The sequence below is a fragment of the Vibrio sp. B7 genome (assembly GCF_963888765.1).
GTDB lineage: Bacteria > Pseudomonadota > Gammaproteobacteria > Enterobacterales > Vibrionaceae > Vibrio > Vibrio anguillarum.
The window spans coordinates 230,686-346,028 of the sequence record NZ_CAWPKR010000022.1; the positions used below are offsets into that span (position 1 = coordinate 230,686).

The 115,343-nt window shown below is 44.6% G+C and carries 102 protein-coding genes (2 of these 102 only partly in view); 53 read left to right on the top strand and 49 right to left on the bottom strand.

All coding sequences use genetic code 11. The features are described from left to right. Window positions 1–51, top strand: the end of a protein-coding gene (locus tag AACV32_RS08915) for an ABC transporter substrate-binding protein (RefSeq protein WP_170894932.1). The gene continues 984 nt to the left of window position 1, outside the view; 51 of the gene's 1,035 nt are visible here — the last part of the coding sequence; its start codon lies beyond the left edge, outside the window; its stop codon occupies window positions 49–51. A 71-nt stretch (window positions 52–122) separates the two neighbouring features. On the opposite strand, the gene AACV32_RS08920 is transcribed toward AACV32_RS08915, so the two are convergent. Beyond that, the gene (locus AACV32_RS08920; protein ID WP_170894933.1) at window positions 123–1,094 is read right to left on the bottom strand and encodes a ParB/RepB/Spo0J family partition protein; all 972 of its coding nucleotides are present in this window, start codon (window positions 1,092–1,094) and stop codon (window positions 123–125) included. A 7-nt stretch (window positions 1,095–1,101) separates the two neighbouring features. Continuing rightward, the gene (locus tag AACV32_RS08925) at window positions 1,102–2,319 is read right to left on the bottom strand and encodes a ParA family protein (protein ID WP_026027506.1); all 1,218 of its coding nucleotides are present in this window, start codon (window positions 2,317–2,319) and stop codon (window positions 1,102–1,104) included. 1,229 nt (window positions 2,320–3,548) lie between these two features. On the opposite strand from AACV32_RS08925, the gene AACV32_RS08930 reads away from it, so the two are divergent. Continuing rightward, the gene (locus AACV32_RS08930) at window positions 3,549–5,525 is read left to right on the top strand and encodes a replication initiator protein RctB domain-containing protein (RefSeq protein WP_017043500.1); all 1,977 of its coding nucleotides are present in this window, start codon (window positions 3,549–3,551) and stop codon (window positions 5,523–5,525) included. 167 nt (window positions 5,526–5,692) lie between these two features. Here AACV32_RS08930 and AACV32_RS08935 read toward each other — a convergent pair whose 3' ends face one another. Beyond that, window positions 5,693–6,148, bottom strand: coding sequence for a transcriptional regulator (locus AACV32_RS08935; RefSeq protein ID WP_170894934.1), 456 nt, complete (start codon window positions 6,146–6,148; stop codon window positions 5,693–5,695). Window positions 6,149–6,503: 355 nt separating this feature from the next. Here AACV32_RS08935 and AACV32_RS08940 point away from each other — a divergent pair, with 355 nt between their 5' ends. From AACV32_RS08940 to AACV32_RS08960, 5 genes are all read left to right on the top strand, one after another. Beyond that, complete coding sequence (locus AACV32_RS08940; protein WP_017043498.1) at window positions 6,504–6,701, top strand: PA3496 family putative envelope integrity protein; 198 nt, start codon at window positions 6,504–6,506, stop codon at window positions 6,699–6,701. Between the two features lie 159 nt (window positions 6,702–6,860). After that, entirely contained in the window at window positions 6,861–7,070 is a 210-nt protein-coding gene (locus tag AACV32_RS08945) for a DUF3283 family protein (RefSeq protein ID WP_017044944.1), read from the top strand. Window positions 7,071–7,159: 89 nt separating this feature from the next. Further along, the gene (locus AACV32_RS08950; protein ID WP_017044945.1) at window positions 7,160–7,876 is read left to right on the top strand and encodes a YebC/PmpR family DNA-binding transcriptional regulator; all 717 of its coding nucleotides are present in this window, start codon (window positions 7,160–7,162) and stop codon (window positions 7,874–7,876) included. 167 nt (window positions 7,877–8,043) lie between these two features. Then, entirely contained in the window at window positions 8,044–8,907 is an 864-nt protein-coding gene (locus tag AACV32_RS08955; RefSeq protein WP_170894935.1) for an NAD(P)-dependent oxidoreductase, read from the top strand. 462 nt (window positions 8,908–9,369) lie between these two features. Further along, window positions 9,370–10,605 (top strand): aromatic amino acid transport family protein, encoded by a 1,236-nt coding sequence (locus AACV32_RS08960; protein ID WP_212752685.1) that lies wholly within the window; start codon window positions 9,370–9,372, stop codon window positions 10,603–10,605. A gap of 35 nt (window positions 10,606–10,640) precedes the next feature. Here AACV32_RS08960 and makE read toward each other — a convergent pair whose 3' ends face one another. The 6 genes from makE to AACV32_RS08990 all read right to left on the bottom strand — a co-directional run bounded on the left by makE (window position 10,641) and on the right by AACV32_RS08990 (window position 16,272). After that, window positions 10,641–11,717 (bottom strand): alpha-pore-forming cytotoxin subunit MakE, encoded by a 1,077-nt coding sequence (gene makE, locus AACV32_RS08965; protein WP_170894937.1) that lies wholly within the window; start codon window positions 11,715–11,717, stop codon window positions 10,641–10,643. Window positions 11,718–11,767: 50 nt separating this feature from the next. Next, window positions 11,768–12,877, bottom strand: coding sequence for a cytotoxin MakA (gene makA, locus AACV32_RS08970; RefSeq protein WP_170894938.1), 1,110 nt, complete (start codon window positions 12,875–12,877; stop codon window positions 11,768–11,770). 12 nt (window positions 12,878–12,889) lie between these two features. Next, entirely contained in the window at window positions 12,890–13,954 is a 1,065-nt protein-coding gene (gene makB, locus AACV32_RS08975; RefSeq protein ID WP_013868235.1) for an alpha-pore-forming cytotoxin subunit MakB, read from the bottom strand. Between the two features lie 11 nt (window positions 13,955–13,965). Next, window positions 13,966–14,361, bottom strand: coding sequence for an alpha-pore-forming tripartite toxin MakABE regulator MakC (gene makC, locus AACV32_RS08980; RefSeq protein WP_013868236.1), 396 nt, complete (start codon window positions 14,359–14,361; stop codon window positions 13,966–13,968). Between the two features lie 24 nt (window positions 14,362–14,385). Further along, entirely contained in the window at window positions 14,386–14,766 is a 381-nt protein-coding gene (gene makD / locus AACV32_RS08985) for an alpha-pore-forming tripartite toxin MakABE regulator MakD (RefSeq protein ID WP_170894939.1), read from the bottom strand. Between the two features lie 618 nt (window positions 14,767–15,384). Then, entirely contained in the window at window positions 15,385–16,272 is an 888-nt protein-coding gene (locus AACV32_RS08990) for a LysR family transcriptional regulator (RefSeq protein ID WP_170894940.1), read from the bottom strand. 125 nt (window positions 16,273–16,397) lie between these two features. Between AACV32_RS08990 and AACV32_RS08995 the strand changes: the two genes are divergently transcribed. From AACV32_RS08995 to AACV32_RS09005, 3 genes are all read left to right on the top strand, one after another. Then, window positions 16,398–17,036, top strand: coding sequence for an NAD(P)-dependent oxidoreductase (locus tag AACV32_RS08995; protein ID WP_017049335.1), 639 nt, complete (start codon window positions 16,398–16,400; stop codon window positions 17,034–17,036). A 115-nt stretch (window positions 17,037–17,151) separates the two neighbouring features. Further along, on the top strand, window positions 17,152–17,874 hold the full coding sequence (locus AACV32_RS09000; RefSeq protein WP_013868241.1) for a sulfite exporter TauE/SafE family protein: 723 nt from the start codon (window positions 17,152–17,154) through the stop codon (window positions 17,872–17,874). A 73-nt stretch (window positions 17,875–17,947) separates the two neighbouring features. Next, window positions 17,948–18,379, top strand: coding sequence for a YccF domain-containing protein (locus AACV32_RS09005; protein ID WP_094145471.1), 432 nt, complete (start codon window positions 17,948–17,950; stop codon window positions 18,377–18,379). Window positions 18,380–18,458: 79 nt separating this feature from the next. Here the strand turns inward: AACV32_RS09005 and AACV32_RS09010 are convergent, their stop codons facing one another. The 5 genes from AACV32_RS09010 to AACV32_RS09030 all read right to left on the bottom strand — a co-directional run bounded on the left by AACV32_RS09010 (window position 18,459) and on the right by AACV32_RS09030 (window position 22,827). After that, window positions 18,459–19,325, bottom strand: a complete 867-nt coding sequence (locus tag AACV32_RS09010; RefSeq protein ID WP_170894941.1) for a glycerol kinase — start codon at window positions 19,323–19,325, stop codon at window positions 18,459–18,461. A 184-nt stretch (window positions 19,326–19,509) separates the two neighbouring features. Beyond that, window positions 19,510–19,917, bottom strand: a complete 408-nt coding sequence (locus AACV32_RS09015) for a hypothetical protein (protein ID WP_017046856.1) — start codon at window positions 19,915–19,917, stop codon at window positions 19,510–19,512. Further along, window positions 19,914–20,405, bottom strand: coding sequence for a methylated-DNA--[protein]-cysteine S-methyltransferase (locus tag AACV32_RS09020; RefSeq protein WP_170894942.1), 492 nt, complete (start codon window positions 20,403–20,405; stop codon window positions 19,914–19,916). The genes AACV32_RS09015 and AACV32_RS09020 overlap by 4 nt, the downstream gene beginning before the upstream one ends. A 1-nt stretch (window position 20,406) precedes the next feature. After that, a complete protein-coding gene (locus AACV32_RS09025) occupies window positions 20,407–21,759 on the bottom strand; it encodes a DNA-3-methyladenine glycosylase 2 family protein (protein WP_017049331.1) in 1,353 nt (450 codons plus the stop codon). Window positions 21,760–21,936: 177 nt separating this feature from the next. Continuing rightward, a complete protein-coding gene (locus AACV32_RS09030; RefSeq protein WP_013868248.1) occupies window positions 21,937–22,827 on the bottom strand; it encodes a LysR family transcriptional regulator in 891 nt (296 codons plus the stop codon). Window positions 22,828–22,975: 148 nt separating this feature from the next. Between AACV32_RS09030 and AACV32_RS09035 the strand changes: the two genes are divergently transcribed. After that, window positions 22,976–23,335, top strand: a complete 360-nt coding sequence (locus tag AACV32_RS09035) for a DUF413 domain-containing protein (protein ID WP_017049330.1) — start codon at window positions 22,976–22,978, stop codon at window positions 23,333–23,335. Between the two features lie 266 nt (window positions 23,336–23,601). Here the strand turns inward: AACV32_RS09035 and AACV32_RS09040 are convergent, their stop codons facing one another. Next, window positions 23,602–23,853 carry a DUF3081 domain-containing protein gene (locus tag AACV32_RS09040; protein WP_017044957.1) on the bottom strand — a complete coding sequence of 84 codons (252 nt, stop codon included), beginning with the start codon at window positions 23,851–23,853 and terminating at the stop codon, window positions 23,602–23,604. A 311-nt stretch (window positions 23,854–24,164) separates the two neighbouring features. On the opposite strand from AACV32_RS09040, the gene nagB reads away from it, so the two are divergent. Then, window positions 24,165–24,965 (top strand): glucosamine-6-phosphate deaminase, encoded by an 801-nt coding sequence (gene nagB, locus AACV32_RS09045; RefSeq protein WP_013868251.1) that lies wholly within the window; start codon window positions 24,165–24,167, stop codon window positions 24,963–24,965. A 127-nt stretch (window positions 24,966–25,092) separates the two neighbouring features. Here the strand turns inward: nagB and AACV32_RS09050 are convergent, their stop codons facing one another. Continuing rightward, complete coding sequence (locus AACV32_RS09050) at window positions 25,093–25,389, bottom strand: bactofilin family protein (protein ID WP_305951630.1); 297 nt, start codon at window positions 25,387–25,389, stop codon at window positions 25,093–25,095. A gap of 8 nt (window positions 25,390–25,397) precedes the next feature. Beyond that, window positions 25,398–26,345, bottom strand: a complete 948-nt coding sequence (locus AACV32_RS09055) for a M23 family metallopeptidase (RefSeq protein ID WP_017044959.1) — start codon at window positions 26,343–26,345, stop codon at window positions 25,398–25,400. A gap of 639 nt (window positions 26,346–26,984) precedes the next feature. On the opposite strand from AACV32_RS09055, the gene AACV32_RS09060 reads away from it, so the two are divergent. The 4 genes from AACV32_RS09060 to AACV32_RS09075 all read left to right on the top strand — a co-directional run bounded on the left by AACV32_RS09060 (window position 26,985) and on the right by AACV32_RS09075 (window position 31,826). Next, the gene (locus AACV32_RS09060) at window positions 26,985–28,934 is read left to right on the top strand and encodes a PTS mannitol transporter subunit IICBA (RefSeq protein ID WP_017046853.1); all 1,950 of its coding nucleotides are present in this window, start codon (window positions 26,985–26,987) and stop codon (window positions 28,932–28,934) included. A gap of 116 nt (window positions 28,935–29,050) precedes the next feature. Beyond that, complete coding sequence (locus AACV32_RS09065; RefSeq protein WP_170894943.1) at window positions 29,051–30,199, top strand: mannitol-1-phosphate 5-dehydrogenase; 1,149 nt, start codon at window positions 29,051–29,053, stop codon at window positions 30,197–30,199. Between the two features lie 61 nt (window positions 30,200–30,260). After that, window positions 30,261–30,791: an MltR family transcriptional regulator gene (locus AACV32_RS09070; protein WP_170894944.1), complete on the top strand. Its 531-nt coding sequence runs from the start codon at window positions 30,261–30,263 to the stop codon at window positions 30,789–30,791. A 105-nt stretch (window positions 30,792–30,896) separates the two neighbouring features. Continuing rightward, window positions 30,897–31,826: a Gfo/Idh/MocA family protein gene (locus AACV32_RS09075; RefSeq protein WP_170894981.1), complete on the top strand. Its 930-nt coding sequence runs from the start codon at window positions 30,897–30,899 to the stop codon at window positions 31,824–31,826. Here the strand turns inward: AACV32_RS09075 and nhaD are convergent. The 3 genes from nhaD to AACV32_RS09090 form a co-directional block, all read right to left on the bottom strand. Next, window positions 31,823–33,271, bottom strand: coding sequence for a sodium:proton antiporter NhaD (nhaD, locus tag AACV32_RS09080; RefSeq protein WP_156117078.1), 1,449 nt, complete (start codon window positions 33,269–33,271; stop codon window positions 31,823–31,825). The genes AACV32_RS09075 and nhaD overlap by 4 nt on opposite strands. A 169-nt stretch (window positions 33,272–33,440) precedes the next feature. Beyond that, window positions 33,441–34,745 (bottom strand): dicarboxylate/amino acid:cation symporter, encoded by a 1,305-nt coding sequence (locus tag AACV32_RS09085; protein WP_026027759.1) that lies wholly within the window; start codon window positions 34,743–34,745, stop codon window positions 33,441–33,443. A gap of 482 nt (window positions 34,746–35,227) precedes the next feature. Next, entirely contained in the window at window positions 35,228–35,671 is a 444-nt protein-coding gene (locus AACV32_RS09090) for a DoxX family protein (protein WP_017049325.1), read from the bottom strand. Window positions 35,672–36,849: 1,178 nt separating this feature from the next. Between AACV32_RS09090 and AACV32_RS09095 the strand changes: the two genes are divergently transcribed. Together AACV32_RS09095 and AACV32_RS09100 are read left to right on the top strand one after the other, a co-directional pair. Next, window positions 36,850–37,506 carry a hypothetical protein gene (locus tag AACV32_RS09095; protein ID WP_170894945.1) on the top strand — a complete coding sequence of 219 codons (657 nt, stop codon included), beginning with the start codon at window positions 36,850–36,852 and terminating at the stop codon, window positions 37,504–37,506. Window positions 37,507–37,561: 55 nt separating this feature from the next. Continuing rightward, on the top strand, window positions 37,562–38,797 hold the full coding sequence (locus tag AACV32_RS09100; protein ID WP_013868260.1) for a zinc-dependent metalloprotease family protein: 1,236 nt from the start codon (window positions 37,562–37,564) through the stop codon (window positions 38,795–38,797). A gap of 46 nt (window positions 38,798–38,843) precedes the next feature. Here AACV32_RS09100 and AACV32_RS09105 read toward each other — a convergent pair whose 3' ends face one another. Genes AACV32_RS09105 through slyA form a run of 3 tightly spaced genes read right to left on the bottom strand, consistent with a single transcriptional unit; the run spans window position 38,844 to window position 41,435 of the window. Next, complete coding sequence (locus tag AACV32_RS09105; RefSeq protein WP_170894946.1) at window positions 38,844–39,878, bottom strand: DUF2955 domain-containing protein; 1,035 nt, start codon at window positions 39,876–39,878, stop codon at window positions 38,844–38,846. A gap of 12 nt (window positions 39,879–39,890) precedes the next feature. Beyond that, window positions 39,891–40,946, bottom strand: a complete 1,056-nt coding sequence (locus AACV32_RS09110; protein ID WP_170894947.1) for an HlyD family secretion protein — start codon at window positions 40,944–40,946, stop codon at window positions 39,891–39,893. 6 nt (window positions 40,947–40,952) lie between these two features. Further along, window positions 40,953–41,435 (bottom strand): transcriptional regulator SlyA, encoded by a 483-nt coding sequence (gene slyA / locus AACV32_RS09115; protein WP_170894948.1) that lies wholly within the window; start codon window positions 41,433–41,435, stop codon window positions 40,953–40,955. Between the two features lie 113 nt (window positions 41,436–41,548). On the opposite strand from slyA, the gene AACV32_RS09120 reads away from it, so the two are divergent. Next, window positions 41,549–42,577, top strand: a complete 1,029-nt coding sequence (locus AACV32_RS09120; protein WP_017046842.1) for a VirK/YbjX family protein — start codon at window positions 41,549–41,551, stop codon at window positions 42,575–42,577. Between the two features lie 33 nt (window positions 42,578–42,610). Here the strand turns inward: AACV32_RS09120 and AACV32_RS09125 are convergent, their stop codons facing one another. From AACV32_RS09125 to AACV32_RS09180, 12 genes are all read right to left on the bottom strand, one after another. Further along, window positions 42,611–43,369 (bottom strand): EAL domain-containing protein, encoded by a 759-nt coding sequence (locus tag AACV32_RS09125; protein WP_026028439.1) that lies wholly within the window; start codon window positions 43,367–43,369, stop codon window positions 42,611–42,613. A 98-nt stretch (window positions 43,370–43,467) separates the two neighbouring features. Continuing rightward, window positions 43,468–45,021 carry a cryptochrome/photolyase family protein gene (locus AACV32_RS09130; RefSeq protein WP_170894949.1) on the bottom strand — a complete coding sequence of 518 codons (1,554 nt, stop codon included), beginning with the start codon at window positions 45,019–45,021 and terminating at the stop codon, window positions 43,468–43,470. A 155-nt stretch (window positions 45,022–45,176) separates the two neighbouring features. After that, complete coding sequence (locus AACV32_RS09135; RefSeq protein ID WP_017049317.1) at window positions 45,177–45,551, bottom strand: rhodanese-like domain-containing protein; 375 nt, start codon at window positions 45,549–45,551, stop codon at window positions 45,177–45,179. Window positions 45,552–45,601: 50 nt separating this feature from the next. Then, window positions 45,602–46,699, bottom strand: a complete 1,098-nt coding sequence (locus tag AACV32_RS09140) for an ABC transporter permease (RefSeq protein WP_170894950.1) — start codon at window positions 46,697–46,699, stop codon at window positions 45,602–45,604. Then, window positions 46,696–47,622 (bottom strand): ABC transporter ATP-binding protein, encoded by a 927-nt coding sequence (locus AACV32_RS09145; RefSeq protein ID WP_017044975.1) that lies wholly within the window; start codon window positions 47,620–47,622, stop codon window positions 46,696–46,698. The genes AACV32_RS09140 and AACV32_RS09145 overlap by 4 nt, the downstream gene beginning before the upstream one ends. Next, window positions 47,622–48,584 (bottom strand): HlyD family secretion protein, encoded by a 963-nt coding sequence (locus AACV32_RS09150; protein ID WP_373568403.1) that lies wholly within the window; start codon window positions 48,582–48,584, stop codon window positions 47,622–47,624. Before AACV32_RS09150 ends, AACV32_RS09145 begins: the two co-directional genes overlap by 1 nt. A 91-nt stretch (window positions 48,585–48,675) precedes the next feature. After that, entirely contained in the window at window positions 48,676–49,335 is a 660-nt protein-coding gene (locus AACV32_RS09155; protein WP_170894951.1) for an HAD family hydrolase, read from the bottom strand. 4 nt (window positions 49,336–49,339) lie between these two features. Further along, window positions 49,340–50,389 carry an ABC transporter ATP-binding protein gene (locus tag AACV32_RS09160; protein WP_017046834.1) on the bottom strand — a complete coding sequence of 350 codons (1,050 nt, stop codon included), beginning with the start codon at window positions 50,387–50,389 and terminating at the stop codon, window positions 49,340–49,342. Then, window positions 50,386–51,189 (bottom strand): ABC transporter permease, encoded by an 804-nt coding sequence (locus AACV32_RS09165; protein ID WP_010318639.1) that lies wholly within the window; start codon window positions 51,187–51,189, stop codon window positions 50,386–50,388. The genes AACV32_RS09160 and AACV32_RS09165 overlap by 4 nt, the downstream gene beginning before the upstream one ends. Beyond that, window positions 51,176–52,075 carry an ABC transporter permease gene (locus tag AACV32_RS09170; RefSeq protein ID WP_026027756.1) on the bottom strand — a complete coding sequence of 300 codons (900 nt, stop codon included), beginning with the start codon at window positions 52,073–52,075 and terminating at the stop codon, window positions 51,176–51,178. Before AACV32_RS09170 ends, AACV32_RS09165 begins: the two co-directional genes overlap by 14 nt. After that, window positions 52,075–52,878: an alkaline phosphatase family protein gene (locus tag AACV32_RS09175; RefSeq protein ID WP_010318641.1), complete on the bottom strand. Its 804-nt coding sequence runs from the start codon at window positions 52,876–52,878 to the stop codon at window positions 52,075–52,077. The genes AACV32_RS09170 and AACV32_RS09175 overlap by 1 nt, the downstream gene beginning before the upstream one ends. A gap of 9 nt (window positions 52,879–52,887) precedes the next feature. Next, window positions 52,888–53,949 carry an ABC transporter substrate-binding protein gene (locus tag AACV32_RS09180; protein WP_170894952.1) on the bottom strand — a complete coding sequence of 354 codons (1,062 nt, stop codon included), beginning with the start codon at window positions 53,947–53,949 and terminating at the stop codon, window positions 52,888–52,890. 212 nt (window positions 53,950–54,161) lie between these two features. Here AACV32_RS09180 and AACV32_RS09185 point away from each other — a divergent pair, with 212 nt between their 5' ends. The 3 genes from AACV32_RS09185 (at window position 54,162) to AACV32_RS09195 (ending at window position 57,868) form a co-directional block, all read left to right on the top strand. Then, the gene (locus AACV32_RS09185; RefSeq protein ID WP_170894953.1) at window positions 54,162–54,914 is read left to right on the top strand and encodes a UTRA domain-containing protein; all 753 of its coding nucleotides are present in this window, start codon (window positions 54,162–54,164) and stop codon (window positions 54,912–54,914) included. A gap of 45 nt (window positions 54,915–54,959) precedes the next feature. Continuing rightward, window positions 54,960–56,186, top strand: a complete 1,227-nt coding sequence (locus tag AACV32_RS09190; protein ID WP_170894954.1) for a DEAD/DEAH box helicase — start codon at window positions 54,960–54,962, stop codon at window positions 56,184–56,186. Between the two features lie 446 nt (window positions 56,187–56,632). After that, the gene (locus AACV32_RS09195; protein WP_170894955.1) at window positions 56,633–57,868 is read left to right on the top strand and encodes a RidA family protein; all 1,236 of its coding nucleotides are present in this window, start codon (window positions 56,633–56,635) and stop codon (window positions 57,866–57,868) included. A 129-nt stretch (window positions 57,869–57,997) separates the two neighbouring features. Here AACV32_RS09195 and AACV32_RS09200 read toward each other — a convergent pair whose 3' ends face one another. After that, window positions 57,998–58,654, bottom strand: coding sequence for an HAD family hydrolase (locus AACV32_RS09200; protein ID WP_170894956.1), 657 nt, complete (start codon window positions 58,652–58,654; stop codon window positions 57,998–58,000). A 216-nt stretch (window positions 58,655–58,870) separates the two neighbouring features. Between AACV32_RS09200 and AACV32_RS09205 the strand changes: the two genes are divergently transcribed. After that, window positions 58,871–60,607: a SulP family inorganic anion transporter gene (locus AACV32_RS09205; RefSeq protein ID WP_050934249.1), complete on the top strand. Its 1,737-nt coding sequence runs from the start codon at window positions 58,871–58,873 to the stop codon at window positions 60,605–60,607. Window positions 60,608–60,860: 253 nt separating this feature from the next. On the opposite strand, the gene AACV32_RS09210 is transcribed toward AACV32_RS09205, so the two are convergent. From AACV32_RS09210 to AACV32_RS09255, 10 genes are all read right to left on the bottom strand, one after another. Continuing rightward, window positions 60,861–61,742, bottom strand: a complete 882-nt coding sequence (locus AACV32_RS09210) for a YjjW family glycine radical enzyme activase (protein WP_170894957.1) — start codon at window positions 61,740–61,742, stop codon at window positions 60,861–60,863. Beyond that, window positions 61,742–63,295, bottom strand: a complete 1,554-nt coding sequence (locus AACV32_RS09215; protein ID WP_170894958.1) for a YjjI family glycine radical enzyme — start codon at window positions 63,293–63,295, stop codon at window positions 61,742–61,744. Before AACV32_RS09215 ends, AACV32_RS09210 begins: the two co-directional genes overlap by 1 nt. Before the next feature lie 145 nt (window positions 63,296–63,440). Next, on the bottom strand, window positions 63,441–64,055 hold the full coding sequence (locus tag AACV32_RS09220) for a glutathione S-transferase family protein (RefSeq protein WP_170894959.1): 615 nt from the start codon (window positions 64,053–64,055) through the stop codon (window positions 63,441–63,443). A gap of 13 nt (window positions 64,056–64,068) precedes the next feature. Next, complete coding sequence (locus AACV32_RS09225) at window positions 64,069–65,100, bottom strand: NADP-dependent oxidoreductase (protein ID WP_094123575.1); 1,032 nt, start codon at window positions 65,098–65,100, stop codon at window positions 64,069–64,071. A gap of 83 nt (window positions 65,101–65,183) precedes the next feature. Then, window positions 65,184–65,780 carry a TetR/AcrR family transcriptional regulator gene (locus tag AACV32_RS09230; RefSeq protein WP_038169460.1) on the bottom strand — a complete coding sequence of 199 codons (597 nt, stop codon included), beginning with the start codon at window positions 65,778–65,780 and terminating at the stop codon, window positions 65,184–65,186. Between the two features lie 154 nt (window positions 65,781–65,934). Next, entirely contained in the window at window positions 65,935–68,232 is a 2,298-nt protein-coding gene (locus AACV32_RS09235) for a glycoside hydrolase (RefSeq protein ID WP_170894960.1), read from the bottom strand. Window positions 68,233–68,307: 75 nt separating this feature from the next. Then, window positions 68,308–69,135 carry a DUF2861 family protein gene (locus tag AACV32_RS09240; protein WP_170894961.1) on the bottom strand — a complete coding sequence of 276 codons (828 nt, stop codon included), beginning with the start codon at window positions 69,133–69,135 and terminating at the stop codon, window positions 68,308–68,310. Continuing rightward, window positions 69,128–69,781, bottom strand: coding sequence for a response regulator transcription factor (locus AACV32_RS09245; RefSeq protein WP_013868288.1), 654 nt, complete (start codon window positions 69,779–69,781; stop codon window positions 69,128–69,130). Before AACV32_RS09245 ends, AACV32_RS09240 begins: the two co-directional genes overlap by 8 nt. Further along, window positions 69,778–71,223 carry an ATP-binding protein gene (locus AACV32_RS09250; RefSeq protein WP_170894962.1) on the bottom strand — a complete coding sequence of 482 codons (1,446 nt, stop codon included), beginning with the start codon at window positions 71,221–71,223 and terminating at the stop codon, window positions 69,778–69,780. The genes AACV32_RS09245 and AACV32_RS09250 overlap by 4 nt, the downstream gene beginning before the upstream one ends. Window positions 71,224–71,316: 93 nt before the next feature. Further along, the gene (locus AACV32_RS09255) at window positions 71,317–73,014 is read right to left on the bottom strand and encodes an RluA family pseudouridine synthase (protein WP_017049297.1); all 1,698 of its coding nucleotides are present in this window, start codon (window positions 73,012–73,014) and stop codon (window positions 71,317–71,319) included. A 574-nt stretch (window positions 73,015–73,588) separates the two neighbouring features. Here AACV32_RS09255 and AACV32_RS09260 point away from each other — a divergent pair. The 21 genes from AACV32_RS09260 (at window position 73,589) to AACV32_RS09360 (ending at window position 101,920) form a co-directional block, all read left to right on the top strand. Next, on the top strand, window positions 73,589–74,677 hold the full coding sequence (locus AACV32_RS09260) for a hypothetical protein (protein WP_017049296.1): 1,089 nt from the start codon (window positions 73,589–73,591) through the stop codon (window positions 74,675–74,677). Window positions 74,678–75,064: 387 nt separating this feature from the next. After that, a complete protein-coding gene (gene tssB / locus AACV32_RS09265; protein ID WP_017043584.1) occupies window positions 75,065–75,574 on the top strand; it encodes a type VI secretion system contractile sheath small subunit in 510 nt (169 codons plus the stop codon). A gap of 49 nt (window positions 75,575–75,623) precedes the next feature. Beyond that, entirely contained in the window at window positions 75,624–77,099 is a 1,476-nt protein-coding gene (gene tssC / locus AACV32_RS09270; protein WP_026027753.1) for a type VI secretion system contractile sheath large subunit, read from the top strand. 2 nt (window positions 77,100–77,101) lie between these two features. Then, entirely contained in the window at window positions 77,102–77,539 is a 438-nt protein-coding gene (tssE, locus tag AACV32_RS09275) for a type VI secretion system baseplate subunit TssE (RefSeq protein ID WP_013868295.1), read from the top strand. 6 nt (window positions 77,540–77,545) lie between these two features. Next, a complete protein-coding gene (tssF, locus tag AACV32_RS09280) occupies window positions 77,546–79,315 on the top strand; it encodes a type VI secretion system baseplate subunit TssF (protein ID WP_013868296.1) in 1,770 nt (589 codons plus the stop codon). Then, entirely contained in the window at window positions 79,279–80,301 is a 1,023-nt protein-coding gene (tssG, locus tag AACV32_RS09285) for a type VI secretion system baseplate subunit TssG (RefSeq protein ID WP_026028436.1), read from the top strand. The genes tssF and tssG overlap by 37 nt, the downstream gene beginning before the upstream one ends. 4 nt (window positions 80,302–80,305) lie before the next feature. Next, complete coding sequence (tagH, locus tag AACV32_RS09290) at window positions 80,306–81,778, top strand: type VI secretion system-associated FHA domain protein TagH (protein ID WP_017049294.1); 1,473 nt, start codon at window positions 80,306–80,308, stop codon at window positions 81,776–81,778. Between the two features lie 2 nt (window positions 81,779–81,780). Continuing rightward, on the top strand, window positions 81,781–82,260 hold the full coding sequence (gene tssJ / locus AACV32_RS09295) for a type VI secretion system lipoprotein TssJ (RefSeq protein ID WP_013868298.1): 480 nt from the start codon (window positions 81,781–81,783) through the stop codon (window positions 82,258–82,260). A gap of 4 nt (window positions 82,261–82,264) precedes the next feature. Then, window positions 82,265–83,599 carry a type VI secretion system baseplate subunit TssK gene (gene tssK, locus AACV32_RS09300; RefSeq protein ID WP_017044997.1) on the top strand — a complete coding sequence of 445 codons (1,335 nt, stop codon included), beginning with the start codon at window positions 82,265–82,267 and terminating at the stop codon, window positions 83,597–83,599. A gap of 2 nt (window positions 83,600–83,601) precedes the next feature. Then, window positions 83,602–84,375 carry a type IVB secretion system protein IcmH/DotU gene (gene icmH, locus AACV32_RS09305; protein WP_170894963.1) on the top strand — a complete coding sequence of 258 codons (774 nt, stop codon included), beginning with the start codon at window positions 83,602–83,604 and terminating at the stop codon, window positions 84,373–84,375. 23 nt (window positions 84,376–84,398) lie between these two features. Continuing rightward, entirely contained in the window at window positions 84,399–87,017 is a 2,619-nt protein-coding gene (tssH, locus tag AACV32_RS09310; protein ID WP_170894964.1) for a type VI secretion system ATPase TssH, read from the top strand. Between the two features lie 2 nt (window positions 87,018–87,019). Next, window positions 87,020–88,582 (top strand): sigma-54 interaction domain-containing protein, encoded by a 1,563-nt coding sequence (locus tag AACV32_RS09315; RefSeq protein ID WP_170894965.1) that lies wholly within the window; start codon window positions 87,020–87,022, stop codon window positions 88,580–88,582. Beyond that, entirely contained in the window at window positions 88,579–89,238 is a 660-nt protein-coding gene (gene vasI / locus AACV32_RS09320; protein ID WP_013868303.1) for a type VI secretion system-associated protein VasI, read from the top strand. Before AACV32_RS09315 ends, vasI begins: the two co-directional genes overlap by 4 nt. Before the next feature lie 9 nt (window positions 89,239–89,247). Then, window positions 89,248–90,645 carry a type VI secretion system protein TssA gene (gene tssA, locus AACV32_RS09325; protein WP_017049291.1) on the top strand — a complete coding sequence of 466 codons (1,398 nt, stop codon included), beginning with the start codon at window positions 89,248–89,250 and terminating at the stop codon, window positions 90,643–90,645. A gap of 17 nt (window positions 90,646–90,662) precedes the next feature. Next, window positions 90,663–94,208 (top strand): type VI secretion system membrane subunit TssM, encoded by a 3,546-nt coding sequence (gene tssM / locus AACV32_RS09330; protein WP_017045001.1) that lies wholly within the window; start codon window positions 90,663–90,665, stop codon window positions 94,206–94,208. 57 nt (window positions 94,209–94,265) lie between these two features. Then, window positions 94,266–95,561 (top strand): type VI secretion system ImpA family N-terminal domain-containing protein, encoded by a 1,296-nt coding sequence (locus AACV32_RS09335; protein ID WP_170894966.1) that lies wholly within the window; start codon window positions 94,266–94,268, stop codon window positions 95,559–95,561. Window positions 95,562–95,728: 167 nt separating this feature from the next. Then, window positions 95,729–97,777: a type VI secretion system Vgr family protein gene (locus AACV32_RS09340; protein WP_170894967.1), complete on the top strand. Its 2,049-nt coding sequence runs from the start codon at window positions 95,729–95,731 to the stop codon at window positions 97,775–97,777. Further along, window positions 97,777–98,571, top strand: a complete 795-nt coding sequence (locus tag AACV32_RS09345) for a DUF4123 domain-containing protein (protein WP_170894968.1) — start codon at window positions 97,777–97,779, stop codon at window positions 98,569–98,571. The genes AACV32_RS09340 and AACV32_RS09345 overlap by 1 nt, the downstream gene beginning before the upstream one ends. Then, window positions 98,571–100,706, top strand: coding sequence for a phospholipase effector Tle1 domain-containing protein (locus AACV32_RS09350; protein WP_170894969.1), 2,136 nt, complete (start codon window positions 98,571–98,573; stop codon window positions 100,704–100,706). Before AACV32_RS09345 ends, AACV32_RS09350 begins: the two co-directional genes overlap by 1 nt. Window position 100,707: 1 nt before the next feature. Further along, on the top strand, window positions 100,708–101,448 hold the full coding sequence (locus AACV32_RS09355; protein ID WP_170894970.1) for a DUF2931 family protein: 741 nt from the start codon (window positions 100,708–100,710) through the stop codon (window positions 101,446–101,448). Between the two features lie 76 nt (window positions 101,449–101,524). Next, the gene (locus tag AACV32_RS09360; protein ID WP_081265593.1) at window positions 101,525–101,920 is read left to right on the top strand and encodes an MAPEG family protein; all 396 of its coding nucleotides are present in this window, start codon (window positions 101,525–101,527) and stop codon (window positions 101,918–101,920) included. 5 nt (window positions 101,921–101,925) lie between these two features. Here the strand turns inward: AACV32_RS09360 and AACV32_RS09365 are convergent, their stop codons facing one another. Further along, window positions 101,926–102,558 carry an START domain-containing protein gene (locus tag AACV32_RS09365; protein WP_088733109.1) on the bottom strand — a complete coding sequence of 211 codons (633 nt, stop codon included), beginning with the start codon at window positions 102,556–102,558 and terminating at the stop codon, window positions 101,926–101,928. 172 nt (window positions 102,559–102,730) lie between these two features. On the opposite strand from AACV32_RS09365, the gene AACV32_RS09370 reads away from it, so the two are divergent. Beyond that, on the top strand, window positions 102,731–103,480 hold the full coding sequence (locus AACV32_RS09370; protein ID WP_094126660.1) for a substrate-binding periplasmic protein: 750 nt from the start codon (window positions 102,731–102,733) through the stop codon (window positions 103,478–103,480). A gap of 58 nt (window positions 103,481–103,538) precedes the next feature. Here AACV32_RS09370 and AACV32_RS09375 read toward each other — a convergent pair whose 3' ends face one another. Further along, window positions 103,539–104,495: an AEC family transporter gene (locus AACV32_RS09375; RefSeq protein ID WP_170894971.1), complete on the bottom strand. Its 957-nt coding sequence runs from the start codon at window positions 104,493–104,495 to the stop codon at window positions 103,539–103,541. Between the two features lie 126 nt (window positions 104,496–104,621). On the opposite strand from AACV32_RS09375, the gene AACV32_RS09380 reads away from it, so the two are divergent. From AACV32_RS09380 to AACV32_RS09390, 3 genes are all read left to right on the top strand, one after another. Beyond that, window positions 104,622–105,230, top strand: coding sequence for a TetR/AcrR family transcriptional regulator (locus AACV32_RS09380; protein WP_170894972.1), 609 nt, complete (start codon window positions 104,622–104,624; stop codon window positions 105,228–105,230). 147 nt (window positions 105,231–105,377) lie between these two features. Continuing rightward, the gene (locus AACV32_RS09385) at window positions 105,378–106,235 is read left to right on the top strand and encodes an alpha/beta fold hydrolase (RefSeq protein WP_019283476.1); all 858 of its coding nucleotides are present in this window, start codon (window positions 105,378–105,380) and stop codon (window positions 106,233–106,235) included. A 195-nt stretch (window positions 106,236–106,430) separates the two neighbouring features. Beyond that, entirely contained in the window at window positions 106,431–107,816 is a 1,386-nt protein-coding gene (locus AACV32_RS09390; RefSeq protein WP_017048120.1) for an SLC13 family permease, read from the top strand. Window positions 107,817–107,880: 64 nt separating this feature from the next. On the opposite strand, the gene AACV32_RS09395 is transcribed toward AACV32_RS09390, so the two are convergent. Then, entirely contained in the window at window positions 107,881–108,504 is a 624-nt protein-coding gene (locus AACV32_RS09395; protein WP_170894983.1) for a DUF2057 family protein, read from the bottom strand. Window positions 108,505–108,978: 474 nt separating this feature from the next. Here AACV32_RS09395 and AACV32_RS09400 point away from each other — a divergent pair, with 474 nt between their 5' ends. The 5 genes from AACV32_RS09400 to AACV32_RS09420 form a co-directional block, all read left to right on the top strand. Then, the gene (locus AACV32_RS09400) at window positions 108,979–111,525 is read left to right on the top strand and encodes a glycosyl hydrolase family 18 protein (protein ID WP_026028429.1); all 2,547 of its coding nucleotides are present in this window, start codon (window positions 108,979–108,981) and stop codon (window positions 111,523–111,525) included. 194 nt (window positions 111,526–111,719) lie between these two features. Further along, the gene (locus AACV32_RS09405; RefSeq protein WP_026028428.1) at window positions 111,720–112,091 is read left to right on the top strand and encodes a GntR family transcriptional regulator; all 372 of its coding nucleotides are present in this window, start codon (window positions 111,720–111,722) and stop codon (window positions 112,089–112,091) included. Then, on the top strand, window positions 112,088–112,951 hold the full coding sequence (locus AACV32_RS09410; protein WP_017049278.1) for an ABC transporter ATP-binding protein: 864 nt from the start codon (window positions 112,088–112,090) through the stop codon (window positions 112,949–112,951). The genes AACV32_RS09405 and AACV32_RS09410 overlap by 4 nt, the downstream gene beginning before the upstream one ends. Continuing rightward, window positions 112,951–113,808 (top strand): hypothetical protein, encoded by an 858-nt coding sequence (locus AACV32_RS09415; RefSeq protein ID WP_017045015.1) that lies wholly within the window; start codon window positions 112,951–112,953, stop codon window positions 113,806–113,808. Before AACV32_RS09410 ends, AACV32_RS09415 begins: the two co-directional genes overlap by 1 nt. A gap of 326 nt (window positions 113,809–114,134) precedes the next feature. Further along, window positions 114,135–115,343: the 5' portion of a methyl-accepting chemotaxis protein gene (locus AACV32_RS09420; protein WP_017049277.1), read on the top strand. Its footprint extends 678 nt past the window's final position; 1,209 of the gene's 1,887 nt are visible here — the first part of the coding sequence; its start codon is at window positions 114,135–114,137; its stop codon lies off the right edge, out of view.

The window sequence follows — 115,343 nt, forward strand, 5'->3', positions numbered from 1 at the left end:
GAAGCGCTCGCTATCTACGAAAAATACTGGCAGCGTTTAAGAAATCAATAGATTCGAACTGAATAGACTTAGTTACTAAAAAACCCGCCGTGGCGGGTTTTTATTCTTTACATGATGGATGCTTAATCAAGCTTAGATTGGATAAAATCTAATATTTCTTGCACCGTAGCATCATCCACCTTTTTCAAATTAAGCGCTAAATTACTGCCTTTACGACTGTAACTTACGCGGCCTTTGATCAGATCAATTTTTACATGCTCAGTGCGCTTAGGTGGCAACAACTCTTGTATCCAAGACTCTATTGTCTCTGTGACTTCTTTCGTCAATCGGGCAACACCTTGTACGCTACTACGCTGCCAAACAAATCCATCTTCAGATTGACACTTTTCCAACAAATTTGCTTGTTGCTTTGCATCGAGTTCATTAAATTGTTTATGCAATTTAACTATGGTTGGACGACCTAATTCAACCACATTTGGATAAGCTTGCAATAGCTCAAGTGGCAAAGCCGCTGCTTTTAGAGCACCACTTACTAGGGCCTCACTGCATTGAAATATCTTGGCTAAAGCTTTTTGGTCTTCCGCTTCACCGTTATCCAGCTTCGCTTGCATCTCTTTACCCTTCTCATAAAGAGAAAGCGGCTTGTGCGCGTTTGCCACATCCGAAAGAAACTTCGCATGTTCCGAGTTTATGTCTTCAGCAACATAAACCAAAAATTCTTTACCCGCCAAGATACAAGACATTCGACGACGGCTGCCATCAAGGACTTCAATTTTGCCCCCAGCGGTTTTACGACCAATCGCAGGATATTGCTGACCACGCTCGCGTAATGTACTCAATACATCAGATAGAGCATGCTCATTCAGAAAAGCTTGTTCACGCGCATTCTGCGTAAAAACAATCGTCTTTTCCGCTACTTGATCTGCGGGAATCCTGACCAGTTCGAAAGTGACTAACTCTTCTCCCGCAACCGCCAATTCGATGATTTGCGCTTGTTCTTTCGCTGCCGTTTGGGCTTCTTGCGGGGTGGTTGCACGTCGCTTATTCGCTTTACCAAACAGTTTCGCATTTAGTTCAGACGTTTTAATTGCCATGTTTTACTTACCCCTGATTTAGTGATGACCAATGACTGTGAAGCACTCGCTCAAGCTCCAGTGCACTTTTTTGCACAGCGTCTTGCGCAGTCGCTAGCGTCTTTTTACCACCTTCAAAATCGCTGGTGGTGAGATCAAAAACGGTGCTGTAAGTGTCAGCACAGGTTTCAAATGCTCGGCTACGCGGAATCGTCGCCATCATGACTTGATCACCCAACAGGTAATTCATTTCCGTTAATACCGAGACTTGCTTTTTATTATCATCTTCAAACATCGTCGGCATCAAACGTACAAATTCTAACCCTTTCCAATCTTCTGGAAACATTTCATAAACCGTAGGAAGGTGTTGAAAGAAATTGACGGTTGACGCCCAATCTAATCGCTTAGCCGCGCACGGGATCAGTAATGCATTGGAAGCATACATTGCATTCCATACCAATGGATCAACGTGTGGGCCAGTATCAATCATAATGATGTCAAAATCATCGCCAATCTTATCGATAAGTTTCTCTTTCAGCAGTCGAACAATATCAAGCGATTGGTTTTGCGAAAGATACTGCCACGCTTCTGCGTTAAACATTGCATCTTCAGGAAATGCAGAGATGGTTTTTAAATTGGGATATTGGGTTGGCAACATCACGTTCTTATGTAAGAACGCCTTGTCCACTTCAGTGTCTTCAGGCACGTTGTCTAACATAATATCAACGGCAGAATAGATATTACTGTGCTCTGATAAACTTATTTGCGGGTTGAGAAATAACCGTAATGAACCTTGCGGATCTAAGTCAATCAAGCAGATACGGTAACGCTGATCCAAATTCAGGGCGAGGCACGCGGCTAGATGGACAGCAGTCATTGATTTACCTGTCCCCCCCTTTTGGTTCTGAACATTGATGACCCAAGGCTTATGATCACCATGCTTTTTCCTTTGGTGGAACTTAGGCACACCAGCGGCATCCATGAGCATGTGGGCTTCCGCTAAAGAAATTGAATAGTGATTAGCATTGTTTTTAGTAAATTGATGGCCAGCTTGTTCCATTTTGGAAATGGCATCATCTAGCTTACGGCGTGTTAAGCCTGAACGAGTTTCCATTAGCGCTTTTGACATCGCTGGAAAATGGTCATCACTACGTTCTTCTAAAACAATTTCAATTCGGTCAGCTTGCACCTGTTGAGTTTGCTCGGCGAGCTGGTAGAGATTCGCTATGGTTTGTTCTCTTTTCATTGCCAAATTCCATAATAAGTACCTAACGCAGATTGTACAGCAAACAATTTAATACTCAACAAAAAGGTGAACATTCACTTTTAGATTAATATCACAATAAATAGAAAAATATATCGGAATTTAATGAATTGACCTCATTATGGTCATCATTTTTCCTTAAATAATGGGTAACTTAGTCCATTATTTATTTGAACATTAAAAATATTACAACGTAACTTATTTACATTGTAAATGAGCTTAAAATACCCGGAACGATTAGAGAAGCAGCATAATTTACGGTATGTGTCATTTGGAATGATGTACCCCCGGCAGATCAATTAAATAATCGTAGAACATGAATAATAATAACTAGAGCGATAGGGCAGGGGAAACTTATCCTTTTCGTCAGGGTACCAGGACGCATGATCAAGGCTAACATGATGATCATGCGTCCGAAGAGATCCCTCGCCACAGGAACAATGATCAAGAGGAATTAGCGCCTTCCTTATCAGCAAATAATCAGAAAACAAATGGATCTTCATCGGATCAATGATCAAGTGTGATTTAAGCTCGGAAGCATGTAAAAATAGCGCATAATTACGGGGGATTGCAGATGGAATAGGGGCTGAGCAAGATACCTAGTACATAACAAGTAAAATTTAAAACACACCAAATAACAAAACCTTCTTCAATACGCTCTTGATCATGCTTTCGACACACTCTCACTCCTTATAATAGAAGCCGTTAAAAGAGTTATTTGTCATTTCAATTCGTGTTTATGCCAAAATCGACTTTGAAAGAACATTTAATGCACTTCCTTGATCATCTTTCCAAAGAAAAACCAAGCCCATATTCTTCATCTAGCTCAAATAAAATAATCACTTCAACTCATCATGTGGATAAGTTGTGCATGAGCCATGATCATGCTTTAAGAAAGTGTTTGATCATTGATTCATTCGTCTGATGATCATCGTTCGGAATGTGATTGATCATGCTTTCTTCTCTACAATGATCATGTTTTCAGTTTTCTATGATCATGCTTCTGAAGGGGATTTTTTTTTATCCCTATAAAACAATCAATTAGGCTGCTCATTAAGGCCTGATCATTAGATCATATAAGCAATATAGATCAGAATAATCAAAAAGATCAGTTATTTAAAAGCAATAAGTTTTTCTTTATTTATGATCTCTTTTTCTTTATTCTATTGGAACTATAGCGATATTACGGCTAGTGTGATACGGATCTAATAATGAACGCAGACGAAAAAATATTGATCAAAGCACCAAGGAGCCACAAAGATGGGCATCTTTTTGAAGTTTCAGAAACTGCTGTTGATTGGGTTGATCAATACCAACATTTTAAAGGTGTTACCAAAAGTATCGTTGAACTTCTTAACCTGATCTCATTAAGAGGTTTCCGCAGCCAAGATGGGTTAGTCTCAACAACAGAGTTAATTGAAGCAACCGATGGCCAATTGACCAGAGCGGCTATTCAGCAACGGCTGCGTGCTGCAGTAAGTATTGGTTTATTTAAACAGATCCCGGTGAGATTTGAAGAAGGTTTAGCTGGCAAGACAATGCTGCATAAATTTGTTAACCCAAATAAGCTCATCTCTGTGCTTGGTTCAACCAGTCTGGTAACTGAATCAGTAAAACAGACAGAAAAACGCAAGCGTTCAAAAGCGCTGGCTCAAACTCAGGTCAATAAGCGTTTGTTGACAGAACATGGGCTAAATATTCCACCAGCGATGAAAGACGAAGCGGATCAGTTTGTGGTTTCACCCACCAATTGGGCTGGGATCATTGATCAAGCATTAGCTCCACCGAGAACTCGTAAAAGCTACCAGAAATCAATGGTGTCGATTTCTGGTACCCGTGCGATCATTGAAACTCGTTCTTCTAAAAATATCATGACAGTGGATGATCTAATGACACTGTTTGCACTGTTCACCTTAACGGTGCAATACCACGATCACCACCAAGAAGATTACCAACTTAATACCAAACACACACCGAATAAAACCCCATTGTACATTACTGATATTTTGTCGCTTCGCGGTAAAAAAGATAGTGGCCCAGCAAGAGATTCTATTCGCGATAGTATTGATCGGATTGAATTTACAGACTTCCAACTGCATGAGTTAACCGGCCGTTGGCTGAGTGAAAACATGCCAGAAGGATTTAAGAGTGATCGTTTTCGGTTCCTAGCAAGAACGATCACCGCTTCTGAAGAAGCGCCAACGGAAGGCGCTGATGGTGAAATTAGGATCAAACCTAATTTGTACATTTTGGTGTGGGAGCCTTCATTCTACGAAGAGTTACTCACTCGCGATTACTTTTTCTTGTTTCCACCAGAGATCCTAAAGCAACATACGTTGGTCTTCCAACTCTACTCCTATTTTCGCAGTCGCATGTCGCGTCGCCATACCGACAGCATGCTACTGAGTGAATTGAACCAAAAGTTGGCCCGTAATATCGAATGGCGTCGTTTTTCGATGGATCTTGTCCGTGAGCTAAAACGATTATCGGAAGGAAAGGGCAGCGATTCGTTATTTGTCGTGAATCTTTGGGGCTATCATTTGACGGTCACCACACTGGTGGATAAAGAAAAAGTGATGGATTACCAAGTCGACATTAAGTGCGATGTGGAAGAAGTCCTGCGCTACTCGCGCGCTCGTACCACCAATGCAGGCAAACGCAACATGGCTCCAACGTTGCCTAACCCACTGCGCAATGAGATGGTTTCTAAGCAAAAATTAGAAGAACTTTCTGAGATCATTGATGGTGAATTTGAACCGATTCAACGTAAAGCACCGTCTCCAAAGGGTAAGCTAGGACGAAGAGTCAAGCAGCGCAAACACCTAGTAGAGATCAATGCCGATGAAATTACGATTACCTTATCTAAATATACCTCTCCAGAGGCCCTAGAACGCAGTATAACGGCGTTATCAGCAATGACTGGACATCCACCATCCTCTATCAAGGAAGAGTGTACAGAGCTGATTGATAAGCTGGATTGGCTGAGGGTTGGAAATGAGGCGATCTCTTATGAGACGTTAAGTAAATTGATCGAGCTCTATAACACGAAAAACGAGAATAAACATTTATCGATCGAACGTTTGATCTCGGGTCTCGCAGTACGTCGCAAAGTGTGTAAGCAAGTGTACGAGGGGCATTTAGATGAATCCGTATTCCGGGCACTTGATGAAGTTGCTATTGGTATTTAAAACACAACCTTGACATGTAGCTGACATTTTGTTTTAGAAGGTTCGTTAATATAGAAAACGAATAGACAACCTTTTGTCCTATCTGATGAATTAATAGATTGGCTCATATATGTTTTTAGCGAGTTATATAACTCGCTATTTTTTTATCTGTTGATCCCTGCAATCAATTAATACCCTCGCTTTATACCTTGATCATCGTTCCACGCGTAATATGCAAGAAATCGAACATGAGCATCAATTAAACTTTGGGATAAGGCCTCATCAATGTGCTGTTGGTTGAGATGTTCCAAACTCAGTACCATCAACTGCTGCATCCGTTTTATACACCAAGATTTTAACTCAAGTTCACTATTCGGCTCCGAGACACAACGCTGAAAACGAGCGTAAGCAAGCTGCAGATATTGGAAGGCAAGCTCACCGTCAATAAGCTTGTAGTACTCATATTGGCGCAGGCAAGCATCAAGCCAACAAGCAATTGCTTTACTTTGATCATCACTCAGATCCGGCCCCCAGATCTCTTGTGGAGCATTAAGGATCAGAGGTTGTAATTGAGCCACCTGATCATAGCGCTTGTTCAGATGCCATTGATGGATCTCAGTTAACCAGTCGTGAAGCTTACACATCGCGTCTTACCTACAACTTTAAATGCATTAACTACAGTCTGGTGTATTTCAAGCTTATTTGCCAAACAGAAATGGGGAACCATGAGCTAAAAATCAGCACATTGAAAGAGCGTGGGGTAGGGGAGACTGCGACAATATGCAACAGAATAAAATGAGCGCTAAAACGCTTGAATTCATGTATGCAATATTTAAATCTAGCCTCGTCTAGCAAGGTTGGCAAAGTAATATTAATAGTTTTAAAAATAAGGTTTCTAAACCATCGCCAAAATCACAATATGGACGAAATATGCTTAACAAATCAAATGTCGTTTGCTACAGATTACATGTCCCTTACGTGGTTTGTTCGGAGGTAACAATGTCCATAAATTCTATTGACCATGACGAAATGACTGATATTGCAAATAAGTGGGACTTCACGGAAGAAGTAGAAACTCAAAAACCAGTTAAAAACCTTAAATCAGCCGAAGCTCGCCGTCGTATTGAAGCATTAAGAGAGATTCGAGAAAGTGGTTTAACCATTGAAGAAGCGAAGGAGCTAGGCATACTTCACTGACGAGTTCTCACCATTAATCCCCTAAGGGTGGCGCATAGCCACCCTTTATATTTTCCAATTTTCTTGATTTCATACCGATAAATTGCACATTTATGCTCTTAATTTTCCTATGTCCTATGCTATATTTCGTGCCACGTATTTACCGATCTAGGCTAACTCATGTCCTTCAACCTATCTTTACTTGCCGCTGAAGAGAAAAACAAAGTAGAGCTCGATAAACAAGCTTCCTTTCTTGTTTGGAAACTCAAGCAAGGAAAAGCAGGGCCTGAAGCGATCACTCAGCAGCAGTCTAAAATTGCCAGTGAGGCCGAAAGAGAGTGGTTTTTACAATCGGTGAACAAATACAAAAGAGTGATGGGTGTTGCGTAGCATTCATGTCTTTGCTAAGTGGAAAATTGAAATGATCCCACTTTTTGCTAAAATCCCTCGCGTTAAATTGAATTAGAGAGATCATCCCTATGGGAAGAAGTTTTGAAGTGCGCAAAGCCTCAATGGCGAAAACTCAAGGCGCAAAAATTAAAGTCTATTCCAAATACGGTAAAGAAATTTACATGTGTGCGAAAAATGGTGGTTCGGACCCAGACATGAACTTGTCTTTGCGCCACCTGATCACAAAAGCGAAGAAAGACCAAGTTCCAGGCCACGTTATTGATAAAGCGCTGGATAAAGCCAGTGGTGGTGGTGGTGAAGACTACCAACCTGCTCGTTACGAAGGTTTTGGCCCTGGCGGCGCAAGTGTTATCGTTGACTGCTTAACAGATAACGGCAACCGTACGTTCCAAGATGTGCGTCAATGCTTTGTTAAAACGGGTGCGAAAATTGGTACTCCAGGTACCGTATCACACATGTTTGATCACCAAGCGGTATTTCAGTTCAAAGGGGATGATGAAGATTCTATCCTTGAAGCACTGATGATGGATGATGTCGATGTGACGGATGTTGAACTGGAAGATGGTGTGATCACTGTATTTGCACCTAACACTGAATTCTTCAAAGTGAAAACATCGCTAAATAATCAGTTCCCTGATTTGACTATCGATGTGGAAGAAATCACGTTCGTTCCACAAACACACACACCGGTCACGGGCGAAGAGGCGGAGAAATTCCAGAAATTCCTCGACATGCTAGATGACTGTGATGATGTTCAGCAGGTTTACCATAACGCTGAGCTGTAATAGAGCGAATTAATGAGAAGCCGAGTGATTGACTCGGCTTTTTTTTATCTGTGCATTGCTAACCGTGGTCTTATTCATAGAGAATGACGCAAGGATACATACAGCCCACACTCAGTTACGTGTGTTCGTCCGTTTGGGCTGCTGGGTAATAATAAAAGGAGAAGTTAATGAAAGTCAGTTTTATTGGATTAGGGGTTATGGGATACCCTATGGCTGGGCATCTAAAAAACGCAGGATTTGATGTTAGCGTCTACAACCGCACTCAAGCTAAAGCGCAGCAGTGGGCACAGCAGCATCATGGGCATGCAGCGCAAACAGTCGCAGAGTGCGTGCAAGATGCCGATGTGGTTTTAACCTGCGTTGGCAATGATGATGATGTCCGTAGCATGACGACTAGTGACGGCGGCGCGATAAGGGCGATGAAACGCGGCGCAATTTTGGTTGATCACACTACCACATCGGCACTGTTAGCCGAAGAGCTGGCGTCTGTGGCTCATAAAGCGGGCATTCGCTTTATGGATGCTCCTGTTTCTGGTGGCCAAGCAGGGGCTGAAAATGGTGTGCTAACCATTATGTGTGGTGGAGATGCCGAACTGTTTGAGCAGCTGCAACCCGTATTTCATGCTTATGGCAAGTCATCGGTGCTGATGGGGAAAGCAGGGCAAGGACAACGCGCAAAAATGGTCAATCAAATTTGCATTGCTGGCGTATTAAATGGCCTGTCGGAAGGATTGATCTTAGCGGAAAAGTCAGGGTTAGATATTGGCGTTTTGGTTGATTGTTTGAAAAATGGAGCCGCAGGTTCATGGCAGATGGAAAACCGCGCTGTGAATATGTCAATAGGTAAATTTGATTACGGCTTTGCCATTGATTGGATGATCAAAGACTTGGGCTTTTGTTTGGATGAAGCGCAACGAAACGATCTAAAATTGCCGATGACAGAAAAAACTTATCATGCTTACCAAGCCTTGTCTGAGCAAGGTGAGGGAAGAATGGATACTTCTATCCTTATCAAAGCCGTTAATTCATAAATATCACAGCTCAGAGATAGACTCAATTGGCCCTATTTAGGGCCATTTACACTGTAAACCTATAAATCGATTCCTATTTATCTTCTGGCCCCGCATACCTACAGTGTCTATCTGTGTGCCTCTTTTCGAAAAACAATTGTATAAAACCATGATTGCCTACCGATTAGGGAGGACAAATGTCCTTCATTTTTGTTTGCTGTGCGTGACAGTGCTGGATGAATCGTCAACTAATTACATTTACTGAAAAATCTTAAAATTTGGTTTTTAGTTTCAATAAAATCACATAAAACCAGTTTAATATGCTGTTAATTCGGTGTTTTCATGGTTTTCAATCCAAGCCAAGTCCCTTGATTATAGTGATTATGACCAAGGTCTCAAAATGATCATAATGATTAATAGGAGTAGGATTCGCGACATTATTATTTTTATATAAGTGAAAAAGCAGTGAAAGACACTAAGGAAATGGCTCATTTTAGTCATGTTCAGATTTCCAATTGGACTAAACACGACACCTATTGGCTACTCAGTTTATTTGGTACGGCCGTTGGGGCTGGCATTCTATTTTTGCCAATCAACATTGGGTTAGGTGGTTTCTGGCCATTAGTGTTAATGGTCTTACTCGCTTTTCCGATGACTTATCTCTCTCATCGTGGTCTTGCTCGTTTTGTTCTCTCATCGCGCCGTCCTAATGCCGATTTTACCGACGTTGTTGAAGAACACTTTGGCCAAAGGGCTGGTCGCTTGATCTCTTTGCTGTATTTCCTCTCTATTTTCCCAATCTTACTGATTTACGGTGTCGGTCTAACTAACACGGTTGATAGCTTTTTGGTTAATCAAGCGCAGATGGTCGCTCCCCCTCGGGTGCTACTTTCTGGTGGCTTAGTCTTTGCGTTAATTGCCATTATGCTGAGTGGCGAGAAGATCATGTTGCGCGCTTTTGCTGTTATGGTTTATCCATTGGCGGCTATTTTATTATGTCTTTCGCTCTATTTGATCCCGTATTGGTCAGTGCCGTCATTAGCATTGCCGCAAACGAGTGATTTCTTACACACAGTGTGGCTAGCCATTCCTGTCGTGGTGTTTTCTTTTAGCCACGCAGCGGCGATCTCAAGTTTTGCCAATGTTCAACGTCGTCATTATGGCGCGCTAGCGGATAAAAAATCAGAGCAGATTCTGCGTTACACCAGTCTTGTATTAATTTTGTTTGTCTTGCTGTTCGTGTTTTCTTGCGTATTGGCTTTATCACCAGAGGCATTGCAAGAAGCAAAAGTGCAAAATATTTCAGTGCTGACTTACCTTGCCAATGTCACAGATAATCCCTTTATCGCCACTCTAGGCCCTTTAGTGGCGTTTATTGCCATTACCTCTTCCTTTTTAGGGCATTTCCTTGGTGCGCGAGAAAGCCTGACTGGGTTGCTGTGTAAAAACTTTGGCCTGTCAGTGCATCTTGCTGGGCGACTCACCATTGCGATTTTGTTTGTCACGATTTGGATTGTCGCGATACTCAACCCCAGCATTCTGGGAATGATGGAAGCGTTTTCAGGCCCCGTGATCGCTATGATTCTGTTTATTATGCCGATGATTGCTGTATTCAAAGTGCCATCGCTGGCGAAGTATCAACAGCAGATGAGTACACCCTTTGTCATGGCGATAGGGTTATTGGCGGTATCGGCATTGCTTTATAACTTGCTCAATTAAATCAGCCATTGGCTCCGTCACTGGAGCCAAATCAATTACTTGATTTGAGCTTTTGTTATTTGAGCTTTTGTTATTTGAGGTTGTGCATTATTGAGCGTTGATGCTACCTCCAGAATATCTTGCCACTCATTGTAAGCTGATTGGTACCAAACTTGCTCCAGAATGACCGCTTGTGAATCTTGTGCTTTGGTAAGGTTAGAAACGACGTTGTTGGTTTCATTGTATAAACTGAGCACTGTGGTTTGTAGTGTATCTAAGGATCGGCTGATCGCCGCACAATCGTTGTTAACTTGATCGACACTTAGCAATAGGGCATTGAGAGACGCGATTTGTTGTTGATCTTGAGAGAGCGTTTGTTGATCGTGGTTGATGGTATTTAAAGATGATTGGATATCGCTTTGCAGGCTAGATATTTCACTTTGTGCTTCTACAATAGAGCTAACACCAAACCCTGCCAATATCAAAGAACCTCCCAGTGTAAACGGAGCAAGCACCACGCCAAAAATCGTTTCAAATATCCCTTTCTTACGCTGCGATTGAGCGTTCGCAATGGCGGTTTTAAATGCTGCTATCTGCTGTTTCATTAGATCAATTTGGGCGTTGGTGGCGATAATTTCTGCTTGGATGGAAACTTCTTCTTGCTGGATCTGTGCAATAGTTTGTTGCAATGTGTTATGAGCATCTTCCACTTGGCGAGCCCAAGAATTCAATCCCTCATCATAACGTTTTATATTTGATGTAAGACTTTGAATCGGATTTTGTAATGTTAAGATTAATGAAGTGAGCTGCTGTAGTTGAGCGGTGTCAAAACGGGTTTCTAGTGCTTTGAATAACGTTAAAATTTGAACATTAGAATCTTTGAATGTATTCGCAATGGAAAGAACACTGTCCATAATGTCATTTGAAAAATATAAATTACCACTCAAACGCCATTGCCGTACCAGTTTTTGCACCGCATTTAAATTTTGTTCTACCTGAGCATACCAATGTTCTGCATTGCCTTGATCAATATAAGTTTCAACAACGCCTTGGCATGCAGAATTTAGTAACACCATAGCGCTAATAGATGCAGGAATGTCGGTTTGAAGTTGCTCGCTGGCTGATTGATTCATGATGGTCCTCGAAAAAGAATAAAAGGGGGCGTAACCCCCTTAAGTAATGTTTAAGCTGCTTGTTTTACTGCAGGTGCTAATTCTTTCGTTTCGATAGCTATTTTTGCGCTAGCTAGCTGTTTAGCAAGTTCAACCGCATCATCCCATTCGTTTTTCGCTGCGTCAGACATCACTTTTTCCATAATAATGCTCTGCATGGATGCACCATTATTAAGCTTGGTTACTACATCATCTAACTCGTTGCCAAAGACAGTCCACGTCGTTTCAAAATCAGATAATACTGATGTCGATGTTTCAATCGCTGAAACGACGGCGCTACTGGCATTGGAAAGCCCCTGTAAAGCGATAATCTGTTGTTGATCTTCAGCTTTTTGCTTTTGTTCTTGCGCGATGCTGTCGTAGTCATCATCAATTTGATTTTGTAATACGCCCCATGTAACGCCACCAGCAATAATCGATGCCGCGCCGACGGCTGCGATACCGCCGGAGACTACAGCTGCGGTGCCAGCGGTTGCGACGGTAAGCGCAACGCCTGCGACGAGCATAAAGATGCCAACACCAACCGCAACTTGTGCATAGACCAGATCTTTATTCAGTTTCTCAATGGCTGCACGATTGTTGTCTATTGCGTTATTCATGCTTTCAATATCTGTTTGTAAATCGATAATTGTTTTTTGAATATTGGTCGCACCATTGACTAAGTCATCATGTGCTGCTTGCATTTTCACCCCCCAATCAGAGAGCTCCTTATTCATCCCTTTGACTGTGGTTTCGATACCGCTGACTTGAGAAGATAGGGCGGTCATAATCTGTGAAGCTTGCTGAACCGTTGTATTGTCTTTGCCACTTGCTGTTGGATCCGCTTTATATAACTCATGAATGGCATCGATTGATGCTTGGAAAGTGGCGTCAAAATTAATTACGCTAGAGGGAATCGATGCTGATACTTGTGGTCCCAAATCGTCAATCCATTGCTTAGCAACCAATTTTGCTGAGTCTAACTTTTTACTCAGGTCATCAAACCAATCTGGTTTTACCGTAGGTGGCGTAAATTGTGTGTTTAAAATGGCATGGCACTGCGCTGTGATGACTGTGGTTGCCAAAAATGCAGATTGAGTGGTTTGCTGTGTTGGGTTCAACTGAGTAACTTGTTGTGACATTGTGTATCTCCTTTACTGTTCTTGAATGGTGTTATTTAGTGTGTTGACTAAAACGGGTTTTCCAACGTTTGGCGGTAAACTAATGAGTTGCACAAATTCTGAAATGGTTTTCCATGAGGCTGAAGCAATCTTGATGGTTTGCAAATCAGTCAATAGGGCAGGGTCTGAACCGCTTTGTAAGGCGTTGATCAGTTCGTTTACCTTGTCTAATTCGTCTTGCCATAACAATGAAAGTGCTGGCAAGCTATCATCAATCTTTAGGAATTCTTCGCTCATGTTGCTGAGGGTTTGAATAATGGCTTTAGTAATGGCAGCCGCTTGTGCTTCTTCACTGGCTAGTGTTTGTAATTGAGTGAGTTTGTCTAAATCTTGTTGTACCTCTTTCGCGCTCGATATTGTGCTGTATGCACTGTAACCAACCGTGAATAGCGCACCAGCAAAGGAAAGGAATGGCACAGACGTCGTTGCTCCCATTACGACACCGTAGGAAATAGTGACCATACTTTGTATGTAAGCTTTTCCTGCTCTTAATTGGGCCGCCGTGACATTGGCTCCTAAACTGGCAATGGATTGCGATAGAGAGCCTATCTCTGTTGCAATGCGCACCATTGCTTGTTCTTCGCTCGCAAGTTCATTCCAGCCATCTTGAATGCTGGATGCGAGCAGCTCCTCTGCATTTTTCGCTTGGCTGTAAGATTTCGTGAAAACTTGCTGAGCTTCATTTGTTAACGTGATATTTTGCTTTAACGTTTTTTGCAATAATTGTAAGCATTCAATCCATTGCTTCGTACTTGTTATCGCCTTACTGTTTTGTGCGCAGGCATCGAACGTGGTCTGATAATTAATAAACGATGTAATAATTTGCGCAAAAATTTTAGGCTTTTGCTGCATAAACTCATTCATTACCGCTCTTAAGATCTCAGTCCTGCTTCGAACTTCTACGAGCCAGTTTGGATCTTTTGCTACATGGCCAATAAAGAGAGAGTTGCACGTTGCATCGTAGTTACTAATACCTAAAAAATCAGTATATACGTCGGTCAGCATATTTAATGCGGTATCAACATTTGGGCTTAACATGAGTTCGCCCTCTACAGTGAAATAACGAGGAAAGGATCAAACGTTAATCTTGCACCATCAATAGACAAGGTCGCATTGTATTGTTGTGTGCTGGCTTGTCCTTGCGCTTCAACTCGGCCTTCCCAGAATTCATCACCGCTTAGTCCTTGTTTAGTGGGTATACAAACTCTGTCATTTATCATTTGCCCATTAAACTCGACAATATCAACTTCATTGTCTGGTGAAATAGCGACAACTCGCCAGCATAATAATTGGCCGTCTTTACAGGCTGTTTTTAACTCAGCTTGGCCTTCATTACCCGAGCCCATATATTTATTTGTATCAATGAGATAAATGTTACTTTGCAGATCTCGACTTGCAAGCGCTGCTGCTGCATCTACGACCATGAGTATTTCTACTTTTTTCATACAATGTTCCTTATTTAGATGGAGTTATTGAACTTCGAGATAAGGTGAAAAATTCATTGTTATTCCGTTTATTGAAAGAGAAATGGTATATAGATAACGCCCAGTATCCCCGCGAGTCTGAACTCTGCCTTCCCATGCGTCATTAACAGGGCTTGGTAAGCAAGCTTTTTGATCAATCATGTCACCAGAGAATCCCGTTATATTGACTTCGTCATCTGGCGAAATGGCGCAGCTACGCCAGCAAATAAACTGACCATCTTGAGATACCGTGTGGAGTTGGCACTTTCCTTCATCCCAAGAACCAAGCCATTGGTTACTATCAATTAAGTAAACGTTATCCATTAAGCTCGTGGTTGCTAATGCTCCGGCACAATCAACCACGATAAGTATTTCTATTTTTTTCATTCAATACCTACTGACGTTTATTTATGGATCCACAGAATATCACTGTACTGATTTAACCATTTCGAATGGTTTTTTTGGTTATATCTATTAAATCTTATTGATATTAGTGTTGATATTTACATGTTTATAATCTTTATGTGGCTAAATATAGTTAGTGATTTCAGTTAATCAAGGTTGCATAACTAATATGTACATATCAGTATGTACATAAAATAATTTTATAATGATATTCATGGATAGATCTTAAGTTTAATTTCATTTTTGTTATTTATTAAGCGCTTAATTTGCTAGCTTAATCATGTTTTTTCGTGAGATATTGAAAGGGATAATAAATGCTCATTTACTTGATGAAACTTTTATTTCAGGGTTAAATGATGATTTCAACAATGCTGGTTATTTTTACTAATAGTATTAAGTAACTTATCAACATTGATTGTTTTAGTGTAAGTAAAAATATATTTTTATTTTTACTTAACTTTTTAATAGGTAGGTAGTATGTCTGTGAGATAAATGAGGTCATCTACAATATTAATTATAGATAATTTCATTTTTGGCATTAACACTATGTTTAATCTAGCTAATAATATTGATTAAATTATTAGCTAGAATGACTTAACGCTAAGCGATGAGATCGTTTTTCCAGCTTTGAGCGATGAAATCAATGAATTGGCGAACCAATGGGGTTTGATAGCTACGAGAAAGATACACAGCCCATAGTGCGCTGCTTGGGCTGTGAAACTCTGGCAAAACGCGTACTAGTGTTCCTGAGGCGATAAAGACATTTGCAAGATCGCATGGTAGCCGTACGATGCCTTTGTGATGTAGGGCAGCACGGCATAAAATTTCCATATCATTAGCGCGGATGTTGCCATTCACGGTGACAGAGATCTGTTCATTGTCTTTAACCACATCCCACTTGTTATTACTCATGTGCACAAAGCAGTTGTGCTGGGTTAAGTCATTGGGTGTATTGATAGGAGGGTGTTGGTTGAGATAGCTAGGGGAAGCGCATATGACGGTGCCGACGCTCATTAAACGGCGAGCGATGAGCGTATCATCCGGCTGTTGGGTAAAACGCAGGGCAATATCCACGCGTTCATCGACCAGTTGTGAAAGGCGATCTGAAGCGACAATGTCAATTAACACATTGGGGTGTCGTTGCGTGAAGTCTTCAACAACGGCCAATAACATGTTTTGAGCAAGGCCTATCGGCGCGGCAATGCGAATGGTACCGTTTAAGAGTTGTGACTGTTCCAACGCCCGTGTTTCAAGTTCGGCAGTTTGGTGCAAAATTTGTTCGCAACGGATTAAAGCCTCTTCACCGGCGGTGGTTAGGCTGACTTTGCGTGTCGTGCGGTGCAGTAACCTCTGCTTTAACCAATCCTCAACTTCTTGGACATGACGTGACACTTGTAATCGACTTAAGCTCAAGTTGTCTGCGGCTTTGGTAAAACTGGCAGTATTTGCCACTTCGATAAAACTGCGCATGGCGGTTAGTCTGTCCATGGTAGGCCTTTATTAGATACGAATATTGATACAATCTACATCATTTTTGGGTGTTTTTCCTCCTTCGTTTAACTACTAGACTACAATTGTTGTCGAGAAACAGAAACCGAATGAGGAAATAAATTATGAAAATTGCAGTATTAGGCGCATCAGGTTGGATTGGTAGTCACATTGTCAATGAAGCAAAAGCACGGGGCCACGAGGTGATCGCGTTAGTGCGTGATTCAAGTAAAGTTGATGCTGAAGGTGTTAGCGTTCAACAATTTGATTTACAACAGCCTTTGTCAAAAATTAGCGCTGCGTTAGCAGGTGTTGATGTTGTGATCGCTTCTATCGGCGGACGTGCAGCGGGCAACCACGATATTGTTGCGGCTACAGCGCAGAAACTGCTGTCAGATCTACCGCAAGTGGGTGTGGATCGCCTACTGTGGGTTGGTGGTGCGGGTTCATTGGAAGTCGCTCCCGGTATCAAATTGGTGACCGTAGAAGGTTTCCCTGAAGAGTACAAAGGGGAAGCATTAGCGCAAGGCGAAGCGTTGGATCTCTTCCGTGCGAGTACAAGCAAGGTTAATTGGACATTTGTTAGCCCGGCCGCTGAGATTTTTCCGGGTGAGAAACAAGGTGCTTACCGTGTGGGCGGTGACGCTCTATTGTCTGATGCTGAAGGTAACAGCAAAATCTCAGTCAGTGATTATGCCCTCGCGATGATCGATGAGTTAGAAAGTGCCGCTCACCCTCGTCAACGTATTGGTGTCGCTTACTAATACCTGGCTGATAGATCCATTTGGCTATTCTCTTGATCGAAAATTGCTGATAACGTGAACGAAGTAATGCTCTCTATGGGCATTACTTTTCTTTGTTTCGCTTATAGGCATTTTAATGGAAATGTTCAGTAGTACGGCGCTTATCGCCATGTTTCTTATTTTCTTGGGTTCATTTGTGCAAACGGCGATTGGTTTTGGTTTAGCGATCGTCGCAGCGCCCTTGCTGTTCTTGATCTCCGCCGATTACGTTCCTGCCCCCATTTGTATCGTGGCGCTGTTTATTTCTATCTTGAACGCCTTAAAGCATCGCTCGAACATTGAGCTCGGCGGTTTAAAAATGGCGCTGATTGGTCGCGTTCCCGGTTCAATTGCGGGCGGTATTCTTCTGGTTTTAGTCTCGACGGATGTACTGGCGTTATGGCTTGGTTTATTGGTGTTATTTGCCGTGGCTGTTAGTTTATTGCCGTATCGCATCGAACCTACCCCGATAAAAATGGGTATTGCGGGTTTTTTCTCCGGCTTCTTTGGCACCAGTTCCGCGATTGGTGGGCCGCCGATGGCGTTGATCCTACAGCATCAAGAAGCGAATCAGTTGCGTGGCAATCTTTCGGCATTTTTTGTGTTTAGCTCGATCATCTCTTTGATTATTCAAATACCGGCAGGTTTTCTGACGTTACATCATTTATGGATAACGATTCCACTTATCCCCTCAGCTTGGTTGGGTTATAAGTTGGCGATGATGACCACGCAATCACTGCCCAAAGATAACATCCGTTTCGCTGCGTTGCTGCTTTGTACGATAAGCGGCGTTACGGCGGTATGGCATGGTTTAGCCTAGCGTTAATCTTCCGTTCAGGTCATGCAATGATACTGAAAGGGTTTATGGGTCTATTTTATACGGAGTAACAGTGATGAGAACAATCGGCAATATTATTTGGTTTTTACTGGGCGGAGTGTTTATGGGGCTCGCTTGGTGGTTTTTTGGTCTCCTTGCCTTTATCAGCATTATTGGCATTCCATGGGGGCGTGCTTGCTTTGTTATCGGTAACTTTTCGTTTTTTCCTTTTGGACAAGAGGTGATTTCCCGTGATGAATTGACTAATCAGCAAGATATTGGTACCAGCCCATTTGGCTTAATCGGCAATGTGATTTGGTTTGTTTTCGCTGGTTTTTGGTTAGCCGTTGGTCATATTTTATCGGCGGTGGCGTGTTTTATTACCATCATTGGCATCCCTTTCGCACTACAGCATTTGAAACTCGCGGTTATTTCTTTGGCTCCGATTGGTAAAACCATCGTCCCGAAAGAAGAGGCGGCTAGAGCTCGCTATTCTTCTTATCGTTAATATAGGTTTTGTTTTTTGCTCCTTTTCTCTCGTGTTGCTCTCTCAGTGACGAGGGGAAGGGGGCATCTTGCCAACGCGATTAATACGCTTTAATCCCAAACTCTCGCAGTTTTCTGGGCAGAATGTCATCTAACTGCGCAATGTCTTGCGGGTGAATATTAATCAGAGCAAAGCCGTGATCGTGGTAGATGGCTTGAGTTTGTAAGCGCTTTTTTTCGTCGGTTGCGCCATTATCTGAACCCCAATATTGTAAATAGACTTTCCCTGTTGGCAGATAAAAATCGCACATCACATCAGCTTCTATCGGCAACTGACGCTCATAAGCGTGGACGACGCCCGCCAAATAGAGCCAATTATCGATCAATAATTCGCCGGTTGAGCGAACATAGTGGCCGTCTAAGGTGCGATGTTTTGCCTCAAATTTTTGGCGAAAGTTGGACAATGATTTATCGGTCGATTGGCTGTGAGCCTCTTGCCCTAAAAATTCGACAATGGATTGTTTCAGACGTTTATGGCGAGTCACCGTATCATGCCAAACAACAAATAATTGCTCAGAAGCTTTGTCTTCACGTTGCTGGGCGCCAGCTCTGAGCCCAGCCTCCGTTACTTGCCAGCCTTTTTCTGTTTTAGATATCCAGCCTAACTCACTCAATAGTTGATTTATTTTTTTGGGGTTGAGCCTGAAATGATCGCCAAGCTGAGTGGCACTTAACGTCTTTCCGCTGGTGGCTTGTGTGTCGACGAGCAAGTTTTCCGGCCAGACAATAAATTGGCCATATTGCGTGTGCTGTGCGTATTCGCCGCCAAATTTTGCTCCCAGTTCTGTTAATAGCCACTTGTTGTCGAAGCGGTTAATGTACCCTGCTTTTTGGAGGTTACTGAATAGTTGTTTAGCATCTGTATTGCGCAATTTAGCCAGTGCCGAGGTTGACAGTTTTTCTGCCATCATTATCTCCTTATTTCACGAGATCCATTCAATTCAACAGTCTGATATCTCTACCTTACTTGAATTTTGGGTAAATGACAGAGCGAGTGTGTGCGATGGTTTTTAAAATAGATAAAAGCTTAATTTTTGAGCTTAGGCGCGGGTAAACATGAGTGAGTAGAACTGGTCATTGCGTTAACGCGAGTTATTGGCTCGCGTTTTCTACTCCAGACGGTTTGGCTTCAACATTGCCTGTTTTTACCCATACGTTACTCAATTTATACATGGCGCAGACACTGCATGTGAGCACTTCTCCTTTGCCATGGATCACAAGCACGATATCTTCTCGTTTTTCTTTCGAGTTATTGCGTAGCTGGATCGTCAGTTGATTACCATCTACGCTGTAAGCGCGAGACCAGTGCTGAGTTTCAGATTCAGCACGTACAACACCCTCTTCGAAAATCAATAAGTCATCATTGAACTGGTTGTCATAAGTCCCTTTGAACTCATAAGTTTCACGGTTTAACCAACGTTCAAGGTCATCTTGAAAACAGCCTTGCAAAGTGGCTATAAGGACGAGAATACTGATTGATTTTGCCGTAGATCTTATCATGTTGCTGCAACCTCTGTTGTTGTTCGCTCAAGTTCTAATAAGCTCGCTTTACGGTTTAAGCCCCCCGCATAGCCAGTGAGTTTACCACTTTTTCCGATCACTCTATGGCAAGGAACGATGATCGAAATTGGATTTCTACCATTGGCCAAGCCGACAGCCCTTACGGCTTTGGGGTTACCGATCGCCTCTGCAATCTGTTGGTAGTTCCAAGTTTCGCCATAAGGTATCTTGCATAATGCTTGCCACACAGATTGTTGGAACTCGGTGCCTTTTGCCGCTAAAGGTAAAGTAAATATAGTCCGTTTCCCGGAAAAGTACTCATCTAACTGTTTGATAGTATTGATGAGTATAGTGCAGTGTTCGGATTTTACCCCTAACTCTGTTGGCATGGAGGTTTCGGTTTCAAACCAAGCCCCCAATAAACCTTGCTCGCAGGCTTGCAATGTCATGATTCCTAAGGGGCTGTGATAGTGGGTGAAGCGATTCATATTAGTAATTCCAACAGTGAAAGGTGGCGTAACTTCCCCAAGGTGAAACCTTGTCTGCGTTCAGCTCAGGAAAATGGCTTAAGGCCTTCTTAACCACCAAATCAGTGTCTAGAAAGCAATCTGAATCGGACTGACCTCTTAACCTAGCGTAGTTTACGGTCCACGGCCCAATACCTTTTAGTGAAAGCCAAGCATCCACATCGGCTTCAGGGTGTTGGTACATGAATTGAGCAAAGCGTGTTAAGGTCTCTTTTCGGCTGTGTGGCATCTTTAAAAAGTGCAAATCAAGCTGTGCGATTTGTTCCGGGCTTGGAAAGTAACTGCTCGTATTTTGAGCTGGGTTCACCGCATCGACTAATCGGTTGAGCTGGCCAATGGCTGCTTTTATCGAAACTTGTTGACCTAAAATAGCTCTGACTCCCGCCTCCCAACAATTCCAAACGCCGGGAATGCGGATTCCTGAACGAGTGACTAAACCCGGAGCGCAGTCTTCCAAATAGGCCTCGATGTGGCTGATGTCGGCTTCGAGGTCAAATAGGCGGCGTAGTTTTGCCACCAAGTAACGCAGTTTGGTGATGTCTTGCAACTCGAATTCAACCTCTAAATGGGTCTCAGAGGTTAAGCTGGCACGAAACCAGCCAGTCGTATTGTGTATGTTGAAGGTGCGTTGATAATGATTGTTACTGACCTGTTCAATGGCGTTTACTGCACGTAATCGATAGAAATCTAGCATATGTTGCCAATCGAAAGGGCCGCGAAAAGAGAGTGTTAATAGGTTTTTTGTCATCAATGCAGTTTTAGATTGCCGCACTTGGCTGGGGGTCAGTTGCAACGTTTTGATAAACGCATCGTTAAAGCGGCGGGTACTGTTGAACCCACAAGCGAATCCTATATCGGTAATGGACAGAGCACTGGAATGCAATAACTGCTTAGCAAACATCAACTGATGGTACTGAGCATATTGTTTCGGTGACACTCCTAAATGAGTTTGAAACAGTTGTCGTAGGTAGCGGTCACTGATCCCCAAACGTTCGGCAAATTGAGCCAGATTGCTCGATTGTAATTCACCTTGCTCAATAAGCTTGATTGCACGCAAAAAGGTGGTTTCAACCCCTTTCCATGCCCAAGAATGAGGTGCACTGTCTGGGCGGCAACGTAGGCATGGCCGATAACCCGCTTGTAGAGCCAGTGCGGAGTTGGCGAAGTATTCAACATTCTTTTCTTTTGGCAGGGTTGCCGGACATATTGGACGACAAAATATGTTGGTTGTTTTGACGGCAACGAAAAATCGTCCATCAAATCGCGGATCACGGCTAGTGCGAGCTTGTTGGCATTGTTCTTTATCGAGTTCCATCCATGATGCCATTTGGTATAACGAGCCTTATGCAGTTTTTATAAGCTAAGTGTATGCATGAATTCTGTCGATACTAGCCATTTTCGGAACTGGATGGCTTTTCCTGCGGCTTCTCTTGAAAAAGGATATTCATAACGCTGTATTCAATACCCGCTACAGCGTTATGAATTTGTTGGGTCAGTCGAGAATGACCTCGCCCGCTTGTTGTAATGAGTAAGCACTACTAGGGTTGATGTTTTTGACTAACTTTTCCACTTGCATAATGGCTTCTATCGATGAGCTGTTTTTTCGGTAGCTGAGGAAGATGGGACGCTGCCAATCTTCCACATTGTCAATTCGATACAATTGGCCAGAGTGGATAAAAGGTTCAACAAGTGAGGTAGGAAGGTAAGCGCTTCCCCCTTTTTCTAAAATGAAATCAAGTGCGATACGAGCGGTCGAGGTGCGTAAATAGGGGGTTGGCGTCTTCGGATGTCGCTCAGCATGCTCGGAAGCGAAACGGCTTCCCCAATCGACGTACACGTATTTATTATCAAAGGCGGTTTCCAATGTGTCAGGACGCGTCGAAACCAACACCAGTACTAAATCTGCGACTTTTTTGCAGTTTAGCTCTTCGGCTTTAATTGGGTCAAAGGCAAACGCCATATCTAAGGTACGCTCCAGTAGGCTGCGGTTGAGCTGCTCGCGCCCCATGACTTCCGCCATAAAGCCATAACCGCTAAAAGCATCAGTCACAACGCTTAAACAGTTTTGTAGATGAGCATCCCAAACGTTGGGCGTTCCCCCTAATGTAAGCTGCAAAGCTCGGCCATTTTCCAAAGAGAGCTCAAACTTGGCTTGTTGCAAAGTAGCCACCATCACTTCGGCATAGCCAACGAGTCGTTCTCCTGCCGATGTGAGCTTTATGTTGTTGCGATCACGCGTAAACAGTTGAGCATCAAAATAATTTTCTAATTGCTTGATGCGTGCGCTGACGGCGGCTTGGGTCAAATAAAGGTTTTCAGCTGCTCGCCCAAAATGACGTACTTTGGCGAGTTCGAGAAAAGTGCGAAAAACTTTTACATCCATATTAAATCCTCTGAAATTACCCCGTCAGATTAACAAGGAAGTGCAATTATGACGATAAAAAATTTTTGTTTTTCTTTTCGGAGATTTACGCCTAATTTTCGCGTGATCTATCGCTACATGGTAGTAGCGCCATTCACATGAGGTTGATATGTCTGAGACTGAATTCCGTCACGGAAAAAAACGTTTTTACGACAATACAAAGTTTCCACGAGGCTTTGCTAAGTCTGGTGATTTTACTCTTGCAGAAGAAGAACTTCTCACCATTTATGGTGGTACTATGCTTGGTCTTGAATCTGGTGAACTCACGCCAGAGAATGCCGAAGAAGCTCATTTTGTTAAGGCGATTGAAAACCCAGGTAAAGCGAAATCTAAGTTAGAGCGTGTCTGGTTAAAATACACTCAACTTGCTCGCGGTCGTAAGCGTTTCCATACGTTGAACGGTCGCAATAAACCGGAAAGTGGTGACGACTATAATGATGAAGAAGTCAGCTTAACGGAAGAAGATTAATCTGTATCTCTAATGCAGGATCTTAAGCCGTAATTTGGTCAGCTTTCTCATTTATCTCTTCAGCCTTATTGTCTCAATAAGGCTGACAAACTCACTTGCATCGCCTTTCATATAAGAGATCTCTGTGTAAAAGAGTGTGACTCAATCAAGATGAGAAAAGTGCTTTCGCTCAAAGCCCTAGTATTGATGACTCACTCGGGCTTTGCATTATCGCCACTCTGCTCATTTGGTCGCGCTTAGCCAATCCATGAGCTGGGTCAACACTGCTACTTAGCCAAAATGGCTACTTTTTTCAAAAAGCTGTCGCGTAGATGCTCTTGGTCATAATCGAGATGGTAGGTATTGTGGAAGCCAACTTTTAGCTCCACACCATTTCCTCGCATGTAAATGTTATAGCCGTCATAGTCTGAAAAAGCTTCGATACCTTCATAGATTTTCCCGAATTCAGTCGGTGTACCATGCGCCATTACTGTTTCATAAGCATGGAGAATTTTCGCGGGTTCAAGTTCGTTTTTCATGGCATTTGCTCCTTTCTTGCTTGTTACTCCAAGTATGGGTAATGAATGCACGCTTCGCCAGATAGTGGAGTGATAGCGACTCAAACGTCACTTAATTTTATAGATGAATTTTTATCTCATTTGGTTATAGCATGTGCCGTATTAGTTAAGCTTACCTGTAGAAATTGCTACAAATTTAAGCGCATTTCTGGTTGAGATTTGAAGAAAGAGCGAAAATTTGACCTAAAACAATGGCAGTTACCCAACACTTATTTTATAATGCGAATTAATGTTCTATTACACCATAATATTCCAATAACTAGGGGCCAATCATGAGACTTATCCCGTTAAAACAGGCTGCACAAGTCGGCAAGTGGGCAGCAGCACACATCGTAAAACGTATCAACGCATTCAACCCAACGGCAGACCGTCCTTTTGTATTGGGTTTACCTACTGGTGGTACACCATTGACGACTTATAATGCACTGATTGAAATGCATAAAGCGGGCGAGGTGAGCTTTAAACATGTCGTGACATTTAATATGGATGAATACATTGGTATTCCTGAAAATCATCCGGAGTCATACCGCTCATTTATGTATAACAATTTCTTCAATCATGTTGATATTCAAGAAGAAAATATCAACTTACTGAATGGCAACGCACCAGATGTTGATGCAGAATGTAAGCGCTATGAAGACAAAATTAAATCATACGGCCGCATTAATCTATTTATGGGCGGTGTGGGTAATGATGGGCACATCGCGTTTAACGAGCCTGCTTCTTCACTTTCGTCGCGCACTCGCATTAAGACACTGACAGAAGATACGCGCATTGCAAACTCTCGTTTCTTTGATGGTGATATCAACCAAGTTCCTAAATACGCGCTAACGATTGGTGTAGGCACACTGCTAGATTCAGAAGAGATCATGATTTTGGTGACAGGCCACAATAAGGCGCTGGCTTTGCAAGCGGCCGTGGAAGGAAGCGTCAACCATTTGTGGACCGTCTCCGCACTACAACTTCACGCGAAATCAGTGATTGTATGTGATGAACCATCGACTCAAGAACTAAAAGTGAAAACCGTAAAATACTTTGCGGAATTAGAAGCAAAAAATATCGAAGGTTTCTAAGTCTCTCCCTGTTGGGAAAGGACATTCATAAACAAAAGGCCTGCTAACATCAGCAGGCCTTTTTACACTTTGTAGCAAATGGGACTTTCTATCAAATGGGGAAGTGCGAACGAAATCGGTAGTTGAATTAACCTTCAGCAGCGATTTTCGCTTCTTTTAATTCAACTACTTGTTTCTCCGGGGCAGGGTAGGTTACTCCATTAAAGCGCCCACCTTGTTCAATGCTCAAGTCGTCGCTATAAATAGACCCTGTGACGCTCCCTTTGCTTAAAATTTCAATTTTAGTCGCGTGACATGTGCCTTGGAACTCGCCATTAATGATGATGTGGCCTGCGTACAGCTCACCATTAACCGTGCCTGTTTCACTAATGACGATGGTTTTATCAACGTGCAATTGACCTTCTACCGACCCGTCAATTTGAATGTCGCTTTCTAACCTGAGTTCCCCACTAATGGAACAGCCTTTTGCGATGAGAGTTGTAGCTGAGTGCTGACTCTTAGCTCGACTTTGTTTACTAAAGATTCCCATCGGATACCTCTTACCTTACTAAATATCGTTTCAAAATCATTCACGCCCCAATCAACAAAAGGTCTTGGATCTAATGAACGGCCTACAAATCGAATTTCATAGTGCAAATGTGGGCCAGAAGATAACCCACTGTTTCCAGAATAAGCAATTAAGTCGCCCTTCTGTACAAAATCGCCCCCTTTCACGGCAAATTTTTGCAAATGAGAATAGGAGCTGGTAAATCCATAAGAGTGCTGTAAGCGTAAAAAATTGCCTGACCCTTTATCACTGGCGCGAGTGACTTCGGCAACGCCATCGGCTGGTGCATAAATTGGCGTGCCTATGTTAACCGCAAAATCTTGCCCGCGGTGAATTTTGACGTTACCAGTGACAGGATGAATACGCTCACCGTATCCTGACGAAATTCTCGCATTATGCACAGGTGCACCGCTGGGTATTTGGGTCAGCATCACCATTCTAACTGAAGAAGTGATAGCAGCGGTGTCTAAACGTGATTCTAATTCCGCTCCGCTTTCATCCATCCCCAATACTTTTTCAAGATCGCCGAGCCTGTCTGAAACAACCTGCATCTTTTCTTCTCGTTCGAGCAGGTCATTCTCTAAGCTGTTTTTTAGCTCCTTTAAAGAGGTGACTTCTTCGGTCAGTGACATCGACTGGCTCTCTAACTCTTGTTGCTTGAGTTTAGCAAAATCAACTTCATCAAGAAGGTAATAGATAACGCCGCCAGTGGCGAGAATGCTGGCAACCAGCACATAGCCAAAACCTTTTAAAAAATGTCGGAACCATTTACCGAGATGAAAGTGCTTCGTCCCATGGATGGATGAAACGGAAACAACCACTCTTTCTTTCATGAATTCGTTCACAGCGTCTATGGTTAACAGTACAGCCGATTCTAACAGGGAATGCTCAGGGTCAAAACATTTTGCGTTGTAAGGCTATACTCGTCCCACCTCTTATTGTTCGGTTTGTGAATTGGAGCGTATCCTTGGCCTGCTTTTAGAAGAAGATCCGATGTTGTTAGTAAAAAAAGCCATATTAACGTATGAGCTAATATTAATATGGGTTTGTGTATATAAGTTACAAAATAGACAATATGGAAGTGGTGGCTTTATTTTGATTAGTGAAATAAAGATGTAATTGTGATTTTTATCACCTTTGGTTCTTTAATTTTTAATAATTAAAGTGAAAGTGTGATTTTAATCTCTTTTTTATTAAAAGTTAAAATTCAAAAAGTATGATGTTGATCGTTTAAATCTTATTGACAAGTTGTATTTTTGTTTTTTGTTGTAAATTTACATGTCAATTTAATGACCATGATCACGAAGAAATGATTTGTAAGCTAGGATTTATGAGGTGCTGATCACGAAAAACCCGTCGTCAGTTCCAGAATGAAATTGTGTGGTAAATTGATTGTGTACTAAGCAATCAACGGTTTTTCGCAGAACCGCTACAACAACAATATTCATCAGAACATCGAACGGGGAATCCACATGATATCACCAGATGCAAAGATCAAGATACAAAATTTTGGTCGCTTCTTATCTAACATGGTTATGCCAAACATTGGCGCGTTTATCGCGTGGGGCTTTATAACCGCACTATTTATCCCAACGGGTTGGCTACCGAATGAAACGTTAGCATCTATGGTTGGGCCGATGATTACTTACTTATTACCACTGCTGATTGGTTACACGGGTGGTAAATTGGTTGGTGGAGAACGTGGTGCTGTTGTCGGTGCCATCACCACAATGGGTGTGATTGTCGGAACCGACATTCCCATGTTCATGGGGGCCATGATGGTTGGTCCTATGGGTGGTTGGGCGATCAAAACCTTTGATCAACGTGTTGAAGGTAAAGTAAAAAGCGGTTTTGAGATGTTGGTAAACAACTTCTCGGCAGGTATTATTGGTATGCTTGGCGCAATCTTGGCGTTTTACCTCATTGGGCCATTTGTCAAAGTGCTCTCTGGTGGTTTAGCGGCAGGCGTAAACTTCCTAGTTTCAGCACATCTTTTACCACTCACCTCTATTTTTGTTGAACCCGCGAAGATCTTGTTCCTTAACAACGCGATTAACCACGGTATTTTCTCACCGTTAGGTATTCAACAAGCCAGTGAAATGGGGCAGTCAATCTTCTTCTTAATTGAAGCAAACCCTGGCCCTGGTCTCGGTATTTTGTTGGCTTACATGGTGTTTGGTAAAGGTACAGCACGTCAAACAGCTGGTGGCGCTTCCATCATTCACTTCTTCGGCGGCATTCATGAGATTTATTTTCCATACATACTGATGAATCCACGTCTGATTCTTGCAGCGATTGCTGGTGGTATGACAGGGGTGTTCATTTTGACTCTCTTCAATGCAGGTATTGTTTCTCCAGCGTCTCCTGGCTCTATCTTTGCAGTGCTACTGATGACACAGAAAGGCTCGATTGTTGGCGTATTATGCTCAATATTTGGTGCGGCAGGTGTGTCCTTTACCGTTGCGTCATTATTGATGAAAGCACAGAGCAGCACCGAGGAAGAAGGTGATGAAGCGGCGTTAGAAAAAGCCACATCACAAATGAAAGAGATGAAATCGAGCGCAAAGGGCAATGTGACGACGGCTTCTCAAAAAAGCAATATTGATTTAGCCAACGTGAAAAGCATTATTGTTGCTTGCGATGCGGGTATGGGTTCAAGCGCAATGGGCGCAAGCATGCTGCGTAAAAAAATCAAAGATGCGGGTTTAGCGATTCACGTCACTAACCTTGCCATCAATAGTTTACCGGAGAACGCAGAAATCGTGATTACTCATAAAGACCTGACTGGCCGCGCACGCACACATGCACCCAGTGCACAGCATATTTCACTGAGCAACTTTTTAGACAGTGAAATGTACAACCAGCTTGTGACTAAGCTTTTGGCAGCTCAACGTCCTAAGGCGGCGAATGATAGCGATGTGGTTAAAGTATCCATCCTCGCTGCGAATGACGACAGCTTTGAAATTCAAAAAACGTCCGTTTTTCAAATCCAAAAAGAAAACATTCACTTAGGTTTGAATGCCGCTAATAAAGAAGAAGCCATTCGTTTCGCTGGCAATAAGTTAGTTGAGCTTGGCTATGCGGAGCCTGAGTATGTTGATGCCATGTTTGAACGTGAGAAAATGGTATCCACTTATCTTGGAGAATCGATTGCTGTTCCTCATGGCACCGTCGCCGCCAAAGACCGTGTGATTAAAACGGGTATTGTGATTTGCCAATATCCTGCTGGTGTGCAGTTTACGGACGACCAAGATGGCGTAGCGAAACTGGTTATCGGTATTGCCGCCAAAAATGATGAACATATTCAAGTTATTACCACCATTACCAACGCACTCGATGAGCCTGATGCTATCGAGAAGCTCACCTCAACCAGAGACGTGAGCGATATCTTGGCGATCCTATCGGGTAACCAAGCAGCGTAACGCTTTTGCTCCTGAGGCAAAACGAGGTCGGCTGTTCCCCTATACTGCTGACCTCACCTCAATTGAAGTATTAAGCGCTCTTTTCTCTTTTAGATAAGTTTTTGGTAGGTAAGATTATGAAAAATGCAGTACATTTTGGCGCGGGTAACATTGGTCGTGGTTTTATTGGTAAATTATTGGCCGATGCAGACATTGAAGTGACTTTTGCCGATGTCAATGAACCTTTGGTCGATCAATTGAGTCATCGTCAAGAATACAAAGTAAAGGTAGTGGGTTCTGAGTGCAAAATTGATACTGTCACTCATGTCACTGCGGTGAATTCAGCCAGTAATGATGTGATTGATCGCATTGTAAAAACGGATTTAGTCACTACAGCTGTCGGCCCTGCAGTGCTTGATATCATTGCGAAAACGATCGCCAAAGGCATCACCAAAAGATTTGAAGCGGGCAATGAACAGCCACTCAATGTGATCGCTTGTGAAAACATGGTTCGCGGTACAACACACCTGAAAGGCGAAGTGTATAAATATCTAGACCCATCGCTGCATGCTAAAACCGAGGAGTTAATTGGTTTTGTCGATTCCGCGGTGGATCGCATTGTGCCACCTGTCGAAGCCGCGAACGATGACCCGTTGGCCGTGACGGTTGAAAGTTTCAGCGAATGGATTGTTGATGAACAGCAATTTAAAGGTGAGATCCCCAACATTGAAGGGATGGAAAAAACCAATAATCTGATGGCTTTTGTTGAGCGTAAACTTTTCACTCTAAATACTGGGCACTGCATTACCGCCTATTTGGGTTGTTTGAGTGGTCATAAGACGATTCGTGAAGCAATTGAAGATCCTGCAATTCGTCAGCAAGTGAAGCAAGCCATGCATGAAAGCGGTGAAGTACTCATTCGTCGTTACGGTTTTGACCGTGAATTGCACGCCGCTTATATCGAAAAAATATTGAGCCGCTTTGCCAACCCATATTTGGTGGATGAAGTGGATCGCGTTGGTCGTCAGCCAATACGAAAATTAGGCCCCAATGATAGATTAATCAAGCCATTACTCGGTACAATCGAGTACGGTGTTGGAAACAAAATGCTATTGAAAGGGATTGCGGCGGCCCTTAAGTATACCAACGACAGCGATCCTCAAGCGGTCGAGCTTCAAACATCATTGAATCAATATGGCGTATGTAAAACACTGGCCCATTACACAGGGTTAGATGAGCAGAGCGAGCAGGTTAAGCAAATTGAAGCGATCTACAAACAGCTTTAATCACATAAATACTTTGGAGGGCGCTAATGCCCTCCCTTTATAACAACAATTAGTACAGCGTATGGCAGATAGAATTAACGAAAGCGATATAATTGAACGACTGAATAGTGCCCATTCGGTGCGCGGATTCTTTATTACGGCGGTTGAAGTGTTCAATGAGGCGATTGATGCATTAATGCAACGCATTTTTCGCAAAGATAACTTCGCTGTCCAATCAGTAGTTGGCCCTCTATTGCAAGATTCTGGACCACTCGGCAACTTGTCTGTCAGGCTAAAACTGCTGTTTGGTCTTGGGGTATTACCTGATGATGTTTACCACGATATTGAAGATATCATCAAACTGCGTAATCAACTCAACAGTGATGGTGCTGAATACGAGTTCACCGACCCGAAAATTTTGGTGCCGATAAAAAAGCTCCATTTGGTGGCCAAAATGGGCATGGTGCAGTTGGAAGTATTGGAACCGGATGGCGACATTGAACTGGATTTTTACCAGCTTCAACTTCAGCGTCAGCAACAAATCATCAAATCCGGGCTCTCATTGGCGATTGTCGAAATTTGCAATGAGCTGAACAAAGAGAGCCCATTTTAACCTCATCCCAGACAGGCAAGGATTGCCTTTCCACTGAGTTCTACACCTCCCTTTTTAATCTTCTTGTGTTAGCCTAACCTTCATCTAACGAAAAGAGATTTGATGATGAAAATTGGCATTATTGGTCTAGGTGATATCGCGCAAAAGGCGTATCTTCCGGTCATCACACAGCGCCCAGATTTAGAATTGGTATTTTGTACTCGTAATCCAGCTCTTGTTACGCAACTAGCGCAGCGTTACCGCATTTCAGAGAATTGCACGGATTATCGAGAGCTACTTGGCTATAACGTTGATGCGGTTATGATCCATGCGGCGACCTCGGCTCACCCTCAAATCGCCCAATTTTTCCTTGAACACGGAATTCCAACCTTTGTTGATAAGCCGCTAGCCGACAGCGCAAGCGCCTGTGAAATGTTGTATGAGCTTGCAGAAAAGCATCGTCAACCTTTGTATGTGGGGTTTAATCGCCGACATATTCCGCTCTATAACCAACACCTAAATGCAGTGCAAACTGGTAATAGAAACGACTTACGTTCGCTTCGTTGGGAAAAGCACCGCTATGATCTGCCCGGTGATGTGCGCACCTTTATCTTTGATGATTTTATCCATCCGCTAGACAGCGTAAACGTGAATGCTAAAACCACATTGGATGATGCTTATATTACCTACCAGCAGCATCAAGGTCAGTTATCCCGCTTGGATGTTCAATGGCAACACGGCGAAAGTTTGCTGCATGCCTCAATGAATCGCCAGTTCGGCATAACCGCTGAGCGAGTCAGCGCGAGCTTTGTGAATGAAGGTTTTGAGTTTGATTCGTTTACACAAGGAAAACGTTGGCATCAAGGGCAAGAGCAAGCCCTTAGTTTAAAAGATTGGACGCAAATGCTTGCCAGTAAAGGCTTTAGCGCCATGATTGACGATTGGATTGGCGTGATAAATAGTGGAAAGCTGGCTTCAGAAGTGGTGGCACGCAACTTAGCCTCGCACCAGCTGGCAGAGGCGCTGTGTCATTATATTGCGAAGCAAATTCGTTAAAACAAAGCGTGATTGAGTAGTAAGTGGACACCAATACTTGCGGCGTAGCCTGTTGCAATAATCGGTGTCCATTTTAGATGGCCTACAAAGGTGTATTTGCCGTGTGCAGCGCCCATCAGAGCCACTCCAGCGGCTGAGCCAATCGAGAGTAAACTGCCGCCGACGCCCGCTGTTAATGTGACGAGCAGCCAGTTTCCGGTGGACATATCGGGTTCCATCGTCAGTACTGCAAACATGACGGGAATGTTATCGACAATTGCCGAAAGAAAACCAATCATCACGTTTGCCCATATGGGGTTCCATTGGCTATACATCACTTCCGAGATCAAGCCTAAATAACCCAGTAAGCTTAGCCCTCCTACGCACATGACCACCCCGTAGAAAAACAGTAGCGTATCCCATTCGGCGTGTGAAACTCGCTTAAAGACATCGAATGGCACCACAGAGCCAATACGTTTTAGGGCGGCCTCGTCATTATTTGCAATCGCAATTACGGTTTTTTTGGCCAGCGAAGTAGGTAAGGTTTTCCTGAGGAAATAGCCAAAAAATTGTAAGTAAGCGAGCCCCATCATCATGCCTATAACGGGTGGAAAGTGCACCACAGCATGGAATGCTACGGCGGTAGCAATGGTTAACATGAAAAGTACGACAATACGGCGGGCTCCACGTTTAAGCTCGACATGTTCATGCAGGGTGGTTGGCTTTTCCTTGGGCAGAAAAAATGACATCAGCAATGCAGGAACAAGGTAGTTGATCACGGAAGGGAGAAACAGAGAAAGGAACTGTGAAAATGGCACATGGCCCGCTTGCCAAACCATTAAGGTGGTGATGTCTCCAAAAGGGCTAAAAGCGCCTCCGGCGTTAGCCGCTAAGACGATATTAATACAAGCAATGTTGATAAAACGGGGGTTGTTTCCTGCCACTTTTAGTACGACAGCGCACATCAACAGCGCGGTGGTTAGGTTATCGGCAATTGGCGAGATGAAAAATGCAAGCAGCCCCGTGATCCAAAAAAGAGCACGAAAATCAAAACCTTTTCCCACCATCCACGCTTGTAATGCATCAAATAATCGCCGCTCTTCCATTGCACTGATGTAGGTCATCGCAACTAACAGAAACAGCAATAATTCGGCGTATTCCAGCAAATTATGCTCTAGCGCGTTTTTGGCAATCTCGGTTAATTCATACTGCTGATAAACATAACCAATCATGGCCCAAATTAAACCAGCTGCAAGTAACACAGGTTTAGACTTTCGTAGCTTAAGGTACTCCTCCATCATGACCAAAGTGTATGCCAGAGTAAAAATGACTAAAGAGGCATAACCAATCGTTGAGTGTGTTAGATCTAACGAATCGATATCGTTAGAGGAAGCGAGAGCGACTGAAGGAAAGAGTAAAGTGCAGAACAAAAGAAGCCATGTGCGTCGAGGTATCATTGTGTTCACTCCTAGAAAGTTAGGCTGATAAAATTCTAGATCTATTGAAGATAGTTCGGTGTGAGATAGCTCTGATCTACTTGATTTTTAATCTTATTCTTGACCTGTAAAGCGAATAAAGAAAAACCCTGTAGCAATAGCGACAGGGTTTGATTTTGATGAGTGGAAGTGAAGAAAGTTAGGCTTGAGCTTTTGCTAAATGGACTTCTTCTTCTTTCACGCCAGCTTGTGGATCATTAAAGCGATCTTCATCTAACGCGCCTTCTGTTTTCGCCACAATAAGAGTCACACAGCTATCACCAGTAATATTGACTGCGGTGCGGATCATATCTAATAAGCGGTCAACACCCATAATCAAAGCAATACCTTCTAGTGGCAAGCCGACTTGGTTTAGCACCATCGCTAGCATGACAAGACCAACACCCGGAACGCCTGCTGTACCAACAGAGGCTAGTGTTGCCGTGAGGATGACCATCACGTAGTCACCCATGGTTAGGTCGATATTGAACGCTTGGGCAATAAATGCTGTCGCAACGCCTTGCATGATCGCTGTGCCATCCATGTTAACGGTCGCACCTAGCGGAATGGTGAAAGAAGCTATCTTGTTATCAACCCCTAAGCGGTTTTTAGCCGTTTCCATGGTGACGGGTATAGTCGCATTGGAAGAGGCTGTAGAGAAAGCGAACATAATGGCATCTTCCATTTTACGGAAGAAGGTGATTGGACTTAAACCAGTAAAGCCTTTCAACATCAAACTATAGGTGACAAAACCGTGTAGCAGCAAGGTAACCGTCAGTACTACGAAGTATTCTGCGAGGTTCAAAATGGCACTTAAACCAAGGCTGGTGAACAGTTTCGCCATCAGGAAAAATACGCCGTATGGAGCAAGGTTCATCAACAAGGCGACTAGTTTCATAATAACTTCGTTCAAGTCATTAAAAACGCCCGCAATACGCTCGCCCGGTTTACCCGCGGCACTGATGGCTATGCCAAATAGTACTGCAAAGACGATGACCTGCAGTGTTTTACCTTCTGCCATCGCGCTGATTGGGTTGGTCGGGAACATATCAATAAACACTTGGCCCAAAGAAGGGGCTTGCGCAGATTGGAATGAGCTTGCTGCGGTTAAATCGGCTCCGGACCCCGGTTGAAACACAGTGCCCATTGTCAGTGCCAGTGTGATGGCAATCGCAGTGGTTGCGATGTAAAAGGCTAGGGTTTTACCGCCCATGCGGCCAAGTGTGGTGAGATCTTTCAGTGAGCTCGTACCACAAACGAGAGAAACAAACACGAGGGGTACAACTAACATTTTTAAGCTGGCGATAAAGATTTTTCCGCCAACATCGAATAAGCCGTTAACGATATACGCGTCAACAAATCCGTTTTCAGCAAATAGGGCTCGAATGGCAAAGCCAGTCAAAATACCCGCTACCATACCTAAAATAACACGGCCGGTAAGCGACATCGGTTTTTTGGTATTCATTGTGAACACTCCTTTATTTTATGCACTTCGACATCATTTCAAAGCGTGCCGCAGGTTAGCAGGGCTGAGTGCAAATCAAAAAGTAAAATAATGTTAACGGTTAATTGCTGTGATCTTTATCACTTAAAACTGCCCATCTTTTACGTTTTAATAACCTATTTTTGGGCTTAAATTTTTATTTTTTATCATTTGGCAACACATGAGTCTTTTGTGTTAACAAATGTCACTATTCTCATCTAATGGTAATTCGCTAGTTTTCATTCAATTTTAAGCTCGTTTGGTTGCATATTTACCCATTAAGGTTGCTTTATATGAATAGGGTCTCAACGGCACTTTTATGTAGCATAAAAGGAAGGGCATGCAACACAAGTAGAGAAAGGAAGGAAAGTGATACTAAGTTGAATGTTATCGACTGAAAATCTTAACGTTTGAAGGAGGCTTGGCCTCCTTCAATGAAACGGTATGCTGGCCTTAGGCATAGATTATGCGAGCTTTTTATTTAACCAGTTATCAAGTGCCAATTTGCCAGCACCAGAGAAAACCAACGATACACTGGCTGCAAGCAGCGCAAGGCCAAACTCATAACCGTTATTAGCCATGAATAAGCCGTTACCTAAGTGTACAGAAGCGATTGCGACGATCATCGTAATAGAAAGAAGCAAGGCGGCAGGGCGAGTTAGTAAGCCAAGCAAAATGAATAGGCCCCCAAAGAATTCACCACTACCCGCTAAAAATGCCATCAGCACACCTGGGTGTAAGCCAATTGAAGCCATCCATTGACCTGTGCCTTCTAATCCATATCCTCCAAACCAGCCAAAGAGTTTCTGCGCACCGTGCGCCATAAAAATGATGCCAATTGGGAAACGAAGCGCAAGCGCAGAAAATCCAGAAGTTGATGTGGTTAGTTGTTTCAATAGTGCTTTCATTAAAGTGTCCTCAGATTCATTAAAAGGTAGTAGGTGCTCAGCGGCTTCCTAGCTGTTGGAGCCAGTGTAGAGTGATTCGTAACCTGAGATAACTCACTCCGTTTGATGATTAAGTTCGAAAAAATTGAACAAGATTTATATAGTACTTTTCTTAGCGCGGGGAATGTTGTGACCTTCTATCTATGATGAATCATGCCGATTGATCGTCTGATATCCCCTTCCTACTTGAAGCTGCAGCGGTGTTGGTTACGTTCGCTCACTTCATCAAATCGTTTATCTATACTCATGGGGGAAACTTACTTTCCAACCTACCTGCCACTTCAAGTTGTTTAGTTATACACAATATTATCATTTATACGGACACTAATAGCATTCGGATTGACCTGTATTTCATAGTAGTGTCTTTTCAAAGGAGCAGATAATGAATTAAAAAACGAAGAAGGTTACTAAAATAAACGGGCTACCTTTGGGTCGTTAGCTATATCTTTCTTTACAATGTCATCCATCATCTGTTTTCTCTTTCCCATGGTTTATAAAAAGTGCAAATATTAAAATAATGGAATAAGTGTCAAGAAATAATCAGATTTATGTCCGAGTAGATAAATATCTTATTTTTTGGTCATGAGGATAAATAGTGAATTACGTTTTGATAAAATACCAAATTAGTTGGTTTACAGTTCCAGAAAAGTGCTCAGCCATAGATTAAAGAGCTTCGAGAATGAAGGCTTTTTCCTTCCCATTGAAAGCTGTAGCGATGTTGGCTACATTTTTAGCTATTGCTACGGGGTGCTCACTTACCATATCGACCTGCAACTTCAAGTTGTTTAGTCATAGACAGCCTAAACTGTATTTTTGCGCTTTTAAGTGCCTTTTTCATAAGGCTCGTCGTTGTCAAGAGTACCATCTTTTTTAATTTTCTCTGCTTATTGCCATCAAACGATAATAACTAATTTATTAATTACGAGTTATTGTTTTTCTTTTGGCTTGATATTTTATTTAGCGCATTGCATTCATTTTTTTGAAAATTAGATCATCATTCAAATCTATAAAGTTTGATTATATTTAACCTTAAGTTTATTGACTTAAGATCACGTTATTTAATTGTATTCATACATCTTATATATCTATATATATGCCACGTCTAATTATGGGAGATATAAAATTTGAAAGTTAAGATCATGACCATTTTGTTATTAGTAATATTCGGTCTCATTGTTGGTAAATATTACATTAGCCATAGTTCATTAACATTAGTGCCTGCCAAAAAAGCACCGAATAATAACGAGGATACTGATTTTAAAGCCGCAACAGTTGCTGATGAGCGCCAGCTGATGAAGCCACCACGAGAAGATGCATCGAGCGCTGGAGATGCTCGTTTTGCTCTGAATTCAGAGCCTATCACTGAAGAGCGCATGCTTGCGGCGCAAACCGTTGATGAAGTATGGCACGACATCAACCCAAGCCCAGCGTTGCAAGCCATTAGGCCAAAAAGTGATGCAGTGACGGAAATCAAAGCGATCGAAATCGAAAATATTGAACAATTCCGAGTTCTGGCAACGGGCGATGCTGTCACGGTCACTATGCCTGATAACCAGCCAGTCAATATCCAAGTCACTTCATCAGAAATTCAGAATGAAGGCGTCCGGACTTGGTCTGGGCAGTTTGAACTCGACGGGGAAGTTTACCCGGCCACATTCACTTTCGGCAAAACGGCAATACTTGGTTTTATTGGTCATCCCAGTGGTCAAGTGAAGCTTGAAGGCAACGGCAGTGAAGCATGGGTTTACCGAGTACCACCGAATCATGGCTATGACGAAACCTCGACCAGCCATTGATACCTAAAACACACGGCTTTGTGTGTTAATAAAATAAATAATGTAGGAGTTTTCTATGAAAATAGCGTCATTGGCATTAGCCGTGGTGTTAGCAACGCATGCGTTACCGAGTAGTGCAACCACTGAAATTGATATTCTAGGTGTTTATACACCCGGCACGGCTGAGTGGTTTCAGCAAGATCACGTGGCTCAAATCCAGCACCGATTCAACGTGGGAAATGAAATTCTGCGTCAAAGTGGTCTGGACATCAAAGTCAACTTAATTGGCACGAAAGAAGTAAAATACGATACGCAAAGAGGGCTGAAAAAATCGCAAGAGCAGGCGCTTGATGCGATTACTCCCGGCAATAAACAAGATCCGGCGTTTGCCGATATTGAGCAATATCGTAAGCAGGTTGGCGCGGATATGGTGGCGCTGTTTCGTAATCTAGATATTAAAAATTCTCCTGATTATGAAGATAAAGGCAATGGTACTTACATGCTGAGCTGTGGTCTAGCATGGATAATCCCTGCCGCGTATTGGAACAATAGTGCGCGTTATGCGCAATCTAGAATGTACAGTCATAGCTATTTGAATGAGTGTGGCGATGATACGTTTATTCACGAGTTAGGCCACAATTTGGGCTTGAACCATGCTCATGAACAGTACAATGGCGAACCCCATCTTTCAAATGGTACAGAGCAAGATGCGTATGGTTATGGGGTTCAAGGCCAATTTGCGACGACCATGGCTTATGGTTTCTTATTTGGTATTCATAGCCGTTCTTACACATTCTCTAACCCAAGCAAAGTGTGTAAAGGTCAAGCATGTGGTGTCACTGACTACGCGAACTCGGTGCGAGCGATTGGCCTGAGCGCGCCACACATTGCGGCGATTTATGCACGTCCAGATGGGAGTAATGACGGAGGAACGTCACCCACTGAACCGACTTCGCCCCAACAAGCCATCTATGATTTACAAGGGCCTTTTGCCATTCCCGATCATGCACAAGGAGAGTTAGCACTTCCGATTAATGTGACTTATCAAGGAAATGCGGAAACGGCCACTATTCAACTTGATATTGAACACCCATTTGTGGGTGATGTTTCAGTCAAGTTGTATGCACCTGATGGTGGCTATTGGAACTTAAAATCGTATAACCAGTATGATCGCAACACGGCTTATCGTGTTCGCTTTACACTCAGCGGAATGCAACAAATGAACGTGCAAGGCCAGTGGCGTTTAGTCGTGGCGGATCACTATCAAGGTTTAACGGGTGTATTAAATTCGGCACGTTTATCCTTTGAATAAAGGTTTGCTGTGATGTTGACCCTGCACCTATGTGCAGGGTTTTTAATTACTGGCCAAATTGGGTGGCTTTGAATTGATTCAGCAATCGATGGATCACATAGGTTGTAAGTAATGTGGCGACAATAGCAAACAAAATACTGCCGACTCGGTACAGGGCACTGAAAATTAAATCATTGCCCGGCGTCAAATATTGACCAAACAAGATCCCCAAGGTAGTCAATGAGCCAAAGCCGACCCCTGAACCGCTGGATTCTTTTACATGCCAGTAGCTAAAGAGCATCGCACCTATCCACAGCAGCGGAGTAACAAATAAAAGCTGACCTGACCAATCGTAGAGCAGCAGTTGGACCGCAATACCGAAAGTGACACCAAGCAGAGTACCCATCGCGCGTTTGCGTGCGTAGCCTAGCGCTCCGTTCCAATGCATCGGGAAAAGTAGCAACAAGGTTGTGGCTTGCGCGGACATTGAATCTTGCAGATCGAATATTTGAAACACAACGAAAGAGAGTGTGGCAATGGTTGCGCCCATGAGCGCTTCATGGCGCATACGATGTGACTCTTTGGCCACGCTTGTATGAGCGGGAGGTTGCCTTTTCTGTGCGTCGGGAATACAGAATGTCACCAGATAAGCGACCATTACCGAAAGCAAATTCGCGATAAAGTTGCTAGTAATCAGATCGTTAAGATCAGTTGTGGGGTAGCTTGCAAAGTGCAGCATGATGCTCAAGCTCAATACGCTGTTCGCTCCAAATAAGAATAAGCTGCCTTTCGACATACAAGCAAATTTGTAGAGAAACAGTACAAAAGCCATCATCGTCATCAGTGCCGGATGAGCGCCAAACAGCCCCCCGAGAATGGCTACTTCTAAGCCACAAACGACGGCGGAAGCAAGCAGTTGCTTTGCGGCGTGCGCATTCATGACGGGCACCATGCCCAGTAACAGCATCGGTGTTACGGTAAAAAATACCCCGTAGTTCCAACCCAGTAGTTTACAAAAGGTAAAACCAAGCGTCGCACCTGTTGCTATTCTGACGCATTGGCGAAAGTCATTTTCAGATAATGGATGATCCCAAAGTCGCATTTTTTACTCCGCTTAATAGACGTAGTGCAGAGTGCTCAGAAACTGAATTTGCATTTTTGCCAGCCAAGCAAACGGGCCACTTTCTGGTAGCAACTGTACCGTCGCACGAGCACCGGAAGGCAATGTTGACATCGTTTCATCGAGCGAAAGGTGCACACGCATGCGTTGTGCATCACGCACCCAGCGATTAGATTCTGTTGGAGTGGCTAAACGCCCATTCGCATCAAACTGACCAGTGCTTACCCCAGCATCCAGGCTACGAATACGCGCGGTAAAGACTTCGCCGGGTTTGCTATCAAAAGCAACTAGGGCGAGGCTATTGTCTGGGAAATGGCGTAAGCTTTTTTCTCTAAAATCAGCAATCACGTCTACATCCGTCGCTACCAACGCAACTAACGGCGTACCTGCTGCGGCGTAGGTGCCCGTTTCAAGCTGTAAGTTGGTAATGACACCATCTTGCTCTGCTAGCGTTTGTGTGTAGGCAAGGTTTAGCTTGGCCTGCGCCAATTGGTTCAAAGCGGCGCGAATGCTGACGTTACTCTCGTCACTATTACCTCGACTGACGTGCAATTCTTGCAGGTGAGCTTGCGCTGCAACCAAATTGGCTTTCGCGGCGGTAGCGCCACTTTGTGCATCGTCTTTAAGTTGTTGAGAAGTCCCATTGCGTGCAAACAGAGTGTTTAATCGGTTAGCTTCGCGCAACTTTTGATCGGCAACGATACGGCTTGCCGTGACATTAGCTTCTGCGGCTGCAATCGATGCATCCAATTGAGCATTACCTTGTACCGCACGTTCATAATTGAGTTGGGCCTGCTCTACCGCCAGTTGATAGGGTTGTGGGTCGATGGTGAAAAGTACTTCACCCTTGTGTACGATTTGATTATTAGTGACAAAAACATCACTGATTTGACCATTAACTCGGGGAGATATTTTGGTCACAGTCCGCGTTGCCATGGCTTGCGGTGTTAAAGGCATAGCCAAATCGGCCACCAAAAAATAGGCAAAGAGCGCCACAAAAGCGACGATGGAATATTTGATCCAAAGTGCAAATTTTTGATCAGGTGTCATAAGTAATTATTGTTCCTTTGAAGGTGTTGCTATCGGTTTGCTGAGCGTATCTAGAGCGTTGTGTGAGATTTGTTCGAGCGTAAGAGTCAGTTGGTGCAATTGTTGATCGTCAATATTACTCAGTAAGTTTTGGCGAACTTGCAAAATACGGGTTTCCATCTGCTTGATAAGAGCACGCCCGTTACTCGTCAAACTGACGATTCGAGCGCGCTTATCGTTGTGACAGCAGTGACGTTCGATCAGCGATTGTTCTTCGAGCTGCTTTAAAGTTCGCATCAAAGAAGCCAGTTCTATTTCTAACGCTTCGGCTAAGGTTTTTTGACTGACGTTGTCACCGAGACGCTGTAATTTCCACAATGCGGTCCAACGAGGATGGGTAAGGCCCAAAGGTGAGAGTTCTCGGTCCGCCACCATTTTCCATAAGCGTGAGAGACGAGCAAACTGCTCAGCGAGTGATAATTCTTTCAGGGTGTATGTGTTTTCAATCATAACGAGTCACATATTACTTAGCGTGCTAAGTAATATAGTTTAGTTAGCGCGCTAAGTAAATAGCTAATGACGAAGGCTGACATTTTCATACAAACTCAGGACAGCACCTCTCAATGAAACACTGTACATTATTTTCAATGAGCGACTCCCCAATGTTTGAGGCTGTCCTAGCTGCTGAAATTCTGGTCCATACTATGATAATTGAAAATAAACTCGACTACCTGTTTAGCCTGTCTGAACTCTCCGAAACGATTTACCCCAATACCAAAGGCTGGTCTAAAATCAGGAAGAATATCCGTTTTTGTTTATGGGGCGTGACCAATGCCTATGCTCTAAAAAGTATGCTGAGGCTGTTTTCGTGCTCCGAGTTAGCGGAGGTATTGAAGCAATGCCCACAGTTTTTGGAAAAACCATTAAAACCTTATCTCTGCGTCAATTGGTCTGCCAAAGAGCGTACATGGCACATTAATCAACATTTTATCTACTTAGTTGAACAGTTTGGCTTTAATGCTGCGAAGTTTTTCTCAGAATCAGGCTTCTCTATTTTTGATTTTTACGACAAAAATGGGGCGAGTTATTCATTAAGCCTGTGCAGTGGAGAGATAAGAGAAGGCTCGTTGGGGCTGCAACTGACGGATGAAAAAGGGCAGAAAATTTACTCGATCAGTTTCAATGTTTCTGATCAAGGGCGCAGTATTTACATTGGTTCACTACAAGGTCCAAGCAGTGGTGTGACCGATCGTAATCAAATCATTAAAGATTTGACGCGCACGACTCACGGCTTAAGAACTAAAGCACTGATGGTTGAAATGATCATGACGCTAGCGCGTATTTTAGGGGTTGAAAACCTGTATGCGATTTCTAACCGCGGCCATATGTATCAAGCGTTGCGTTATATTGGATCAAAGCGCAAATCAGTAAGCTTTGATTACGATGAACTGTGGACAGAGTACGAAGCAGAGAAAATGAGCAAATATTTGTACCGTTTGCCAACCACGCCAAACCGTAAAGGTGTTGAGACGCTAAATCGCAATAAACGCCGTCTATATACTAAACGTTATGAGTGGTTAGCCGAGGTGGAAACAGCCATGTCGGGCCGTATTGAACAGTTGAAACTTATGCCCAAGCATTTCGTGGTTTGATGGATCCACAAAATTAGAGGCTGATGTTATGGTTCAAAACGTCACTGTAGGCAACGCTTCAAACTCAGGTTTCGCAAAATAGTAGCCTTGCATGAGTTCAATGCCGAGTCGTTTTAGCCATAACATTTCTTGTTGAGTTTCAATACCTTCAGCGAGTGGACAAATCCCTAGTTCAATGAGCATTGCAACAGTATGACGGACGATTGCTTGCTTCGTGATGTCTTGATCGATATTACGCAGCAGTGACATATCTAATTTTACTATTTTAGTTTGGAAGTTAACCAATAGCCCAAGCCCGGCGTAGCCTGCACCGAAATCATCAATCGCGGTAGTAAATCCTAGGTTGGAGTAATAAGCGACGATCCGTTTTATGTGCGCCGTGTCTACGATTTTTTCCACCTCAGTAAATTCAAACATGATCCGTTCTGTCGGGAAACCGAACTGCTTTGCTGCCTCTAATGTGGTGCGGATACAACGTTCTGGTTGGTAAACGGCATTAGGTAAAAAATTAATGCTCAAAATACCTGACAGTTTTAGTTTAGCCGCGAGTTTAATCGCTTTGATTCGACAAAGTTGGTCAAAGCGGTATCGGTTGTCATCACTGACTTGTTCAATGATGGAGTAAGCCGATTCATTATTCAGACCTCGTACGAGTGCTTCGTAGCCAAAGATGGTGTTATCTGCAACGTTCACTATGGGTTGGAAAGCCATGGTGAAGTCAAAAGGCAAGTTTTGTTTTTCTGAGCATTGCTGGCAAATACGTTGGTCCATATGGACTTGCTGTTGTTGCATAATCACTCACTGATATTTAATCGAATAGCATGATTATAGTTACTTGCAGCGTGCTCACCAAATTGCATAAATAAAAACGTGACCAGTAAGCCGACGAGCTACAGCTCTTCAATATGGTGTAGATAGTATTGAGCTTGATCTAAGATTGCTTGTTGAGTGGCGTTTTCAGTGTTATCCCAATTTTTATAAATCATGCCTATCCTTGGATTTTTGGCTAACCGTTCACGATGAGTGAGCATGAACTGCCAATATAAACTATTGAATGGACATGAATTTAGACCACTACGGCTCTTTACTTGGTAGTGACAATCTTTGCAGTAATCACTCATTTTATTGATGTAAGAGCCGCTTGCGGCATAAGGCTTGGTAGCAACAATTCCCCCATCAGCAAACAGAGCCATACCTCGGGTATTGGGCATTTCTACCCATTGCAATGCATCAATATAAATACCTAAGTACCAGTCATCCACCTCATCCGGCTCGCAACCTGATAGGAGTGCAAAATTACCCGTGATCATCAAACGTTGGATATGATGTGCGTAGGAAAATTCCAGTGATTGAGTTACGGCTTGTTTAACACAATGCATACGAGTATCCCCTGTCCAATAATAGTGAGGAAGAGGTCGTTGAGCGTCAAGGGCGTTGTGCTTGGCGTATTGGGGCATGTTCGCCCAATAAATGCCTCGAATGTACTCACGCCAGCCCAAAATTTGCCTAATGAATCCTTCGATTTGTGCTAAATCCATCGTATTGTCATTCTCAAATCGCATGAGTGCACTTTGAATGACTTCTGCAGGCGATAGCAGTTTGCAGTTGAGTGCAAAAGAGAGCCGGCTATGGTAGAGACTCCAACGATGTGGGCTCTTTGCCGTCATTGCATCTTGAAAGCGACCAAACAGCGGCAAGCCGTACTGACAAAAGTGGGCCAATAATGACAGTGCTTGTGAGCGGTTAATCGGCCATAACAATGAAGGAGTATACAGGCCGAAAACGTGAATATTATGATGCTGTAAACGGTTATAAATTGCACTGACATTGTTTTGAAAGCTAAGTGGTTTGGGTAGGTTTTCTATGTCTTGCACGCTGAGCTTATTGCGATTTTGGTGATCAAAATTCCAACGCCCACCCAAAGGAGTTTGATGATCATCTTGCAGAAGAATACCGAATCGCTTACGCATTTTGCGATAAAACGGCTCCATAATAGTGGTTTTGTTGGTGTTAAAATACTGAGTGATCTCGTCAAAAGGCAATAAAAAGTGTTCAGTATCAAAACAAGTCACTTGTGTATGAGAGAGGTTTAACTCCTGCAACTGTTGCCAAACTCGGTATTCATCAGGTCGCTGATAGTGAAAGTATTCTGCGTTGATCTGATGGCACAGATCGCTAATCAATGGTGGTAGCTGCAAATAATCGGCAGTTTCATCAAGGGTCAAGTAGAGAACCTGGTGTCCCTCACTTTGCAATAATTTGGCAAAAGCTTCCATCGCGGCAAAAAAGGCGCAGATTTTTTGAATGTGGTGTTTTACATAGCCTGTTTCTTGTTTAAGTTCAGCTATCACGTACAGTATGGAATCATCCGTTTTGTTAAACCAAGAGTGCTTGATATTGAGCTGATCGCCTAGGATCAAGCGTAAGGTTTTGTACGTTCGCATGCTGTATACCGTTGAGATTGGTTATCGAACATCTTCTACGTTCCAATCAAAAAATCGATCATTGTTGCCGAATAACAAGCGCTGTCTTTCTGTTGCGCTTTGAGAGCCAATTAAAAACAAACAAGAGCGATAACGTGAATGTGAGTAGGCTAACATCAATTGAGCGGCTTTATTGCCGAAGGATGAATGATCATTTCCTCTAAACCGCCGCCGTTATGTACTTGAGTGAACCCTTGCTCGAGTAAATAGGCCATGGCTTGGCCCGATCGATTGCCGCTGCGGCAGTAAACCACAATCGGTTGTTGTTTATCGATGTGAGAAAAAGCACTGCTAACAGTATCAAGTGGGTAGTTTAACGCACCTTCAATATGGCCAGCTGCGAATTCTGCTGCGGTTCGAACATCGACTAAAAGCGCGCCATTTTCAATCCATTGCCATGCTATCGTTGAGCGCTCCGATGCCAATGCATCTGAGGTATTGGAGATCAGGCCTACACACAATAACGCTTTGGTCATCAGTGACTTTAACATGTTAGTTTCCTTCTTTTGGCTTAAAAATTAGCCTTCAAATGTGAATGGCGTTAATCAAGGGATTTCTTAAATCTCAAAGACGCGACGATAATCCCACCGACGGTAAAGCTCAACATCCATAGCGCATCTCGCCATAGATCCATGAGGTTAGCACCGCGCAACACAATCCCGCGGATCATGCGCATAAAGTGAGTCGCAGGCAACGCTTCAGAAATCCACTGCGCTGCTACTGGCATGCCTTCGTAGGGAAACATAAATCCAGAAAGTAAAATTGAAGGCAGTAAGATAAAAACAGTCATCTGCATGGCTTGCAGTTGAGTGGAAGCAATGGTTGAAATCACCAAACCTAAGGTCAAACTGGCGGCGATAAACAGCAAAGTACCGAAGAGAATTTGGCTGATCGCACCATTAATGGGCACGTCAAAAATAAAATGCCCTAAGCCCAAGATGATGAAGACCTGAATTAATCCGACAAAAATATAGGGCACAATTTTGGCGACCATAAGCTCAATAGAGTGAATTGGCGTGGTGATCAGCAGTTCTAAATTGCCGCGCTCTTTTTCTCGCACAATCGCGGCACTGGTGAAGAGGATCATCGTCATGGTTAAAATAACCCCCAGTAAACCGGGTACGATATTGACCGCAGAGCGGCGAGTGGGGTTATAAAACAGCGTGACTTCAAAGGTTTTGACGGTGGCTGGACGAATGTCAAAGTCAAAATCGGTCAGCGGCATGGATTGCAGACCTAAAATGGAGGCACTGATCATCGTATCGGAGCCATCAACAATCCACTGGCCTAACACGCGGTTTTGCACCGCGCGCTGGGTGAGATCTTTTGGCAGGATCAGCGCTGCTCTCACGTTACCTTGTTCAATTGCATATTCAGCTTGCTCTGCTGTGGCAAAAGTGTGTTTGACGCTCACAACCTGTGTGGCTTTGACTGACTCTACAATTAACCGTCCGAGGGTACTTTCACTTTGATCAACGATGGCGATCGGAATATTGCGTACGTCAGTATTGATGGCAAAGCCAAACAGCAACAACTGGATCAGTGGGATCATCACTACCATGCCAAACGTAATTCTGTCTCGCGAGAGTTGGCGTATCTCTTTCACCATCACCGCTTTCATTCGAAACAGTGCTTTCATTGACGCCCCTTGCCAGTCACAGTGACAAAGACATCTTCCAAACTTGGGCGAGCTAGATTCATCTCAGCTTCAGCCAGTTCAGGGAAGGTTGTTTTTAGCCACGCGATAGGTTGCGTGACTTGTTGATGAATAAGGATCCGCAAGCGGATGCCAAGTTGCGCAGCAGAGCGAACCTCCGCCCGAGCCATGACTTTTTCTTTTAATTGGCGCAAATTATGGGCTCGGACTTCGACAATGTTGACGCCCATCGTGTTCATTAAGGTTTCTGGCTCACCATCTGCACGGATTAAACCCGATTCCATGATGGCTAAACGGTGGCAGCGTTCTGCTTCATCCATGTAGTGAGTGGTGATCAAAATGGTGGTGCCTTGGTCTGAAAGATCGAACAATTGTTCCCAAAATTCCCGTCTATTTTCAGGATCGACCGCCGACGTTGGTTCATCCAAAAACAGCAGTTCAGGTTTATGCATCGTGGCGGCTGCTAGTGACAAGCGCTGCTTTTGGCCGCCACTCATCCCACTTACGCGTTGTTTTCGGCGCTGATCAAGCCCATAAGTGCACAACTGTTCATTGAGCCGTTGTGCCAATGCTTTGCGCGGCATACCAAAAATTTGCCCAATAAATTGTAGGTTTTCCTCTACGGTCAAATCATCGTATAACGAAAATTTTTGCGTCATATAACCAATTTTTAGGCGCAATTGCTCGGATTGTTTTGGGATCGCTAACCCCAGCACATCAACACTGCCGGAGGTAGGGCTTAATAAACCCGTGAGCACGCGAATTGTGGTCGATTTGCCACAACCATTTGGGCCGAGAAAACCGTAAATGGTTCCTTTGGGGACACTCAGATTGATGCCTTCAATCGCAGTGAAATCCCCAAATTTTTTGACCACATTACGGGCGTGAATGGCGAGTTCAGTCACTATTTTTGCCTCGCTAAATCGACTTGCGCTGGAATGCCAGAAGGGAGCGATTGCGCGGATTCGGGCAGATCCACTTCGGCTAGATACATTAAGCGGGCGCGTTCATTTTCGGTCAGTGCGTAGTAAGGCGTGAAAGAGGGTTCCGTTGCCACCCAACGCACAGTGCCTTGCAGCGGCTCTTTTATACCGTCGATATGCACTGGAAACTGTGCGCCCGGCACGACCGCTAAACGATGTGGTGCGGGAACGTAGACGCGAGCATAAGGGGTGCGGCTGGCTTGGATGATAGCGACAATGCCGTTGTTTGGGACGCGCTCACCCAAGTTGTATGGGAGGTTATCTAAAATTCCATCGCGGGTTGCGACAATGGTTAACTCGTCGAGCTTTTGCTGTTGCAGTGAGACGTCTGCTTTGACGGCGGTCAGCGCCGCTTGCGCTTGTTCAATATCTTCAGGGCGAGTGCCAGCGGTGAGCTTAGCAAACTCTTCTTTTGCAGAATCGAGTTCGGCGCGAGCGGCGTCACGCGTGGCGGTGGCGCTGTCTTTTTCTGATTGGCTGAGGAGCTTTTTACCAACCAGTTCTTCCACACGTTTGAAGTTTTGCAACGCCTCTGTCAGTTTGGCTTGCGCGCGATTGACTTTGGCTTGTGCGGCCGCCGTGTCTTCTTGGCGTTCACCATTGCTCAGTTTGAGCAAATACGCTTGCGCTTTGGCCGCCTCTGCGAGTGCATGGGCCAGCACCGCCTGCTGATTTCTGGTATCCAGTCGAACCAATACTTCGCCAGCATGCACTGCGCTGCCTTCCGCGATAGGAAGCGCGCGAATGATCTCATTGGCGGTGGCGGAAAAAGTGATACGGTCTCGCTCTAAAGTGCCCAATGCTTGCGCGCTATTTTCCGGCGAGCAAGCATTGAGAGTTGATAGTAAAAGAGAGATAAAGGCAATGCGGTGTTTCATGCTCATGGCGAGAGGCTCGGTTAACTTATTGTCTTCATACTAGAAGTTTACCGCCAGCGCCTCAAGTTACATGATTCATCAAAAGTAGAGGATGTGATTAGCCCCACTTTAATATCGGCCATTGTTGGGGCTGCGCGTATTGGATGAGACGCGTGCATGGGTTGACCAAATAGGTGAAATCGGCGTGTAGACACAAAGGTAAATCATTGATCGAGTCAGTGAAAAAATGCACTTGACCCACGTATTGTGGGCGCTCAGCTAGCCATTCATTTAAGCGCGTGACTTTACCGTCTCGGTAGGTGGGTGTCCCCAAAATATGCGTGGTGTAATGGTTGCTCTCTATGACCATATCGATACCCATCGCCTCTGCAACGCCGATTTTACGGGCGACAGCTTTAACCAAAAAACTGACCGACGCCGAAATAATGAGCATTTGAATACGCTCGTCCGTTAACTGCTTAATGAGTGCTTTGGCTTGAGGAAATAGCCTAGGTACGATGCGTGTAGCGACACAATCGTCCGCCAAGCGCTGGACTTGCTCTGTGGGCAGGGTGAGCAAAGGTTGCATCGCAAAATCGAGGTAATCTTCCATGTCCATTTCACCGCTGGCATAGCGTGACATGATCAGCCTATCCTGCGCGACAAAATCAGGGTCGCTCGCTATGTCCTTATCGGCCAAATATTCGCTCCAAATCATTGCGCAGTCGCCGTCAATCAATGTGTCGTCCATATCAAAAACGTATAGAGGTGTCGGCATGTATTTAGGCTCTCACAGGTTGTATTTCGTTAAGGTTAAACAGTAATTCTAGCTGACTGCCAGTGGCAAATAATCGCTCTGACGAACGATTGAGTAAATCGACCGTGAGCTCGCAGCCTCGCACATCCACATGGTAGCGAATGACATTACCCAGTAATTGGTGATGCTTGATTGTGCCATGTTGCGGCGCAGAAACATGGGCACCATAGCTCCGCCCAGCTTCCTTGACGTAGATGGATTCGGGGCGAATAGCCACTTTCCAAGCCGTGTCTATGTTAAACAACTGCTTGGCAGTGGCCGCCTCTACTAAATTGTAATGGCCCATAAAACCGGCCACAAACTCATTGGCTGGCTGAGTATAAATGCTTTCTGGGGAGCCTTGCTGAACGATTTCACCTTGGTGCATTAAAAAAATACGATCAGAGAGAATCATCGCCTCTTCTTGATCATGGGTTACAAATACGGTGGTGAGATTGAGCTCTTTTTGAATATCACGGATCTGCTGGCGCAAGTGTTTGCGAATTTTGGCATCCAGTGCTGAAAGGGGTTCATCAAGTAGCAAAATACGCGGTTTGACCACTAAGGCGCGAGCTAAAGCGACGCGTTGGCGCTGTCCACCCGAGAGCTGGTTGGGATAGTGTTTTTCTTTCCCTATCAGCGAAACCAGTTCGACCACTTTTTGTACTTCGCGCGCGATGTAAGCTCTGTCTTGCCCTTGCATTTTGAGGCCAAAAGCGATGTTTTCAGCCACCGTCATATTCGGAAACAGAGCGTAGGATTGAAACACCATGCCAATGCCGCGTTGCTGTGGTGTTTGGTTAGTGATGTTTTCACCGTTGACCCAAATTTCGCCGTCATCGACGGGATTTAAGCCAGCCAAACTGCGTAATAGAGTCGATTTCCCGCAGCCGCTCGGACCAAGTAGCGTGACAAATTCCCCTTGCTCAATGGAAAATTCAATCCCTTCAAAAACGGTATTGTTGCCAAAACGTTTGGTGAGGTTGGCGACGTGGACGTAATCAGAGCGAGAGGTTGTGTGGGTCGTGGAATTCATTGAGTGGATCCTCGGCTAAAACGACTGGCGAGCCAAGTCAGTAAAAAGATAAATAGGAAGTAAGTCATCACTAACGCGGAGGTGAAGTGACCACTAGTCTGACGCATGTTGTAGAGATAAATCTGCAAGGTTTCATAGCGCGTGCCGACCAGAATGTTCGCAAATACAAACTCGCCAAGTAGAAAAGAGAAGGATAGAAACAGCGAAGCCATCAACCCTTTTCTAATGTTTGGCAGTACGATCAGTAAAAAAGCACGGCTGGTGCTTGCGCCGAGCAGGTGCGCGGCGTCCATGAGATCGTGTAGATGGATCGCCTCAAAACTGTTGGCAATTGCACGGTACATAAACGGCAGCGCAATGGTGAAATAAGTGCCAATCAAAATCCAAGGTGTACCCACAATTGGAAATTGGCTATCGGCGTACAGTTGCAGTAATCCAACTGAAGAGACCACAGGCGGTACCGCAAAAGGAATTAAAATCAGCAGGTTCATTACTTTATCGAGACGAGGGAAATAGTAAAACACCACGAAGATTGCCGGAATAATCAAAACCGCGCTGAGTGTCAGAGAAGCGATGCCAATCAGCAATGAGCGGCCAAATGCATCGAGAAAGCGAGGGTCGGTCAGCAGTTTGAGATACCAGTCAAAGGTGAAGCCATCGGGTAAAATCGTTGCGCCCCAGCGTGAAGAAAAGGAATAAACCAAGGTGGCCAAAATGGGCAGCAACATCACTCCCACGATGGAATAGACCACACTTTTATGAAAGGTGATTTTATCAAGGGTAGGATTAGCGTTTTGCATGGGTGTTCCTTGCGCTATAGCTTTTCGCAATTAGCCACTGATTGATCACAGTAATGAAGGCTAAAATTAGCATCAATACCACGGAAATGGCGGCGGCTAAATTGGGCTCTAAGAACAGATCTCCCGCCACTAAACTGGCAATGCGTACCGTAATGACGTTGTAGTTGCCGGATGTGAGTGCGTAGACGCTGGCATATGCGCCCATCGCATTGGCGATTAGGATAATCAAGGTGCCGAGTAGGGCTGGTGAAAGCACAGGCAAGGCGATTTTTTGCCAATATTGCCATCCGTTGGCACCCAGAGTGGACGCCGCCGCTTGCCAGTCATCACTGAGCGCATCAAATGCAGGATAGAGCAGCAGCACGCCAAGAGGGATCTGAAAATAGATATACATCGCCAGCAGTCCCCATTTGCCGTACAGGTTGAACTCTTCAATCAAACCGTATTGCTTGAGCAACAAAGTCAGTGCGCCGTTGACCCCAAGAATAATAATGAAAGCGAATGCCAAAGGGACGCCAGCAAAATTACTGCTCATATTGGTAAAGGCGATCACACCATCGCGCAGCTTGCCATCGACTCGGCGTAAGGAGGCGACCAACATTGCTGCAATCGCAAGGCCCGCGACGCTGGACCATATGGCGAGCCACAAACTGTTGCCCAGCCCTTGTAAAATAAAGGATGAGCTGAAGATTTCGCGATAATGGTCTAGTGACCATTGATCGTCAGAGATAAAGCTGTTGAACAAAACCCACAGCATGGGGGCGAGCTGAAATAAGTAGAAAAACAGCGCAAAAGGAGTAAGCCATAACGCAGGTTTGAGTTTGCGTGCCCAGTGCGTTGATTGGCTCAGCACGGCGCTAGGCTTGCTAATTACTTGGCTACTGATCATGCTAAGCACTCCGCAGAAAAGGGCTTATTGTGATCAAGATTAAGCAGTTGGCAGCATAGGCCGCAGAGCTCAGTTTGTTTGATCTCACAAGCTTGGTGCGAAAATTGATCGCCCAATACAAACAGCGGGACGTTGCGCTCTTCGGTTAATATTCCGCCGTGTGACTTGTCATTGTTCATGCCGTGATCGCTGGTCACCATCACTTGGTAGCCATCGTTTAGCCAGCTTTCTAAAAAGTGAGATAACAGCGCATCGGCCATGCGTGCACTATTACGATACTGTCCTGAATCAAGGCCAAACTTATGTCCAGCATCATCGATATTCATTGGATGGATCAGTAAAAAATCAGGCTGATGAGTACGACGTAAGTGTTCGGCGTCTAAAAACAGTGCTTCATCGGGATAGTGATCCCAGTGATAAAAACAGCCATGCTGAATATTGAGTGTTTTATCACAGGTAAAACGATCGCGCGTTGCATCAAAAGGCGCGCGGTTATAGAGCTCGCTGACCCAATGATACGCCGCTGCGGCTGTTGTCAGCCCTTGCTCTTTTGCCAAACTGAAGATGGATTGATGATGTGAAAGGCGCACAATGTGGTTATGAACAATGCCGCTTTCGACAGGCTTTACGCCAGTGAGTAGACATTCATACAAAGGACGCGATAACGAAGGTAATTCACATTGTAGAGAGTATAAGGTTGCTCTTTGCTGCTCAATTAAGCCGTTTAAGTAGCCCATGCAATCACGGGCTACGGAATAATTGAGTCCATCAAGAACAACAAGGATCACCTTATTGTTCATGGTTGCCTCTTACTGCTGGTGGATAATGACATTCTCTTGCCATTGACGTGGCAATTGACGAGCTGATTTTTCCCAAGCATTAAAGTCGCTAATTGGGCTCACGTTCTGGTATTGATCGTTAGCGATCAATTTGCTTTGTACCGCAGCAGGCAGTGCAACGTTGCTGCGGATCGGGCGAGCATAGCCTTGTGCAAGGTTGATTTGGCCTTGATCGCTAAAGATGTATTCACGTGCTAGCTTGGCCGCATTTGGGTTTTTGGCGTATTTATTGATGATGGTGGTGTAGCCGGAAATCACAGAACCATCTTGCGGAATGTTAACGGTAAAGCGGTTACGGTCAATTTGGTCACGGTAACTTAGGGCGTTGAAATCCCACAATACGGCCACTTCAACTTCACCTTTTTCGAGGTTAGCGATACTTGGGTCTGTAAATGATAAGCGCCCTTGCTTGGCGAGTTTGGCAAAAAATTCGATTGCCGGATCGAGGTTCTTTTCACTGCCGCCATGAGCAAAAGCAGCGGCTAGTACGGCATTATTTGCTTGCGCGGCAACACCGACATTACCAATACTGATTTTGTAATCACCTTTGAGCAAATCGTTCCACGTTTTTGGCGCATTCTTGACTATATTATTGTTCGAGATAAATGAAATGGTGCCCGTATAAGCCAGAGCCCAGTGGCCATCTTTATCTTTGGCCCAGTCCGGGATCTCATTCCAAGTGCTCGGTTTGTACGCTTGAGTTACGCCTTTTTTCACCGCCACGCGAGCAAACGCAAAGCCAACATCACCGATATCGGCGGTCGCATTTTTCTTTTCGGCTTCAAACTTGGCAATTTCTTGCGCTGAGCTCATATCCGTATCTTGGTGTTTTAGGCCATAAATCTTACCTAAATCGCTCCACGTGTCTTGCCAGTTAGCCCAACTGCCGGGCATACCAACACTGTACACTTGGCCTTCTTGTTTCGCTGCGTTGATCAAAGATTGTAAATCAGCCTCTTTAGCAAAAGCCGAAGTTGAAAGAGTCAGCGCAAGTGCTGTGGCAGTCGCTGCGCGGGTAAATAAGGTTTTCATTGTCGCTATCCTTCTGGACTAGGTCAGTAAGTTCGATTTTTATCCTAGGGAAGAACTGTGACGTTTTCGGTGTAGTTATTTGACATTTTTGATGATTTTCTATTGCACTTTTATTTCAAATTCAATCAATTAGCCTGTCATAAATCTGTTATCTGTCGTATGTAGTCTAAAAGACGTTTATTCACTCTGTATAATATTGGACTAGGTCACGCATGAGATTTCGCAGCCCTTTGCCAGTGGCAAATGCTCCTTTAGAAAAGACTCAACTTGGTAACATTAAAGGCACCCTTCGTGAGCAAATTTGCAGTGGAATGCTGAGCGACAGACAAAAACTGCCATCTGAACGTGAATTGAGTGAATTGTTTAATACAACCCGCATTACAATTAAAGACGCTTTGGTTTCACTGGAAACAGAAGGGTTGATTTACCGAGAAGAGCGGCGTGGCTGGTTTGTCTCTCCGGCGCGAATTCATTATAACCCGCTATCGCGTTGCCACTTCCACCAGATGATCCGCGAGCAGCACCGAATCGCAGAAACTAAGCTAGTTGCGGTACGCAGCGTGATGGCTTCTCGTGAGTATGCAAGAGCGATGGATATTGACCGAATTACGCCCATTCATATTATTGAACGGTTGCGCTCGATTGACGGGCGAGCGGTACTGTTTGTCGAAAACTACCTGATTGCGCAGTGGTTTCCAAAGATATTAGAGGAAAATTTAACCGCTTCGTTAACGCATCTCTATCAGCAAAAATACGGTTACATCACCACGCGTTCTCGTTTTGAAGTAATCCCTACGGCTGCACCTCTTCATGTGGCAAAAGCCCTTAACTTGGCTGCTGGCCAATCTGTAATGAAAATTTGTCGAGTTAATTACAAACAAGATGGCGAGATCATGGACTGCGAATTTGAGTACTGGCGGCCAGATTCAGTCCTGATCCGTATCGATAGTTGTGATGGAGAATGAATAGCTTTAGACTCGGCGCAACCTTTTTCACCCTGCTAGTCGTTTATGAATTTTTCTAAGCTTAACTTAAGCGCCCCTTTGATGGCTGCGCTGCCTGCGTCGCGACACACGGCGACCAAAATCCAACAATTGGCTATTCCAGCCGTACTTTCTGGGCAAGATGTGCTTGCCTTCGCGCAGACGGGCAGTGGTAAAACGTTAGCTTATGGTTTGCCTTTACTGCAACAGATTGAAGTTAATACTCTTGAAATTCAATCGGTTGTCATTGTTCCTACCCGTGAATTAGCACAACAAGTCAGCCAAGAGCTGAGTACAGTGGCAAGTAAAATGGGCATTAGCTTATGCACTTTATGCGGGGGAGTGGCCCAAGAAGAGCAGCTTGCGCAGTTGGCCAAATTACCGCATTTAATCGTCGCGACACCGGGCCGCTTGCTTGATTTACTTACACAGCAACTGATCTCATTGGAGTCGATGCACTGTGTGGTGTTCGATGAAGCTGACAGACTGTTAGAGATGGGGTTTTGGCCGGATGTACAACGCCTGCTCAGTTTTATGCCCCAAACCAAACAAACGTTGTTGTTTTCCGCCACACTCGCCGCCGATCTCGAACAGGTGGCATTGGCCGTGTTAAATAACCCGGTAAAGATAGAGGCGAATCAAGCCAATCAAGTGGTGGAAGAAATTGAAGAGCAGCTCTACCTTGTGAATAAGGGCAGTAAAGCACAAGCATTAATTGCTCTGATTAAGCAGCGTGCTGAGCAGCAAGTATTAGTGTTCATTAGCGCTCGTGATAGTGCTGACGCGGTCGCGAAAAAATTACTCAAAGCGGGTATTCGTGCGGCGGCTTTGCATGGTGAAAAAGATCAAGTTATTCGCGAGCAAACGTTAGCCGATTTCAAAGCGAATCAAGTGGATGTGCTGGTGGCCACCGATTTACTGGCGCGTGGTATTCACATTGACGCGCTGCCAGTGGTGATCAATTTTGATTTACCGCCTAGTGCGCCAGTTTATATTCACCGCGTTGGCCGCACAGCGCGTGCTGGTCAAGGTGGTGTGGCGATTTCACTGGTCTGCCATGGTGAAAGCCAAGCGCTGGAGGCAATCCGCAGCTTAACGCAGCGCGCTTTACCGCTGCAGGCGTTGACCGATTTTCCAGTGACAGACCAACCGACCAGCGGTGAACCGAAGCGCAAACCGCGTGATAAGCAAGCCAACCGCCGCAGTGCTCAAAAGCGCAGCGTGAAGCAGTTTCAACAGAAAACAAGCCATTAAGTAGCTCAATATACGCATGCTATTGTGCGTTTTGATGGAGTAAGGAAACTAAGTTACTCAGGAAATTTATGCATTTATTACGATTGAAATGGCACATTAATCGAGTTTATGTGTAAATTTTCAGCAGCTTATTGTGAACAACCTATCATTATTGGACTAAATCAAGAAAATGCAGTATTCAGTTTCATGAGATTATATTCACAATTTTAGAATCATTTCTAGGATAAATATTCTTTAATCCACGTTATTAACACGATTGTGGATAATTAGTCGTTAATCAATCATTATCAATATAAGCGATGACTTTCTAGTCAAATAATATTTTAATGTATGTCACATTTACTGAAAATTTTTTAACTTACCATTTCGCCACTTTGATTGTTTTATCAAAAAACACTTATTAAATATAAATTCGTATTTCTACTAATAATAGGATAAATTTCGATATGGCTGCCGATATTGTAAAGGTTTCAAGAAACACAGAAAATGCACCTATATGTGCCGTCTCTACACAAACTGTCGCTTTTTCTCATTATAATAATATTTCAGCACAACTACCGATAGATCCTAAAACAGGTGAAATTGTTATTGGTTGTATAAATGACCAAACAAAGCGATGTCTGAATAATATACAGTCTATCGTAGAAAGTATTGGTCACGTTATGGATGATGTGGTCAAAATGAATATTTTTGTAAAGAATATTTCAGATATTGATGCCATCAAAAAAGTATACCCCACTTTCTTTCAGGGGCCGCTTCCTACAGTGACCATAGCGGCGGTTGCGGCTTTACCTGTCAGTGATGCTTTAGTGCAAATTGATGCTCTTATTTCAAACGGTGAAGGCACTGCTCCACAAGCGCCTTGTGAGCTCATCAAAGTCTCAAGGAATACTGAGCATGCACCTCAAGGTCTATACTCTCAAACCGCGGCCTTCTCTCATTATAATAACCTCTCGGCTCAATTGCCGATTGAACCTAAAACGGGAGAAATAGTACAAGGTGGTATTAAAGAACAGAGTCAACAGTGTTTGAATAATATTAATGCTATCTTAGAAAGTATTGGTCATACGATGGCTGATATCGTTAAAACAACGATATTTCTTAAAAATATATCTGATGCAGAAGCCATCAATGAAGTCTGTGGACAATTTTTCCCAAGTTATGTGCCTGCGCGAAGCCTAGTTAGTGTTGCTGACTTGCCTATGAATGCATTGGTGCAAATTGATGTTGTTGTGTCACATGGTGATGGTACACCGCCACAGCTTCCTGAAGATGCTCGCTTACTTGTGATTGAAGCAAATAATACCGTGAATGCACCTGAAGTCGACTATTCCCACTCTGTTGCTTTTTCTCATTATAATCATATTTCAGGTCAGTTACCTTTATCTCCAAAAAATAATGAAGTTGTTGCTGGTGGAATAAAAGAACAAGTTAAGCAGTGTTTAGAAAATATAAAGAATATTGTAGAAAGTGTTGAGCATGTTATGGATGATATTGTTAAAGTCAATATTAAAATAAAAAATATGGATGACATTAATATTGTCAATGAAGTTTACACAACCTTCTTTAACCATGAGCTACCTGCGAGAACCGTGATTGGTGTTTCAGAACTGCCTATGGATGCGTTAATACAAATTGACGCGGTGGTTTCTAATTGTGAAGGTACGCCACCTAAACATTAACGAATCTTTATTATTGACTAAAGAAGGGGGTATCAACGATATCCCCTTGTTACTTGTTAGCTACCTGTAATTGCAATACCACGCTGCCTGGCTGTGGTAATCAAAATCAGCCGACGCATGAAAAACCGCTCAATTACTGTTTTTCAGGGCCGTTAAAACGTGATGTAGTGAGGGGACCACATGGTGTCCAAGCGCCAAAACTTCTTCACTGGGTTCGACGAGATCAGGAATTTGGTAGGTGATCATATTCGCACTCACGGCGGATCGCACGCCGTTATTAGAATCTTCAAAGGCTAAACATTGGGTCGGTTCAGCGCCAAGACGTTGCGCAGCGAGTAGATAAATCTCTGGATCGGGTTTGCCATGTGTCACTTCACAACCGGTTGTGAACGAGTCAAAGTATTGCTCAAGGCCTGAAAGGCGCAGCTTAATTTGTGCTACGTCTTTTTGGGTTGATGTTGCGACGGCAGTAGGAATACGATTGGCTTTTAACCATTGTAATAACTCGATAACCCCTTCTTTCACTGGGATCGCCTGGTGTTTCACCACGGCATCGTAACGTTTACGCCACTCCGTATGTAATACTGTATAGTCTAATTCTGGCCCGTAGCCTGCGCGCAGTGCTTGTTCAATGCCTGCCGCATTGCGACCAATAGCCGAGAGATAAACCTCTTTTAAAAATGGGACGCCAACTGCGTGGCAAGCTTGTTCGAATATTGTAAGGCAGACACGTTCCGTGTCGAGTAACAGTCCATCCATATCAAAAATGGCAGCTTGAAATTTCATAAGTACAACTTTAGGCGAGTGAAATGGAGTGGGCTATTTTCACATAAGTCGACCTATGGAGGCGATCTTTTTCCTGCACTTTTTCTTTTTCTCATACTTCAATAAAATCAGCCAATTATAAGCGCTAGTTTGTTAGCAATGAGTTATGCTTAATGTGAAAACCTTGTTGCGAGAAGAGGGGGAAGCAATTTGAATAGTGCATTTGTACAACAGTGGATGCCGGGTTTACACCAACTGAAAGACTATGAAACACGCTGGTTGATGGATGACGTACGTGCGGCGCTTTCTGTGGTTGCGGTTGCACTGCCTGTCGCGATAGCGTACGCGCAGCTCACTGGAGTAAGTGCGATTGTCGGCTTATATTCCTGCGTATTGCCGATGTTGGTTTACGCGATTTTTGGCACGTCTAGGCAGTTGATCTTAGGCCCAGACGCGGCAACTTGCGCAGTGATTGCGGCGGTAGTGACACCGCTGGCGATGGGCGATCCTCTCAAACACTGGCAGTTGGTCATGACAATGACGGCAATGACTGGTGTATGGTGTTTGCTGGCCAGTCGTTTCAAACTCGGTATTTTAGCCGATTTTCTCTCTCGCCCTATTCTACTTGGGTTGTTAAACGGTGTTGCTCTGACCATTATCGTGGGTCAATTTGCTAAAGTGTTTGGGCTGAAATATGAGCAGCAATATCTACTAGAGCGTATCGTGGAAGCGCCATCCTTACTGATTGATTTGCATTGGCAAACCTTATTGATAAGTGCGCTGACAGTGGTGGTTTATTTTCTGTGTAAGCGTGTCAGGCCCAATTGGCCAGCAGCGATGTTGGCTATCATCGCTGCTGCATTTTGGGTGTGGTTTTTTGGCGCTGAACATCTTGGCGTTAAAGTTGTTGGTTTAATCCAAGGTGGGTTACCGATATTCCAAACCCCTCTATTTGATCTAGGGGTGAGCCGCGAATTAGTCATGCCCGCTTTGAACTTAGCGATGGTGAGCTTTGTCAGTATGATGCTCACTGCGCGCAGTTTTGCGGCAAAAAATGGTTACGATATTGACGCCGACAAAGAGTTTCGCGCGCTTGGCTTAGCTAATATCGCTTCTGCATTTTCACAAGGTTTTGCCATCAGTGGGGCGGATTCACGTACGGCGGTGAATGACGCTAATGGTGGAAAATCGCAATTAGTTTCGATTATTGCAGCGATTGTGATTGGATTTGTCGCGATTGTGGCGTATCAGCCACTACAATACATTCCGATTGCTGCATTGGGAGTTGTGTTGATTATCGCGTCTATCTCGTTGCTGGATCTGAAAGGGATTTGGAGTTTACACAAGCGTGATAAAGACGCCTTTTATTTGGCAAGCTTAACCTTCATCGCTGTATTGGTCATTGGCGTTATCCCCGGCATCACTCTTGCGGTATTACTGGGTCTGTTCCAATTTTTACGCACCGTGATGCGGCCAAGTGATCAAACATTGGGTTTGGATGATAAAGGAACGATTCGCACGATTGATACGTCAGCGAAGGCGAAACCAATACCGGGTTTGGTGATTTATCGTTTCAACTCTCCGCTGACTTATTTCAATGCGCCTTACTTTAAACGTCGTATTTTATTTCACACTGAATCGGCGGGCATGAGTGTGGGGTGCGTGATTATTGATGCGGTGTCGAGTTTTACCCATTTAGATTTAAGCGTCATGGCGATGTTATCGGACGTGCAAAGCATTCTGAAAAAACGAGGCATTCGTTTAGTGCTAGCGGGGCGTAAACGCAGTTTGAGAAAATGGTGTGAAATCGCTGGAATTTCAACGGGTGATGGCGGCGTGGTGATTCGTGCGGACATGTATTTAGCCATTAAGCTAAGTGGATGTTACCAACACGCTGTAGAAGAAGGGCAAGTTCCACCAGTACAAAAAGAGCCGCAAAAGGATATTGAAGGTGAAATTGCGGCTGCTATTTAAAATGAGGTTGGCTCTCGTTAATAATATTGGTTCTCGTTAATAAAAGATAAAGAGCTCTTGAGTATCGAAAAGATGTAAGAAATCCCATTCAATCATGATGCTTTCCTTTTTCTGTGATGAGAGCGAGTGCTCGGTCTTTTGTTAAATGGTTGGTGCCTGTTTGGATAAGCATAGGTGAGCGTTATGCATTAGGCAAAATGGTACGGGTTATTAATCTAATATAGGTAGCCTATGGATATGGTGGTTTTCGACGCTAGGCGTAGCGTGTCGGCAGGTAAACAGTTCGCTGTACTTGAGCGGCCAGTTTTCGATGAAACTGCAGCATTTCACCTTCACTGCATGACTGCCAAGTTAAGGCCTTGCCGACCACTCCGTGATGTTGGAAGGCGCTTAGCCGAATGTTGACGTTCGCAGGCAACTGGTTAATCAGATGCGCCACTTCAGTAATTTCAGTCTCTAAATCACTTTTGTCCGGTATATGCAGCAGTCGCACTTCGTGCAGTTTATTCAGTGTAGCGAGGTGGAAAATAGTGCGTATCACTCTATGGTTACTGCGTCCGGTTAGCCACCGATGGGTTTCCTCTTGCCAAGCTTTTAAATCGATCATTGCGCCATCCAAATAGGACGAGATTTTGTCCCATCCCGATTCTGATAGTGAGCCATTACTATCAATAAAACAGCTGAGATGTTTCAATTCTTCATCGTGTTTGATGGCTTTGAAAAGAGCGATGATAAACGGAAGTTGTAGGGTTGCTTCCCCTCCTGAAATGGTAATACCGGCTAAGAAATAATGATTTCGGCGGATAAGTTCCACGAGTTGTTCAACGCTGTAGTGATGAATTTTGGGGTTTGATTGGTGCACGCAGTGCTCAATACAGCGATCGCAGTGAGTGCATTTATCTGCTAGCCATTCGACTTGCTGGTCAGCATTGAGGCGCAGTGCTTGCGATGGGCAGGTTGGCACACAATCACCGCAATGGTGACAGTGACGAATCGTATGTGGGTTATGGCAAGACAAGCAATTGAAGTTGCAACCTTGCATAAAAATGACCAGTCGGTTGCCCGGGCCATCAACGCAGGAGAAAGTCAGCACTCGGCTGACTTTTGCTCGGAGCGGCTGTTTTCCACTCACCATTAGTTGACAGAGTTTGGTTGATAAGCCGATTGCATTTCATGGCTAACCACGCGTGCTTTTCGCTTGAGCACGGCCGTGTTTTTGGCCGCTTCTGCCCCAAGAAATGTGGTGTTGGTGCGTGATCCGCGCTGCTCAAATTGCGCTATTTCAGACAATTTCACCATGTAACCCGTAATGCGAACTAAATCGTTCGAAGCCACGTTGGCCGTAAATTCGCGATAGCCCGAGTGGAGGGCTCCTTTACATAGGTTGAACATCGCCTCTGGGTTGGCCTTTATGGTTTCATCCAGAGTTAAAATATCGCTGATACCAGAGGTGTAATATTGATGATGTCCAGCCGTTGCTTGTACATATTCAATCGGGTTGGGTTCGGTGCCATAAGGGATGCGCACGCCCGGAGTGACATCAAGATCAAGGCTAATACCACCTTGCGCGTGCAGCAAAGCACGGCCGTTGAAGCCATATTTGACTGGTGAGTTTTGTACAATGTCGGCCAGCTTGGCGGAAATGGCGATGCCTAATTGGTTGGCGATATCATCATGGCCATAACGAGCGTTACTCTGCTCCTTTTCCAGTAATAGATTAACGGCTTCAGCCATGCCATAAATGCCAAACATCGGTGCGAAACGAGATTCTTCAATCAACCCTTCTTGAGTCAGAAAACCTTCAAAAAAATGAGATTGTTGGTGCAGATGAGCAGCTCGAACATCCATCAGCTCAATCATATATTGGCTGTAAGTGGGTAGAATCTGATCTAAAAATGTTTGGCGGTCACTGGCTTTTTTCGCGGCCTCTTTTAAATTCATTCTGACCAAAGTATTGCAGCCACCCGCTAAAGGAAGCGAGTTGTAGCAACTGACGATACCAAAACCTTGCTCGCCATAGGCGGTGGCATGAATCGGATAGTTGGCGATGTGCGGTTTACTACATTGACAGATATTATCGGTCGCTTGGCGCAGTAAATCGTCAGGAGTGATAGAAGGGTCATACATGAAGGTAAGGTTGGGAGCGATCTGTTTCAGTTCAGTATCGATATGTAAAATAGTACGACAAATAATATTGTCGCTCGGGCCGATGTTGGCGTGCATGAAAGCATCGGGCAGAGTGCGATCAAGCATGATCCAAAACAGCTTCAATTTTTGATAAATCGACGCTTCGCTCAGCTCGCCCACATAGGGCAACAACACGCTATCTAATTGCCCCAAATAGACAGGAATAGAGGTCACTGAAGGCACGTGATGGTACAAAATGGTCAGCATATTGAGTGCTTCATCAAAATTACTGGCAGGCGAAAGCTCTAAATGTTCACTGCCTTGTGCTAAAAATTTTGCGTAGTCAGGCAACACGTAACGTGGTTTAAAAGGGGCATGGCCTTCAAACATATCGCAGATAATGCCTTGTTCCATTGCTCGAGCCAACTCAGGAGAGAGTTTCAGATAGGGTAAGCTTGCTTCGGCCTCTAGCGCAAGGAAGTGTGACTTTTGTTTAGGCGAGAGGTGTGCGTCAGTGACGATGGCTTGGAAGCGTTGCTGTGTATCGAGTGAATGGCTCATGAATTAAACCCTTATATTGTTGTGGTTTAATCCTAATGTGCTTGGTTACTTTTCACTATTGATAATACATCAAGTAGTCATTTCCATAATGGAAATAAAAATGCCACTTCGACGATAACGAAGTGGCGTCATAAGGAACCTAAGGTTAGGCGTATTGCGCTTCGATTTGGGTCGATTTTAAATAAGCAGGGTGAGTGGCGAGCTGCTTTAAGTAACGTTCAATATTCGGGAAGTGAGTAATCGCTCCATTGGTCAGCAATATTTCAGCAATGAATGACATCATGAAATCAGCGCCAGTGAGTTGATCGGCCACTAAGTAGCGTTTACCCGCTAAACACTGGTCAAAATAACTCATCACTTTGGCCGTTTCGCTTTCTGCATAGCCACCAAGGAAATTAGTTTGGCAGCCATCTTTGGCAACAAACATCTTTAATAGCAGCGGCAATATGGCAGAGCTTTCCGCAAAGTGAAGCCATTGCTGGTATTGCACATATTCCACGCTGCCACGCTGAGGCGCAAAGTGTTGGCCGTATTTTTCTATCAGGTAATCAGTAATGGCGCCAGATTCAGTAATCACCAAACCATTGTCTTCAATCACAGGTGACTTACCTAACGGATGCACGCTTTTTAGCTCCGGCGGTGCCAGAAAGGTCACGCTATCACGTTGATATGGAACCACTTGATACTCAACCCCTAATTCTTCAAGTAACCAGATTATGCGCTTAGAGCGTGATTTATTTAGATGGTGAAGTTTGATCATTATGTGGTCCTTATTAAAGTGGTTGGTTGATTTGGATAACCAGTTTGCCAAAGTTTTTGCCTTCCAATAGACCAATAAAGGCTTGTGGTGCGTTTTCTAAACCGTCAATCAGTTGCTCGCGGTATTTCACTTTCCCTTCGCTTAGCCATTGAGTCATGTCAGTAGCAAATTCGTTATAGCGATGGCCGTAGTCATCAAAAATAATGAAACCTTGCATGCGAATTCGTTTGGTGAGTAAGGTGCCCATCAGCATAGAGAGACGATCAGGTCCTTCAGGCAGCGACGTTGCATTGTATTGAGAAATCAAGCCACACAGCGGAACTCGCGCTGCTGTGTTAAGCAGAGGTAAAACCGCATCAAATACTTTACCACCGACATTTTCGTAGTAAACGTCAATCCCTTGAGCACATGTTTTAGCCAATTGCTCTGCAAAATCGTCAGCTTTGTGATCAATACATTCATCAAAACCTAATACTTCTTTAGCGTAACGACATTTTTCCTCACCGCCAGCAATGCCCACCACTTGGCAGCCTTTGATTTTAGCAATTTGACCAACCGTTGCCCCTACTGGGCCAGTAGCTGCGGCGACTACCACCGTTTCACCTTGCTTCGGTTGGCCGATGTCTAGCAAACCCATATAAGCGGTAAAACCGGGCATTCCCATGATGCCTAGTGCGTATGAGGGTGAGGTTGGATTTTTACCGAGTTTAAGTAAACCTTCGCCGTTAGAAATAGCGTAATCCTGCCATCCGGTATAAGCGAGTACCCACTCACCTTGCTCAAATTTTGGGTGGTTTGATACTTCCACTTGACACACGGTCCCGCCTACCATGACATCATCAATCGCGACAGGATCGGCGTACGATTTAGCGTCACTCATGCGGCCGCGCATGTAGGGGTCAAGTGAAAGATAAACACTACGCAGCAGCACTTCACCAGCGGCAGGTGTTGGTTTAGGCGCATGTTCTAAGCGAAAGTTAGCAGGCGTTGGTGCACCGACAGGGCGTGAAGCGAGTACAATGCGGCGGTTAGTTTGTTCTGTCATTGGAGAGTCCTTTATTATTTTAAATTAGACCAGTCGTCTAGTTTGGGTTTCAAAAAAACCGCTATCGAAATAGCGGGTGAATCTTAACTAGGGCACTGGCCTTGCAAAATGTGTTCGGTGCTCGTAAGCGCTTGTGCAAGCCCTTGGTTATCTTGACGCAGTTTACTGAGCAAACTTGCGCCGAGCCAAAGGTTATAAAGCAATTCTGCAGTTTGCTGGCTGTGTTGTACGTGAATGGAGCCGTCGTCGATCCCTTGTTGGATACATTTTCCGACCGCCTCAATAATGCTATCTGCACCTTTAAGTAAAGCAATACGCATCGCATCAGACAAGTCTGAAACTTCAGCGCTTAATTTCACCACCAAGCAGCGCTGTGCGTTACATAAGCCATTGCTCTGCTCATACCAACATTGCCAATAATGCATCAAGTGTTGATAGGCGTTGCCTTCTTCTTGGTTAAAAAGGGCATTAATCCGTACTAAATAGTGCTGAAAATAGTCCGTAATCAGTGCCTCGCCAAATTGCTCTTTTGACTTAAAGTAGTGATAGAAAGAGCCTTTGGGCACATCAGCGGTTTTTAATAATTCAGACAAGCCTACGCTGGTGAAGCCTTTGGTTACGACAAGTTGGTAACCGACCTCAAGGATGTGTTGGCGAGTATCATGGGTTTTTGTATTCATGGACGGCACTATAATTTAAATTAGACCAGTCGTCTAGTTTTGTTTGTTCATATTGTATTTGTGCTACTGGTTATGGTTGCTGAATGATAGAAATGGACACTTCCTCCTTGAAGTGTCGCACTATTATTTATCTTTTAATGAGTGAGAGATGAGACTATTTTTCTGTCTTTAGCGTATCCGATGCCCAAATGAGGTTTTGCCCATTGCTGAGTTCAGCTTGAATACTCAAGGCTGGAACTATTTCCTTATCCTCTTTTTTATATGGCTGCGTAGAGAAATTGGCGGTAATTTTACTGCCATCACCAAAGGTTGTTTGTTGTACCATCCCTTGTTCATCAAGCCATTTAAAATCGACTAAAGGTTGGTTCCACACGACTTCATGGATTGGTGCAAACCCTTGCTGATAACGGCGTAATGCGTTAACTCGTGCGCTGTTAGGCGTCGCTTCATCACGGCTAAGGTGAATCATCGCTGGGGTGTTGTACAGCATGGCGATTAAATCTCGCTCCGCTTGCACGTTGGAAAACTTCACGCTGTCGTTGTGCCAGTGGTGACTGTTGATCACCTCATCATGGAACACGGTCTGATAGAGAGGGATACGGTATTGCGGTGCAAATAACAGTGTTTTGTACGGCTCTTTGACTTGCGCGGGTTTAAAGAAAAAATCAGGGCTCGTTGTTGGGAACCATGCTCCAAGAAAGTAAGGCGATTGGCGGTTAGTTTTCATATCAGGATCTGTCCAGCCAAATCCTACCGTTTCTAAACCATGAGCAAAAGAGAGCCCTTGTGTCGTCAGGCTGTTGCCATCTTCAGAGCCGAGAACCACATTCTGTTCATTGGCTATCCAGCGCATGCGTTGATTAAATGCCTCCAGCATCGCGCTTTCTTTCATTCCTTGGCCCTCTTGGTATGAGTAATCTTCACGGGCCATTCCGGTCCCATCCACATCAAGAAACAGGCTGTTAAAGCGGCCATATTTTAAAATTGCCTCAATGCGTTGCTGCACAAAGCCCAATTGGCAGGCTGGGTTAAGGTAAAAGCCGTTGCCACGAAACCCTTTTTGTTTTTTGCCATCGGCGTTTTCTATCGCACATTGCTTGCGCATTGCATCCGGTAGCTGCGCGGTAAGCCAACCATCGTTGATACCTTTTGCTATGGCGGTATTGTAGGAGTCGTACACCCCAACTAAGTAGCCAGCCTGTTTTGCTTGATCAACCACTTGTGGCTGGTAAAAGGCGGGCATCCAATTATCCAAACCTAGCCAGAGGTGCTGCAAACCAGCTGAGCTGAGTGCGTCAATCATGGATGTCGATAGCCCTTGTCCCCAAGTGCTGGCATCACGTAGAAACGGTAGTTTCTGCTCTGCGAGCCATGCTTTTCGTGCCTGAGCGGCTTGGTATTGGCTAGCTATCCCTGCTTCTTGGGTTGAAGGTTGCTCTTTTATCCAAGCATTGAGCGAGCGATTCACTTCGTCAATCAACAACCGTTTGTTGTAGTTGTTGAAAAAATCTTTTCCTTTAACGAGTGGCTTAAGCTCTTTGAGCGCTTCGTTTGATGCTACCCACTGGGGCTGCTTAAAATACCATTCTTTAAGTGCCCAGAAATCAGTCACATCTTGTTTGGACACTAAGTCTTGGCCAAACAAGTAGACATGACTTGCGCCGATAAGCTGTTTTATGGTTGGGTTTTGCTGCGCTTTTTGTTCGAGCGTTTGTGATAACCCATTCTCTTTTCGCCACTGACGGTAGCGTTTGGCACCATCTAGTGGTGAGTTGCCAAGGGAGATTTCCACCTCAAAAGGCTCATCTTTGTTGAGCACAGTGAAAGCGTGCGTGGCTTGCATGTCTAGCTTGTTTTGCTTGGCGCTAAAATTGAGTTTGTTGTTGGTGGCGGTATTGAGTTGGTAGCTCACATACTGCTCATTGCCAGCTTCCACACTCCAAAATGGCATTTTGAGATCTTGGGTGGTATTGCTGGCAGAGCGTTCCGCTATGAGGTAGTTCACCCACTGTGGGTTATCGGTTGGAATCCGCATTCCTTCACTAAAAGGAAGAATAAGCGTTTTGCTTTGCTGCTCAGGCAGTTCAAACCACTGCACGGTTAACGGTTTAGCACGAGAGATCTTACTCTCAGCGCTCGCGGTAATCGACAGCTTCAATGTTTGTTGTAAATTAGCCTCGACCTTTAACTGGCTAGGAACAAGCAGCCAAGAGGCGTGATGTTGATTATCTTGTTGCAGTTGGCTGACTTGTTGTGGCTGGCCGTTAACGGTTAGCTGGCCTTGGTTAATGGTTAGCTGGGCATTTTGCTGCCAATCAATAGCAAAATTTTGTGGCTCTATTTGCACGGTTTGGTTTTGATTATGCAGTGTAATTGACGCCGGTTGTGATTGGCTAGCCAACGCTAAAAGTGGCGTACAAGTGATCAATAAAGAACAAAGTGGTTTATACATGGTTTGTCATTTCCAGTGTGTCTCGGTGTGTTGATTACATAAGAAATCGACAACTCAATTGTCACCCTGATGTCTTCATTGAGCCTGATTTGGCAGAGTCAAACGTTGTACATATTCCACTTTGATTGCTCCTTGATATTCGACAGTTTTGATCAGAGTACTGAGCCATTTAGCCGAGCAGGGGGATGAGCTTGGTTTGTCCAATAATTGCTGAGTATTACTCATAGCTACCATATCTTGCTGCTTGATTAACTGAAATTGGTCGTCAAACCATTGCCAAGCAAGGCTTGTTGGGGGGCAGTTTGTCAATACTTTGGGGGACTCAAGTGCTAGTGGGTAGCCACCGTTGGGAGAGGCGGATTGCAACCATGTGGAGCCAAAAGGCATGGTAAGAACTAACCAATAGTGTTGTTTGTCGAGTGTCAGTCGATAAACGCCATCTTGCGGAGCAAAGAGCAGTTCTGGGCTTTCTAATTCTATATAAGGGGCGGATGACGTTACTTGGCTCTGTGAGATGAGCAAGCCATTGTCAGGGCCAAGAAGTTCAACCTGACTAGGCAGCTCTGCTCCTTCCATTGATAATTTGAACTGGTAACCTTGCTGCATCACGTTGGTTTTTTTTTGTATCGAGACTTTGATCAGCGCCGCATTTGGTACCACATCGCTTAAGAGCTGTTGGCCACATTGGGTTTGTTCAATAATGGCATGCTTGACGCTTGCCCAGTGTTGCGTGGCAATGGTTTGGTTATTGAGTGCGAGGATCAACTCTTGCCAGGCAAGCTGTGGTTGATGGTTCACTAAAGCGCGATAGGTTGATTGCAGTGGTGTTGCCATAAACCAATCATCACTCACGGCGTGGCTTGGACTAACGACGAACAGTACAAACAGCCAAAGGTTACGCATTGGACACCTCGACTAAACGATACCCAACGCCACGAACGGTTTCGATATTGAGTGAGGGTAACTGCTGCCTCAGCTGTAAAACATGATTATCGACGGTTCGAGTTGAGGGAAAGGCTTGGTAGCCCCACACTTTATTGAGTAGTTCATCACGGTGAAAAACACGTCCTTGGTTTTGAACCAGCAGCAGTAATAGCTGAAACTGTTTCGGTTTTAGCGTCATCAACTGCTCACCTAAGGTAACGCTGCGCTTTGAGAGATCAATGGCAATGTCAGCGTAGGAAAGCAAGCTTTCTCCTAATGGTCGCAGTTGCGCTTGAATTCGCGCCAGTAATTCTTGTTGCGAAAATGGCTTGGTGACGTAGTCTTTTGCCCCCGCCATCAGACCTGCTATTTTTTGCTCAACCTCGATTTTGGCCGTCAGGATGATCACTGGCACGGCTTTGGCCATTAGCCATTGAGGTAGATGATCCAAGCTGTCTCCTTGAGCCAGTTGTCTATCTAAAATCACCAAATCGGCGCGAAACCATGCTTTTTTGACTTGTGAGAGCTGCTGTACCCACAAACAATCAAAACCTTGCTGTAGCAAGTAATCATGCAAACCTTGCCCGAGTAGGGGATCATCTTCGACCAATAACAGTGTGTTCATAATGGTAATTCCAATTGGCAGCGAGTGGGGTGGGCTTTACACGTCAGTTTGCCGCCCATTTTAAGCATCAAATGGCTCACAAGACGGAGCCCAATCCCCATATTGGAAGCCGTGCGAGAACGGGAAAATAGCCGTTTTAGACGAGAGGGAAACTCGCCTTCATCGCTAACGCAAAGCCGCAGTTGAGTGTCAGTCACGCTGGCCGTTATTGAGATTGTCCCTTGACCATGTTGCTTGGCATTACGGATCAAGTTATCCAAACAGATCCCAAGCCAGTAATACGGCAGTGTGAGCTCGATATCTTGTGTCAGTTCATAGCTGAGTTCGTGTTTCGCTACGCAGTGATCTAACCAATCTGAGAGATAAGCGGTTTGACATTGAAACGGCTCATTTGGGTCGCTACTCAAAAATCCTTTACTGGTCTGAGCAAGCTGAGCTAAACGTTGGTGATCGGCCAGTAAGCGGCCGAATGTATCTTGGGCCAGCTCTGGCAGAGTATCAAATTGCTGGCGAAACTGCTCAACGGTCAAGCCAAGACTGGTGATAGGGGTGCGTAGTTCATGTGTTAGCAACTGTAAAATAAAGCGTTTTTCTTTGGCTTGTTGGCGGCGTAACCAGAGCGTCCTACTCAGCGTTGTCGCGAGCAACAGCAGTAATATGACCGATAACCACAGTGAGATATTGGGTTTTTCTTGGCTAGAGACACACAGATTACTGTAGCGTAATTGGCAACTTTGAGTAGCCGCTGTGATGGCCGACAATACCAATTGCTGATCGAGCGCGACTTTTTTCCATTGCAATGCGCTTAGTACGCGAATACCGAAATCGCCACTGATCCATAGCCGTTGTTGACGGTCAATATAAGCGCGATAACCGCTGACCAAGGCATCTCGCCCTGCCGTTTCTAAATCGGTAAAAAAGGTGTACAGCGGATGCTGAGGGTCAGAGAGAGTCGTGTAGGGCTGTAGCTCGGCGTTTTGCTCGGCCGTTATGTTATGAGTAGAAAAAGCTAAGTATCGCTCTGCGTAGCTCCCGCCTGCAGGATGCAGAAACGGAGCAGTCTTAAACCAACGGATGGGCAATTCATCGCCTTGGCATAAAGCGAGTTCAAACGACGCTGCTTTTTGCAATTCAGGGCGTGATGCCAAGGTTTTTGATAAACCGGGCGACAGTGCGCACTGTGAGGCTATCGCTTTGAGCTCAGTTATGGTTTGCCATGAATAACGGGAAAAATCAGGATAGGCGCTGGCGCTGAGCAGAAGATCGATAGGGTATGAGTTAATGCTTTGCAATGGCAAGGCTCGCGCAGCCGATAGCGATTCGGCTTGGCGTAGAAAATGCTGCCAACGATCTTGCAGCGTTTGCTCTTGCCCGTGTGCTAGGTTTGATTGCCCTAGCACTGCGGTGAGTGTGATCAAAAGGTACAGCAGCCGTGTTCTCAACGTTAAGCACTTAGAAAAAGGTTCGCATTCGCGAAATTATAGCTGTGCTAAGTCAGGATTTGTCACCTCAATGTCACTAAAGCGGAATGTCGATCAAAACTCGGCATCCACCGTGAATGTCATCCTTTGTTTGGTATAAGGGTGATCAAAGCTCAGTGACTCAGCATGTAGATGTAAACGCGCTCCTTTCGTGCCATAAAGATCGTCGCCAACGATGGGTAGGTTGAGTCCTTCCACATGAGCGCAATGCACACGCAATTGGTGGGTTCGTCCTGTTTTGGGGTAGAGGTAGACTTTACTGAATCCATCTTGGCATTCAATTAATTGCCAGTGAGTGTCAGCGGGTTTGCCATGTTCAAAACAGACCAATTGACGCGGCCTGTCATCTAAATCGCCCCGCAGCGGTAAGCGAATGTCACCATGCGATTGCTGTAATTCACCAGCGAGTAAGGCAAGGTAGCGTTTTTCAACGCCGCGAGTAATAAATTGCTTCTGCAGACTTTTATTGGCTCGGCGGGTGAGAGCAAACACCAATAAACCTGAAGTAGACATATCGAGGCGGTGGATCACAAAAAGCCCTTCATCTGAGCTAAACGTTTGTTGCAGACGAGTATAAACAGAGTCCTGAATGTTGACTCCGGGAACGGATAGAAACTCGGCAGGTTTGTTGACGACAACAATCGCTTCATCCTGGTAGATGATGTCGATCTCTTTGCCTTGCGCTGGGTTATGCAATAGCGGGTTATCATCGAGCTTCAGCCCATCAAGCATGTGAGCCAAAATCGGTTGGCACTTGTTTTGACAAGCAGGATAGAATTTCTTGTGTTGACGAATTTCAGATTTTGGTGACGCTCCCCACCAGAATTCGGCGAGTGAAATCGGTGTCATCTGATGTTGAAACGCGTAGTGCAGCAATTTTGGTGCGGCGCATTCTCCAGATCCTGCTGGTGGAACAGGGTTAGCCGTAAGACGGAAAATCTCCCCCAGAGATTTTTCAGTGCCGTATTGATTGAGAAATCGATAGTGAGAAAAAAGTCGTTGCTGCAACGCATTAGAGAGATTTTTACGCTGCTCTTTTAACGCATCAATCTGTTCTTGAAATGCGTCTATTTGCGCTTGTAGTTCGTTGAGGTTGACGTCCCATTTTCGTTTTAATTGCTTGAGGAACGTTTTTTCAGCCACACTTTGTTTGGCGAGACAATCTAAGGTTTCACGCAATTGTTGGGCATCATTTGATTGTTCGGCAAGGATGCGTTGCTGTTTACGCTGTTCACGACCTTGAATCATCAGTTGGCGATGCGCTTCTAATTCATCTTGCGCCTGCTGTTGGGCCGTGGTCCATTGCTGCTGAAGTAGCGCACGCTGTGGATCGCACTCCAATTGTTCAACTTGCTGATTAATTTGATTGATTGGCACGCTGCCTTCCAAGAAAAAACCATCGTTAGTGAGCATGTCAAATATAGGCGGCACAAAATGCGGCAGCAGGTTTTGCTCAGCTAACTTCCCCGAGAATGCAGACAGGTACCCTAGCTCTCCACTTTGTTTACGCACCACTAAAACGCCAAACATTTTCCCGATAGCTTCCGGATGCTGGTTTAGCACGCCGTGATTATCGAGCCCAAAATTATGTTGCCAATTCTGCTGGTTCAGCAGGTGTTGTTGCAGCTGGCTTGCCGCTAATTCGCTTAGCGGATGCGGCTCGTAACAAAATGGGAAAGTAAAGCGCTCAGGCAGAGAGTAGCCTTCAATAGGTTTTTTAAAGGCAGTAAAACAGGGCGCTGGTGTCGGCATTTTCTCTGGCTCGCAGTGGATGGTGGTGGAGAACGCAGAATTGTACTGATTTGACCTAGAAATGCCAGTTTCTGGTTGAACGGCGATGATGATACGATTAATTAATGTAACTAGCTTATTAATATCATTAATATAGCTTAGTGAATCCCAAAGAAATAAGCTAACAGTGTCGATTTAACCTGATGCTATGCGTTTATTTAAAACATATAGAATGATTGGAGGATTAATTCATTTTATTTCTATGTAAAACAATGTCAGCTTTATGTTAGTTTTTTGTCATTAATTCTATTTGTAGTGATTGGTTCCTGATTCTATTTAATTTAATGAGTGTATTGTTTTTAATTTTGATGGGTAAAGGCTGAGTATTGATTATCATATAGGCAATATTATGCCCGCTCGGGCAATTTGTTGCTCGCTCGGGCAATTTGTTGCCCGCTCGGGCTGTGGGGCTTTATTCTTAAGTAAGCGTAATTGAAGGGAATGATTTTTGCTTACGTGTTTATGGATAAATGGTTAGTCAGTTAAGGAAATATAATGAGTCAGAGTATTGTAGTGGGTAATATGGAAACGGTTCATGATGGATTTCTGCCAACGTCTATCATTGTGTGTTCCGCAAGCGTCAAGTTTGGAAGCCGCGTCAATGTGGATTAATAAAACATATGCCATTTTAGCGCTCTCCTTATTTCCTTCGATGGTGTTACATGCTGAGCAAGAAACGTCTGTAGCAGAAGTGTATGAAGTAGGAAATATGTCTCCAGAAAAAGCGTTTGCTACCGGACGACTGCTTCGAGCGCAATACAAAAATATGGAATCGCGACCATACCTCCAGTACGCGGCAGACAACGACAATTCGGATGCCGCCTTTCTCTACGCGATGGAGCTTTCGAACTACAAAACGACCATTAGAACGCCTCCTGAAGCGCGTGAATATCTGCTTAAAGCCGCAGAATTAGGCAATCGTCGCGCCATGAAACATCTTTATACTGATGCCAAGTGGTTAAGAGATCGCGATGTGCAGTATTGGAAAAGCCAGTATTACGATAGTTTGATTCGTTTAGGACGAGATGATCCTGCACAAGCCACTTACGAGCTTGCCCAGTTTTACAAAGGTATGGATAACGAGATGTATAGCTACTATCTCGATAAAGCGGTCAGTTTTAATCATCCACGAGCATTGATGGATAAAGCAAAGCAAGTTCAAGCTGGTGGAGGCCTGTTTTTAATGCCTGGGGAAAGGGAGACCAAGGTGAGAGAGCTCTATCTCGCGGCTGCGAAGACAAACTATATCCCTGCGATGAGACGCTACATCGGTATTTTAGAGAGCAAAGGCCGTTTTGAAGATGCCTATCAATGGCGACTGATGGCCTTAGAGCAAGGTGATATTACCTCTTTGGCAACGGTAGTTAAGATTCTGCTCGGCGATAGCGCATCCTATCATTTTGTGACTCCCGATCGGATCAAAGCGCAAGCCTATTTAGATTTATATCTCTCTGCTGCTGGTACTGAACGTATGCAGTCGCTCTACTCAATATTGGAATTAGAGGAAGAAAGCCTTGCTGGTAAGATGAGTGAGCAAGAAAAAGCACAAGCTAATGACATATTTCTTAACTATAAGAATAATCTGAATTTTTATTATCATGATGTCTTTTGGGATATTAATTAGGTAAATTATACAGTATTAGAAACGGCATATTTTTTTGGGTGAAGATCATGTTTTTGTGATTTTTTATATTTAAAATGCTCCTATATGAATAGAATGTGCCGAGAATTTTAAATCCCCACGAAAATATCGATAAATCTAATGGGGTAATTTAGGGAAGAGTTTAATAGCTAATGCTAATTAATGGGATTTATTGTTTAAATGCTCATTAAAATCTACCAGATAATAAATATTAAGAGACTTGAGCTCTATTAGAACTTAAGTCCAATAGATTTAACTTTAATTTTTACAACGTTATGTAACCCTCGGCCTGAGTAAGTGGTAACTAAGTTTAGCTACGCTCTTGTCCGTAATTTTGACAATGATTGGCATAGGTATTGGAGACGTAATATGTCTAAAGAAGGAAGTGTAGCTCCTAAAGAGCGGATTAATATTAAGTATATTCCAGCAACGGGAGATGCACAGGCTGAAGTTGAGTTACCGCTAAAAACTCTGGTGGTGGGTGATTTTAAAGGCCATACCGAAGAGACCCCACTTGAAGAGAGACAAACCGTTTCAGTGGACAAGAACAACTTTGAAGCGGTTATGCGTGAAAGCGATTTGAAACTGACCACTACAGTGCGCAATAAACTGAGTGGCGATGAAAATGCTGAGCTTCCTGTTGAGCTTAGTTTCAAATCTCTTGCTGACTTCGAACCGGATTCAGTGGCAGCACAAGTTCCAGAATTAAATAAATTGGTTGAGCTACGCCAAGCTCTTGTGGCCTTAAAAGGTCCTTTGGGCAATATTCCCGCATTTAGAGAGCGTCTACAAGAGCTACTAAATTCGGAAGAATCGCGTGAAAAACTTCTATCTGAGCTAAGCCTAGTGAGCGGCAAAGAAGAAGAGCCTCAAGCATAAGGCTTGATCAACCCAACTTTTTATTTAATCAAATTTAGGAACGAAATTGATGTCTACTACTGAAGCCGTCTTAGAGAGACAAAGTGCCACCCAAGGCAGTTTACTTGATGAAATCATGGCACAAACGCGCATTGCACCGACTGAAGAAGGGTATGATGTTGCGAAGAAAGGGGTTGCTGCGTTTATTGAGAATCTCATCGGTTCGAATCAAACGGAAGAGCCGGTTAACAAATCACTCGTTGATCAAATGCTGGTTGAGCTTGATAAGAAAATCAGTGCTCAAATGGATGAGATTTTGCACGAAGAGCGTTTCCAGCAGATGGAATCGTCATGGCGTGGTTTGAAACTGTTTATTGACCGTACCGATTTTCGTGAAAACAACAAAGTCGATTTGTTGCATGTAACGAAAGGCGAGTTGCTTGAAGACTTTGAATTTGCACCAGAAACGACGCAATCTGGTCTTTATAAGCACGTTTATTCTTCTGGTTATGGCCAATTTGGTGGTGAGCCGACTGGCGCTATCATCGGTAACTTTGCTTTCACGCCATCAACCCCTGACATGAAGCTACTGCAATACATGGGTGCACTTGGTGCGATGGCTCATGCTCCATTCATTTCTAGTGTAGGCCCTGAGTTTTTTGGTATCGATTCTTTTGAAGAGCTACCAAATATCAAGGATCTTAAGTCAACATTTGAAAGCCCTAAATACACTAAATGGCGTTCTCTACGTGAATCAGAAGATGCGCGTTACCTTGGCTTGACTGCGCCTCGTTTCTTATTGCGCGTACCTTATGATCCAACAGAAAACCCAATTAAATCATTTAATTATGTGGAAAGTGTCAGCGCTTCACACGAACACTATCTATGGGGTAACACCGCGTTTGCTTTCGCTACTCGTTTAACCGATAGCTTTGCCAAGTACCGTTGGTGTCCAAACATCATTGGCCCACAAAGTGGCGGTGCGGTTGAAGATCTGCCAGTGCACGTGTTTGAATCGATGGGTGCACTGCAAAGTAAGATCCCAACTGAAGTGTTGGTGACTGACCGTAAAGAGTTTGAATTAGCAGAAGAAGGTTTCATTGCTTTAACCATGCGTAAAGGCAGTGATAACGCCGCATTCTTCTCTGCAAACTCGATCCAAAAGCCAAAAATATTCCCGAATACCAAAGAAGGCAAAGAAGCAGAAACCAACTACAAGTTGGGCACGCAACTGCCATATATGATGATCATCAATCGCCTTGCACACTACGTCAAAGTGCTACAGCGTGAGCAAATTGGTGCTTGGAAAGAGCGTCAAGATCTTGAACGCGAGCTTAATGGTTGGATCAAACAGTACGTGGCTGACCAAGAAAATCCACCAGCAGACGTACGTAGCCGTCGTCCTCTTCGTGCTGCAAAAATCGAAGTCATGGATGTTGAAGGTGAACCAGGTTGGTATCAGGTCTCTCTCTCTGTTCGTCCTCACTTTAAGTACATGGGCGCGAACTTTGAATTGTCATTGGTTGGTCGATTAGATCAAGCATAACCATGACTTATATTGCACCTGAAGAGAGTGCATTTGGTGTCGGCTTCTTTGAACGTTTAGAAGCTGGCACCAAGCCTATGTCTTTGACTCAAGGGCCAAATGCATGGGATGTGCTCCAATCAATCAAACGCAATGTTTCCAATATTTTGAATACTCGCATGGGTGAGGCACAAAGTGCTCCAACGTTAGGTTTAGTGGATTTTAACGATGCAACGTTAGAAACCTTAGACTTATCGCTGCGGATTAAGCTTGCGATACAAAGCTGCTTAGATGTGTATGAGCCCCGTTTACGAAATATTGTGATTCGATCCGAGTCGGACGTGTTTAGCCCTTTGATGCTGCGCTTCCATATTGTGGCCGAAATAAACAGTGATGCGTTACATGAGAAAGTGCAGTTCAACCTGCTACTGGATCAAAACCGAAAGTACCGAGTGTATTAGAAAATTATGGCTCAAGATAAGTACTTCAGAGAAGAGCTTGCTTTCCTTAAAGAACAAGGAAAGCATTTCACTGAAATTCATCCTCAACTCTCTCGCTTTTTACACGGTAAAACGACGGATCCTGATGTCGAGCGTTTATTGGAAGGATTCGCCTTTCTCACCGCTCGCTTGCGCGAAAAAGTTGAAGATGAATTTCCTGAGCTAACGCACTCCATCATCAACATGCTATGGCCAAACTACTTACGTCCTGTGCCAAGCATGAGTATTGTCTCGTTCACACCGGATAAAAGTGTCAGTGATAAGCAGCAAATCGCTCGTGGCACTCAGCTCGATAGCAAGCCTGTTTTCGGCACCAAATGTCACTTTAGAACCTGTCGTGACGTGCAGATTTACCCACTGAAATGTACTGACGTCACTGCGCAGCATACTAGAGAAGCGACCATCATCGAAGTGTCGCTTAATATGTTGGGTGAGATAAGCGTCGGTGATGCGCATCTTGATGATCTGCGCTTTTACTTAGGTGGTGATAAATACAGCTCACAAATGCTCTATCTATGGCTCAACCACTACCTCGATAAGATTTCTGTTGAAGTCGCGGGGGTAGAATTTACGCTGCCGCGCAATAGCTTCCAAACGGTCGGGTTTGATAGCGAGCAGTCGCTTTTGCCCTATCCTTCCAATGTGTATGAAGGTTATCGCGTTTTGCAGGAATACTTGTCGTTTCCTGAAGCATTTCATTTTGTTGACATTACCCGTCTGGCTAGCGTAGTGCCGAAATCAGTGCATGGTGCGTTCAAACTGAAAATCAGTTTTTCGAAAACCTTGCCAGCGGACGTTCGAGTGCGTCAGGATAATTTCCAGTTGTACTGCACCCCTGTCATTAATTTGTTTGAACATGATGCCGATCCGATCGATTTAACGGGCAAGCGTTCAGAGTATCGCATTATTCCCTCTAGTCGTTACCCTTCTCACTATGAAGTGTTCAGCGTTGACGGCGTGTTCGGTTGGCAAGACAAAACTCAAGCCAGCCAACGAATTCGGGGTGAAAAACGTGTCTATTCAGCATTTGAAAGTTTTCAGCATGAAGTGGAGCGGGTTCGAAATCGTGAAGCGCTCTATTACCGCACGCGAGTGAGAGACAGTATCCGTGGCGATGGATTTGATAATTTCATCTCTTTCATTCGCGGAGATGAAACGCAATCCATGCATGTCGATGAAGCCATCTCGCTCAAACTCACCTGCACCAATCGCTTATTACCGCTCGAACTCGGTGTCGGTGACATTTGTGAGCCGACAGACAGCTCCCCCCCCTTTGCCACTTTCAGCAATATTACCGTGCCTTCACAATCTCTGCGCCCAGTACTGGATGGCAGTCTATTGTGGGTATTGATTTCTAACTTATCGCTGAATTATTTATCGCTGCTGTCCAAAGATGCCTTAAGCAGTGTGTTGCGAGCTTACGATTTCAGAGCCTTGGTGGATCGCCAAGCGGAGCGTGTTGCGCGTTTGCGTCTTGAAGGGATCCAAAAAATTGAGTCGCAACCCGTGGATAAAATATTGCGCGGTTTGCCAGTGCGAGGGCTGCAATCGACGATTCATATTGATCAAAACTGTTTTGGTTCAGAAGGGGAGCTTTACCTCTTTGGCACCGTGCTTAGCCACTTTTTTGCCCTATATGCCAGCATCAATTCGTTTCATGAGCTGATCGTTATTAACGCGTCCAATCAAGAGAAGTACACATGGGGAACACAGACAGGAATGCAGCCATTGATCTAGAGATGGCTGCGGCGGCTGTGCCGGAGCCTCTACTGGGTTTACCAAGCGATGTACGAACGTACAACTTCTATCAGTTGGTGGAACTGCTGCAAAAACTTAATGCGTTTAATCCTGAATCAGAAGATTGGGAGCGGACATGCCAGTTGGTATTCAGTGCCAACCCCAGTTTAGGCTTTGCACCAGCGGACGTAACGGATTTACGTGAGTTCGCGGATGAGCGCCTGATCTTACAAACCAATTTTTTCGGATTAACTGGGGCACAGTCACCGTTGCCTGGTTTTATTTTGCAGCAATTGGTCGAAGAAGATCCCGGTGGTTTCAAGCGGCCCTTTTTAGATTTTTTCAATAACCGGTTGATTAACCTTGTATATCGCGTATGGCGAAAGTATCGCTATTACGTCCGTTTTCAAGCGGGTGCGCAGGATCAATTTTCATCACAGCTGTTTGCTTTAGTCGGTTTGGGTGATGCGGACTTGCGCGGCGAAACACCGATAAATTGGTGCAAGATGCTGGCTTATGCGGGCACTTTGGCTGGCCGAAGTCGTTCACCGCAAGTGGTGTCTGGCATCATCGCGCACTGTTTTGATCTGCAAGAAGTCAGTATTCGCCAGTGGGTTCGACGCAAAGTCCGGATAGAGCCTTATCAGCAGTTTTGCTTAGGTAAGCAGAATGGTGAGCTTGGGATCAACAGCATGTTGGGTGAGTCAGTGATGGACTGTAACGGTAAGTTTGTTATCTGTATCAAAAACTTAACTCGAGAACGATTTGCCGATTTTTTGCCATCAGGCAAAGAACATCAACCGCTGTGTAAGTTGGTGGAGTTTATTTTACGAGAGCAGATGGCTTACGACCTTGAGCTGACCATGCACGAGAGCGAGGCTCCGGTGATGAGTTTATGCCATGACAGTGGTGTGGCTTTGGGTTGGTCATCATTTTTAGGGCGCGATTTGGCGGACAAAAGCGTGCTTATACAAGTAAGGCAATAGCGATATGCAGAAGAAGCAAACGCTTTCAATGGTAGTGACGAATGTGCAACTACTGGAATCAGGATTATCCGCACAAGCGATGTTTAATGTGCAAGGCGGTGTGATTGGCTCTGCAAGTGATGCGCATTGGCAGCTTCGTGACGGTAAAGGGAAAATTCAAAATCATCACTGTGCCATCCGTGTGATTGATGGTGCGTTTTGCATTCAAGATCTGGTTGGTAATACCTATGTTAATGGTTCCCATAAGCCGTTAGGGCAAGGTGCCTCGGCTAAGTTGGAGCATAAAGATGAAGTGGCCATTGGACCTTACCAAATTCGTGTCATTTTTGGTCAAGTGGGTGAAGACGATTCTCTGATTAATGGCTCTTTGGATCAGCTGTTTGCTAAAGAGGGGCTCGATCTACTCAAAGATGGTCCATTGGATGATATCAGCCGCGACGAGGATGAACCAGAGCCGAGTTCAATGGACCCTATCGCCGCTTTAGATGATTTATTGCAAGGCATTAAACAAGAAGAGTCGTTGCTTGAAGAGACGGAAAAACCACTCGCACAAGCACAACATTCATTAGTGCCAGAATACGATAGCCAGCAGTCGCAACTGCAGTTTACGCCTCAAGCTGACAGCGAGTATGAGATGACGTCATCGATTCGATTAAAGAAAATTCTCGGTTTTGGCAAAACCTCCACCGATTTACCACCTATTCCGGCTGTTGAGCACCATGAGATTGCGCAACCACCGACTCATTTGAACATTAATAACAGTATTTACAACGTACCTGAGGGCTTAGCGATGGACGATAAAGTATTAGATCTACTTGAGGAAGAAGTGGCGAGAAGCTACCACCCTCACTCCGAGCAACACAACAGCTCGTCAAACAATGCATCACACTTATTGACCGGCCCTATGCTCACCGGGCTAGGTGTTGACGTTGGCAATAGCCACGATATGGCGAAAATGCACATGCTTTCAGAAGAGCTTGGGCAATCGTTGCAAGCTTGTGTGCAAGGTTTGCTTGAGCTTCACCAGCAAGTGAGTGAAGGGCGTTTTGGTATGATGAATCGTAACTTGCAACCGATTGAAGATAACCCACTTCGCTTGGGGCTATCATACGAAGAAACCATTCGTACTCTGTATGATGCTGATAAAAGTGTGGTGCACTTGTCTGCCCCAGCGGCGATTGCCGAAAGCCTAAAAAATGTGCGCGACCATAACGAAGCAATGCAGCACGCCACTAGCGAAGCCCTAAATCAGATTCTTAATGCCTTTTCTCCTCAAGTGCTACTGCGCCGTTTCCAACATTACAAGCGCAATAGTGATGCACAGAACCACTCTTCAGATGCTTGGGCGTGGGAGATGTATTGCCACTACTACCAAGAGCTCACTTCTAATCGCCAAAAAGGATTTGAGAAACTGTTTTGGGAAATTTTCGAGCAGTCTTACGACAAGAAAATTCGTGAAAAACAGCTGGAGCTATAACGGTGAACAAGCGGTCTTTTGTCCTGCTGATGCTACTGACGGTATTAACCGCCTGTAGCTCATCAGAAAAGTATGAGCCAGCCACACAGCCGACCAAGGTAACGTTCAGTCTCGTTAGTGATGAAGGTACTAACCCTAATATTTGGGGTGAAGCGTCGCCGATAGAGGTTCAAGTGTTTGAGCTCAAAGATGATTCGATGTTTATGTCTGCCGATTATGACCAAGTAAAAGCAGACTACAAAAAAGCGTTACGCAGCAATTTTATCGCCAATTACGATTATGTAATGACACCAGGCCAGTTTAAGTTTGTGAACGCGTTCGAGATTGATGAAGGCACGAACTACATTGGGGTCATGGCGCATTTTGCTGAACCTGAGCTGAGTGAATGGAAAAAGGCCGTCAAAGTGCTTAACAAAGGTAGGGAATATCATCTTTTGATGTATTTCAAAGACTACGATGTAAAACTGGAAAGGGTGGAATAACAAGATGTTTGCGCGTAATCGTGTCATTTGGAATGAAGGTCTATTCATTAAACCGCAGCATTTCCAGCAGCAGCAACGCTATTTTGAATATCATATTGATGAACGCATCTCATCAGTCAGTGGCTACCTTTACGGAGTATCAGAGTTATCACTTAACCCTGAATATCTCTCTTTTGGTCGTATCGCGATCGAACGTGCGGTTGGTATTATGCCTGATGGAACCGTTTTCCGTATTCCTCAGGAAGATGTGTTGCCAGATGCGCTCGAGATTGCCGATGCTTCGCTTGCAAACCAGTTGGTCTATTTAGCGGTGCCACTTCGCAGTGAATCGTTAATGGAGATTAACTGGCCTGAAGAGCGTGGAACCGGGCGTTATTTAAGCAATCGTCTAGAAGTGCGTGATGTACATACCGTGCGCGGTGACACCACAACGCTAGATGTCTCACCTGTTCGTGTGCAGTTGATGCTTGAAAAAGAAGACAGAAGCTCTTACGCCTCAATTGCGATCGCTCGTATTTTAGAAAAACGTCCTGATGGCAGTGTCGTACTCGATCCGGACTTTATTCCGTGCCATCTTAATGTTGCGAGCAATGCGGCTTTGCACCGTTTTATTAACGAAATATCTGGGTTAATGCGCGAACGTGCCAAAAACATTGCTCAACGTATCAGCTCTCCCTCTCAAGGCGGGGTCGCGGATGTGTCTGATTTTATGCTGTTGCAAGCCCTGAATCGTCTACAACCCCAGATGCAACACTTGGCAGAGCTACGCAGTTTGCACCCGGAACGTTTATTTGAGTGCCTGTCATGCGTATGTGGAGAATTGGCTACATTTACCGATGAAAGTCGTTTACCACCGAGCATCCCGAGCTACAACCATGAAATGCCGACCCACTCTTTTGGGCCGCTGATCCGCAACTTAAGACAGAGCCTAAGTATCGTACTTGAGCCTAGAGCGGTCTCGATTCAGTTGGATAAACGTAAGTACGGCCTGATGGTTGCCCCAATCCACGACCCTCAACTGGTTGAAAGCGCAGAATTCATCATCGCGGTGAAAGCACGCATGCCATTAGATGAACTGCGTCGTCTCTTTACTCAGCAGACCAAAGTATCGTCAGTGGAGAAAATCCGCGAGCTCATTTCACTGCAATTACCGGGCATTCCAATTACACCGTTACCAGTGGCACCAAGGCAGTTGCCTTACCACGCCGGTTATACCTATTACCAATTGGATAAAACCAGCTCAGCATGGTCGATGTTAGGTCGCTCAAGTGGTTTTGCTTTCCATGTCGCGGGTGCGTTTGAAGATCTTGACCTGCAATTCTGGGCGATTAGGAGCTGATGATGGCCATTGATAAAAAAAACACCCAATACAGCGGTCTGCTTTTTGACAGCGTCGAGCAGATCAACCACGACCAAGATTACTGGTTTCAACTACGTGGTGATAACCCTAATGTTTTGATTGATGCTGCTACCCCTCTGTTTGGTTTGTCGCTGCGGGTACGCAGCTTGTCAGAGTGTGACAACATTGAGCAGATCTACAAACAGACGGTAGAAGAGATTAAAGCGATTGAAATCGAGCTTGCCGAGCAAGGGTTTGAGCATGCGATTTTGATGGCTTATCGCTACATTCTGTGTGCGTTTTTGGATGAAGCCGTCATGGGAACCGAGTGGGGTGCATCCAGTGTGTGGGCTGAACATTCTATGCTGTCTCGTTTCCACAGTGAGACTTGGGGCGGCGAAAAAGTATTTACCATCTTAAGTCGCTTGGAAGGTGAACCTAAACGTTATCGCGCGTTGCTAGAGTTTATCTATCAATGCCTAGTGTTAGGTTTTGAAGGTAAATACCGTGTGATGGAAAACGGCCACAACGAGCGTGAAAAGGTGATCAGTCGTTTACATGACACCGTCAGTTCGTTGGATGAAAACGAGCCGAAAGAACTGACCTCCGCCACGGACCATGTGGTGAAATCAAAATATAAGTTAAGCAGGCAGTTACCGGTTTGGTCAGTACTGCTTGGTTTTGTCATTATTTGGGTCGGTGTGTTTTTAGGCTATTCCTATTTACTGCACAGCCAATCGGCAGACGTATTAAACCAATTGAACCAAATACTCTAATTATAAAAGGCTAGGTGATTGTAGTGATCCGTATTGAATTACCCACATTAATTTCAAAACTCAATGAACAGAGTAAGCTAGCCCTAGAGCAAGCCGCTTCATTATGTATTGAACGTCAGCACCCAGAAGTGACCTATGAGCATTTCTTACATGTGTTGCTAGAGAACCCACTTTCGGATGTGCGTGTGATAGCTAAGCACGCTAACTTAGATGTGGAAACCGTAAAACAAGCCATCAGTGCCAGTTACGCTCGTGAACAAGTGTTAGATACCTATCCAGCATTCTCGCCACTGTTGGTTGAGCTATTGCAGGAAGCTTGGTTGCTTTCTACCACTGAGCTGAATCAGAATCAGCTTCGTTCAGGTGTGGTGTTTTTAGCCGCGTTGATGCGCGCTGATCGTTATCTACCACTTAAACTAATCCGTCTTTTTGAACACATCAACAAAGAGAGCCTAAACAAAGGGTTTGATACGCTGTTGCAAGACTCTTCCGAGTCGGCGGTTGAAAAAAGCAAAGCGGGTTCTCAAGCTCCTGCCGCGCTGGATGCAGCGTCATCTTCGCCACTGCATAAATACTGCACCAATGTCACGGCGCAAGCGCGTAACGGCGAACTTGACCCAGTATTGTGTCGTGAAAACGAACTCAACTTGATGATCGACATTTTGTGTCGTCGTCGTAAAAACAACCCTATCGTTGTGGGAGATGCTGGTGTCGGTAAAAGCGCCATGATTGAAGGACTTGCATTGCGCGTCGTTGCGGGCAATGTGCCGACACAGCTGCAAAATGTAGAGTTGTGCTCACTCGATCTAGGCTTGTTGCAAGCGGGTGCTTCAGTCAAAGGTGAATTTGAAAAACGTCTTAAAGGCGTGATTGACGCGATCAAAACCTCGCCTAAACCGATCATTTTGTTTATCGATGAAGCGCACACTTTAATTGGTTCTGGCAACCAAGAGGGTGGTAGTGATGCGGCCAACTTGCTCAAGCCAGCTCTTGCGCGAGGCGAGCTCAGTACTGTCGCAGCCACCACATGGAAAGAGTACAAAAAGTATTTTGAAAAAGATCCTGCGCTGACTCGTCGTTTCCAGTTAGTGAAATTAGAAGAGCCGAGCATCAGCCAAGCAGTAGATATTCTGCGTGGCTTGAATCGTGTTTACGAAAAAGCCCATAACGTATTGATTACTGATGATGCATTGAAAGCCGCCGCCGAGCTTTCAGCGCGTTACATTTCAGGTAGACAACTGCCGGATAAAGCGATTGATGTGTTGGATACTGCTTGCGCGCGTATTGCAATTAATATCACCACACCGCCGAAGCGCTTAGCGCAACTAGAGACCGCTTGCCATCAACGTCAACTTGAAATTGATATGCTTGAGCGTGCTCAATATTTAGGTCAAGTGGTTGATTCGCATCGTTTGGATGAGCTATGTAGCCAAGAAGTGGCCGATGAAGCTGAAAAAGCGGCCTTGACTCAAAGCTGGCAAGAGCAAAAAGCGATCATTGAGCGCATTATTACCCTACGCGATCAGCTCTTAGATGGCGCTGAGGATCATGGTGAGCAGACCCAAGTTGAGCGCGATGAGTTACTTGTTCAATTGCAGGCGCAATATCGAGCTTTAGAAGAGATCCCTCATAATGATCGCCTCATGCATCCACAAGTCGATGCTCAGCAAATAGCGGAAGTGATTGCGGACTGGACGGGCGTGCCCGTTGACCAAATGAACAGCGATGAGCTGCATAAAATCACCCACCTAACGGCTATTTTAGGTGAGGCAATCAAAGGGCAAGATACTGCGATTGAGCGTGTTCACCGTAACTTATTAACGGCGCGCGCGGATTTGCGCCGTCCGGGGCGTCCAAAAGGTTCCTTCCTACTCGTGGGTCCAAGTGGCGTTGGTAAAACCGAAACGGTAGTCCAACTGGCGCAACAACTTTATGGTGGTAAACAATTTTTAACCACCATCAACATGTCGGAATATCAAGAAAAGCATACCGTTTCACGCCTGATTGGTTCGCCTCCGGGTTATGTTGGTTATGGTGAGGGTGGCATTCTTACCGAAGCGATTCGTAAAATGCCGTACTCTGTGGTGCTGTTAGACGAAGTTGAAAAAGCGCACCCAGAAGTGCTCAATATTTTCTACCAAGCCTTTGATAAAGGTGAGCTGGCCGATGGTGAAGGCCGAGTGATCGACTGCCAAAACATTGTCTTCTTCCTCACCTCGAATTTAGGTTACCAAACCATAGTCGATTACGCGCAGCAGCCTCAGTTGCTTGATGAGCAGCTTTACCCAGAACTTGCGGCTTTCTTCAAACCCGCCTTACTGGCTCGTATGGAGATTATTCCGTATCTACCGCTCAGCAAAGAAGTGCTAGAGCAGATTGTACGTGGCAAGTTAACCCGCCTTGAGCAGCTCTTTAAACAGCGTTATGCCGCTGACGTGGTGATTGAAGATAGCTTGATCGAAGAGATCTTAAGCCGTGCAACGCGCTCTGAAAATGGGGCTCGTATGCTGGAAGCGATCATCGAAGGTCAATTACTACCACCGATTTCATTAGCTTTGTTAAATAAACTGGCTGATAAACAACCAGTGCAACGCATCTATTTAGCGGCGGAAGAGGGTGAGTTTATTGGAGAGGTTGAGTGATCATGAGTCACTGGTTAGCTTACGCAACCGAGCTTGTTGTCGCGAGAAAGCCTAGCCAATTGGCCGCATTGTTTGTAGAAACGCTGCGCCGAGAGCTAAGGCTCGATACTTGCTTGTTACTGGTTCCCAGTTCAGACGGCCGTACCTTAGTGCCACAGGATAACCCGCTGAATTTAAGCTGGTCGGTCACCGATTTTGATTGTCCGTTTGCCCATGTATTGCAATCGGCCAAATCGATGCACTTAACCGCTGATGAATTGGTTTTTTGGCAATCTAATCGCCTGTTTAGTCAACTCACTAGCCGGGTCGGCATGTTAGATAGCGTGGTTGTACACCCGTTACCGAATGGGGATACACAAGTTCAGTCTATTTTGATGTTGATTGGTGAAACCCATACCTTGGAAGGCCTATTTGAGCAGCCAGATTTTATCAAGTATGTGGATGTTTTTTGCCATCAGTGGTCGTTGCTTAATGAGATGCAACGGGAAGAACAAAATCGACAAAACTTATCGGAATCCTTGTCTGACGTTCAGCGAGACAACGCTCGTCGTTCATTAATTGCGAGCCTCTCTGAAACCTTAATCGGTAACAGTTTGGCGATGAAAAAATTAAGAGAGCAGATCATCAACGCCGCGCCATCACAGCTTTCAGTGATGGTGCAAGGTGAAACAGGGACAGGTAAAGAGTTGGTCGCGCAAGCGGTGCACCAACTCTCGCCCCGTAAACAAGCGCCATTTGTTGCTATTAACTGCGCGGCTATCCCTGAAAACTTATTGGAAAGTGAACTGTTCGGCTACTGCAAAGGGGCGTTTTCCGGCGCGGATAGCGATAAACAAGGGTTGATTGCGCAAGCCGATGGCGGAACCCTGTTTTTGGATGAAATCGGTGATATGCCCTTGAGCCTGCAAGCCAAATTACTGCGGGTGTTGGAATCTCGATCTTTTCGGCCGATTGGCGGTAAAAACGAACAATCTTCTGATTTTCGTTTGGTTTCAGCAACGCATGTCAATCTCCTCGAACAAGTGCGTAATAAATCGTTTCGTCAGGATCTTTATTACCGCTTATTTCAGTACCCGATCACTTTGCCACGCCTTGCGGCAAGGATGGATGACATTGAACTGCTTAGCCAACATTTTGTACGCAGCTTTAATCAGCAGCATGCAACCAACATTCGGGGTGTGCACTATAAAGCGATCGATTGCCTAAAACGTTATGACTTTCCCGGTAATGTGCGTGAACTCAAGCACCTTATTGAATTTGGTTGTGCGCAAACACTGGATGGCACACAGGTGGAGGAGTCCTGCTTTACACAACGTTTAGCATACACTAAAGCCGATCAGCAGCCAGAGACTGAACGACATGGGCATAAGGTCGCTAAAGCTGAGTCAAGTGTCAGCCGAGTGGTGGATGATTTAAAACAAGCGGTGAATGAATTTGAGTCTCGTATTATCCGTGAGCGCCTCCAATACTTTGCTGGTGATAGGGCCAAAGCGGCCCAAAGCCTCGGTATTCCCAAGCGGACCTTGGCCTATAAATGCCAAAAATTGGAGATTAAAACACCATGAATAAACGGTTGTTTAGGCTCACAGTTTGCCTCTCTATGACGCTGTATTTCCCCATGGCGAATGCGGAAAATGACGCTATAGCACAAGCAGAGCAATGCACTACGATCACATCTCGGTTAGAGCGATTGAGCTGTTTTGACCACCTGTTTAAAACGCCTTCTGACGTGGTGATGCCTCAAGCGGCAACGCCCAATGCGCCGCTATCTTGGCAACGCGCCTTTGATAGCATCAGCCAGTATCAAGACGGGGAAGCAAGTCACTTAACCGTTGAGGGCGACGATGATAAAGGGAATGCGTGGATTACTTTGGTTGCGTTAAATCAAAATACAAAGTTTGACGATAACGCTAAACCTGTGCTGCTGATGAGCTGTATCGACAATTTGAGTCGAGTGGAATTGGCGTTTCCTAGCGCGATTGATGACCCTCGCATCCAAGTGTCGATTGCTAATATGCAGGCACAATCTTGGCGTAGTGACGATTTAGGTTTGCTCTTTTCCTCAGGCAGAGGCATGCCAGCGATTGAGATGATGAAAGCGATGGCGCGAGAAAATCGCCTTGTGCTGCGTTCAAACTCTCCTTTTGTTGATGGATTGCAGTTTGATGCGAGCGAGCTTTCGCAATCATTAACGGCACTAAAAACACGCTGTGGTTGGTAAGGAGTTCCAATGGAGTTAACCGATTATCGCCGCTGTATTACTCAGCCTATTCAAGCCGATAACCCTGTGGGTGAGCGGCTGATTGATGATCCGCTGTTTGATTTTGTTGAAGATCAAATGATGAAAGTGGGGTCACTCTCCCACGCTAGTGTGCAATGGGATGAAGTCGAACACAGTACGCTCAAACTGCTCAGCGAAAAAAGTAAAGATCTCAAATTATTGATCTACTTGTTGCAGTGTTTGCATAACCAAGTCACACCGCTACGTTTCACCACGTCGCTGCAGCTGCTGAGCGATTTCATGTCCCTTTACTGGGAAGATTGCTTCCCTGCGCCAGGCAAAAGAGGCAGTTTGCCACGTCGCAAATTCTTCAGCCAGATTGTGCAGCGGTTAGCCTTAGTCATCGACAAGTTAGATTTCGCACAATTTGATGGACCAGATCGTGATGAGTTAAACACCGCGATCGACGCGCTACAGCAAGCGACTACTCAAGCCGGACTGATGTCTGAAAGCGTTGAAAGTCTAGTGGCTAAAGTTCAAGCCCAACTGCGCCGTGCAACAGAACGTGAGCAAGCGACTCAACATGTGCAAGAGGCTCCGGCGGTTGAACGTAAAACCACCACCCAGAGCGCCATCTCAGTCGACAGTTCAAGTGACAAAGCCACTAAGCAGACCTTACTAAAGGTAGCTGAGTTTTTGTCTGAACAAGAGTTCGGCATTGCCTTGGCAATACGAGTCAGGCGTTTTGCCGTGTGGTCAAGTATTACCTCATTACCTGAGCACGACGTCAGCGGGGAAACACTGTTACGGGCGATGGCGCAAGAACGAATCAAAGAGTATCACGACCAAATGCGTAGCCCAGATTTAGCCTTATGGCGCAAGGTAGAGCAGAGTTTGACCATGGCACCTTACTGGTTTGAAGGGCAAATGATGAGCTATCAAATCGCGCAAAGTTTAGGCCAAAAGGCGTGGAGTGAAGCCATTTTGAGTGAAAGCCAGCAGTTTGTGGCACGTCTACCTGCGCTGCTCGAGTTGAAATTTAAAGGAGGCGAGCCTTTTGTCAATGCGAGCGTAAAAGAGTGGCTACTCAGCCAGCAGCAAAGTAGCGCCCAAGGCCAAGTAGCAGGTGATTGGCAAGACAAACGCAAAGAGGCGTTTAGCTTAGCGAAAGAGGGAGGCATTGCGGTGGCGCTCTCTATGCTCAACGATGGCCTGGTCAGCGCCAGTGAGCCAAGGGATAAATTCTATTGGCGGTTATTATCGGCTGATTTGTTAAATAGCAATAATTTAGATGCGATGGCGAAAGAACAGTACCAAACGTTACATGCTCAGGTTAGCACCATGAGCGTTACCGATTGGGAACCCTCATTAGTTGAGCAATTAGAACAATACACAACGTCAGAGTAAACGAAGGACACAAACCCATGTGGAAATTTATTGTTGGGATCGCAAGAAAGTTAACACCGGGCATTGCCGCGGCGATGCCTATTTTGCTATTTAGCACATTCATTTTATTGAATGTTGCGATTTGGTGGGCAGGCCCTTGGCTAGAGATCGCGGGGAATAAGCCACTTGAATCGATAACCGCTCGCGCAGTGGCAAGTAGCTTGTTCACTTTAGGTGCCTTGGCCGTTTGGGGCGTGTGGCAGTGGCGAAAATTGCAAGGTTTTAAAGCCGAGCAAAAGCGTGAAGATCAGCTTCGCCAAGATCCAATTAAAGCCTATGAAGAGCGCCAAGAGGTTGAGCTGAACCAAGTGATGGTCAGCATGAAAGAGAACCTCAATAAACGTAATTATCTCTATGCGTTGCCATGGTATTTAGTGCTCGGTTTGGAAAATGCCGGTAAAACCAGCCTCATCAACCGCTCTGGGCAAAACTTTGTTTTTTCTTCGGTAATGCGAGCCTCGGGTCAAAAAAGTGAAAACCCGTATTCGTTTGATTGGTGGATTGGCGATGAATCGGTATTGATCGATCCAGATGGAGAGCTACTGACACAAGGTAACCACAGCAATGATAACGATGGTGCGATGGAGCGCCGTTTGTGGCTTCATTTTGTTAATTGGTTGGAGAGAACGCGTAGCCGTCGTCCACTCAACGGTATTGTTTTAGCGTTAGACGTTTCTCATTTAGCAACCGCAACTGCAACCGAGCGTAAAGCTTACGCCAATTTATTGCGTGCTCGTTTACGTGAATTGATGGAGACGTTATCCACGCGTCTACCTGTCTATATTGCATTGACGAAATTGGATTTATTACACGGTTTTGAACCTTTCTTTAAACATTACTCGCGCAGTCAGCGTGAAGATGTGCTGGGCTTTACCTTTTCGCTCGACTCTATTGATGACTTGGATAACTGGCTCAACGAGTTTTCAAAAGACTACAGTCAGTTTGTTGAGCGCATTAATGATGTACTGCCGCACGCGGTTTCTGTGCCGATGGATTTGGAAGAGCGCAATGCTATTTATAGCTTCACGCGTCAAATCTCCGGTTTAAAAGAGATCTTATTACAATTTTTCAACGATGCATTGGCCAGTGATCAGTTCTCTACGTCGGCTTTGGTGCGTGGTGCGTATTTCACTTCTGTGTATCAACAGGGCGTACCCACAAACGCATTTGATGATGCCGCTTCACGTCGTTACGGGCTAGATCATGCCATTAATAAAGCGCAGCAAGCCAAAAACTCAACGGTTTATTTCACACAAAAACTGTTTAATAACATCATCTATCCTGAAGCTGGGCTTGCTTCAGATAATTTTCGTGTTGCGAAGCAAAAACGGCGCTTGATTGGTTTGTCAGTAGTGGCTTGTTCTATTGCAACTGTGTTATTAGTCGGCACTTGGCATCGTTATTACCTTAGTAACGTGAAGCATTCTGATGCGGTGTTAGCGAAAGTAAACGAGTACAAAAACGAGTTCCCCTCTAATCTTTATTTAGCCTCTCAGCAAGATGTTCTCGTGCCGCTCAATAAAATTCGAGAGGCGACATTGGAGTTTGGCTTCTTCCGTGATAAACCACAGTACATTTCCGATTTTGGTTTGTACCAAGGCCACACGATTGGTCCAATGGTTGAAGCGACCTATTTGAATTTATTGGAAAACCGCTTTTTACCTCTGCTAATGGCTGATGTCGTTGTGCAGCTTAACCAAGCCAAAACAGATGAAGAGAAGCTGGCCGTGCTGCGCGTCTATCGCATGATGGTAGATAAAAGCGGCCGCTATAAGGATTATGTACTCGATTATTTCTCCAAATACTGGCAGCAAGAGTTCGCTGGGCAACGCGTGATCCAAGAAGAACTACTGGGGCATTTAGACTACGCCATGTTACACACGGATTTAGCGGGTGATCGCGCGCGCGGTGATCGCAATGCAGAGTCGGTGATGAAGCCTTATGATCAGGTGGTGGCGAAAGTGCAGTCTGATCTTGGTTCTATGCCTAACGATCAACGTGTTTACCGTAATTTGAAGTTGAATGCACAAACGGTTCTTGGCCCCTCGATCAATTTACGCAACCTGATTGGCCCCGTCTTTGATGTGGTTTTTGAAGAGCGAGTGGTCAACAGCAGCTCGCTGTATATTCCGCAAATGCTTACCAAAAAAGGGTTTGAAGATTACTTTATGCCGCAATCAGAATCCGTTTCTGAGCTGGCCTTGATCGACAGTTGGGTACTAGGGCAATCCAAATCGGCTCAATTTAGCGAAGCGGATAAGCATGACCTTCGTAACAAAATCCGCAGCTTGTATGTGGCGGACTACACCAATACCTGGCGTGCGGCTCTTAATGAAATCAGCGTTAAGTATTTTAGCGACATCAATGACGCGGTGTCAGTATTAGAAAACTTTACTGGCAACATTGAACCGATGCAGCGTTTGCTTCGCACTTTAGAAAGCAATACTCAAATGTATGCCAGCGTGCCTAAAGATGAAGCCGCGCAAAAAGAGCTGTTAAAAAATCCAAAATACAAAGTTGCTTCGCAGATTGATGCGCCCTTTGCTGAACTAAACGCTATGCTCAAGCCAGTCGGTGATAAGCCAGCGTACATCAATGAAGTGTTAGTGGCGGTGGAAGAGTTACAAAATTACCTCAAATCTATTCAAGAAGCGCCAGATGTTGGTATGGCTGCGCTTGATGCCACTAAAGCACGCGTAAAATTAGTGAACGCTGATCCAATTTACACGGTGAAACGTATTGCATCAGGTTTGCCTAAACCGCTCGATACTATGGTGTCTAAACTGGCGGATGAGAGTTGGTATGTTGTCAAACAAGAAGCGATTAAGCACCTTGAAGTTCGTTGGCATGATGATGTTTACAAAACCTTTGAAGAGAAATTAGCTGGGCGCTATCCATTTAATGAGTCATCCAACAAAGACAGTTCTCTTTCTGACTTTGAAGCGTTTTTTGCGCCCAACGGCACATTAGACAACTTCTACAACAACCAGCTAAGAATGTTTGTGGAAGAAAATATTGCGGTCAATGATGACGATAACGCGCAGTCGATTATTCGCAAAGACGTTCTAGAACAGCTCAAGCAGGCAAAGAAAATTCAGCAAGCTTTCTTTAACCGCAAAGGGGTCTTAGACGTTAGTTTCTCGGTTGAACCGTTACGCTTGAGCAACAACAAACGCCGCAGTGTGTTGAATGTTGATGGTCAATATCTCGCTTACAGTCACGGCCCAAGAGACAGTGTCGAGTTGATTTGGCCAAATACGCTGCGTGATTCTGCGATCTCTAAAGTAACGTTAGTGCCGACTAAAAATAATATGTCGCCACGAAGTATTAATATCCAAGGTCCGTGGGCATTTTTCCGCTTGCTTGAACAAGGTGATGTGGTGGGTGCTAGTTCCACGTCGGTTGACTTTAAGTTTGCAGTTGACGGTGGTGAGATGATTTATCGACTCAATTCAGAGGCAGATATTAACCCATTCACCGAGCGGTTATTTAAGTCATTCAAACTCTCGAAAACCCTTTACTAAAATAATAGTGAGGAGCGATTGGTCATCGCTCCTCAACTCACTTAGGACGCTGTAGTCATGTCCAATATTGTATTTATCGACCACGCTCGTTTTCATTTGATAGATGATGCTGCCGCTGTTCGTCACATTGATGCCTACCAAAAGGTGAGAGATGAGATCAATCGTCGTAACAACCCATTATCAGGTGGTCCAGACTGGGCTGTGGTGAAAGTTTCTTGTGAAACATTAGCAAAAGGCCCGGGGATTGACCTTTTGCTGTGCGGTTATTACACCGTAGCCTGTTTAAAAATGCAGGGCTTAGCGGGATACGCCAATGGTGTTGAACTGTTGTGCTGCTGCTTAAGTAATTTGCCAAAACCGGACGTAAAATCGGCGAAAATGCGCAAGGAAGTGCTCGATTGGGTTAATGCTCGTGTAGTGCGGGAGTTAAAAGATCTGCGTCCGAATCATGAAGCACTGCGTGATTTATACCGTTGTGAGCGCTTTTGTGAGCGCATGCATGCCATTTTAGAGCTGCAACAGCCGGACTATTTGGTTGATTTCGAAGGAGTAGGTTTTGCTATTTTTGAACATATTGATCGTTTAGAAACGCAATATCATTCGCTGCTAAAGCGTCATACCCAAACGGAACAGGTTGAGCAGGTTCGTAATCAAAAGCGCTCACGTGTTACGCATGTGGCCGCTTTTATATCCGGTGTTCTTGGTGTTGTGATGGTGTATGGAGCCGTCACTTATTTGCCGTTTTTCAACTCAATATCTTATGCAACCAACCTAAGGTTACCTGCTTTACATACGCCAGAGCAGGTCAATGCGTTTCAACAGGCCAACTCGCCAGCCAAGCTTGAACAGTTGTCAAATGAGATTGTGCCATTGTACCGAGAGGCGATTGAGCAAAAAATGGCGCGCTCTTTTGAATCGGCTCGTGTTGAAGCCCAGCAAGTGTTGGATGCGTTATTGCAACTTTATCCCCAAACCGAATCGGTGCTGGAGGTTGATCAAGCGTTTGCCGATGCTAAGCGTGAAGCTCTGCAACAAACTGAGCGCTTTATGGAGCGTTTTAGTGAAACGCGAACCAAGATGGCCAACATCGCGCTGCTCGCGCAAAAAGGAAAATTAACCGAACTGCAAAGACAAACCAAATCGCTGGAGGAGTTCGCTATTAGTCTGTCACCTATTTATGGGAGAGCTGCATATGTCGAAGAGTTGCTCAAAAAAGGTGATGTTGTACAGGCTGAACAGGAGTTTATGATTCTGAAGCAGCGGCTTAATAATTTGAGCTGGAAAATGGCCGAGCTCGACAAGCAGTTTGAGCATTTGACTGTGACACATAATCAGGAAGCTCAGACTCAATAAGCTGAGCAACAATTGGTTATTGAAGGGCAACTTTTTGCTCATATCAGGCAGTTTGTTGCCTTTGTCAATCGAGCTGTTTATAAGCTCATGAATATCAAAGAAAAATATCTGGCACTGCACTTGCTGTACTAGTGTCATTTTGCGATAAAAGAGTGGAAGGGAAAAAGATGGCAAGGTTAAGTTTTAGGCTCACCGTGGAGGGTTTGGCAGACGACACGTTAGTGGTGCGTGAATACCATGGCGTGGAATCGCTGTCTGATAGCGCGCAAGCGGGCCTGCGCTGCTACGGTTTTCGCTATGAGATAAAACTGGCCAGCCGCCAATCTGGCTTAACGGCGCTGGAGCTGGTGGACAAAACCGCTCAGCTTGAGATGCTGCGTGATGGCCTTGTCGTGCAGCGTGTGCACGGCATTGTGCGTCAGTTCAGTAAAGGCGATATTGGCCATCATCACACCTTTTACTCACTGACCTTAGTCCCGGCATTAGAGCGGTTATCACTGCGCCAAAACAGCCGCATCTTCCAGCTCAAAACCGTTCCCGAAATCCTCTCCATCGTACTGCAAGAAATGGGCATTAACGACTACGCCTTCTCGCTGAAACGTGAGTGTGCTCAGCGTGAATTCTGCGTGCAGTACCGTGAGACGGATATCGACTTCTTGCACCGCTTAGCCGCCGAAGAAGGCTTGGTGTATCACTTCATCCATGAAGAGGGGAAGCACACCCTCTTTTTCAGTGACGACAGCCAAAGCCTGATAAAGCGAGAAACGCCTATCCCTTACAACGCCCTTGCGGGTGGCGTGATGGAAAGCCCTTATGTGTCGCAATTAACGCAACACAGCCAAACCGAAGTGAGCCACAGCGCGCTGCAAGATTACAGTTTTAAAAAGCCGAGCTACTCGTTTGCTCAGCAAGCGCAAGGGCGCGAGATGGATTACCAGCAAGCGACCTACGAGCACTTTGATGCACCGGGTCGCTTTAAAGACGACATCAGCGGCAAAGCCTTTAATCAAATTCGCTTAGAGTACCTACGACGAGAAGCGCGTACCGCGAGCGGAAAAAGTAACCATCCGGGCCTGCAAGCGGGCACAAAGTTCGACTTACAAGAGCATCTTGACGACAGCATGAACCGCGACTGGGTTGTCGTGCAAGTGCATCATCAAGGGCGTCAGCCACAAGCATTGGAAGAAGAGGGCGGCAGTGGCGCGACCACATACAGCAACCAATTCACGCTCATTCCTGCTGATGTCACGTGGCGTGCGACACCGCAAGCCAAACCTCAAGTGGATGGCCCTTGCATGGCGTTAGTCGTGGGCCCTGATGGCGAAGAAATCTTCTGTGACGAACATGGCCGCGTCAAACTGCATTTCCCGTGGGACAGATATTCCAACGGCGATGAGCACAGCTCGTGCTGGGTGCGCGTCTCACAAGGTTGGGCTGGCAGCCAATATGGCATGATAGCCATTCCGCGCATTGGTCATGAAGTCATCGTCTCGTTTCTCAACGGCGACCCAGACCAACCGATAGTGACAGGCCGTACCTACCATGCGACCAACAAAGCGCCGTACACACTGCCGGATAACAAAACCAAAACCGTGCTGCGCAGTGAAACGCACCAAGGAGAAGGGTTTAACGAGCTGAGTTTTGAAGACCAAGCAGCGCAAGAGAAAATCTACCTACACGCGCAAAAAGACTTAGACGCCTTGGTGCTCAATGATGCCACGGCGCACATCAAGCACGACCAGCACCTCACGGTGGATAACGACCAGTTTACGCACGTTAAACATAACCACCACCTCACGGTGGAGGGCGAAAGCCGCGAATCGGTTAAGGGTAGCTGTATATTAATGGTCGATGGTTCCTTGCACGTAAAATCAGGGCAAGTTTGGACTAATGAAAGTGGAGATGAAATCCACATCAAAGCTGGACAAAAAGTGGTGATCGAAGCAGGGTCAGAAATTACCGTGACAGCCGGTGGCAGTTTTGTCAAAGTTGATCCTGCTGGTGTCCATCTTTCTGGGGCGGGCGTTAATTTAAACTCAGGCGGAAGTGCGGGCAGTGGTAGTGGTTTTAGTGGAGATTTACCGTTATTACCTGGTGAGCTTGAACTGCAAAAATCCCCCGCGCCACCTCAAACCATTCTTTACCAAGCGCTATTGCAAGCTGAAGAAGCACGAGTGCCAGCCGTAAAAGTATGCCCATTAGCCGGGGATGCCTAATGTTGAAATCGTGGTTTGAAGCACAGTCAGAGCATCAATATTGGTTGGTTGATCATAAACTTCACAAGCTTGCTTTAGCGCAAAATAGTGGTTTTGGATTTGAGGAAGCCGTGCCTTTATTTTATGGCTCCATGTTTGACTCAGTTATGCCGCTATCACCGTGGCTAATTCCGGTCACTGATATTGTCTTGGAGTTGCCAGAATCGCTCCTTGCTCAAGGACTAGTGTTGTCAAGCCAGGTAAGCACACAAGAAGTTTTGGGTCATCTGCGGAGCTTATTAGTTGCCGCATTAGATGGCGAAGAAGTGATGTTTCGTTTTTACGATCGTGATGTGATTATTCCCATACTACGAGCGATGGATGAAACTGAGGTGAATCACTTTTTAGGCAACATCAACCAATTGGTGGCGATTGATCACCATGAAGAAGACGCTCTCATTACCTTCAGTAATACCTCATGCAGTGAATTTGTGCTTCGCCACGGGACTTGGTGGAAGATGTTACCTCACCACCTAGCGCCTTTGTACAACATAAATGTTCATGCCAATTCCTTAGAAAGACGTTGGTGGGAGCTATTGCCGCATCTTTTACAACGCCTAGAATCACCGCAGCAGACGATACTATCAGCCTTGCAATCAGCATTAGAAAAGCAAAATAGCTACGAGGTCGCAGAGCAGCATGCGTTAGTTGCACTCGTCACTGCAACCGATACCGCGCTTGATGATTTATCCCATCCTTTACATTTAACATCGGATGAACTGAAAGAGTTAAAAGCCATTAAGGAGAGCTGGTAATGAGAAGTACAACAGGAGTTAGCCCTTTTTGTGCGCCGTGTGAAAATCGAACGCATTGGATTGAAATTATCATCCGTGATGAGTTCAATAAGCCATTTGAAGGCATCACTGGTACTATCACTGACTCTGCAAAGCATAAATTTCCCGTCGTATTAGGTGAAGCACCTATCTTGCTTAAAACGCTTGCCCCCGGCCCGGTGACGCTCACTCTCGATGCTGAACAATGGTTAAGAGAGTCTCAGGGCAAACTGAGAACACCCAATAATGAAGCCGATCCTACTTTGGATTTTGCCAAGCAATACCAAGACCATTTAGGTAATAGTGCTAGTTTTCTAAACGTAACCAGTGGCGATCTAACCGAATTAACGCCAGAACAAGCTCTACCCGTAAGGCACCAAAAAGGCCAAGCGGATGCTTGTAATTTACTGACAGATAAAAGTTATGTTCTTAAAGTGAGAGGATTTAACTTTATTACCTTACGTGTAGGTATGTTTTTTGATGGTACGGCCAATAATAGCTACAGTGCGCAGTGGGGGAAAACTCAACTAGAGAATTACTATCAAACATGGAAAATGAAATACAAGGTTGATTGCGACATTATTTCCAGAAAAACAGGGCGGCTTAAAAACGACATTCCTGCTACTCACTTATCGAGCGAGTGTTTTGATTATCCTAAAAAAGACAATTTCTTTATCTCTTTATTTAAAAATGATGAAGGCGAAGTAGAGACAGTGGCAGGCAGTGCTAGTAATGAACTAACCAATGTACAGAAGTTGTTTGAACTTTATGAGAAAAATCAATTTTCTGAAAACAGGCTTGCCTATTCTATAGCTGAATATGTTACTGGTATTGGTACAGGAAATAGCACAAATATTGCGCCAGCTGATGAATCGGAAATTTTTGGGCAGGGGGCTGGGATAGGTAAATATGGTGTGACCGCTAAAGTCAGTACTTCCATAGAGCAACTGTCAACGTCAATTATAAATATTAAATCAGTCTTTGCTGAAGCAGATCCGAATACCGTTGACGGTTTTAATAAGCTGCAGTTTGATGTATTTGGCTTTAGCCGTGGAGCCGCTGCCGCAAGACACTTCATCAATGTGGTTTTGGATGGCGAGCAGGGCGAGTTTGCTCAAGCGTTTAGCAAGGCGTGCCAAAAAAGTGGCGTTCCCTTGGCGTATGGGTTTGATTGGGATGAAGCAGATGAGGCTAAAGCCAACTGTGAGATTACTTTTGCAGGCCTGTTTGATACCGTAGCTTCTGTGGTTGACCTACTCTCTTTTGATTTTTCAACTCATCATGATAACGGTGATGTGAGGTTATGGCTTGATCCTCAGCGCGTTCGGCGTGCTGTTCATTTAACCGCCGATCCTAGCATTGAGTGCCGCTATAACTTTAGCCTTAACCATCTTAACTCTGTGGATTCGGCTGCGCATTTTCATGAATTTGTTCTTCCCGGAGCCCATTCCGATATTGGTGGCGGTTACCATTCACGCCTGAGCTACAACAATAGTGATTATCTCTTGCCGATCTTAGAGAAGAAGTTGGTGAAGCGTGTGAGCCGCTCTTTCTCTGACCGCTGGGATAAGGATCGCGCCGAGCAATACGTGAGAAGAAAGCTGGCTGAGTATAAACAGCGTGATTTAGCCACCGGTTGGCAGAAGAGTGATTACACAGAGCCACAAATTGAGTTTATTAATCATGGTAAAAAAGAGGGCGGCAGAGTGGTCGGTCGCCTTTATATACAGCGTAAGGTGGAAGGTGAACTCTCCCGTTTATACCTCAGATTAATGTATGGTTTAGCTGAGTTTCAGGGGGTGCCAGTGGCCGATGACGATGGTTTTCTATGGCAAGACCCGGATCGTGGTGCTTATAGAGTTGTCGACTTTCCTGAACAATCGAATAATATTTTAGCTACCAGTTTTAAGACATTAAATCAAAAAGTACTGGATATGGCAAAGCAAGGGCAGTATGCCAAGTTAGAGAGTGAGTTTGATGCAAAACGTAAACAAGAGTTGATGCAGTTAAACTTATTTCACCATTCATCTGATGATAGTTTTGCACTCAAACCGCTTTGGGATGAAAGTCAAGGTTGCTACAAGCGTGCCAGCTACCCATGCGAAAAAGGGAAATAGAATGTATTTCAAAAGTGTATCTGTTTTGTTGATCACGGTATTGTTAAGTGCTTGCTCATCTTATGCGGGGCCAATACCAGAGAAGGCATGGAGCGTTAGCGTCTCTATGTCCTCTTTTTACCCTGTTAAAGTTACTCAAGCTTATGGAGTAAATGAGGCGCAAAACTGGACGTCTCCTTTGCATACCTTTTCTCATTTTATGAGAATTAGTGATCTAAAAAATATTCAAGATTGGTTACCTGAATATGATGGTTTTGGATTGCCTGTACATAGTTTTGCTATGAATACGCAGGGTGAGCAAGTTGTAAAGATTAAATTGCCACCAGATAGTCTTTACTTGTATTGGGTTTCACTTATCAACACTCAGTTTTATGTCACCAAATATACTGTATCTGAAGACGTTAAAAGTTTGATGGCAAGAAAAAGTCTTTACCAAAATCGAGATGGTTCATTGGGTAATGTTTGTTATCGCACCGAATTCGTGTTCGGTTTACTGCCCAATGGACAAGCCAAAGTTTGGCTAAGAGGTTGTGGCGAGACCGTATATCTAGCAGAATTAGCACCAGATAAAGTCATGGATCGTGATAGCAACGGTTTTACAGCTGACACATATAAAGAGGCTTCTTATTTAGGGCGTATTCACCAACGCGCAAAAGACGCAGGTGTATCAATTGACCCGATTCCTTGGGATAAAGTAAATAAGGTGTATTCGGCGCAGGAGATTAAGCCACTCCAGCACTAGAGATTGCTTTGAATCAGAGTAGTGATCTGAACGTGCTTGATGCACTACTATAGAGACACTGCTGACTTGAAAAGGAATGACCATGGTTACTGCTCTATATGCATCGATACTTTCAGCATTATTTTTGTGGCTAGCGATTAACGTTATTAAACAGCGTCGGGCTAACCAAGTGAGATATGCCGATGGTGGAGTACCAGCACTGCAATTAGCTCGCAGCGCGCAAGGAAATGCCGCAGAATACATTCCTATTACTTTAATCCTAATGGGGTTATTGGAGTTTAATGGTGCCAGCGTATGGTGGATCCACGGGGTAGGTATCACGTTTATCGTTGGCCGAATTTTACATGCCAGAGCGATTTTAAGTGACCAACTTAAAGGGCGGATTCGTGGTATGAAGCTAACGTTCAGTGCGATGGTTATCTTGATCGTGCTGAATATTATTTACCTTCCTTTTGGCCAAGTATTGGGTTAAGAATGCTATTCATTCACGGCGGGGTGAAGTTTATCTTGATAGGTGGCCAATTCTCGGCGCAAGCCTTTAAATGTGGTAAAGGCACTGTCAGTGGACAGTTTGTTCACTAACCAGTTAGGTAGTGCACCTCCTGGATTAGCGAAGGCAATATAATCGATGTGAGTCATACCATTAGTCAGTTTTTGCAGCGTCCAATGTGCGTTGACTTGAGTGATACGGATGTATCCCGGTTGTTCAGGCAAGTAATTTAGGGCATCCACTATGTCTAAACTTAAACCATTAGGTAGCATTTCAAATTTTGAATAAGTCACCATATCTCTGTTTTTAGCTGGCCATGGTGCCGAGAATTGGGTGTAAACAATATTCTCGGTATCTGAAATTTTTTGCAGCACACGGCTGTTACTCACGTTATCTATCCAGTTTGGTACATGTTCACTGTCATCTAATAGCCGCATAAAAGCGAAATAGCTGGTGGGTACGAACATTTGCGCCCGTATTTGGACTAAGCCATCGCTATGGTGGCGCGAGTAGATCGTAATGCCGTCTTCTGATTTTACCTGTAACCAATCGACCGAAGTCGCTGCCAAACTAGCAACATTGCTAAATAGTAGGCTTAAACCGACTATCCATTTCATCATGGTTCTTTCCTCATTGATGTTGTAGCACGTGGCCTTATTTTTGTCGTGTTGGTTACAAAAAGTGGGTTTAAGAACTGCACTAGCATAAAAACATAAATATATTATGTATACGTTTTGTTTTATTAGTTTTTGTTATGTTTCTTAAAAGTTTGCTCAATGTTCAGGTACGGCAATGAAATCTTTAAGATGGTATGAGGTTTGGTTCTGTCTCATCCTATCATGGATTTCTATCCCCGCATGGGCAGCGCCATCCTCAATACACAATAGTCATATTATTCGTATTAGTGCGGGTGAATGGCCGCCGTTTATTGGTCAACACCTTGAAAATAATGGTTTTGTTGCTGAGATCATCCGTAAAGTATTTAAGGATGCTGGCTACGAAGTTGAGTTTCATTTTTTCCCATGGGCGAGAGCATACGCCGAAGCCAAAGCTGGACGTTATGATGCGACTGCCATTTGGATGTTTAACCAAGAGCGGACGGTAGATTTTTATTATAGCGAAGCGGTGAGCGATGAACGCTTCGTGTTTTTTCACCATAAAGAAACCGACTTTCACTGGGAAAGCCTCTATGATCTTAAGGGGTTACATTTAGGAGGTGGCATTGCCTACAGCTATGGTGCCGAGTTAGACAGATTGTTAGAGACGCAGCAAATAAACATGTCTCGAGTCAATGATCCAAAACAGAACTTCGAACGGCTGGCGAAAAAGCGGATTGATCTCATGCCAGAAGAAATTCATATTGGTTATTACACTCTGGATAAATACTTACCGCAATGGCGAGAAATGATCACGCACCATCCCAAACCTTTTCTCATCAATAATAACTATCTGTTGTTCCCTAAAATGGGTGAACGAAGTGAACAATTGTTGACGCTATTTAATCATGGACTGAAAGAAAGTGATGTCTCCATGATGGAATGATTCGTTTTTTTTGAATGGCCCTTCCTGACTTACCTTTCCGCAGTGAATTGAAAGGTGGTTAGATTAAGTTCAGAGACGCGAGCAGGAAGATGCCTAGTGTACAAGTAAACAGTGAAAATACGGTCGTCAATGCAATGATGTTGGCCGCTAAGGTTGCATTTCCTCCCATTGCTCTTGCCATAACATAACTGGCCGCAGCGGTAGGGGATGCACTCATCAAAAAGACTAGCCCGAGATCTAACCCGCGAAAGCCAAAAAGTAACGCACCCGATGTGATCAATATCGGGGCGAGAATCAGCTTATGGGCAGTGGCAAACCAAGCCGGTGATTTGTCGCTTCTGAGTGAACCTATATTGAGTGAGCCGCCAGTACACAGTAGTGCTAATGGTAGTGTCATATTGGCAAAGTATTGGCCAGCATCAGTGACCATTTTCGGGATTGGAAGAGATAAGGAATAGCATAAAACACCGAGCAGAATACCAATAATCAGTGGGTTTTTGGTGAGTGTTTTGGCAATCACTCCAGCGGCTTTGAGCCCTGAACTTTCCCCTTTTGGCGTGAGTGTTATCACCGCTTGAATATTATAAAGGATAGTGGTTGCGGCAACGTACATCGCCGCTAATGCTAGCCCAGGTTCGCCATAAGTATTTGCGACATAAGCCAAAGCGATAATAGCGGTATTCGCACGAAACCCGCCTTGGATGATCACGCCGTGATCCAGATGTTGTGGGAACGCTTTTTTGGTGAAAAAAGTCGTGAAAAGAAAAAATAGGAAATTAGCGAGTAGTCCATAGCCAATCAGTGTTGCACTGGAAGAAAAATCGTGCTGTGATTTGACTATGCTAAGAAATAGCATGGCTGGTAAGGTGACTTGGAATACGATGCGTGACGCGACATCGATGAAATTATCGTTGATAACCCTCGTTCGCTTTAGTACAACGCCCAGTACTAACATCAAACAGATAGGCCCTGTAATTGAGGCCGAAAACAAAAGTTGTTCGATAATCGTTGTCATATCAATCCATTGAAGTTGCTCATAGCGTTGCTATTCTTCCACAGTTCCTCATTTTGCAAAATCAAATTTGCAAAAAAGAACGAACGTGCTAAAAATAGCATGGTATGAATTGAGAGTCGGCATAATATGAGCAAAGGTAGAATTACAAGAGAAAATGTACTGAACAAAGCGTTCGAATTAGCCAGTGAAAATGGTTTGGAAAGTCTCACTATCGGTGAGTTGGCAAAACAGTGCGGTTTATCAAAAAGTGGTTTGTTTGCGCATTTTAATGCTAAAGAAAATTTGCAAATTGCAGTATTAGAGCATGCCCATTCTGTGTTTACTGAGCGTGTTATTACGCCGGCTCGCCTGATTGGCGACGAGAATATCGAAGCTAAATTGCGAGTGCTGTTAGAGCACTGGTTAGGTTGGAATCATTCATTCCAAGGCAGTTGTATGTTTTTAGATGCGTGGAAAGATGCCGCAACTTGTGATTGCGCAATTCAAAAAGTACTTAAAAAAACCATCGCGACTTGGATTCATTACTTGCAAATTCAAATTCAAAAAGGGGTTGATAGTGCACAGTTTCATCCGAAATTGGATATAAAGCAGGCTGCTTATGAGTTGTATGGACTCTATTTAAGTGCTCATTTGTTCTACTCGATCTACGGCCAAATGGAAAGTTATCAACATTTTTGGAAAGGCGTGGGCGATTTAATGTCTCGATGGCGAAATATAGTGAAGCAGCAATGTTAGCTAATTCTCGCTTTTCACAGCGAGAAGAACGAGCCCGCAACAGCGCAGATGCACTTTTATTTAACAAAATCAAATGTTTAACAAAATAAAAATTTTTAATTAGAAATAGTACGAACGTTCTATTTTCTCGAGAGGAAGGGCAACTCAGTGAGTGAAAAAATCTATTTTAGCACCTCAAACACATTCAGTGTGAAACGTACATTGGTTAATATGAGCACTCGTCTTCATCACACGCTCGCACCGTCACATGCCAAAAAAGTTGCACGAAATGTATTGTTGACTCCGGCAAGAAGTAAGCCTCAAAACCAGCCGCCAATTGGCCTGAAAACTGGCCGTGTAATGTGCGTTGAAGGGGCTCTGACTACTTATCAACTCGGAAGTGGTCCCATTTGGTTATTGACTCATGGTTGGTCTGGCACGGCAAGTCAGTTTTATCCACTGATGGAGCATATTGCGGCACGTGGTTATACGGCATTAGCTTATGATCACCCAGCACATGGTCAAAGCGAGGGCGTGTATGGTCACATTCCTGCGTTTGTTGGAGGGTTGGAAGCGATACTCGATAGTATTGACAATGTTGCTGGTATCGTTGGACACAGTATGGGGACGGCCGCCGCATTAGAGTGCCGACATCATAAAATTGAGCATTGTCCAATGCTATTGGTCGCGCCCGTGCTGGATTATTTGGATAACTTATTCAGCAGTGTGGCAAGGTCTGGCTATTCGATGCGCTTATTTGAGGCCGTTGTTGCGGAAGTTGCCGATCAATATCGTTATCCCATTCAATCTATCGATCCTTACCATAAGCTTGCTCAGCGTCAATCTCGCAGCGTCATTGTTCACGATGAGAATGACAAGTTCACCAAATATTCTGTTTCAAAGCGAGCGGCAGAAGAAATCGAGAAAGTGTCACTTATTACCACCCAAAACCAAGGACATGGACGTGTGATGAAAGGTGAACAAGTTAAGTCCGGATTTGATTTGTTGGCAGGAATACCATGCTAAGGTGTTCGTTTTAAGTTAATTTGAAGCCGTAATTGGATGGGCGTAATTTAACCAATAGTTTTCCATTTATTTCAAAGTGTTAAATTGTTAACCATAGTCTTGATAAGGTTAACAATTTCGCAATAATTATTATCTCCTTGTTTGAATATGTGTGATCATATTGTTGCCAGTAGGCCCTCATAAGGAAAAATAATAATGAATAGAAACGATAGTGTCCCTTTACCCTCCAACACCCGAGAATGGTTTTTTAACCGTAACAGCCTTATCATCCTAGCCGATATTGTCCTGTTTTTTATCTTGTACAATGCCTTACCTGTTGATTCTAATGTCGCTTTGGGCATTAGTATGCTGGCATTCATTGCTGTGCTGTGGTTAACGGAAGCTTTACACGTCACAGTCACAGCCATTCTTGTGCCTATCATGGCCATCGTTTTTGGTGTTTTTAACACCCAAACGGCGCTCAATAACTTTGCTAACTCGATTATCTTCCTATTTTTAGGTGGATTCGCATTGGCTGCTGCTATGCATCGGCAGGGTCTGGATAAAGTTATTGCCGATAAAGTTCTTATCATGGCGCGCGGGAAAATGAGCGTTGCGGTATTCATGTTGTTTGGTGTGACTGCCGCGCTTTCAATGTGGATCAGTAACACTGCCACCGCTGCGATGATGCTACCGCTTGTGCTTGGAGTGCTCAGCAAAGTGGATAAAGACCGTGGTCATTCTACCTATGTTTTTGTGCTTTTAGGTATTGCTTACAGCGCCAGCATTGGTGGTATTGCCACCATCGTAGGAAGCCCTCCTAACGCGATTGCCGCGGCTGAGGTTGGTCTTTCATTTACAGATTGGATGAAATTTGGTGCTCCAACGGCGGCGATTATGCTGCCCATTGCGATTACTATTTTATATTTCGCATTAAAACCGGATCTTAATGGAGAGTTCGAGCTTAATTATGAACCTGTTACTTGGGATAAAGGTAAAGTCGTCACGCTTGGTATTTTCGCATTAACGGTTTTTTGTTGGATATTTAGCAAACCAGTCAATGCCATGCTGGGTGGTTTTGCGAGCTTTGATACTCTGGTTGCGCTGGGTGCGATTGTTTTGGTCAATTTTGCCCGAGTGGTGCACTGGAAAGATGTAGAAAAAACGGCAGATTGGGGGGTATTACTGCTGTTTGGTGGCGGTATTTGCTTGAGCAACGTACTTAAGCAAACGGGAACCAGCGTTTTCCTAGCCAATGAACTAAGTGCCCTGATCTCTCATTTAGGTCTGTTCTTTATTGTATTCGTGATTGCTGTTTTCGTGGTGTTCCTAACGGAATTCGCGAGTAATACAGCCAGTGCAGCGCTGCTTATTCCGGTGTTTGCCAGTGTTGCTGAAGCCTTTGGTATTTCACCCGTGATTCTATCTGTATTGATTGCTATTGCGGCTTCTTGTGCATTTATGTTGCCCGTTGCGACGCCACCCAATGCGATAGTGTTTGCCTCTGGACACATTAAGCAAAGTGAGATGATGCGAGTGGGTATGATGTTAAATATTGCTTGTATTGGCTTGCTGACCATGATTGCGATGCTGTTCTGGTAAGCTAAGCACAAACTACTTCAATACTAATGAGCTCTCAATTCAGAGAGCTCATATTGAGACGTTATTACTGTTGATTAACGAATTCTTTAAAGCGTGCTTTCGTTTTCTCATCAGCCTTGTTGTACCAAAAATGCAGCATTTCTTCGGCGGCGTTTTGTACATTTCCTGACTGAGCTAGTTCATTTTGCAGCATAGCAACATCCGTCATTCCAATAGCTGCAATACCCCCTGCGCGATTATAGTCATTTGCTTCACGGATATAGTCACGGCCTACTTGATACCCTTCTTTAAGAAGGCGATCTTGCTTTATCTCTAGTGTTTGGCCTGCTTGGTCAATCAGTGACCATTGCATTGTTTTAATCTCTTTCTCTGCTCGATGTGCATCACGGTATTCAGGCATGGCAAAATTCAGTTTTGCATCCTTTGCGGTGAATGTGGCAATGACTGCATCGCTTTCGATAATCACGCGATCATTCCCTTGCGTAAAATAAGGCGCGTATTTGAAGACGATTTGTTGTTCACCATCGGCCAGCTCAAGGCTTTTCGCTGAGGAAAATAGGCTGCCAGAAGTTTCGGGCTTCTGACCATTCACCGCTAATAAGTTAATAGTGTCTGGAATTTCAAGAGTGATATTAGCCAATACAGAGGCACTAAAGATCATGGTTAATGTACATAAAGTCGGTTTAATTAGGTTCATTATTTTATCCTTGCAAGCAATAGAGTAGAGGTTGCCGATAGTTGGTTGTAAAAGCAAGTTCTCAACGGCATAAGTGACTAATTTTCATTGAAATGTAACATCTTTAGTGCGAGGCATGCGTCATGCATTCGTCAATATTATCAGATCGTTAGTCACGTGATAATGTCATTCTCTTAATTTTAAATTATGCCATTCAGTCTTCTTCAAAGGCCTTAATTAGCGTAAAAAATTAAACTTACCTGCTTTGCTTTGTCAAAATTCTGAATTCCTGACTCAGAATTGCTTTTAAGATGTAACACGGTGAATCCCCATAACAAAATTTTAACGATGACTCGAAAAGCGTTTTTATTTTTTTGCTAAAAAAAATAAGTCTTGTAAATACTGAAATGGATGTTCTTCAATGCCTTATCAGAAGAGCAGCTTGCTTAAATGTAAGTGAAACATTCAGAAATGAGAGATATAGGTATGAATCGTATTACTTTGTGCGCCGCAAGTATTGCAATGGCTCTTTCGGGCACGGCAATGGCAGCACCAGCAACCCCTAGCGTCGATGTCTATGGGTCGAATAATCTACAGTTTTCTAAAGTTGAATTAGCCATGGAAAGCACGGCTGGTTATAACCAAATGGTCAAATATTATGATCAAGCGCCGATTGCCGTTAAGTTTAACCAATGGAGTGGTACAACAGGCAACACGTATAAAATCTATTTTGATGGCGCACAGGTCGCGACAGGCCCAATCACTGGCAGCCAAACCACCGCAAACTTCAGTTATGCACAAGGTGGTGTTTACCAAATGACAATCGAAGCTTGCGACGCGACAGGTTGCAGCAAAAGTGCACCCGTTGAGATAACAATTGCCGATACCGATGGCTCACATCTCAAACCTTTGGTGATGAATATTGATCCCAATAACAAGACTTACACGACCGATAAAGATACGGTGGTTGGAACCTACTTTGTTGAGTGGGGCATCTATGACCGAAAATATACGGTAGATAACATCCCGGCTGATAATCTGACGCATATTCTATACGGCTTCATTCCAATTTGTGGCCCTAACGAATCATTGAAATCCGTTGGTGGAAACAGCTACAACGCGTTGATGACCGCATGTAATGGGGTGAATGATTACGAAGTGGTGATCCATGACCCTTGGGCGGCCTATCAAAAGAGTTTCCCGCAAGCGGGTCACCAATACAGCTCTCCGATCAAGGGCAACTATGCCATGTTGATGGCGCTCAAACAGCGTAATCCAGACCTCAAGATCCTTCCTTCTATTGGTGGTTGGACACTCTCTGACCCATTTTTTGATTTTACCAACAAGGCCAATCGCGATACTTTTGTTGCTTCAGTGAAGAAATTCCTAACCACTTGGAAATTCTACGACGGTGTTGATATCGACTGGGAATATCCTGGAGGAGGTGGTCAAGCAGCGGATCGCGGTGACCCAGTCAATGATGGCCCTGCGTACATTGCGTTAATGCGTGAACTGCGTGCCATGCTTGATGAATTGCAATCGGAAACTGGTCGTACTTATGAGCTCACGTCAGCAATTGGTGTTGGTCATGACAAGATTGAAGATGTTAATTATGGCGAAGCCATTCAATATATGGATTACATCTTTGCCATGACTTATGACTTTTATGGCGGTTGGAATAACGTATTAGGCCACCAAACCGCGCTTTACTGCGGATCATTCATGCGCCCTGGTCAGTGTGATGGGAAAGGAGTAGATGAAAATGGCGAACCTTATAAAGGCCCAGCTTATACGGCGGATAACGGTATCCAGTTACTGCTAGCACAGGGTGTCCCTGCTAATAAGTTAGTCTTAGGTGCGGCTATGTATGGCCGTGGCTGGGAAGGGGTGATGCCGGCTTCATTAAGTGATCCAACCGACCCGATGACAGGGGTAGGTAACGGAAAATTGAAAGGCACTTCCGCGCAAGGCGTGTGGGAAGCGGGTGTGATTGACTATAAAGGCATCAAATCATTCATGTTAGGGGCTAATAATACCGGTATTAATGGCTTTGAATATGGATACGATGCACAAGCTGAAGCACCTTGGGTTTGGAATCGTACAACGGGCCAACTGGTTACTTTTGACGATAACCGTTCAATCAAAGCCAAAGGCGCCTATGCTCGAAACCTTGGTTTGGCCGGGTTGTTCTCTTGGGAGATTGACGCTGATAATGGTGACATCCTAAATGCGATGCATGAAAGCTTAGCAGGAGGAGGTACTACACCCCCCGCGAACCGCGTGCCCACTGCAAATGCAGGTGTTGATCAATCGGTGGTTGGTCCGGTGAGTGTTGTTCTTGATGGCGGTGCATCAAAAGACAGTGATGGCACTATTGTCAGTTACGTGTGGCAGCAAACGGCGGGCACAGCAGTGAGCTTAGTAAACGCTAATTCTGCACGAGCCAGTTTTGACGCGGCCGAAGTGGTACAAGTACAAACGCTGACGTTCAAGTTGACGGTCACAGATAACAAAGGCGCAACGGCTTCTGATGTTGTGACTGTAACGGTCAAACCTAAAGCAACTGAGCCTGTGAACACGCCACCAGTGGCGGTGATTACTGCGCCAAGCAATGCCAGTGCTGGTGAGGTTGTGGTGGTGGACGCTTCCGCTTCAAGTGACGTCGATCAAGACACCTTAACTTTCGTATGGGATGTACCTACAGGCCTAAATGCAACCATTCAAGGTGCGAGTGTTTCGTTTGTTGCTCCTGAGTATACACAAGACACCACGCTAAGCTTCACTGTAACTGTCAGTGATGGTAAAGCGGCGGCCTCTGCAAGTGCATCGGTTATCGTGGCGAAGAAAGATTCTGGTGGTGACACTTGCAGTAACTTGTGGGATAAATCAGCGGTTTATACTGGCGGTCAACAAGTTTCTTGGGCTGGTAAAGTATGGGAAGCCAAGTGGTGGACAACTGGCGAAAACCCATCGACTACTGGTGTGTGGGGAGTATGGAAAGAGATTGGCCCTGCGAGTTGCCCAACAAGCTGATTGCTTTAATAAACCAGTTACCTCAATAAGCTAACGGGTTTTAATAAACTTTTTATTGCAAACAATGACTTCAAGCCTCGTTCTAACACGAGGCTTTTTTGTGCGTTTTTCTATGTTTTTTCATTCATCACTTGCAATTCAATATTTTTGCTTTAGTGTTATATATGTGTATAACACTATATCGGTATAAAATTGTGACAGATTGGCAAGATAACCAACCCATATTCCGTCAGCTAGCCGACAAAATTACCGAGCAGATCCTACAAGGTATTTGGCTAGAAGATAGTGCGTTGCCTTCGGTAAGAACCGTTTCGGCAGATATGAAAATCAATCACTTAACTGTCATGAAAGGCTATCAACTGCTTGTTGACGAAGGCATTGTTGAAAAAAGACGAGGTCAAGGTATGTATGTCGCGAAAGGAGCGCTAGCGCAATTACAGGCGAAACAAAAGCAGCACTTTTTAGAGCAACAGATCCCAGAAATTGCACAAACACTCAAGCTATTGGCGATGCCGCTTGAGGATTTTATCAACCAACTACAACAGCATATTGAAGGTGACCAATGAATCCATTAGTCGAAGTCAACGGTGTATCTAAACAGTACGCAAAGCATGCCGAGTCGGAAGCTCTGCAGAATGTGAGCTTTAAGCTCTACGCAGGACAGGTGCTCGGTTTGCTCGGACATAATGGTGCGGGCAAGTCGACCTTAATTAAGTCGTTGCTCGGTGCTCACCATTATCAAGGTGACATTTTGATCCAGGGCTTAAATCCGATTACGGAACATGCGCAAGTGATGGCGCATCTTTCCTACATTTCAGACGTCAATGTGTTGCCAGATTGGATGACGGTTAAACAAATTTTGCGTTATACGTCAGGCGTGCATCCCAGCTTCTCGTTAGACAAGGCCACGCAAGTCCTTACACAAACCAACATTCGTTTATCAAGTAAAATTCGTACCTTATCAAAAGGGATGAAAGTACAGCTGCATTTAGCCATTGTGATTGCCACCGATACCAAAGTGCTGATTTTGGATGAGCCAACTCTTGGTTTGGACCTAATCTACCGTGATACCTTCTATCGTCACTTACTCGAATGGTTTCATGATGGTGAGCGTGCCTTGATTATTGCTAGTCATGAAGTATCGGAAATTGAACATTTGCTAACGGATGTGCTGATCTTGAAGCAAGGTAAGGTCGTGCTGCAAGACTCAATGGAGGCGATTACACAAGGGTATTTTGTTCTAGAGGCCAGTAACGCACATCAAGACGTTATCCAAACCTATCGTCCTTTGGCATCTCAGCCAAGCTTGGGAACAACAAAGTGGTTGTTGACTTCAGAACACCGTCAAGCCGTTGAAGGGCTTGGTTCTATTTACAGTGTAAAACTTGCTGAACTATTTCTTGCCTTGCAGAAGGAGAACGCATAATGCACCCCAGTATTTATATGCTTGAAAAAGAGCTGATTGAAAACAAAAATGTTACGCGTATTCCTTTGTTTCTATTGGTATGCGGAACCCTATTGTTCATCAGTTTGTTAATGAACAATACACTGCAACACAACCTGTTTTTTGAGATGGAATTTGGTGGCGACATCAGTGATGTCCATATCGAATTTGTGGATGATTTCAACACCTTTATCATCATGCTTGTTGGTTTTATTTCGCTAATGCTCAGTTCACTCTATTTCCCCAGAACATTCCGCAAGGAGCGTAAAGAGGGAAGCTCTATGTTCTGGCGCAGCATGCCAGTGACGAACAATATGACCCACATAGTGAAACTGGGGTTTGGCTTATTTGTAATCCCTGTGGTCTGTTCCGTGTTAGTCATTTGTGCGGACGTTCTGCTGTGGGGGCTTAACTTAGCGACAGAAAACCGTTTAGCCCTACTATTTGAACAACGTTCTCTAGGATATGCCGTTCAACACTGGTTGAATTACCTCAGTATCATGTGGGTGATTGCTGTGACGATGCTGCCATTAGCCTGCTTTACTTTAGTTATTTCACAGATATTTAATTCGCCGATCCTTGTGATGTTCGTGGGCGGTTTCGCGCTTAAATGGATCTCGATTGTTATGCTGAATTCTGACATTGTAGGGGAGTTTTACCACGCGATTTTTAACTTGCCGTTGCAGTTAATGACTTCTTCAAACATGTTCACGGCTTTTGAAGGTGCTGGTTGGGGTAATTTATTTGTGTATATCATGATTGGTATCGCCAGTTACTGGATTAGCCACAAGCTCTATAGTACTGATGAACTTTCATTGAAGTCACTGTTGACCCGATAAGTTTCTGGTTAATTGTGGTCAAAAAGAGAGCGTTTGTTCTCTTTTTTTTCGCCTATTTCCTGCGGTTACTATGGTGAGGCTAGAAAAGGTTAGACCAGAAAAATTCACTCAAAATTAGAAGTTAGTTCCAAAGTGATGAGTAATCAACTCTCTGACTAACATGATATAAATGTGTTAAATGCACTATGCTATTTTGTAGTCCTTTGTGAGCAATGACAAAGACGTGGACCGCTTCAAGTTTTATTTCGAGGCTTGAAATTATAATGTCCAATTGATCGAGAATTCTATCGGTTTGAGTTAAATTACTATTACAAATAGGTCTACCTATGTTTAAAAAAATGTCGTTAAAAAACAAACTGGCGATTTCAGCCAGCGCTGCCATTATTCTTGGGGGATTACTCGTTGAAGCATTGTCGTATCGAGCTGCACTGGAGCGATTAGATATTGATGTTGAACAACGATTACAAAGTACCACCGCTTCTTATAACCAGTATGTTACGGACTGGTTACTGTCGAAAGAGCGTGCTTTAACCTCGCTGTCGCAAGATGCCGAGAAACAAGCCATCGTGACACATTTAAAACAAGTTCGAGATTCTGCAGCGTTTGACAACGTATTTCTTGCTTACCCCGACGGTTCGCAAAACAACGCTAATGGTGTCATCTTGCCGCCGGGGAACGATGATCCGCGCAAATGGGGCTGGTATACAAACGCTAAAGCAAACCCATCAAAAGTGTTTATGGATAACCCAACCGTTGCTGCGGCAACGGGCGCTAATGTGGTTTCATTAGGTAAGGCACTGAATTTACATGGCCAACAAGTCGTTTTAGGCGCCGACGTAGAAATTACTGACATCCTCAACAGCATGAAGCAAGTTATTTTGCCGGGTGAGGGGTATATGTTTATTGCTAACGATAAAGGCAATATTTTTACCCATAGTGATACTAAGCTGCTCAATAAAAGTGTTTCTGATCTGGGTTTAAATTTCGCTGATATCCGCCAAGCGATTGCGAAAAGCAGCGATTTATTGGTGGATATTCGAGGTGAGGAGTATGTTCTCTACGCCCGAAGCATCAACGGAACGAATCTCAGTACTGTTGTGGTCATCAATCACGATTCGCTCATCGCACCTTTATCTGAAGCTACCTTCAGCCAGCTCATTGTTACTGCCGTTGTGGTCATACTCTGTACTCTGCTGTTCAACTTATTGTGTAATATTTTGTTCCGTCCTTTGAATAATGTTTCTCAAGCGTTGGCACAAATTGCAAACGGTAGTGGTGACTTAACCCAACGTATTGAAGTAGAGAACAGCGATGAAGTAGGTGAATTGGCCAGAAACTTCAATACCTTTGTGGAAAGTTTACAACAACTTATTGGCCATATTCGTCACCAGTCTCATCAATTGGAAGCACAATCAGAACATGGCGCGCATCGCGCTAATCAATCGGCATCAGAGCTTAGTCACCAGCAGCAAGAAATTGTGATGGTCGCTACTGCGGTCACTGAAATGGCGTCGGCAACGCAAGAGATAGCCTCT

Bases quoted from the DNA above. Each gene is read 5' to 3' on its own strand.
- AACV32_RS08920 (WP_170894933.1), bottom strand. From the start codon at position 1,094: ATGGCAATTAAAACGTCTGAACTAAATGCGAAACTGTTTGGTAAAGCG.
- AACV32_RS08925 (WP_026027506.1), bottom strand. From the start codon at position 2,319: ATGAAAAGAGAACAAACCATAGCGAATCTCTACCAGCTCGCCGAGCAA.
- AACV32_RS08930 (WP_017043500.1), top strand. From the start codon at position 3,549: ATGAACGCAGACGAAAAAATATTGATCAAAGCACCAAGGAGCCACAAA.
- AACV32_RS08935 (WP_170894934.1), bottom strand. From the start codon at position 6,148: ATGTGTAAGCTTCACGACTGGTTAACTGAGATCCATCAATGGCATCTG.
- AACV32_RS08940 (WP_017043498.1), top strand. From the start codon at position 6,504: ATGTCCATAAATTCTATTGACCATGACGAAATGACTGATATTGCAAAT.
- AACV32_RS08945 (WP_017044944.1), top strand. From the start codon at position 6,861: ATGTCCTTCAACCTATCTTTACTTGCCGCTGAAGAGAAAAACAAAGTA.
- AACV32_RS08950 (WP_017044945.1), top strand. From the start codon at position 7,160: ATGGGAAGAAGTTTTGAAGTGCGCAAAGCCTCAATGGCGAAAACTCAA.
- AACV32_RS08955 (WP_170894935.1), top strand. From the start codon at position 8,044: ATGAAAGTCAGTTTTATTGGATTAGGGGTTATGGGATACCCTATGGCT.
- AACV32_RS08960 (WP_212752685.1), top strand. From the start codon at position 9,370: ATGGCTCATTTTAGTCATGTTCAGATTTCCAATTGGACTAAACACGAC.
- makE (WP_170894937.1), bottom strand. From the start codon at position 11,717: ATGAATCAATCAGCCAGCGAGCAACTTCAAACCGACATTCCTGCATCT.
- makA (WP_170894938.1), bottom strand. From the start codon at position 12,877: ATGTCACAACAAGTTACTCAGTTGAACCCAACACAGCAAACCACTCAA.
- makB (WP_013868235.1), bottom strand. From the start codon at position 13,954: ATGTTAAGCCCAAATGTTGATACCGCATTAAATATGCTGACCGACGTA.
- makC (WP_013868236.1), bottom strand. From the start codon at position 14,361: ATGAAAAAAGTAGAAATACTCATGGTCGTAGATGCAGCAGCAGCGCTT.
- makD (WP_170894939.1), bottom strand. From the start codon at position 14,766: ATGAAAAAAATAGAAATACTTATCGTGGTTGATTGTGCCGGAGCATTA.
- AACV32_RS08990 (WP_170894940.1), bottom strand. From the start codon at position 16,272: ATGGACAGACTAACCGCCATGCGCAGTTTTATCGAAGTGGCAAATACT.
- AACV32_RS08995 (WP_017049335.1), top strand. From the start codon at position 16,398: ATGAAAATTGCAGTATTAGGCGCATCAGGTTGGATTGGTAGTCACATT.
- AACV32_RS09000 (WP_013868241.1), top strand. From the start codon at position 17,152: ATGGAAATGTTCAGTAGTACGGCGCTTATCGCCATGTTTCTTATTTTC.
- AACV32_RS09005 (WP_094145471.1), top strand. From the start codon at position 17,948: ATGAGAACAATCGGCAATATTATTTGGTTTTTACTGGGCGGAGTGTTT.
- AACV32_RS09010 (WP_170894941.1), bottom strand. From the start codon at position 19,325: ATGGCAGAAAAACTGTCAACCTCGGCACTGGCTAAATTGCGCAATACA.
- AACV32_RS09015 (WP_017046856.1), bottom strand. From the start codon at position 19,917: ATGATAAGATCTACGGCAAAATCAATCAGTATTCTCGTCCTTATAGCC.
- AACV32_RS09020 (WP_170894942.1), bottom strand. From the start codon at position 20,405: ATGAATCGCTTCACCCACTATCACAGCCCCTTAGGAATCATGACATTG.
- AACV32_RS09025 (WP_017049331.1), bottom strand. From the start codon at position 21,759: ATGGAACTCGATAAAGAACAATGCCAACAAGCTCGCACTAGCCGTGAT.
- AACV32_RS09030 (WP_013868248.1), bottom strand. From the start codon at position 22,827: ATGGATGTAAAAGTTTTTCGCACTTTTCTCGAACTCGCCAAAGTACGT.
- AACV32_RS09035 (WP_017049330.1), top strand. From the start codon at position 22,976: ATGTCTGAGACTGAATTCCGTCACGGAAAAAAACGTTTTTACGACAAT.
- AACV32_RS09040 (WP_017044957.1), bottom strand. From the start codon at position 23,853: ATGAAAAACGAACTTGAACCCGCGAAAATTCTCCATGCTTATGAAACA.
- nagB (WP_013868251.1), top strand. From the start codon at position 24,165: ATGAGACTTATCCCGTTAAAACAGGCTGCACAAGTCGGCAAGTGGGCA.
- AACV32_RS09055 (WP_017044959.1), bottom strand. From the start codon at position 26,345: ATGAAAGAAAGAGTGGTTGTTTCCGTTTCATCCATCCATGGGACGAAG.
- AACV32_RS09060 (WP_017046853.1), top strand. From the start codon at position 26,985: ATGATATCACCAGATGCAAAGATCAAGATACAAAATTTTGGTCGCTTC.
- AACV32_RS09065 (WP_170894943.1), top strand. From the start codon at position 29,051: ATGAAAAATGCAGTACATTTTGGCGCGGGTAACATTGGTCGTGGTTTT.
- AACV32_RS09070 (WP_170894944.1), top strand. From the start codon at position 30,261: ATGGCAGATAGAATTAACGAAAGCGATATAATTGAACGACTGAATAGT.
- AACV32_RS09075 (WP_170894981.1), top strand. From the start codon at position 30,897: ATGAAAATTGGCATTATTGGTCTAGGTGATATCGCGCAAAAGGCGTAT.
- AACV32_RS09085 (WP_026027759.1), bottom strand. From the start codon at position 34,745: ATGAATACCAAAAAACCGATGTCGCTTACCGGCCGTGTTATTTTAGGT.
- AACV32_RS09090 (WP_017049325.1), bottom strand. From the start codon at position 35,671: ATGAAAGCACTATTGAAACAACTAACCACATCAACTTCTGGATTTTCT.
- AACV32_RS09095 (WP_170894945.1), top strand. From the start codon at position 36,850: ATGACCATTTTGTTATTAGTAATATTCGGTCTCATTGTTGGTAAATAT.
- AACV32_RS09100 (WP_013868260.1), top strand. From the start codon at position 37,562: ATGAAAATAGCGTCATTGGCATTAGCCGTGGTGTTAGCAACGCATGCG.
- AACV32_RS09105 (WP_170894946.1), bottom strand. From the start codon at position 39,878: ATGCGACTTTGGGATCATCCATTATCTGAAAATGACTTTCGCCAATGC.
- AACV32_RS09110 (WP_170894947.1), bottom strand. From the start codon at position 40,946: ATGACACCTGATCAAAAATTTGCACTTTGGATCAAATATTCCATCGTC.
- slyA (WP_170894948.1), bottom strand. From the start codon at position 41,435: ATGATTGAAAACACATACACCCTGAAAGAATTATCACTCGCTGAGCAG.
- AACV32_RS09120 (WP_017046842.1), top strand. From the start codon at position 41,549: ATGAAACACTGTACATTATTTTCAATGAGCGACTCCCCAATGTTTGAG.
- AACV32_RS09125 (WP_026028439.1), bottom strand. From the start codon at position 43,369: ATGCAACAACAGCAAGTCCATATGGACCAACGTATTTGCCAGCAATGC.
- AACV32_RS09130 (WP_170894949.1), bottom strand. From the start codon at position 45,021: ATGCGAACGTACAAAACCTTACGCTTGATCCTAGGCGATCAGCTCAAT.
- AACV32_RS09135 (WP_017049317.1), bottom strand. From the start codon at position 45,551: ATGTTAAAGTCACTGATGACCAAAGCGTTATTGTGTGTAGGCCTGATC.
- AACV32_RS09140 (WP_170894950.1), bottom strand. From the start codon at position 46,699: ATGAAAGCACTGTTTCGAATGAAAGCGGTGATGGTGAAAGAGATACGC.
- AACV32_RS09150 (WP_373568403.1), bottom strand. From the start codon at position 48,584: ATGAGCATGAAACACCGCATTGCCTTTATCTCTCTTTTACTATCAACT.
- AACV32_RS09155 (WP_170894951.1), bottom strand. From the start codon at position 49,335: ATGCCGACACCTCTATACGTTTTTGATATGGACGACACATTGATTGAC.
- AACV32_RS09160 (WP_017046834.1), bottom strand. From the start codon at position 50,389: ATGAATTCCACGACCCACACAACCTCTCGCTCTGATTACGTCCACGTC.
- AACV32_RS09165 (WP_010318639.1), bottom strand. From the start codon at position 51,189: ATGCAAAACGCTAATCCTACCCTTGATAAAATCACCTTTCATAAAAGT.
- AACV32_RS09175 (WP_010318641.1), bottom strand. From the start codon at position 52,878: ATGAACAATAAGGTGATCCTTGTTGTTCTTGATGGACTCAATTATTCC.
- AACV32_RS09180 (WP_170894952.1), bottom strand. From the start codon at position 53,949: ATGAAAACCTTATTTACCCGCGCAGCGACTGCCACAGCACTTGCGCTG.
- AACV32_RS09185 (WP_170894953.1), top strand. From the start codon at position 54,162: ATGAGATTTCGCAGCCCTTTGCCAGTGGCAAATGCTCCTTTAGAAAAG.
- AACV32_RS09190 (WP_170894954.1), top strand. From the start codon at position 54,960: ATGAATTTTTCTAAGCTTAACTTAAGCGCCCCTTTGATGGCTGCGCTG.
- AACV32_RS09195 (WP_170894955.1), top strand. From the start codon at position 56,633: ATGGCTGCCGATATTGTAAAGGTTTCAAGAAACACAGAAAATGCACCT.
- AACV32_RS09200 (WP_170894956.1), bottom strand. From the start codon at position 58,654: ATGAAATTTCAAGCTGCCATTTTTGATATGGATGGACTGTTACTCGAC.
- AACV32_RS09205 (WP_050934249.1), top strand. From the start codon at position 58,871: ATGCCGGGTTTACACCAACTGAAAGACTATGAAACACGCTGGTTGATG.
- AACV32_RS09210 (WP_170894957.1), bottom strand. From the start codon at position 61,742: ATGGTGAGTGGAAAACAGCCGCTCCGAGCAAAAGTCAGCCGAGTGCTG.
- AACV32_RS09215 (WP_170894958.1), bottom strand. From the start codon at position 63,295: ATGAGCCATTCACTCGATACACAGCAACGCTTCCAAGCCATCGTCACT.
- AACV32_RS09220 (WP_170894959.1), bottom strand. From the start codon at position 64,055: ATGATCAAACTTCACCATCTAAATAAATCACGCTCTAAGCGCATAATC.
- AACV32_RS09225 (WP_094123575.1), bottom strand. From the start codon at position 65,100: ATGACAGAACAAACTAACCGCCGCATTGTACTCGCTTCACGCCCTGTC.
- AACV32_RS09230 (WP_038169460.1), bottom strand. From the start codon at position 65,780: ATGAATACAAAAACCCATGATACTCGCCAACACATCCTTGAGGTCGGT.
- AACV32_RS09235 (WP_170894960.1), bottom strand. From the start codon at position 68,232: ATGTATAAACCACTTTGTTCTTTATTGATCACTTGTACGCCACTTTTA.
- AACV32_RS09240 (WP_170894961.1), bottom strand. From the start codon at position 69,135: ATGCGTAACCTTTGGCTGTTTGTACTGTTCGTCGTTAGTCCAAGCCAC.
- AACV32_RS09245 (WP_013868288.1), bottom strand. From the start codon at position 69,781: ATGAACACACTGTTATTGGTCGAAGATGATCCCCTACTCGGGCAAGGT.
- AACV32_RS09255 (WP_017049297.1), bottom strand. From the start codon at position 73,014: ATGCCGACACCAGCGCCCTGTTTTACTGCCTTTAAAAAACCTATTGAA.
- AACV32_RS09260 (WP_017049296.1), top strand. From the start codon at position 73,589: ATGATGGATTTCTGCCAACGTCTATCATTGTGTGTTCCGCAAGCGTCA.
- tssB (WP_017043584.1), top strand. From the start codon at position 75,065: ATGTCTAAAGAAGGAAGTGTAGCTCCTAAAGAGCGGATTAATATTAAG.
- tssC (WP_026027753.1), top strand. From the start codon at position 75,624: ATGTCTACTACTGAAGCCGTCTTAGAGAGACAAAGTGCCACCCAAGGC.
- tssE (WP_013868295.1), top strand. From the start codon at position 77,102: ATGACTTATATTGCACCTGAAGAGAGTGCATTTGGTGTCGGCTTCTTT.
- tssF (WP_013868296.1), top strand. From the start codon at position 77,546: ATGGCTCAAGATAAGTACTTCAGAGAAGAGCTTGCTTTCCTTAAAGAA.
- tssG (WP_026028436.1), top strand. From the start codon at position 79,279: ATGGGGAACACAGACAGGAATGCAGCCATTGATCTAGAGATGGCTGCG.
- tagH (WP_017049294.1), top strand. From the start codon at position 80,306: ATGCAGAAGAAGCAAACGCTTTCAATGGTAGTGACGAATGTGCAACTA.
- tssK (WP_017044997.1), top strand. From the start codon at position 82,265: ATGTTTGCGCGTAATCGTGTCATTTGGAATGAAGGTCTATTCATTAAA.
- icmH (WP_170894963.1), top strand. From the start codon at position 83,602: ATGGCCATTGATAAAAAAAACACCCAATACAGCGGTCTGCTTTTTGAC.
- AACV32_RS09315 (WP_170894965.1), top strand. From the start codon at position 87,020: ATGAGTCACTGGTTAGCTTACGCAACCGAGCTTGTTGTCGCGAGAAAG.
- vasI (WP_013868303.1), top strand. From the start codon at position 88,579: ATGAATAAACGGTTGTTTAGGCTCACAGTTTGCCTCTCTATGACGCTG.
- tssA (WP_017049291.1), top strand. From the start codon at position 89,248: ATGGAGTTAACCGATTATCGCCGCTGTATTACTCAGCCTATTCAAGCC.
- tssM (WP_017045001.1), top strand. From the start codon at position 90,663: ATGTGGAAATTTATTGTTGGGATCGCAAGAAAGTTAACACCGGGCATT.
- AACV32_RS09335 (WP_170894966.1), top strand. From the start codon at position 94,266: ATGTCCAATATTGTATTTATCGACCACGCTCGTTTTCATTTGATAGAT.
- AACV32_RS09340 (WP_170894967.1), top strand. From the start codon at position 95,729: ATGGCAAGGTTAAGTTTTAGGCTCACCGTGGAGGGTTTGGCAGACGAC.
- AACV32_RS09345 (WP_170894968.1), top strand. From the start codon at position 97,777: ATGTTGAAATCGTGGTTTGAAGCACAGTCAGAGCATCAATATTGGTTG.
- AACV32_RS09350 (WP_170894969.1), top strand. From the start codon at position 98,571: ATGAGAAGTACAACAGGAGTTAGCCCTTTTTGTGCGCCGTGTGAAAAT.
- AACV32_RS09355 (WP_170894970.1), top strand. From the start codon at position 100,708: ATGTATTTCAAAAGTGTATCTGTTTTGTTGATCACGGTATTGTTAAGT.
- AACV32_RS09360 (WP_081265593.1), top strand. From the start codon at position 101,525: ATGACCATGGTTACTGCTCTATATGCATCGATACTTTCAGCATTATTT.
- AACV32_RS09365 (WP_088733109.1), bottom strand. From the start codon at position 102,558: ATGATGAAATGGATAGTCGGTTTAAGCCTACTATTTAGCAATGTTGCT.
- AACV32_RS09370 (WP_094126660.1), top strand. From the start codon at position 102,731: ATGAAATCTTTAAGATGGTATGAGGTTTGGTTCTGTCTCATCCTATCA.
- AACV32_RS09375 (WP_170894971.1), bottom strand. From the start codon at position 104,495: ATGACAACGATTATCGAACAACTTTTGTTTTCGGCCTCAATTACAGGG.
- AACV32_RS09380 (WP_170894972.1), top strand. From the start codon at position 104,622: ATGAGCAAAGGTAGAATTACAAGAGAAAATGTACTGAACAAAGCGTTC.
- AACV32_RS09390 (WP_017048120.1), top strand. From the start codon at position 106,431: ATGAATAGAAACGATAGTGTCCCTTTACCCTCCAACACCCGAGAATGG.
- AACV32_RS09400 (WP_026028429.1), top strand. From the start codon at position 108,979: ATGAATCGTATTACTTTGTGCGCCGCAAGTATTGCAATGGCTCTTTCG.
- AACV32_RS09410 (WP_017049278.1), top strand. From the start codon at position 112,088: ATGAATCCATTAGTCGAAGTCAACGGTGTATCTAAACAGTACGCAAAG.
- AACV32_RS09415 (WP_017045015.1), top strand. From the start codon at position 112,951: ATGCACCCCAGTATTTATATGCTTGAAAAAGAGCTGATTGAAAACAAA.